General features: G+C 60.0%; 83 protein-coding genes (1 of these 83 only partly in view). 46 read left to right on the top strand and 37 right to left on the bottom strand.

Features of this window, described 5'->3' with window-relative positions:
* Nucleotides 1-126: 126 nt before the first annotated feature.
* Nucleotides 127-465 (top strand): hypothetical protein, encoded by a 339-nt coding sequence (locus tag RS75_RS08295; RefSeq protein WP_045019206.1) that lies wholly within the window; start codon nt 127-129, stop codon nt 463-465.
* On the opposite strand, the gene RS75_RS08290 is transcribed toward RS75_RS08295, so the two are convergent.
* From RS75_RS08290 to RS75_RS08270, 5 genes are all read right to left on the bottom strand, one after another.
* Nucleotides 441-1,367: a LysR substrate-binding domain-containing protein gene (locus tag RS75_RS08290; RefSeq protein ID WP_045019175.1), complete on the bottom strand. Its 927-nt coding sequence runs from the start codon at nt 1,365-1,367 to the stop codon at nt 441-443. The two genes, RS75_RS08295 and RS75_RS08290, sit on opposite strands and share 25 nt — an antisense overlap.
* Before the next feature lie 239 nt (nt 1,368-1,606).
* Entirely contained in the window at nt 1,607-2,458 is an 852-nt protein-coding gene (xdhC, locus tag RS75_RS08285) for a xanthine dehydrogenase accessory protein XdhC (RefSeq protein WP_045019173.1), read from the bottom strand.
* A gap of 192 nt (nt 2,459-2,650) precedes the next feature.
* Nucleotides 2,651-4,990 carry a xanthine dehydrogenase molybdopterin binding subunit gene (gene xdhB / locus RS75_RS08280; protein WP_045019171.1) on the bottom strand — a complete coding sequence of 780 codons (2,340 nt, stop codon included), beginning with the start codon at nt 4,988-4,990 and terminating at the stop codon, nt 2,651-2,653.
* A 194-nt stretch (nt 4,991-5,184) separates the two neighbouring features.
* Nucleotides 5,185-6,654, bottom strand: a complete 1,470-nt coding sequence (xdhA, locus tag RS75_RS08275) for a xanthine dehydrogenase small subunit (RefSeq protein WP_045019169.1) — start codon at nt 6,652-6,654, stop codon at nt 5,185-5,187.
* A 125-nt stretch (nt 6,655-6,779) separates the two neighbouring features.
* The gene (locus tag RS75_RS08270) at nt 6,780-7,556 is read right to left on the bottom strand and encodes a 3-hydroxybutyrate dehydrogenase (protein WP_045019204.1); all 777 of its coding nucleotides are present in this window, start codon (nt 7,554-7,556) and stop codon (nt 6,780-6,782) included.
* A 231-nt stretch (nt 7,557-7,787) separates the two neighbouring features.
* Between RS75_RS08270 and RS75_RS08265 the strand changes: the two genes are divergently transcribed.
* The 4 genes from RS75_RS08265 to sbmA all read left to right on the top strand — a co-directional run bounded on the left by RS75_RS08265 (nt 7,788) and on the right by sbmA (nt 12,383).
* Nucleotides 7,788-8,849: an LLM class flavin-dependent oxidoreductase gene (locus tag RS75_RS08265; protein ID WP_045019167.1), complete on the top strand. Its 1,062-nt coding sequence runs from the start codon at nt 7,788-7,790 to the stop codon at nt 8,847-8,849.
* A 54-nt stretch (nt 8,850-8,903) separates the two neighbouring features.
* Nucleotides 8,904-9,656 carry a type I methionyl aminopeptidase gene (gene map, locus RS75_RS08260; protein WP_045019165.1) on the top strand — a complete coding sequence of 251 codons (753 nt, stop codon included), beginning with the start codon at nt 8,904-8,906 and terminating at the stop codon, nt 9,654-9,656.
* A gap of 75 nt (nt 9,657-9,731) precedes the next feature.
* A complete protein-coding gene (locus RS75_RS08255; protein ID WP_045019163.1) occupies nt 9,732-10,922 on the top strand; it encodes an MFS transporter in 1,191 nt (396 codons plus the stop codon).
* 192 nt (nt 10,923-11,114) lie between these two features.
* Complete coding sequence (sbmA, locus tag RS75_RS08250) at nt 11,115-12,383, top strand: peptide antibiotic transporter SbmA (protein WP_045019161.1); 1,269 nt, start codon at nt 11,115-11,117, stop codon at nt 12,381-12,383.
* Nucleotides 12,384-12,480: 97 nt separating this feature from the next.
* Here the strand turns inward: sbmA and RS75_RS08245 are convergent, their stop codons facing one another.
* Nucleotides 12,481-13,464, bottom strand: coding sequence for a polysaccharide deacetylase family protein (locus RS75_RS08245; protein WP_045019159.1), 984 nt, complete (start codon nt 13,462-13,464; stop codon nt 12,481-12,483).
* A gap of 151 nt (nt 13,465-13,615) precedes the next feature.
* Here RS75_RS08245 and RS75_RS08240 point away from each other — a divergent pair, with 151 nt between their 5' ends.
* The 5 genes from RS75_RS08240 (at nt 13,616) to RS75_RS08220 (ending at nt 18,032) form a co-directional block, all read left to right on the top strand.
* Nucleotides 13,616-14,200 (top strand): NnrU family protein, encoded by a 585-nt coding sequence (locus RS75_RS08240; protein WP_045019158.1) that lies wholly within the window; start codon nt 13,616-13,618, stop codon nt 14,198-14,200.
* A gap of 155 nt (nt 14,201-14,355) precedes the next feature.
* Nucleotides 14,356-15,027: a tetratricopeptide repeat protein gene (locus tag RS75_RS08235; RefSeq protein WP_045019156.1), complete on the top strand. Its 672-nt coding sequence runs from the start codon at nt 14,356-14,358 to the stop codon at nt 15,025-15,027.
* Between the two features lie 33 nt (nt 15,028-15,060).
* Nucleotides 15,061-16,491, top strand: a complete 1,431-nt coding sequence (gene der / locus RS75_RS08230) for a ribosome biogenesis GTPase Der (RefSeq protein ID WP_045019154.1) — start codon at nt 15,061-15,063, stop codon at nt 16,489-16,491.
* Between the two features lie 199 nt (nt 16,492-16,690).
* A complete protein-coding gene (locus tag RS75_RS08225; RefSeq protein ID WP_045019152.1) occupies nt 16,691-17,299 on the top strand; it encodes a DUF2026 family protein in 609 nt (202 codons plus the stop codon).
* Between the two features lie 121 nt (nt 17,300-17,420).
* Complete coding sequence (locus tag RS75_RS08220; protein ID WP_045019150.1) at nt 17,421-18,032, top strand: hypothetical protein; 612 nt, start codon at nt 17,421-17,423, stop codon at nt 18,030-18,032.
* A 204-nt stretch (nt 18,033-18,236) separates the two neighbouring features.
* On the opposite strand, the gene RS75_RS08215 is transcribed toward RS75_RS08220, so the two are convergent.
* Nucleotides 18,237-19,286 (bottom strand): bifunctional monoglucosyl/glucuronosyl diacylglycerol synthase, encoded by a 1,050-nt coding sequence (locus tag RS75_RS08215; protein ID WP_045019147.1) that lies wholly within the window; start codon nt 19,284-19,286, stop codon nt 18,237-18,239.
* A 386-nt stretch (nt 19,287-19,672) separates the two neighbouring features.
* Nucleotides 19,673-20,593 carry a sugar kinase gene (locus tag RS75_RS08210; protein ID WP_045019146.1) on the bottom strand — a complete coding sequence of 307 codons (921 nt, stop codon included), beginning with the start codon at nt 20,591-20,593 and terminating at the stop codon, nt 19,673-19,675.
* 153 nt (nt 20,594-20,746) lie between these two features.
* On the opposite strand from RS75_RS08210, the gene bglA reads away from it, so the two are divergent.
* On the top strand, nt 20,747-22,411 hold the full coding sequence (gene bglA, locus RS75_RS08205; protein WP_045019145.1) for a beta-galactosidase BglA: 1,665 nt from the start codon (nt 20,747-20,749) through the stop codon (nt 22,409-22,411).
* On the top strand, nt 22,408-22,863 hold the full coding sequence (aac(6'), locus tag RS75_RS08200; RefSeq protein ID WP_045019144.1) for an aminoglycoside 6'-N-acetyltransferase: 456 nt from the start codon (nt 22,408-22,410) through the stop codon (nt 22,861-22,863). The genes bglA and aac(6') overlap by 4 nt, the downstream gene beginning before the upstream one ends.
* A 22-nt stretch (nt 22,864-22,885) precedes the next feature.
* On the opposite strand, the gene RS75_RS08195 is transcribed toward aac(6'), so the two are convergent.
* From RS75_RS08195 to ade, 3 genes are read right to left on the bottom strand one after another with little or no spacing between them, the layout of a single operon-like run.
* Nucleotides 22,886-23,131 (bottom strand): DUF2442 domain-containing protein, encoded by a 246-nt coding sequence (locus tag RS75_RS08195; protein ID WP_045019142.1) that lies wholly within the window; start codon nt 23,129-23,131, stop codon nt 22,886-22,888.
* A complete protein-coding gene (locus RS75_RS25520; protein ID WP_234704236.1) occupies nt 23,112-23,261 on the bottom strand; it encodes a DUF4160 domain-containing protein in 150 nt (49 codons plus the stop codon). Before RS75_RS25520 ends, RS75_RS08195 begins: the two co-directional genes overlap by 20 nt.
* A gap of 35 nt (nt 23,262-23,296) precedes the next feature.
* Nucleotides 23,297-24,991 (bottom strand): adenine deaminase, encoded by a 1,695-nt coding sequence (gene ade, locus RS75_RS08190; protein WP_045019140.1) that lies wholly within the window; start codon nt 24,989-24,991, stop codon nt 23,297-23,299.
* A gap of 294 nt (nt 24,992-25,285) precedes the next feature.
* Between ade and RS75_RS08185 the strand changes: the two genes are divergently transcribed.
* A complete protein-coding gene (locus tag RS75_RS08185; RefSeq protein WP_045019138.1) occupies nt 25,286-26,233 on the top strand; it encodes an HD-GYP domain-containing protein in 948 nt (315 codons plus the stop codon).
* 76 nt (nt 26,234-26,309) lie between these two features.
* Here the strand turns inward: RS75_RS08185 and RS75_RS08180 are convergent, their stop codons facing one another.
* Nucleotides 26,310-28,499: an anthranilate synthase gene (locus tag RS75_RS08180; protein WP_045019136.1), complete on the bottom strand. Its 2,190-nt coding sequence runs from the start codon at nt 28,497-28,499 to the stop codon at nt 26,310-26,312.
* Between the two features lie 282 nt (nt 28,500-28,781).
* Here RS75_RS08180 and RS75_RS08175 point away from each other — a divergent pair, with 282 nt between their 5' ends.
* The gene (locus tag RS75_RS08175) at nt 28,782-29,690 is read left to right on the top strand and encodes an extensin-like domain-containing protein (RefSeq protein ID WP_045019134.1); all 909 of its coding nucleotides are present in this window, start codon (nt 28,782-28,784) and stop codon (nt 29,688-29,690) included.
* Nucleotides 29,691-29,744: 54 nt separating this feature from the next.
* Here the strand turns inward: RS75_RS08175 and RS75_RS08170 are convergent, their stop codons facing one another.
* Complete coding sequence (locus RS75_RS08170) at nt 29,745-31,985, bottom strand: TonB-dependent hemoglobin/transferrin/lactoferrin family receptor (protein ID WP_045019132.1); 2,241 nt, start codon at nt 31,983-31,985, stop codon at nt 29,745-29,747.
* A gap of 357 nt (nt 31,986-32,342) precedes the next feature.
* Between RS75_RS08170 and RS75_RS08165 the strand changes: the two genes are divergently transcribed.
* Nucleotides 32,343-32,864, top strand: a complete 522-nt coding sequence (locus tag RS75_RS08165) for a TIGR00645 family protein (RefSeq protein WP_045019131.1) — start codon at nt 32,343-32,345, stop codon at nt 32,862-32,864.
* 100 nt (nt 32,865-32,964) lie between these two features.
* The gene (locus RS75_RS08160; RefSeq protein WP_045019129.1) at nt 32,965-33,681 is read left to right on the top strand and encodes a helix-turn-helix transcriptional regulator; all 717 of its coding nucleotides are present in this window, start codon (nt 32,965-32,967) and stop codon (nt 33,679-33,681) included.
* A 36-nt stretch (nt 33,682-33,717) separates the two neighbouring features.
* Here the strand turns inward: RS75_RS08160 and RS75_RS08155 are convergent, their stop codons facing one another.
* From RS75_RS08155 to RS75_RS08145, 3 genes are all read right to left on the bottom strand, one after another.
* Nucleotides 33,718-34,875, bottom strand: coding sequence for a DUF2333 family protein (locus RS75_RS08155; protein WP_045019127.1), 1,158 nt, complete (start codon nt 34,873-34,875; stop codon nt 33,718-33,720).
* 238 nt (nt 34,876-35,113) lie between these two features.
* Nucleotides 35,114-35,566 (bottom strand): pseudoazurin, encoded by a 453-nt coding sequence (locus tag RS75_RS08150; RefSeq protein ID WP_045019125.1) that lies wholly within the window; start codon nt 35,564-35,566, stop codon nt 35,114-35,116.
* A gap of 126 nt (nt 35,567-35,692) precedes the next feature.
* Nucleotides 35,693-36,274, bottom strand: coding sequence for a thymidine kinase (locus tag RS75_RS08145; protein WP_045019203.1), 582 nt, complete (start codon nt 36,272-36,274; stop codon nt 35,693-35,695).
* Between the two features lie 334 nt (nt 36,275-36,608).
* Here RS75_RS08145 and RS75_RS08140 point away from each other — a divergent pair, with 334 nt between their 5' ends.
* The 4 genes from RS75_RS08140 (at nt 36,609) to RS75_RS08125 (ending at nt 40,595) form a co-directional block, all read left to right on the top strand.
* A complete protein-coding gene (locus RS75_RS08140; RefSeq protein WP_045019123.1) occupies nt 36,609-37,559 on the top strand; it encodes a choline ABC transporter substrate-binding protein in 951 nt (316 codons plus the stop codon).
* A gap of 289 nt (nt 37,560-37,848) precedes the next feature.
* The gene (gene choW, locus RS75_RS08135; RefSeq protein WP_045019121.1) at nt 37,849-38,700 is read left to right on the top strand and encodes a choline ABC transporter permease subunit; all 852 of its coding nucleotides are present in this window, start codon (nt 37,849-37,851) and stop codon (nt 38,698-38,700) included.
* Entirely contained in the window at nt 38,697-39,743 is a 1,047-nt protein-coding gene (gene choV, locus RS75_RS08130; RefSeq protein ID WP_045019119.1) for a choline ABC transporter ATP-binding protein, read from the top strand. Before choW ends, choV begins: the two co-directional genes overlap by 4 nt.
* A 531-nt stretch (nt 39,744-40,274) precedes the next feature.
* A complete protein-coding gene (locus RS75_RS08125) occupies nt 40,275-40,595 on the top strand; it encodes an ArsR/SmtB family transcription factor (protein ID WP_045019117.1) in 321 nt (106 codons plus the stop codon).
* Between the two features lie 120 nt (nt 40,596-40,715).
* Here RS75_RS08125 and RS75_RS08120 read toward each other — a convergent pair whose 3' ends face one another.
* On the bottom strand, nt 40,716-41,891 hold the full coding sequence (locus tag RS75_RS08120) for a DUF3095 domain-containing protein (protein WP_045019115.1): 1,176 nt from the start codon (nt 41,889-41,891) through the stop codon (nt 40,716-40,718).
* Between the two features lie 288 nt (nt 41,892-42,179).
* Here RS75_RS08120 and RS75_RS08115 point away from each other — a divergent pair, with 288 nt between their 5' ends.
* The 4 genes from RS75_RS08115 to queF all read left to right on the top strand — a co-directional run bounded on the left by RS75_RS08115 (nt 42,180) and on the right by queF (nt 45,321).
* Nucleotides 42,180-43,286: a branched-chain amino acid ABC transporter substrate-binding protein gene (locus RS75_RS08115; protein WP_045019113.1), complete on the top strand. Its 1,107-nt coding sequence runs from the start codon at nt 42,180-42,182 to the stop codon at nt 43,284-43,286.
* Nucleotides 43,287-43,354: 68 nt separating this feature from the next.
* Complete coding sequence (locus RS75_RS08110) at nt 43,355-43,783, top strand: glyoxalase superfamily protein (protein ID WP_045019111.1); 429 nt, start codon at nt 43,355-43,357, stop codon at nt 43,781-43,783.
* Nucleotides 43,784-43,937: 154 nt separating this feature from the next.
* Complete coding sequence (locus RS75_RS08105; RefSeq protein WP_045019108.1) at nt 43,938-44,840, top strand: cation diffusion facilitator family transporter; 903 nt, start codon at nt 43,938-43,940, stop codon at nt 44,838-44,840.
* A 16-nt stretch (nt 44,841-44,856) separates the two neighbouring features.
* A complete protein-coding gene (gene queF / locus RS75_RS08100; protein ID WP_003494539.1) occupies nt 44,857-45,321 on the top strand; it encodes a preQ(1) synthase in 465 nt (154 codons plus the stop codon).
* Between the two features lie 25 nt (nt 45,322-45,346).
* Here queF and RS75_RS08095 read toward each other — a convergent pair whose 3' ends face one another.
* Nucleotides 45,347-46,108, bottom strand: a complete 762-nt coding sequence (locus tag RS75_RS08095) for a DUF2076 domain-containing protein (protein ID WP_045019105.1) — start codon at nt 46,106-46,108, stop codon at nt 45,347-45,349.
* Nucleotides 46,109-46,208: 100 nt separating this feature from the next.
* Nucleotides 46,209-46,799, bottom strand: coding sequence for a HupE/UreJ family protein (locus tag RS75_RS08090; protein WP_045019103.1), 591 nt, complete (start codon nt 46,797-46,799; stop codon nt 46,209-46,211).
* Nucleotides 46,800-47,033: 234 nt separating this feature from the next.
* Here RS75_RS08090 and RS75_RS08085 point away from each other — a divergent pair, with 234 nt between their 5' ends.
* The gene (locus RS75_RS08085) at nt 47,034-47,615 is read left to right on the top strand and encodes an ATP-dependent Clp protease proteolytic subunit (RefSeq protein WP_045019101.1); all 582 of its coding nucleotides are present in this window, start codon (nt 47,034-47,036) and stop codon (nt 47,613-47,615) included.
* A 71-nt stretch (nt 47,616-47,686) separates the two neighbouring features.
* Here RS75_RS08085 and RS75_RS27430 read toward each other — a convergent pair whose 3' ends face one another.
* A complete protein-coding gene (locus RS75_RS27430) occupies nt 47,687-47,884 on the bottom strand; it encodes a hypothetical protein (protein WP_234704235.1) in 198 nt (65 codons plus the stop codon).
* A 178-nt stretch (nt 47,885-48,062) separates the two neighbouring features.
* Between RS75_RS27430 and RS75_RS08075 the strand changes: the two genes are divergently transcribed.
* Together RS75_RS08075 and RS75_RS08070 are read left to right on the top strand one after the other, a co-directional pair.
* The gene (locus RS75_RS08075; protein ID WP_045019097.1) at nt 48,063-48,578 is read left to right on the top strand and encodes a sigma-70 family RNA polymerase sigma factor; all 516 of its coding nucleotides are present in this window, start codon (nt 48,063-48,065) and stop codon (nt 48,576-48,578) included.
* Entirely contained in the window at nt 48,575-49,219 is a 645-nt protein-coding gene (locus tag RS75_RS08070) for an NrsF family protein (protein ID WP_045019095.1), read from the top strand. Before RS75_RS08075 ends, RS75_RS08070 begins: the two co-directional genes overlap by 4 nt.
* A gap of 83 nt (nt 49,220-49,302) precedes the next feature.
* Here the strand turns inward: RS75_RS08070 and RS75_RS08065 are convergent, their stop codons facing one another.
* Nucleotides 49,303-50,385, bottom strand: a complete 1,083-nt coding sequence (locus tag RS75_RS08065) for an esterase-like activity of phytase family protein (RefSeq protein ID WP_045019093.1) — start codon at nt 50,383-50,385, stop codon at nt 49,303-49,305.
* Between the two features lie 287 nt (nt 50,386-50,672).
* Here RS75_RS08065 and RS75_RS08060 point away from each other — a divergent pair, with 287 nt between their 5' ends.
* The 4 genes from RS75_RS08060 (at nt 50,673) to leuA (ending at nt 54,404) form a co-directional block, all read left to right on the top strand.
* Nucleotides 50,673-51,851 (top strand): benzoate/H(+) symporter BenE family transporter, encoded by a 1,179-nt coding sequence (locus RS75_RS08060; protein WP_045019091.1) that lies wholly within the window; start codon nt 50,673-50,675, stop codon nt 51,849-51,851.
* Between the two features lie 34 nt (nt 51,852-51,885).
* Entirely contained in the window at nt 51,886-52,155 is a 270-nt protein-coding gene (locus RS75_RS08055) for a BrnT family toxin (protein ID WP_045019088.1), read from the top strand.
* The gene (gene brnA, locus RS75_RS08050; protein ID WP_045019086.1) at nt 52,136-52,378 is read left to right on the top strand and encodes a type II toxin-antitoxin system BrnA family antitoxin; all 243 of its coding nucleotides are present in this window, start codon (nt 52,136-52,138) and stop codon (nt 52,376-52,378) included. The genes RS75_RS08055 and brnA overlap by 20 nt, the downstream gene beginning before the upstream one ends.
* Nucleotides 52,379-52,694: 316 nt before the next feature.
* Entirely contained in the window at nt 52,695-54,404 is a 1,710-nt protein-coding gene (gene leuA / locus RS75_RS08045; protein ID WP_045019084.1) for a 2-isopropylmalate synthase, read from the top strand.
* Between the two features lie 207 nt (nt 54,405-54,611).
* Here leuA and RS75_RS08040 read toward each other — a convergent pair whose 3' ends face one another.
* On the bottom strand, nt 54,612-55,562 hold the full coding sequence (locus tag RS75_RS08040; protein WP_045019082.1) for a metallophosphoesterase family protein: 951 nt from the start codon (nt 55,560-55,562) through the stop codon (nt 54,612-54,614).
* A 66-nt stretch (nt 55,563-55,628) separates the two neighbouring features.
* Here RS75_RS08040 and RS75_RS08035 point away from each other — a divergent pair, with 66 nt between their 5' ends.
* A complete protein-coding gene (locus RS75_RS08035; RefSeq protein ID WP_045019079.1) occupies nt 55,629-56,120 on the top strand; it encodes an NUDIX domain-containing protein in 492 nt (163 codons plus the stop codon).
* Between the two features lie 17 nt (nt 56,121-56,137).
* Here RS75_RS08035 and RS75_RS08030 read toward each other — a convergent pair whose 3' ends face one another.
* Nucleotides 56,138-57,130, bottom strand: coding sequence for a glutathione S-transferase family protein (locus RS75_RS08030; protein ID WP_045019077.1), 993 nt, complete (start codon nt 57,128-57,130; stop codon nt 56,138-56,140).
* A 298-nt stretch (nt 57,131-57,428) separates the two neighbouring features.
* Between RS75_RS08030 and RS75_RS08025 the strand changes: the two genes are divergently transcribed.
* The gene (locus tag RS75_RS08025) at nt 57,429-57,998 is read left to right on the top strand and encodes a GNAT family N-acetyltransferase (protein WP_045019075.1); all 570 of its coding nucleotides are present in this window, start codon (nt 57,429-57,431) and stop codon (nt 57,996-57,998) included.
* A 224-nt stretch (nt 57,999-58,222) separates the two neighbouring features.
* On the top strand, nt 58,223-59,536 hold the full coding sequence (locus RS75_RS08020) for an MFS transporter (RefSeq protein WP_045019073.1): 1,314 nt from the start codon (nt 58,223-58,225) through the stop codon (nt 59,534-59,536).
* Between the two features lie 58 nt (nt 59,537-59,594).
* On the opposite strand, the gene RS75_RS08015 is transcribed toward RS75_RS08020, so the two are convergent.
* The gene (locus tag RS75_RS08015; protein ID WP_045019070.1) at nt 59,595-60,560 is read right to left on the bottom strand and encodes an MBL fold metallo-hydrolase; all 966 of its coding nucleotides are present in this window, start codon (nt 60,558-60,560) and stop codon (nt 59,595-59,597) included.
* An 87-nt stretch (nt 60,561-60,647) separates the two neighbouring features.
* On the opposite strand from RS75_RS08015, the gene RS75_RS08010 reads away from it, so the two are divergent.
* Nucleotides 60,648-61,607: a LysR substrate-binding domain-containing protein gene (locus tag RS75_RS08010; protein ID WP_045019068.1), complete on the top strand. Its 960-nt coding sequence runs from the start codon at nt 60,648-60,650 to the stop codon at nt 61,605-61,607.
* On the opposite strand, the gene RS75_RS08005 is transcribed toward RS75_RS08010, so the two are convergent.
* The 5 genes from RS75_RS08005 to RS75_RS07985 form a co-directional block, all read right to left on the bottom strand.
* Nucleotides 61,604-62,017 (bottom strand): GNAT family N-acetyltransferase, encoded by a 414-nt coding sequence (locus tag RS75_RS08005; RefSeq protein ID WP_045019200.1) that lies wholly within the window; start codon nt 62,015-62,017, stop codon nt 61,604-61,606. The two genes, RS75_RS08010 and RS75_RS08005, sit on opposite strands and share 4 nt — an antisense overlap.
* A gap of 90 nt (nt 62,018-62,107) precedes the next feature.
* Entirely contained in the window at nt 62,108-64,192 is a 2,085-nt protein-coding gene (locus RS75_RS08000) for a membrane protein (RefSeq protein ID WP_045019066.1), read from the bottom strand.
* 1 nt (nt 64,193) lies between these two features.
* Entirely contained in the window at nt 64,194-67,004 is a 2,811-nt protein-coding gene (locus RS75_RS07995) for a DUF4159 domain-containing protein (RefSeq protein ID WP_045019064.1), read from the bottom strand.
* Entirely contained in the window at nt 67,001-67,915 is a 915-nt protein-coding gene (locus RS75_RS07990; protein WP_045019062.1) for a DUF58 domain-containing protein, read from the bottom strand. Before RS75_RS07990 ends, RS75_RS07995 begins: the two co-directional genes overlap by 4 nt.
* A gap of 36 nt (nt 67,916-67,951) precedes the next feature.
* Nucleotides 67,952-68,962 carry an AAA family ATPase gene (locus tag RS75_RS07985; RefSeq protein WP_045019060.1) on the bottom strand — a complete coding sequence of 337 codons (1,011 nt, stop codon included), beginning with the start codon at nt 68,960-68,962 and terminating at the stop codon, nt 67,952-67,954.
* A gap of 175 nt (nt 68,963-69,137) precedes the next feature.
* On the opposite strand from RS75_RS07985, the gene RS75_RS07980 reads away from it, so the two are divergent.
* The 3 genes from RS75_RS07980 to RS75_RS07970 are packed head-to-tail and all read left to right on the top strand — an operon-like array spanning nt 69,138 to nt 71,655.
* Entirely contained in the window at nt 69,138-69,767 is a 630-nt protein-coding gene (locus RS75_RS07980) for a DUF1285 domain-containing protein (RefSeq protein ID WP_045019058.1), read from the top strand.
* Nucleotides 69,764-70,402: an NUDIX hydrolase gene (locus tag RS75_RS07975; RefSeq protein WP_045019056.1), complete on the top strand. Its 639-nt coding sequence runs from the start codon at nt 69,764-69,766 to the stop codon at nt 70,400-70,402. Before RS75_RS07980 ends, RS75_RS07975 begins: the two co-directional genes overlap by 4 nt.
* On the top strand, nt 70,399-71,655 hold the full coding sequence (locus RS75_RS07970) for a CCA tRNA nucleotidyltransferase (RefSeq protein WP_045019053.1): 1,257 nt from the start codon (nt 70,399-70,401) through the stop codon (nt 71,653-71,655). The genes RS75_RS07975 and RS75_RS07970 overlap by 4 nt, the downstream gene beginning before the upstream one ends.
* 26 nt (nt 71,656-71,681) lie before the next feature.
* On the opposite strand, the gene RS75_RS07965 is transcribed toward RS75_RS07970, so the two are convergent.
* From RS75_RS07965 to hemF, 3 genes are all read right to left on the bottom strand, one after another.
* Complete coding sequence (locus tag RS75_RS07965; protein WP_003513537.1) at nt 71,682-71,867, bottom strand: DUF1059 domain-containing protein; 186 nt, start codon at nt 71,865-71,867, stop codon at nt 71,682-71,684.
* Between the two features lie 120 nt (nt 71,868-71,987).
* Nucleotides 71,988-72,254: a hypothetical protein gene (locus RS75_RS07960; RefSeq protein WP_045019051.1), complete on the bottom strand. Its 267-nt coding sequence runs from the start codon at nt 72,252-72,254 to the stop codon at nt 71,988-71,990.
* 122 nt (nt 72,255-72,376) lie between these two features.
* Entirely contained in the window at nt 72,377-73,288 is a 912-nt protein-coding gene (gene hemF, locus RS75_RS07955) for an oxygen-dependent coproporphyrinogen oxidase (RefSeq protein WP_045019049.1), read from the bottom strand.
* Between the two features lie 129 nt (nt 73,289-73,417).
* Here hemF and RS75_RS07950 point away from each other — a divergent pair, with 129 nt between their 5' ends.
* Complete coding sequence (locus tag RS75_RS07950; RefSeq protein WP_045019198.1) at nt 73,418-73,693, top strand: hypothetical protein; 276 nt, start codon at nt 73,418-73,420, stop codon at nt 73,691-73,693.
* 3 nt (nt 73,694-73,696) lie between these two features.
* Here RS75_RS07950 and RS75_RS07945 read toward each other — a convergent pair whose 3' ends face one another.
* Together RS75_RS07945 and RS75_RS07940 are read right to left on the bottom strand one after the other, a co-directional pair.
* Nucleotides 73,697-75,349 (bottom strand): Na/Pi cotransporter family protein, encoded by a 1,653-nt coding sequence (locus RS75_RS07945; protein WP_045019047.1) that lies wholly within the window; start codon nt 75,347-75,349, stop codon nt 73,697-73,699.
* 172 nt (nt 75,350-75,521) lie between these two features.
* Nucleotides 75,522-75,995: a tRNA (cytidine(34)-2'-O)-methyltransferase gene (locus tag RS75_RS07940; RefSeq protein WP_045019045.1), complete on the bottom strand. Its 474-nt coding sequence runs from the start codon at nt 75,993-75,995 to the stop codon at nt 75,522-75,524.
* 227 nt (nt 75,996-76,222) lie between these two features.
* Here RS75_RS07940 and RS75_RS07935 point away from each other — a divergent pair, with 227 nt between their 5' ends.
* From RS75_RS07935 to RS75_RS07925, 3 genes are all read left to right on the top strand, one after another.
* Nucleotides 76,223-77,098, top strand: a complete 876-nt coding sequence (locus tag RS75_RS07935; RefSeq protein WP_045019043.1) for a phosphodiesterase — start codon at nt 76,223-76,225, stop codon at nt 77,096-77,098.
* Between the two features lie 381 nt (nt 77,099-77,479).
* The gene (locus RS75_RS07930; RefSeq protein ID WP_045019041.1) at nt 77,480-79,330 is read left to right on the top strand and encodes an ABC transporter ATP-binding protein; all 1,851 of its coding nucleotides are present in this window, start codon (nt 77,480-77,482) and stop codon (nt 79,328-79,330) included.
* 123 nt (nt 79,331-79,453) lie between these two features.
* Nucleotides 79,454-81,322 (top strand): ABC transporter ATP-binding protein, encoded by a 1,869-nt coding sequence (locus RS75_RS07925; RefSeq protein ID WP_045019039.1) that lies wholly within the window; start codon nt 79,454-79,456, stop codon nt 81,320-81,322.
* Between the two features lie 9 nt (nt 81,323-81,331).
* Here RS75_RS07925 and RS75_RS07920 read toward each other — a convergent pair whose 3' ends face one another.
* Nucleotides 81,332-82,264: an endonuclease/exonuclease/phosphatase family protein gene (locus RS75_RS07920; RefSeq protein WP_045019037.1), complete on the bottom strand. Its 933-nt coding sequence runs from the start codon at nt 82,262-82,264 to the stop codon at nt 81,332-81,334.
* A 310-nt stretch (nt 82,265-82,574) separates the two neighbouring features.
* Here RS75_RS07920 and petA point away from each other — a divergent pair, with 310 nt between their 5' ends.
* From petA to RS75_RS07895, 4 genes are all read left to right on the top strand, one after another.
* The gene (gene petA / locus RS75_RS07910; protein WP_045019034.1) at nt 82,575-83,153 is read left to right on the top strand and encodes a ubiquinol-cytochrome c reductase iron-sulfur subunit; all 579 of its coding nucleotides are present in this window, start codon (nt 82,575-82,577) and stop codon (nt 83,151-83,153) included.
* A gap of 14 nt (nt 83,154-83,167) precedes the next feature.
* A complete protein-coding gene (locus tag RS75_RS07905) occupies nt 83,168-84,451 on the top strand; it encodes a cytochrome b (protein ID WP_045019032.1) in 1,284 nt (427 codons plus the stop codon).
* A gap of 22 nt (nt 84,452-84,473) precedes the next feature.
* Nucleotides 84,474-85,358: a cytochrome c1 gene (locus RS75_RS07900; protein WP_045019029.1), complete on the top strand. Its 885-nt coding sequence runs from the start codon at nt 84,474-84,476 to the stop codon at nt 85,356-85,358.
* Nucleotides 85,359-85,574: 216 nt separating this feature from the next.
* Complete coding sequence (locus RS75_RS07895) at nt 85,575-86,117, top strand: adenine phosphoribosyltransferase (RefSeq protein WP_045019026.1); 543 nt, start codon at nt 85,575-85,577, stop codon at nt 86,115-86,117.
* Between the two features lie 51 nt (nt 86,118-86,168).
* Here RS75_RS07895 and RS75_RS07890 read toward each other — a convergent pair whose 3' ends face one another.
* Both RS75_RS07890 and RS75_RS07885 read right to left on the bottom strand, forming a co-directional pair.
* On the bottom strand, nt 86,169-86,636 hold the full coding sequence (locus RS75_RS07890; RefSeq protein WP_045019024.1) for a MaoC family dehydratase: 468 nt from the start codon (nt 86,634-86,636) through the stop codon (nt 86,169-86,171).
* Nucleotides 86,633-86,797, bottom strand: the end of a protein-coding gene (locus tag RS75_RS07885; RefSeq protein ID WP_045019022.1) for a MaoC family dehydratase. The gene runs 309 nt beyond the window's last position; 165 of the gene's 474 nt are visible here — the last part of the coding sequence; the start codon falls outside the window, past its right edge; it ends in the stop codon at nt 86,633-86,635. The genes RS75_RS07890 and RS75_RS07885 overlap by 4 nt, the downstream gene beginning before the upstream one ends.

Here is an 86,797-nt window from a genome sequence, read left to right as displayed (position 1 = left end):
GTTCAGGGGCGGGTGTTGCAGTTTCCGGTGCCGTTGCGTCCGGGTGTGCATTGATGCTTGGATTTTGAATGAAGTGACGCAATGACCTTCCGGCAGCCGCCGTTGTTTTCAACGGAGACCATGCCGATGCGCCTTGTTCTGACGGTCCTTTTTCTGCTGCTGGCGCTAAGCGCCACGGCGCTTGCCCATGAATCCCACAAGGGGTTCAAATATGAGAGCTATTGCTGCAATGGCGACGCCGAAACCGGCGATTGCCAGATGATTCCCACTCGAAGCGTTCGCGTCACGCAGGACGGTTACGAAGTCTCGCTTGCACCCGGCGATCATCGGCTGGTGACGCGGCGGCATGTCTTCAACTGGTCGCAGCGTGAGGCAAGACGGTCCGAGGATGGCGAATATCACCTCTGCCTGTTTCCGGATGAGGACACGCCACGCTGTTTTTATGCGCCTGATATGGGGTTCTGAGATGTTTGCGGCCGGCTCTCTTCGATCCGCTTGAGTATCCAGTCGCGAAACAGCTTTATCTTGCGAATGTTCCTGCGGTTTTCAGGGTAGACGAGCCAATAATGCTTTCCTTCACTGCTGAGGTGCTCGAAAGGCTGATAGAGGCGGCCGAGTGCAACCTCGTCCGCATAGAGTTCAGGGGTGAGCATGGCCACCCCCTGGCTGGCGATCGCCGCTGCGGCCTCGAAGGCCTGCACATTGAGACGGCTGCGGGGGAAGCGGCCTAGTTCCGGATTTTCGATGCCCACTTCCCGGAACCACTGGCTCCACCAGATGTCGCCGGGATCGATGATGCGCAGGCGCAGAAGATCCTCCGGCTTTTGCAACCCGCCAATGCTATCGGCAAGGCTCGGATGCAGCATCGGCGTATAAACGCCCGGCAACAGCCTATGATAGATCAGCCCTTTGCCATCGTCGCTGCTCCAGCGGATGGCGACATCGCAGTCGGATTGGGCGAAATCGATCAATGTGTTCGAAGTGTCGAGCCGCACGGCGATAGAGGGATGTTCAAGCTGGAAAGCACCGAGATGCCGCGAAAGCCAGCGGGATGCGAACGTGGCGGTGGAGTGAATCGTCAAGGTCGCGTCGGAGGTGTCGCGGACATTGTCGACGGCCTCCCGTAAACTGTTGAAGGCTTCCGCAACCTTCGGCGCCAGTTTCTGCCCGGCCTCGGTCAACGCAACCTGCCGCGCTTTTCTGATGAAAAGCGGCTCGCCGATGTTCTCTTCCAGCAGTTTCACCTGATAGCTGACCGCCGTCTGCGTCATGCCCAGTTCCTCGCCAGCCCTGGTGAAGCTCAGATGCCGGGCGGCTGCTTCAAACACGCGCAGGGCGTTCAGGGGGAACTGGCGTGACATTTTCATGGATAAGTTCTCTTTATGCCAACGGCCAAAGGTTTCATTGGTTTTTATTCAGAAAACAAAGCATTTTTAGCCCAGTTCATCAACTGAGCTTCTAACACTTTTTTGAATGGAGACGAACATGCGCACAGCACTCTTGCGCGCGTGGTCCCGCCTGCGCGCGGGTCTGCGGACAGCGGAACGGTTTGCCCTTGAAAGCCTTACGCCAGACAATCTGGCCGATGAAAGCCTGCCCGACGGGCTCAGGCGTGATCTTGGTCTTGAGGATGGCCGTGTTGATTTTCGTTGCGATGGGTTTCGGCGGAAAATGCTTGCAGCAACTCGGCCGCCACAAGGGCCGCTATGATTGCAGGGCGCTTGTCCCTGACGCCATAACCGCCGATGGGTAAAATGAGTTTTGCAAGGCGGGAAGGGGGCTCTCCCTCCCGCTCCAGCCAATGGGCGAAGGTGGCGCGTTTGGTCTTCGAACCAATCATGCCGACATAAGCGAGATCGTCGCGGGCAAGTGCTTCCCTGGCGATGAGGAAATCAAGCGCGTGATCGTGGGTGACGATGATCGCAGCCCCGTTTGCCGGGATTTTCGCAACGATTGCCTCCGGCACGGGCGTCAGCACGGATGCGACGCCCGTTGAAAGATCGCGCAATTCGTTTTCACGCGTTTCCACGACAGTGACGGTCAAAGGCAGGAGCGACAGGGCCTCAGCCAGCGCCTTGCCGACATGGCCTGCCCCGAAAATGAAGACGGCGGGCTGTTGTTCGGCTTCGCCCTTCAGCCTTGCCTTGAGTGCGGCCGCGAGTTCCACCGTTACCCGCCTGAACCGGAGCAGGGTGCGCCCGCCGCAGCATTGGCCGATTTCGGGCCCAAGCGGAATATCCATGCGGTCTTCGGCGGCACCTGTTCGCAACATGGCGCGGGCGTGGTCTATCGCCATATATTCGAACTGCCCGCCGCCGATGGTTTCCCACAGCGCCTCCTGGCTGACCAGCATGAAGGTTCCCGCCTCGCGCGGGGATGAGCCTTTCACGGCTTCGATTTCCACGAGGATTGCGGCGGGGGCAAGGGCGAGAAAATCGGATAGTGAGGTGTCAGGCATTGATGCTGGCCCCCTCATCCGGCGCTTCGCGCCACCTTCTCCCCGGCGGGGAGAAGAGATTTGTCGCACTCTTGCGAATTTTCCCAAAGGCCGTTGATGTGAGCGAAACGGTGGCTCCGGGTTTCTTCTCCCCGCCGGGGAGAAGGTGGCGCGAAGCGCCGGATGAGGAGGCTTGGCCGCATGGATACGTCCTCACACCTTCTTCAACCGTTCCACCGCCATCAGCACCCGCTCGGGCGTTGCCGGCGCATCGAGGCGCGGGCAGACCTTGTAGTCGGCGACCGAGGCGACGGCCATGGAGAGCGCTTCGAGAACCGAGATTGCCAGCATGAACGGCGGTTCACCGACGGCCTTGGAGCGGCCGATGGTTGGCTCGGCATTTTCCGACCATTCCGCCAGTTGCACGTTGAAGATTTTCGGCCGGTCGGAGGCGAGCGGGATCTTGTAGGTGGAGGGGGCGTGGGTGCGCAGCCGCCCCTTGCCGTCCCACCACAATTCCTCCGTGGTCAGCCAGCCCATGCCCTGCACGAAGGCGCCTTCCACCTGGCCGATATCGATGGCCGGGTTCAGCGACTTGCCGACATCGTGGAGGATATCGGTGCGTTCCATCATATATTCGCCGGTGAGCGTATCGATCGACACTTCGGAACAGGCCGCGCCATAGGCGAAATAATAAAACGGCGTGCCGCGACCGGCGGCGCGATCCCAGTGGATTTTCGGCGTCTTGTAAAAACCGGCGGCGGAAAGCTGCACGCGGGCAAAATAGGCCTTTTTGATGAAATCGTTGAAGGCGATTTCCTCCAGCCCGATCCGCACACGGTTCGGCAGGAAGACGACCTCTTCTTCGGGAACATCCCAGTTCTCGGCGGCGAATTTGACCAGCCGTTCGCGGATTTGGCGGGCGGCGTCATAGGCCGCCATGCCGTTGAGGTCCGTGCCGGAGGAGGCGGCGGTGGCGGATGTGTTGGGCACCTTGCCCGTGGTCGTGGCTGTTATCTTCACCCGGCCGATATCCACCTGGAAGGCATCGGCCACCACCTGCGCCACCTTGGTGTAGAGGCCCTGGCCCATTTCCGTGCCGCCATGGTTCAGATGGATCGAACCGTCACTATAGATGTGCACCAGCGCGCCCGCCTGATTGAAGGCGGTCATGGTGAAGGAGATGCCGAATTTCACTGGCGTCAGCGCAATGCCCTTGCGGATAACAGGGCTGGTTTTGTTGAACTCGACGATTGCCTGCCGGCGCGCACGGTATTCGCTGGAGGCTTCCAGTTCCTCGACGACGCGGGCGATGATATTGTCCTCGACCTCCTGATGATAGGGGGTCGTGGTGCGGTCCGAGCCGGTCTCGCCGTAGAAATTGAGCTTGCGGATATCGAGCGGGTCCTTGCCCACCGCATAAGCGATTTCCTCGATGAAACGCTCAGCCCCGAGCATGCCCTGCGGACCACCGAAACCGCGAAAGGCGGTGTTGGAGACGGTGTGGGTTTTCAGCGGCCGGGACGTCAGATGCACATGCGGATAGAAATAGCTGGAATCGGCGTGAAACAGCGCACGGTCCGTGACCGGGCCGGACAGATCGGAGGAGAAACCGCAGCGCGCCGCATAGGTGGCGTCGACGGCGTGGATGCGGCCTTCGTCATCGAAGCCCAGCTCGTAATCGACGCGGAAATCGTGGCGCTTGCCGGTGGCGGTCATGTCCTCGTCGCGGTCGGGACGGATTTTCACGGCCCGGTTCAGCTTCTTGGCGGCAATGGCGCAAAGGGCGGCGAACTGGTTGCCTTGCGTTTCCTTGCCGCCGAAGCCGCCGCCCATGCGGCGCACCTGCACCGTGACGGCATTGGACGGCACCTTGAGCATATGGCTGACGATATGCTGGATTTCGCTCGGATGCTGGGTGGAGCTCCACAGCGTCACCTCGTCATCCTCGCCCGGCACGGCCATGGCGATGTGGCTTTCGAGATAGAAGTGCTCCTGCCCGCCGATCCGCATCGTGCCGGTCAGGCGGCGGGGCGCTACGTCCATTTCCAGCCTGGCGTCGCCGCGCTTCAGCGTCATCGGGTCGATGACGAGCGCGCGGCCATTTTCAATCGCCGTGTCGATATCGGTGAAATGCGGCAGGTCCTTATAGACGATTTTCGCCTTGCGGGCGGCCTTTCTGGCGATATCGCGGGTTTCGGCGAAGACCGCGAAGATCGGCTGGCCGTGAAATTCGACCTTGGTTTCGGCCAGCAGCGGCTCGTCATGACGCCCGCCGGAGGAGATGTCGTTTTCGCCGGGCACGTCCTTGGCAACCATTACCCAGAGCACGCCGGGTGTGGCCTCCACGTCCGAAAGGTCCATCGATACGATTTCGGCATGCGCCCGATCGGAAAGGCCAAGCGCGCCGTGAACGAGGCCGGCGGGTTCGGGAATATCGTCGATATATTCGGCGCTGCCCGTCACATGCTTATGGGCGGAATCGTGCCTGAGCGAGGCGTGCATCGGGCCGTCGATCTCGGTTTTGGTCTTGTCGAAGCTTGTGGTGTCCATGATTCAAGCTCCTCCTTCGTGAATTGCGGCATATGGCAGCGATAATAGGCCCTCATTCCTGTGCTTGTCACAGGAATCCAGCCAGCCCAAGTCCTTGGGCTGAAGGGAGCCTTTCGCCACGCAGACGCGTGTCGACTGGATTCCTGTGACAAGCACAGGAATGAGGGAGGTGGGGAGGCTTGCTCTTTCCATGATCAAGCCTCCGCCAGCGAGAAACGGCTGAGTTCATGCTTTTCGCCCGAAGTCTCAAGGAAGAAGCGCGTCAGCAGGTTCTTGGCCGTCAGTTGCCGGTATTCGGCGGTGGCGCGCCAGTCCGTCAGCGGTGTGAAATCATCGTCCAGCGCATCACGCGCCGCGTCGATCGCTTCCTGCGACCAGGGCTTGCCGAGAAGTGCCGCCTCAAGATGTGTTGCCCGTTTCGGTGTGCCCGCCATGCCGCCAAAGGCGATGCGGATGTCTTCGACCGCGCCCTCGGCGTCGAGCGTCAGATTGAAGGCGGCGCAGAGAGCCGAAATATCCTCGTCGCGGCGCTTGGATATCTTGTAGACGGCATAGTGGCTTTCGGGTTTCTGAAACGGGATGAAGAGTTTTTCGACGAATTCGCCGCTCAGCCGGTCCTGTTTGCCATAGTCGATGAAGTAGCTTTCCAGCGGCACGGTGCGGTTGCCGGAGGAGGAGCGCAAGGTGAGCGTCGCGCCAAACGCGATCAGCGCCGGCGGTGTATCGCCGATGGGCGAACCGTTGGCGATATTGCCGCCGATGGTTCCCATGTTGCGCACCTGCTCGCCGCCGAGGCGGTCGAACAGCCGGGCAAGCGGCGGGAAATGCTGCGCGACGGTCTTGAAGGCCTGGCTGTAGGTGACACCGGCGCCCAGCGTTACGCCCTCTTCGCCCACGGTAATGCCCTGCAAGTCGCCGAGATTGTTGATGAATATGACCGGGTTCAGCGCCCGCATCTGTTTGGTCACCCACAGGCCGACATCGGTGCAGCCGGCGACGATGGTCGCCTTGGGTTCGGCGGCGTAGATTTCGGTCAGGGCAGAGAGCGTTGCCGGAATGATGGTGCGGTCCTCGCCGCGCGTCACCACGATCGTCTCGTTGGCGCTGATCGCCCAGAGCCTCGCCATGATATCGGTACGGTCGCGTTGCAGCGGGTCGAACAGCGCGCTCGGGCGGGCGGCTGCGATCTTTTCGGCAGCCCGCACGATCGGCTCATAACCCGTGCACCGACAGAGATTGCCTTGCAGCGCCTTTTCGATGTCGGCGCGGGCGGGGCTTTCGCTGGAAAGCCAGAGACAGTAAAGCGACATGACGAAGCCCGGGGTGCAGAAACCACATTGCGAGCCGTGGAAATCCACCATTGCCTGCTGCACGGGGTGAAGCGTGCCGTCGCGGGCGGCCAGATGCTCCACCGTCACGATATGGGTGCCGTGCAGCGAGCCTAAGAAGCGGATGCAGGCATTGACGCTTTCATAACGCAGCGAACCATCGATGAGCCGCCCCACCAGCACCGTGCATGCGCCGCAGTCGCCTTCAGCACAACCTTCCTTCGTCCCGGTCAGCCGTCTTTGAAGGCGGAGATAATCGAGAAGCGTGTCTGTCGGTCCGAAACCCTTCAGCAAAACCGTTTCGCTGTTGAGGATGAAGCTGATCGCGTCGTTCATGCACTGCCTTGCTTTTTTGTCCGGTTGAGCCGGTTCCTAATCTACTATCTATGCACGCCCGGGCGCGCATATCGATTTCCGTTTTGGCAATTCATTGTTTCCCTGACGGAAAGAAACGCCGTTGATTATTGTGCCGTCCAGCCGCCATCCACGGAAATATGCGTGCCGGTGATGTTGCTTGCGGCGTCGCTTGCCAGAAACAGTGCTGCGGCCGCCACATCATCGACGGTGACGAATTGCTTGGTCGCCTGCAATTCCAGCATCACGTCGTTCTTCACCGCCTCTTCGCTGATGCCGCGCACCTTCGCCATTTCAGGTATCTGTTTTTCGACGAGAGGCGTCAGCACATAACCGGGACAGATGGCGTTGACGGTGACGCCGGTCTGGGCAAGTTCGAGCGCTGCCGTCTTCGTCAGGCCCATGATGCCGTGCTTGGCCGCCACATAGGCCGATTTGAACGGCGAGGCGACGAGACCGTGGGCAGAGGCGATGTTGATGATACGGCCTTTGCCAGCCTTCTTCATCAGCGGTATCGCAGCGCGCATGGTATGGAACGAACTCGTCAGATTGATGGCGATGATCCAGTCCCATTTTTCGGGCGGAAAATCCTCGATCGGGGCGATATGCTGGATGCCAGCATTGTTGACGAGTACATCCACCGAACCAAGTTTTTCGTGGGCGGTGTGAATGAGATCGGCGATCTCGTCCGGTTTAGTCATATCCGCCGGGTGGTAAAGCACGCGGCCGCCACTTTCGGCTTCCAGCAAAAGGCGGAGTTTTTCGATCTCGTCTTCGTCGCCGAAGCCGTTCAGCACGATATTCGCGCCCTCTCTCGCAAATGTCTGGGCGATGGCAAGGCCGATACCGCTTGTGGAGCCTGTCACGATAACTGTCCGATGCATGCTTTCCCCTTTTTGCATTACTTCGCACATGTTTAACCAACGTATGCCCAAAGGGGGCAGGCTGGCAATCGCGATTTAGAGCGCCATTTCGGGGGAGGCCCGCCGGGGACACGATATGGCACGCCCATCCATTTTTCCGAAGCTAAGCATCCAGATTTTGCGCCAGATTTTGCATTTGCCTGAAGGGCCGCCCGTCCCTATCTCTCAGGCAATCAAACAGAGGTATCGCCTATGGAACTCGGTCTTTACACTTTCGCGGATGTCAATCCCAACTCCACCGATGGCCGTGGACCGGAAGGTGCGCGCCGGCTGCGGGAACTTCTCGAGGAGATCGAGCTTGCCGATCAGGTCGGGCTCGATGTCTTTGGCCTCGGCGAACATCATCGCCCGGATTATGTCGTGTCCTCACCCTCCACCGTGCTTGCGGCGGCGGCGGTGAAGACGAAGAACATTCGCCTGACAAGCGCCGTCTCGGTTCTGAGTTCGGACGATCCTGTTCGGGTCTTCCAGCAATTCTCAACCGTCGATCTCCTGTCGAACGGCCGTGCCGAAATCATGGCCGGGCGCGGCTCCTTCATCGAATCCTATCCGTTGTTCGGTTACGACCTCGAAGACTACGACGTGCTGTTTTCCGAAAAGCTCGATCTGCTTTTGGCGCTGCGTGAAAACGAGATCGTCACCTGGTCCGGCACCAAACATCCGGCCATCAATGGGCGCGGCGTCTATCCGCGCCCGTTGCAGGAGCGTCTGCCGGTGTGGATCGCGGTTGGCGGCACGCCGCAATCGGTGGCGCGGGCTGGCGCGATGGGACTGCCGGTGGCGCTTGCCATCATCGGCGGCGAATATCGCCGTTTCGCGCCGCTGTTCGATCTCTACCATGAGGCCGCACGCCGGGCGGGGCAGGAAAAGACCAAGCTGCGTACCAGCATCAACGTGCACGGCTTCATTGCCGACACCACCGACAAGGCGGCGGACCAATTCTACGGACCGCAGGCGGAGGTGATGAACCGCATCGGCCGCGAGCGCGGCTGGGGTCCGACGAACCGTGCGCATTTCGATGCGGCGCGTGGACCGGAGGGCAATCTTTTCCTCGGCGAACCGGAGCTGGTGGCGGAAAAGATCATCAAGGCGCATGGCGTTTTCAGGAACGACCGTTTCCTGTTGCAGATGGCGATCGGCCTGATGCCGCATGACCAGATCATGCGCGGCATCGAGCTTTATGGTACGAAAGTCGCCCCAATCGTCAGAAAAGAATTGACGGGGAGTGCCGATCCGGTGAAAGCCACGGCCTGATTATTACTAAGGCGGGTATCTCGATACCCGCCATTCAGAACGACGGACGGAAACATGGTCATCTCCACCGATGAAGAACTGGTTTTGCTGAAGGATATCGGCCGGATTTGCGCCGTGGCCATGCAGACCATGGCGGACGCGCTGGAGCCCGGCATCACCACTGCGGAGCTGGATGCGATCGGTCGCAAGGTGCTGGAGGATAGTGGCGCGCAATCGGCGCCGGAGTTTTGCTACAAGTTTCCGGGCGCGACCTGCATCAGCGTCAACGAGGAAGTGGCGCACGGCATTCCCGGCCCCCGCATCATCAAGGCGGGCGATCTCGTCAATATCGACGTCTCGGCGGTGAAGAACGGTTTCTTCGGCGATACGGGCTCGTCTTTCGCCGTGCCGCCGGTGAAGAAGGACATTGAGCGGCTTTGCCGCGATGGCAGGCGCGCCATGTGGACAGGCTTGCAGCAGGTGAAAACCGGGCGGCCTTTCGCCGATATCGGCAACGCCATCGGTGCTTTTGCGAAAAAGAACCGTTACACGCTGATCACCAATCTGGCGAGCCACGGCATCGGTCGCTCCCTGCATGAGGAGCCGAAGGAGCTGGCGACCTGGCCGGACAAGGGCGAGCGGCGCATCATGCAGGAGGGCGTGGTGTTCACCGTCGAGCCTTTCCTGTCGACGGGTGCCTATTGGGCCGAAGACGGCGATGACGATCCCTGGACGCTCTACAGCGATCCGAGTGCGCCGACCGTTCAGTACGAACATACCGTGGTTGCGACGAAGAACGGGCCGCTGGTGCTGACGCTCGCCGAGTGACAGATAAAGAAGGCTTATAACGCCAATCAAAATAACTGGCTTGTTCCTCATTCACGCGATTGCGATAAGCCGTGCATGAGCATCGACAAGCCACTTTCCGCCAGACATCTGACCGCGCTCGGTTTTGCCGGCGCCCTGATGATGGCCTCCGCCATGGGCTTCGGCCGTTTTTCCTTCACCCCCATTCTGCCCGGCATGATGGCGGATGTGCCTCTGTCGGCGGGGGACGCGGGCATCGTCGCGGCGGGAAATTTTGCCGGTTATCTGGCGGGAGCGGTGCTGGCCGCCTATTCCTGGGGTTCGGGACGGGAGCGGCTGGTCGCGCTTTGTGGTCTGTTTTCCACCGCCGCATTGCTGCTTGCCATGGCCGCCTTCAACTCCGTCGCGGCCTTTACCATCATCCGGTTTTTCGCCGGTGTCGCCAGTGCGATGACCATGATCTTCACCTCGCAGATCGTCATCGGCCACGCCATGAAGGCCGGCAAGGATCATATTCAGGCGCTGCATTATGGCGGTGTCGGCGCCGGCATCGCGCTTTCCTCGCTTGCGGTCTATCTCATCGGCGTGGTTTTTGACGGCGGCGGTTCCTCCTGGAGGGAGGAGTGGATCGCCGGTGCCGTGTTTTCCTTCGTGACATTCCTTCTCGTCTGGCGGGTGCTGCCCGCAGGGCCTCCCCGGAACGCTTCTTCGGCGGCGGAGCCGCCGCTCAAATGGACGAAGCCGCTTTTTCTGACGACACTTGCCTATGGGCTGTTCGGTTTCGGTTACGTCATCACCGCCACCTTCATCGTGGCAATCGCGCGCATGGCCGCCGCCGGCGCTTTCGTGGAATTTCTCGCCTGGTTCGTCACGGGATGCGCGGCTGCCGTCTCGCTTTTCCTCTGGAAGCCGGTCATGAGGTCGCAAGGGTTGAAGCGCGCCTTCGTGATCGTTCTTGCCGTGGAAGCTGTCGGCGTATTTGCTTCCGTCATGCTGCCGCCCGTGCCCGGTGTGCTGGCGGGCGGCCTGCTTCTCGGCCTGACCTTCATGGTCATCACCGCCTATGGTCTTCAGCTCGGTCGAGAGTTCGCCGGACCAAGCCCGCGCCGCGCCTTCGCGCTGATGACGGCTGCCTTCGGCACGGGGCAGATCATCGGGCCTCTGGCCGCCGGCTGGATCGCCGAGGTGACGGGAAGCTTTACGGCACCAAGCATTCTCGCCTCCGCCGTTCTCGTCGCCAGCATTCTGCTGATGCTTCCGGTCCTAGCCACGGAGCGGCGGGGCTAAGCCCGCCAGCCGCTTTTGCCGCTCTCAAGGGCGATATTCGAGGTCTTTTGCGGGGTTCGATCCGCCGTCTGCGCCTTACATCTTGTTAAGGTCGTCGCTTCTCCGTTGCTGTGCACAAATTTCTGCCCTAGGTTCGGGACAACTAGTGCTTCGCCAATAATGGCCGATTTCAAACGCGCGTGAGTTCTAAACGTGTTTCATTCCTTCTTTCCCAAGCCGAAATTGTTCTTCACTTCGGCCGTCGTCTGGGCTTTTTTCGCCATTCTTGGATGGTACTTTATCGTTGAAGGGCTAGGCAGGTCCTGGGGCTACGTGATGCCCGAGCAGGAGCCTTACGATCTCAGCTATTTTCTGGTTCCCGCAAATCTGTTCTTTTACGCCTATCTCGCATCCTGCATGGTGTTGTTCGGGGGCATCTGGACCGTTTTGGCCAAGGATCACCCTTGGAAGCTCTGGTCCATATGGGGGTCACTGCTGATCATCGCGGTGACCTATTTCGGCGTTCAGATTTCCGTGGTCATCAATAATTTCCGGCGGCCTTTCGGCGACCTTCTGCAAAATGCCCTTTCAAAACAGCCGGGTATCGAAGTCTGGGATTTCTACAGTCTTCAAATCGTCTTTGCCAAGATCGCCTTTCTCAGCATGGCGGTTTCGATCCTGACGGACTTCTTCACCAGCCACTACATCTTCCGCTGGCGAACCGCGATGAACGACTTCTACATGTCCAAATGGGAAAAGCTGCGCCACATCGAAGGTGCTTCGCAGCGCGTTCAGGAAGACACGATGCGTTTTTCCTCCACGCTTGAGGCTCTGGGCATTACCCTGATCAATTCGGTGATGACGCTAGTTGTGTTTCTGCCGATCCTGTTCGCGCTGTCATCCTATGTCTCCGAATTGCCGATCCTCGGCGAAGTGCCGCATGCGTTGTTCTGGCTGGCAATTGTCTGGTCCGTGTTCGGCACGGTTCTTCTGGCAACCGTCGGCATCAAGCTGCCCGGCCTGAATTTCCGCAACCAGCGTGTGGAAGCGGCCTACCGCAAGGAACTGGTCTATGGCGAGGATCACGCCGACCGCGCCCAGCCGCCGACAGTCAAGGAACTTTATTCGAATGTGCGGAAAAACTATTTCCGCATGTACTGGCACTATCTCTATTTCAACGTCGCTCGGTATTTCTATATCCAGGCCGATGCGGTGTTCCTGCTTCTGATGCTCGTTCCCACCATTGTGGCGGGCAAGATCACCTATGGTATCTACCAGCAGATCGCCACGGCCTTCGGTGCAGTCAGCAATTCGTTTCAATATCTGGTCAATTCGTGGACGACGATCATCGAGCTGCTTTCCATCCACAAACGTCTTGTGGCCTTCGAAGCCGCTATCGACGATCAGCCCCTGCCGGATATCGACCAGCGTTATCTGCAGCGGGAAGCGGAAGCCGGGGAGCTGGCCGCCAACAAGCCTTGACGGAAAACAAAAAAAGGGCGGCCGGTTGGTCGCCCTTTTTTCATGACAGGAGGGGAGGTTTCCAACCTTCGTCATAGACCAGAGAGTGTGAGGGACTTTACCCCTCGGTCTTCTGTTTCCTGCGCGCCTCGATCATCGGCATGGCCTCGGCATAACTGACGCAGGCGACGTCGTCCCTGCGGCAGACTTCGCGCAGCAGCCGCTCATAGGCGTTCCAATAGGCGCCGCCATTCATCTTCACGAAATGAAAGCCCATCTGCAAAGGGATACGCTCGCCGTTGTACTGCTTGTCGAAAGCGGTGCGGAAGGCGGCGTAAGCGCGGTCCTCGAATTCCTGCGCGCGGTCAGGTGTTTCGATGCCGATGGAGTGGCGGATGAAGAGATTATAATCCATGGCGATGATCGGGCGATTGCCGGGGCCTTCCGGTATAAGCGGCAGTCCGAAATGTTGGATACCCTCGCGCTCCACCGGCCATTCCGGCCCCTTGGTGACGCTGGTGGCGTCATAGACGAAACCGTGTTTCTTCTGCGCGGCGGTCAGCGCCGGTCCCTGCGAAAGATAGGGTGCGCGAAACCCGTCGATCTTTTTGACCATGTCGCGCCAGCCCTCGGGTTCCTCGCCCTTCTTGCCGATCATCTGCCAGGCGTTTTCCAGCGTGCTGGTGAAGGTGGTGAACTCGCCGTCCCATTGCTCGGGCGTCCATTGCCCGCCATCGAAATGACCGCAGGTGTGGTTGCCGATTTCATGGCCTTCGCGATGGGCCGCCCAGATGTTCCTGAGCCGGGCTTCCACTTCCTCCGGCGACTGGCCGAAGCCGACATTGGAGCGGCCGGCCTTCTGGCCGGGGCCCTGATAGGTCTTGGCGCTGGTCTTGCGGTCCATCACCAGGGTGCAGGCCAGAAAATAGGTGAAATGCGCGCCCACTTCCTTCGCCGTCGCGCGGCTTCTTTCCCACAGCGTATTGTCACCCGCGCCATCGAAGGAGACGATGACGAGCTGCTTCGGCTTCTCCGCATTTTCGGCAAAAGCGGGAAGGGCAAGGCAGAGCGACAGGGAAAAAGCAGTCAATGGGCGAAACATCAGGCATCCGTCATGTGAAATACCGCTGCCTTTTGCGGGTGGAATAAGGCGAAGCTTTGAATAAACTGGCTTTTTTACGTCTTTCAGCCTAATTCGTTTTCTGCGTCGCGGTGATAGGGCCGCATTCGTTCCACCGGGGGACCGTGTTCCAATGCTTTTTCTCATACTCTGTCTTGCCTTGTTTTTCCTGACGCATCTTTTGAAGGTGTTTGCGCCGCAATTTCGCGCGCGGATGATCGCGAAGATGGGAGAAGGACCGTTCAAGGGCGTCTATTCCCTCGCAAGCCTCGTAACGCTCGGCCTCGTCATCTTTGCGTTCGGCGAGGCGCGGCAGGAGACAGGCATGCTCTGGTATCCGCCGGTCTGGATGAGCCACATCGCTGTGACCCTAATGCTGCCCGCGATGATCTGTCTTGTCGCCAGCCTCATACCGGCTGGCCACATCGCCACGAAGACGAAGCATCCGCTCATTCTGTCCGTCAAGATCTGGGCGCTGGCCCACCTTCTGGCGAATGGCGAGACGTCTTCCATTCTTCTCTTCGCCTCCTTCCTCGCCTGGGGTGTGGTGATGCGGATTTCGCTGAAGCGCCGGGAAAGAGCGGGCGAAAAGGTGGTTCGTCCCTTCGTCTCCGGTCGCTACGATCTGGCGGCCATCGTCGGCGGCGTCGTTCTCTGGGGTGCTTTTATCCTGAAACTGCACGAATGGTTGATCGGCGTTCAGCCGATCGCCATGTAGGAAATCAACGTTTCCCCCTTACATATCAGGTAAAATAGGCTAGAAGGCCGACCATGACCCGGTTGGCCTGACTTTCGCTGACCCGGGTAAGCGGCTTGGTATGTCTGCGGACGGATGGATCGGCGACGATCTCCACGCGGGTAACGGAGAATTTGATGGCAAACGAAAATGATACCTTTATCCGCGAAGTGAACGAGCAGATCCGTTCCGAGCAGCTTTCCCGCTTTTGGGGCCGCTACGGTATCGTGGTCGTTGCTGCGGCCGTTCTCGTGGTTGTGGGCGCCGCCGGTGCCGGCATCTATGAATACTGGAACACCAGCCGTGCTTCCAATTCCGGCGACCAGTTCCTTGCGGCGCTGAAGCTTGCTTCCGAAAACAAGACGGACGATGCGCTGAAGGCCTTTGCCGATCTCGAAACCTCCGGCCACGGCAATTATCCAGTTCTGGCGAAGTTCCGTTCCGCCACGCTGCTTTCGCAGAAGGGTGATGCGGCCGGCGCCATCGCCGCCTTCACCGCCATCGGCAACGACACCTCCGCGCCGCAGGTCTTCCGCGATACGGCGAAGGTGCGCGCGGCCTGGCTGCTGGTCGATAACGGTACGTATGATCAGGTCGCAGCACTTGCGGAGCCGCTCAGCGCCGAAGGCCAGACCATGCGCGCTTCCGCGCGCGAAGCGCTCGGTCTTGCCGCTTACAAGGCCGGCGATTTCGTCAAGGCTAAACAATGGTTCGAGCAGATCGTCAGCGACGCGCAGGCACCGCGCAACGTGACGAACCGCGCGCAGATCATGCTCGACAATATCACTGCTTCGGGCAAAGCTGTCTAATACAGCTTTCCCACCTCCAAGGATTAACGATCAATGAGCTTCACCGTCGCCATAGTCGGGCGCCCCAATGTCGGCAAGTCCACGCTTTTCAACCGTCTGGTCGGAAAGAAGCTGGCGCTTGTGGACGATACGCCGGGTGTCACCCGTGACCGCCGCCCCGGCGACGCGAAGCTTATCGACCTTCGTTTCACCATCATCGATACCGCCGGTCTGGAGCAATCCGGGCCGGAAACGCTTCAGGGCCGCATGTGGGCGCAGACGGAAGCGGCGATCGACGATGCCGATGTGACGCTTTTCGTCGTTGACGCCAAGGCAGGCTTGACGCCCGCCGACGAGACGCTGGCCGAAATGCTGCGTCGTCGCGGCAAACCGGTGGTGCTGGTGGCCAACAAGTCCGAGGCGCGTGGTTCGGATGCGGGCTTCTACGATGCCTTCACGCTGGGTCTCGGTGAGCCTTGCGCCGTCTCTGCCGAACATGGCCAGGGTATGATCGATCTGCGCGACGCCATCGTCGAGGCGATCGGCGAGGATGTAGCCTTTCCGCCTGAAGTGGACGAGGCGGAAACCGATATCGTTCTTCCGCGTCACGAACCGGGCAGCGAGGAAGAGGAAGAAGAAGAGCCGGTTTATGACGAGACCAAGCCGCTGCGCGTCGCCATTATTGGCCGACCGAATGCGGGCAAGTCCACGCTCATCAACCGTTTCCTCGGTGAAGACCGTCTGCTGACCGGCCCGGAAGCTGGCATTACCCGCGACAGCATTTCCGTTGAATGGGACTGGCGCGGCCGCACCATCAAGATGTTCGACACGGCCGGCATGCGCCGCAAGGCCAGGGTGATAGAAAAGCTCGAAAAGCTTTCCGTTGCGGATTCGCTGCGTTCCATCCGTTTTGCCGAAACGGTGGTGATCGTGTTCGACAGCACCATTCCGTTCGAAAAGCAGGACCTGCAGCTGGTCGACCTCGTCATTCGCGAAGGCCGCGCCGCTGTGCTTGCCTTCAATAAATGGGATCTGGTCGAAGACCCGCAGGCATTTCTTGCCGATCTGCGTGAGAAGACCGAGCGGCTTCTGCCGCAGGCCCGTGGCATCCGCGCCGTGCCTATGTCCGGCCAGACGGGTTATGGCCTCGACCGGCTGATGCAGAGCATCATCGACACCGACAAGATCTGGAACCGTCGCATCTCGACGGCCAAGCTCAACCGATGGCTGGAGTCGCAGACGACGCAGCATCCGCCACCGGCCGTCTCCGGCCGTCGCCTGAAGCTGAAATACATGACGCAGGTCAAGGCCCGCCCGCCAGCCTTCATGATTTCCTGCACCCGACCGGAATCGATTCCCGAAAGCTATACGCGTTACCTCGTAAACGGCCTGCGCAAGGATTTCGACATGCCGGGCGTGCCGATCCGTGTGCATTATCGCGGTTCCGACAATCCGTTCGAGAGCAAGGCGAAAAAGAAGCGGTGATTGGCCGTCGCTTTTGAGGCATGGTGTTTCTTCTCCCCGTGGGGGAGAAGGTGGCCCGAAGGGTCGGATGAGGGGGCAACCTCTCCGTATACTGCCGACCTCGCCCCCTCAACCCGCTGCCGCGACCTTCTCCCCGGCGGGGAGAAGAAACGAGTGGTGGCCGCTCGTCCAACACCCTGTTTTTGAAGAGTAAAAACCCATGTTGATCAAGCAGACCGACTATCACCGGATTTACCGCGTCATCAACAGTCTGCTCGTCAACGACAATGCCGACCCTGCCACGGCGTGCATGTATTTCAGCACTTTCGGCGCCTTCATCCTCCAGCAGCACTACAAGATCAAGGCGGTGCCGAAGGGTGGGCTCGCCGCTTATAATCTGGGTGGAACGGTCATGCTTTTTGCCGACCATCGCGACGATGGTTACGTGACGGGCGCTGGCGACAATTTCCATTGCTGGGTCGAGGCGGACGGATGGGCGATCGATTTCATGGCGCCCGCGTTTTCGCAAAGCGCGCAGGGATTGGCGGTGCCGCCGAAGATGTTTCAGCGTCCGCTGCCGGCAATGGCCGCGTCCATCAACGATCTTAATCAATCCGGCGATTTCTTCTATCGCTCCGAGCCCGAAGCCACCGCAAGGCGTTTTGCCGACTGGCACAAACAGGCAATGATCGGTGATCTCGCAAGTGTGGCCGCGAACTGGTTTCGAAAGTCACCGAAACAGATGTCGACGTCGCTTTCGGTTACGGAGCGGGACGGCAAAATCCGCACGGTGCCGCTTTCCGGCCAATCGCTCGTTGGGGCTTGGTGAAGGCAGGTTACGCCGCACGACGTCGTTCCCGAAGGTTTCGGCGATAAAAGGCCTTTTGATTTATAAGGGCAATCGTTGTTACAAAGACTGATGTCAACAGCGACGGGATTGACGTGTTCACATGGCCGATGACACCATTTCAATAAGCTACACGCCTGACCCAAAACACGTCTCCGACTATGTGCTTGGCTATCAACATCAGGCCTATGAAAATTACCGCATGATTTTCGACACGTCCTGGGCTCGCTACTTTGCCTCGGCAAGAACCAATCTATCGTTGTTCTCAGCATTGGCTGCCGCCGTCATCTATTCCATAAGCCTGCCATGGTTCCCGGGCGTCTGGCAGGTTGTCGGCTATTGGGTTTTTGTACCCGCACCGTTTGTGGCTCTCGTCGTCTGGTACATTCTTTGGCACGGCTCGAGAAAAGCGGCGAAATCATATTACGAGGTTTGGGCGCGGTGGAACATCGCCCATGAGCGAATGTATTCGTCTCACTACCAGATCGAGATCGGGCCAGAGGGCTACAAGCAGATCTCACGACTGGACACCGTGCAGCTAAGCTGGGCACGTTATCACCTCGCAATCACGCCGGCGGACAATCTGGTGCTGGTTTTTCAGGGAACGGTTGCTGTCATACCCAACAGTGCCTTGCCATTCGCGCCAAAGGACGTTGTCGAGAAGATCAATCATTGGTGCACAGCCCAGCAAAAAGAGCTTCTTCCTCTATCCTGAAACGGCATCTCAAGGGGTTTGGTGCGGTGTCATCCGGAGAATTAGGACGGCCAGCGTGTACTCGCGGCAACCGCCTGACGTCAATCAGCAGCCCGACCCCGTTCTAAAGATAACGGCGGTCGCGTCCAGATCGTCTTGTGACACTCCCGCTGTGTTTCGTCCACCGTTCCCCGATAAAATATCGGGGATCAATGCGCCGCCCCGTCAGGCAAGCTGCGAACGGGACAGGAGCGGCAGGGATTTTCCGGCGGCATGAATGACATTGTCGAGGAATTGCCGCGACGCCTTCTCCCAGCTGTAGCTTTTGGAAAGCGCTAGCGCCTCCTGCGGCGAACAATGGAGGGCTGCAAGGCAGGCATCGCGAAGATTGTCGTTCAGTGCGCCTGCCGCAGGATTGCCGCCGAGAATGTCAATCGGCCCGGTGACGGGGAAGGCCGCCACCGGCACACCGCTTGCCAGCGCTTCGAGAATGGTGTTGCCGAATGTATCGGTCTTCGAGGGAAAAACGAAAACATCGGCCTGCGCATAGGCATCGGCCAGTTCCTCGCCGGTCTTGATGCCGGTAAACAGCACGTTTGGGTATTTTTCCTGCAACTCGTGGCGGGCAGGTCCGTCGCCGATCACCACTTTCGATCCGGGCAGATCGAGATCGAGGAATTCCGGCAGGTTCTTTTCCACCGCCACGCGCCCGACCGTCATGAAGATCGGCCTCGGCAGATCGAAAGGCAGCGTCGTTTTCGGGCGGGGATGGAACAGTTCGGCATCGATGCCGCGGCTCCAGCGCTTCAGGTTTTTAACGCCACGGGCTTCAAGCTCGGTCTCAAGGCTCGGGGTCGCCACCATGCAGGCATTGCCGCCATTGTGAAACCAGCGCACGAAAGCGTAGAGCCAGCTTTCCGGGATCGGGAAACGCGCCGCGACATATTCGGGAAAGCGGGTGTGATAGCTGGTGGAAAAACGCATATGGTTCTTCACGCACCAGCGCCGCGCCATGAAACCCAGCGGGCCTTCGGTGGCGATGTGCACGAAGGAGGGCTGGCTTTTTTCGATCTCCGCCGCGACACGGCGATAGCCGGCGACCGATAGGCGGATTTCCGGATAGGTCGGGCAGGGGATGCTGTAAAAACTCTGCGGCGTCACCATGTGCACATCCACACCCAGCCGCGCGAGTTCGGTGTTGGTGTTTTCTATCGAGCGAACCACGCCGTTGACCTGCGGGTGCCAGGCATCTGTGACAATCGTGATTCTCGTCATGAAACACCGATCCTGCTGATCTGCGCACGGGCGATTCCCCACCGCCGAGCTTCCGCCCGTATATGCGGCGCGCGTGTTACAGGAACATGTCAGGGTGGATGACGGCGGCAAGCGTGCTTTTCCCGCCAGCGGCAAGGCACACGGCGGGTGAAGTCATTCTTGGCATAAGTGCGGCATATTTGAAGCGTGCGGTTGTCCGCAACGTTCTCTTCTGTCCTCATCCCTGTGCCTGTCACAGGGATCCAGCCAGCTCAAGTCCTTGGGTTGAAAGGAGTCTTTCCGCCGCGCGGACGCGCAGCGGCTGGATTCCTGTGATAGGCACAGGAATGAGGGAGACCAGGATAACCCGCATGTGAAAATCCGCGTTCGCTCAGTTTGGCTGAACGTTATCCCACAAGCGGAAGAAGCTCGGGGCTGATCAGCGCGCCGTGATGGCCGATGACGGTTGCCGCCGCCCGTGCGGCGAAGATGGCCGCCTCTTGCGGTGAACTGCCCGTCACATAACGGGCGAGGAACGCGCCGTTGAAGCTGTCGCCAGCGCTTGTCGTGTCCACCACATCCACGGCCTCTACCGCCGGTGCGTGGCTGCGGTGACCGCCAAAATCGAGTGTCGCACCCTTCGCGCCGTCTTTGACGACGATATTGGCGACGCCGAGCGAACGGTAGCGATCGATGGTGGCCTCGACGGATGCGTCGCCGAAATGGCTGGCTTCGTCATCGAAGCTCGGCATGACCAGCGTTGCGGCGCGCGCGCCGTTGGTAATCGTCTCCAGCATCGTGTCCCTGTCGGACCAGAGGCGCGGGCGGATGTTCGGGTCGAAGACCACGGGTTTGCCCGCCGCTTTGGCGCGACGCAGTTCCGCCAGAAACGTATCGACATCATGTGGCGAGGCGAGAATGGCAAGCGTGATGCCGGAGAAATAGATGACGTCGGCGCTTTCCACCGTCTTGCGCAGGTGATCCGCATCGGCCGCGAGCTGTCTTGCGGCGGCGGCGTTGCGCCAATAGCTGAAGGTGCGCTCGCCATCCTTGAGGTTGATGAGGTAAAGGCCGGGCGTGCCGCCCTTGATGCGGCGGATTTTTTCCGTGCCGATGCCGGCATCCGTGATGAAGGTCAGCATGTCCTGCGAAAGAGGATCGTCACCGAGTGCTGTGAAATAATCGACGGACCAGTCGGCGGGCAGGCAGGCATGCGCATACCAGGCCGTATTGAAGGTATCGCCCGCAAAACCCTTGCGCAGCAGCCCGTTTCCGGCCTGCGACAGTTCCACCATGCACTCGCCAATCGACAGAAACCGTCCGCCCACGCCGTCATCCTCCCGTTGTTTTCAGCCATGCGGCTTACGACGAGTGCACGCCGCTGACAAGTGCGGTTTTGACCTGACACGTTTGCGAAGTTCCGGTTTACGCGGACGCTTCGGCTTTATACTCTCGGATTAGCTGCCATCAGGAGATTGCCCGTGCCGCCAACCCATGCCCCGGCCCACAAACCCCAAGCGCAATCGGACTGGTGGAAGGGAGCGGTGATTTATCAGGTCTATCCGCGATCCTTTCAGGACACCACCGGCGACGGATACGGCGACCTTGCCGGGGTGACGAAACGTCTGTCCTACATCGCCTCGCTCGGCGTCGACGGCATCTGGCTCTCGCCTTTCTTCACCTCGCCCATGGCCGACATGGGTTATGACGTTTCCGATTATTGCAATGTCGATCCGATGTTCGGCACGCTTGCCGATTTCGATGCGCTGATGGCCGAGGCGCATCGGCTGGGGCTGAAGGTCATCATCGATCAGGTTATATCGCACACATCCGACAAGCATCCCTGGTTCGTGGACAGCCGCGCGAGCCGTATCAACAGCAAGGCCGACTGGTATGTCTGGGCCAATCCCAAGCCGGACGGCACGGCGCCCACCAACTGGCTTTCCGTGTTCGGCGGGCCGGCATGGGAATGGGACGGCGTGCGCAAGCAATATTACATGCACAGCTTTCTCACCTCGCAGCCGGACCTCAATTTCCACAATCCCGAGGTTCAGGATGCGTTGCTGGAAACCGTGCGGTTCTGGCTCGATCGCGGAGTGGACGGTTTTCGCCTCGATACCGTCAATCACTATTTCCACGACAAGCTGTTGCGCGACAACCCGCCACTTTTCGATGATGAAAGCTTTGGTCTCGATGCATCCGACGTCAATCCTTACGGTATGCAGGACCATCTCTACGACAAGACGCGGCCGGAAAACGTGGCCTTCCTCCAGCGTTTCCGCGCGCTTCTTAACGAGTATGAGGGGCGTGCCACGGTGGGCGAAGTGGGAGACGGCGCGCGGTCGCTGAAGACGGTCGCGGCCTATACATCCGGCAATGACAAGCTCAACATGTGCTACACCTTCGATCTTCTGGGGCCGGAATTCACTGCGAAACATCTGCGCAACTCGGTTGAGACTTTCGGCAAGGTGGTTACGGATGGCTGGGTGTGCTGGGCCTTTTCCAATCATGACGTGGTGCGTCACCTCAGCCGTTTTTCCGAAGGCGTCGAAGAGCAGACACGGGTTGCGAAGCTCGCCATCTGCGTTCTGGCCAGCCTGCGCGGCTCGATATGTCTTTATCAGGGGGAGGAGCTGGGGCTGACCGAGGCCGAACTCGCCTTCGAGGATCTGCGCGATCCCTACGGCATTCGCTTCTGGCCGGCCTTCAAGGGCCGTGACGGGTGCCGAACGCCGATGGTGTGGGAGACAGGCAAGCCGAATGCGGGGTTCTCAAGCGCTGAAAAGCCCTGGCTGCCGGTGCCTTATGTCCACGGCCTGCTGGCGGCGGACGGGCAGGAGCGCAAGCCGGACTCGATGCTGAACCACTACCGCGCGGTTCTGTCCTTCCGCAAAAGCCACGGCGTGCTGCGCGACGGCGATATGGATTTCATCAAGACCAATCTCGATGTACTGGCCTTCACGCGCCACAAGGGCGACGAGAAACTGCTGTTCGTCTTTAACCTGACCCGCGATGCGACCGAATTTCCGGTGCCGAAAGGCATGCGGGTTACGGAAATCCTGCCGATGCCCGGCTTCGAGCCGCTGTTCGACGCAGGTATCGTGAAGCTTGAAGGGCTGGATGTGTTTTGCGGGGTTGTCGCGTGAGCGGGCAATTTGTCATCAAGATCGCAGGCGAGGCATCGCTGGACGATTGGTCCAGTTTGCGGTTTCGTCTATGGCCCGATGCCTCGTCTGCCGAACACAGGGCGGAATTGCTGGCATTCTCCGACACGGAGGTCGGATTTATTGCCCATGATCCGGCGGGAACGGCCATTGGTTTTGCCGAGGCCAGCCTGCGGCAGGATTATGTCAACGGATGCGATACCTCGCCCGTGGCGTTTCTCGAAGGAATTTATGTGGAGCAGGCGTTTCGCGGCCAGGGCGTCGCTGCAGCGCTGATCGCCGAGGTCACCCGCTGGGCGATCAGCAAGGGTGTAAGCGAGCTAGCATCCGATGCCGATATTTCCAATGTCGATTCACACCGCATGCATGCAGCGCTGGGGTTTGAGGAAACGGAACGGGTGGTTTATTTCAGGAAGATAGTCTCTTCGAAATGACAATCTGGAGAAACGGGACAGGTCAGGCTGCGGGTCGCTTCGTGGTTTGATCACCGCGCCCGGCGAGAAGGCCGCCGATGGAAATATCTTCATCCAGATTTTCCCAGTGTATGCCGCCGGGGCTAAGCTCGAATTTCAGGCGCTCGGCGGGGGCGGCGACAAGGAGCCGGGGGAACCACGCCAATGGCGCGCCAAGTGTACGGCCATCGTCCAGCGACACCCACATCGTATTATCGTCGAAATTCACATCAGTTGCCGAAATAGTCATTCCACGTACTCTTGATAAGATTGCGATTGTTGATGACGGCTCCGGCTTTCCTGACATGAATATGGACGGGCTCACGCGGATTGCCCTCGTTCGAGTAAAAGAAGAATGTAAGATCCCCGGACCTGAACACGACGGGCAAAATTATCCTCCATTATTGCTCTACGGTCAGATCAACATAAACCGATCCACATCCACCATGCCCATGTCGGAAATCTTCAGGTGCGGGATGACGGGCAGGGGCAGGAAAGCCACCTGCAGGAAGGGTTCCTCGAGCGTCGTGCCGAGCGCATAGGCGGCCTTGCGCAGGGTGTGCAGCGTATCGCGCACCGTTTCGTAAGGTTCGAGGCTCATCAGCCCGGCAACGGGGAGCGGGATTTCGCCGGTCACCTTGCCGTCTTCGACCACCACGAAACCGCCCTTGATTTCGCCGAGCCGGTTGGCGGCCAGCGCCATGTCGTCCTCGTTCACGCCGACGACGCAGATATTGTGGCTGTCATGGCCGACGGTGGAGGCGATGGCGCCTTTTTTCAACCCGAAGCCCTGTACGAAACCGTTGGCGTGGTTGCCGTTCTTGCCGTGGCGTTCGATGACGGCGACCTTGATGATGTCGTTTGCAAGATCGACAGTCGTCTGGTTGCCGTCCGTCGGCAGAATGTAGCGGTGATGTTCGGTGATGATCTTGCCGGGAAGCACGCCCATGACAGGGGTCTCACCTTCCGCGACTGGCACGCCGAAATGGGCGGCGAGCACCGGTCTTGCCTTCACGCTGTCAAGCCCGACGGGCGCGACCGGCTTGCGGGTGGCAAACAGCGCATCATCGACGATCCGACCACCGGAAAGCACAATGCCCGCCTTGCAGTTCTGCAAGCTGTCGATCACCACCAGATCGGCGCGCCAGCCCGGTGCGATGAGACCGCGATCGCGCAGGCCAAAGGCCTTGGCTGCGGAAATCGAGGCGGCGCGGTAGATGGCCAGAGGTTCCACGCCGCTGGCGATGGCCGTGCGGATCATGTAGTCGAGGTGACCCTGTTCGGCGATATCGAGCGGATTGCGATCATCGGTGCAGAGCGCCAGATAAGGCGAAAGGCGTTCGGTGATGATTGGCATCAGGGCGTGCAGGTCTTTCGAAACCGAGCCTTCACGCACCAGAATATGCATGCCCTTGCGGATTTTTTCCAGCGCCTCGGCGGCACTCGTGCATTCGTGCTCGGTGCGGATGCCGGCCGAGAGATAACCGTTCAGCGCCGTTCCCGAGAGAAGCGGCGCGTGTCCGTCGATGTGCTGTCCCTGAAAGGCTTCCAGCTTTGCCATGCATACCGGGTCCTTGTGGACGACACCCGGAAAATTCATGAATTCGGCAAGCCCGATGACCTTCGGGTGATCGCGGAACGGCAGCAGTTTTTCGATCGGCAGATCGGCGCCCGAGGTTTCCAGATGCGTCGCGGGCACGCAGGAGGAGAGCTGCACCCGGATATCCATGATGGTTTCCATGGAACTGTCGAGAAAGAACCGAAGCCCTTCCACGCCGAGAACATTGGCGATCTCATGCGGGTCGCAGATGGCGGTGGTTACGCCATAGGGCAGAACGCAGCGGTCGAATTCGTGCGGTGTGACCAGCGACGATTCAATGTGGAGATGGGTATCGATGAAACCCGGAACGACGATCTTTCCGGAAATATCGATTTCCCGGCGGCCCTCGTAGCTTTCGCCTGTTCCGACGATAGTATCGCCGCAGATGGCGATATCCGAGGCGACAAGTTCCCCGGTCACAAGGTCGAAGAATCGTCCGCCTTTGAGGACCATATCCGCCGGTTCGCGGCCCGTACCCTGATCGATGCGCGTTTCAAGTTTCGAATTCATGCGGCTTTTCTTCGGCTCCTGGTTTACGTCGTCTGCGAGAATTTTCAGTATTTACATTCTCAGGTTGTTTCTTGGTTTGTTTGAATTGATTCTTTGTGTTTTAAATATATCCAGAGTAAAAAATTTTCATATTCGTGTTATCTTATTTTTCAATTTCTACATTTGAACTCTACATTTGAACAATGTCTGGAATACGTAAGTTAATCTTTGCAGGAAGGCCGGTTTCAGCGTCGGCGTTTTTTGCGAATTGCGGGTCGAGATTATCATCCCCGGGAAGGAAAATAAAAGCGTCTAATGCTCAAACGAATTTCCACCCAGCAATTGACGATTGGCATGTTTATCGAAGCGGTCGAAGGCGCGTTTTCGAACAATGAATTTTTGCGGCGGCACCGCTTTCTTCTGCGGCATGAGGCGCTGATGCGTCAATTGAAATTGAGCGGCGCTGAAAGCATCATCATCAACACCGCCAAGGGAAATGATATCGACGGCAGGCCGCGTTCCGCCGGGACCGCCTCGCGGCAACCCGACAATTCTTCCGAGACCATGGCCGCCGTCACCCATGCCGTGCGCTCGGCTGCCGATGCTATCGCCGAGACCTTTGCCGTTGCCGAAGCCGGCGGCTGCGTATCGCTGAAAGGCATGGCGGAGGCGGCCGGAAAGATTTCAGATGCCGTCCAGTTGAACCCGGCGATTTTCATCGGCGTCACCCGGTTGAAATCGAAGGACGAGACGACCTTCGTGCATTCCGTGTCCGTCAGCGGGTTGATGATCCATTTTGGCAATCATCTCGGGCTGGACAGGGGAACGGTCGATCTGCTCGGCATAAGCGGGCTGCTGCACGATATCGGCAAGGTGGAAATTCCCTCGTCGATCCTCAACAAAACGGAAGGGCTGGACGCCAGCGAGCGGGAGATCATCAATCTTCATCCGGCATTCGGCCGGGATATATTATCGCGTAACGAGCAGATGCCCGCCATGGTTCTCGATGTCTGCTTCAATCATCACGAGCGGATGGATGGCGGCGGTTATCCGAGCGGGCGTGTCGGAAACGAGATCAGCCTTTACGCGCGGATTGCGGCGATCTGCGACGTCTATGATGCCGTAACTTCGGTGCGGCCCTACAAGAAGCCCTGGACGGCGAATGATGCGCTGACCTGGATGTTACGCCGGGAAGGCCATTTCGACATGCAGCTTTTGAAGAAATTCGCTCTGTGCATTTCCGCCTCGCTACCGCGCGGCTAGGTGGCAGCCGACCGCGAAGTCGCGCGGTTTGAGGCCTGCCCGGCGACGCCGAAGTGACGCCGCCGGTGCAGAATGCTTATGCCGCCTTGGTTTTTGCCTTGCGGGTCAGATGCACCACGACATTCTCGATCATCCGCATGCCGGCGTCCTGGCCGAGCGTCATGATCGATTCCGGGTGGAACTGAACGGCGGCCACCGGTTCCTTGGCGTGTTCGATGCCCATGATCGTGCCGTCCTCGCTTTCCGCGGTGATGATGAAATCACGCGGAAGCGTGGCGGGATCGGCGAAGATCGAGTGGTAACGGCCGACGGTTACTTCCTTGCCGAGGCCGGAGAAGACCAGGCCCGGCTCCAGTACGCGAATGCGCGAGGGCTTGCCGTGCATCGGCACCGCAAGCTGGCGAAGCTCGCCACCATAGGCTTCCGCCAGTGCCTGAAGACCGAGGCAGACGCCGAAGATCGGCAGATCGCGGGCGCGGGCGGCCTTGATCGTCGCCTTGCAGTCGAAATCCGTCGGGTTGCCTGGGCCGGGCGAAAGCACGACGAGATCCGGCTGGAAACGGTCGAATACATCAGCTGCGACCGGTGATCTGACGGTGGAAACCGTGGCGCCCGTCTGGCGGAAATAATTCGCCAACGTGTGTACGAAACTGTCCTCGTGATCGACGAGCAGAATTTTGACGCCGGTGCCCACCTTGGCCGCATCGCGCTTGGTGGCGGCGGAGTTGGTGCCTTTCGCGTCACGAATGGCGGCGATCATGGCGGATGCCTTCAGCTCGGTTTCGGCTTCCTCTTCCTGCGGGTTGGAATCGTTGAGCAGCGTCGCACCCGCGCGCACCTCGGCGATGCCGTCCTTGATGCGGATGGTGCGCAGCGTCAGGCCGGTATTCATGTCGCCATTGAAGCCCACCATGCCGATCGCGCCGCCATACCAGGCGCGCGGGCTCTTTTCGTGGCCTTCGATGAAGCGCATGGCCCACAGCTTTGGCGCACCTGTCACCGTTACCGCCCAGGCGTGGCTGAGGAAACCGTCGAAGGCGTCCATATCGTCGCGAAGGCGGCCCTCGATGTGGTCGACCGTGTGGATGAGACGCGAATACATCTCGATCTGGCGGCGACCGATGACCTTCACCGAGCCCGGCTCGCAGACGCGGCTCTTGTCGTTGCGGTCCACATCCGAACACATGGTGAGTTCGGACTCGTCCTTTTTCGAGTTGAGCAGTTTCAGGATCTGCTCGCTATCGGCAATCGGATCGTCACCGCGCTTGATGGTGCCTGATATCGGGCAGGTCTCGATGCGGCGGCCGGAGACGCGCACGAACATTTCCGGCGATGCGCCGACCAGATATTCCTGATGGCCGAGATTGATGAAGAAGGAGTAGGGCGACGGGTTGATCGCCTTCAGGCGGCGGGAAATCGCCGACGGATTGCTTTCACAGCGTTCCATGAACTTCTGGCCGGGAACGACCTCGAACAGATCGCCGCGCCGGAAGCTTTCCTTGGCTTTCACCACCAGTTCGGAATATTCGCCGGGACGGTGATCGCCCTTCGGCGGGATCGTATCGGTGGTCTTGAAGGGATCGGGCGTAATGTCGGAGGTCTTGCCATCCGTCGTCACGCCGTCCTTTTCGAAATCGTAGCGGTCGATCCAGGCCTTGGCGGAATAATGGTCGACGACGAGGATTTCGTCGGGAAGGTACAGCACCATGTCGCGCTGGTCTTGCGGCCGGGAAAGCGACAGCTTGATCGCGTCGAACTGGAAGGCGAGATCGTAACCGAAGGCTCCGAACAGGCCGATGGCCGAATCCGCATTCGAATAAAACAGGTCGACGATAGCGCGCAGCGCCGTGAAGACGGTCGGGATTTTCGAGCGTTCTTCTTCGGTGAAGACACGATCCGGCTCGTTGACGGTGAGATCGAGGCGGCGGACGGACGATGCGCCGAGCGTAAGATCGGGCGTCGCCTTCAGCTTTTCGGTGATGAAGTCGAGCAGCACTTCGCCGCGGCCATTATAGGCTTCGATCCACATCTGGCGGCCGAGGCAGGAAATGCCGAGCGGCGGGTCGATGATGGCCGTATCCCAGCGGGTGTAACGGCCCGGATATTCATAGTTGGACGAGAAAACCGCACCGCGATGGGCATCGAGCTTTTCGATGTAATTGTCGATGGCGCTGGCATAATCGGCGGCGCGACGCTTTCGGCTGACCTTGATGCCGCCTTTCGTCTCGTAGGTTTCCGCTCCGTCATCCTGAATGATCGTTACCATTTCTTTCGTACTTCCCGTTTTTCAGGCCCGATGACAGGCGGCAGAATAACAAAAAAGCCGCCTGAAAATTCGGGCGGCTTGGACTTTGTCTGAAGACATGACTGGTCAAGGCCGCGTGAAGCTGCCCCACCACCAGTTAGCAATGTTCTTAGACACGATGTTCATGGCAAAATTGTTAGCCTGCACAATTCGCCTTGGCAAGGGGATTCCGGCGACGGAATGAACCTTACCGGCGCGAGTTGCGTTCCTGTCCTGCCGAAACAGTCAGGAGTGCCCCGCAAAATGCTTCATCGCCTGTGTCTTCTGATGATGAGCCTCGCATTCATTTCCGCCTCCGAACCGCCGCGTCAGGTGCCGGTGCCACAGCCAAAACCGGACGAGCGGCAAACGCCCGCCGACACGGAAAAGCCCGATGGCAAAGGCGCGCAAACGCCGGACGAGACACCGAAGCTGATCCCCAAGCCGCAATCGCCGCAAGAAGACAAATCCGAAGGGAAGCCTGTTCCGGACGGGCAGGGTTCCGAGGACAAGAAGAAAGACGACAAGGAAAAAAAGGACGATGAGAGCGGGGCACCGGCTGGCGAGACGGCCAAGCCGGAGAAGAAACAGCCGGAGCCGGTGAAGCCGGAAGACCCGGCAGCACTTCAGGCGTGTCTTGGCGCATTGAAGGACATCGGTGCGGAATTCAAACAGCTCGAACCGATCCGCGACGAGGAGCAGGGGTGCGGCATCGAGGCTCCCATCGAGCTTTCCGTGGTTCTACCGGGTATCAAGCTTGAACCGTCTGGTACCATGCGCTGCGAGACGGCCCTTGCGCTATCGCGCTGGACAAAGGAGATGATGCTGCCGGCGGCGGCCCTCGCTTTACCGGAGAGAAAGGTGACGGCAATTGCCAATGCCTCGACCTATATCTGCCGCAACCGCAACAGCGCCGAAAACGGCAAGATCTCCGAACATGCCCGGGGCAATGCCGTGGATATTTCCACCATCGCCTTCGACAAGGGCGAGCCGCTGGTGATGAAGCCGCGCGGCGAGGACGGAACGGCGGAAGGCGCCTTCCAGCGAACGATTACGGCTGCCGCCTGCCTGTTCTTCCGCACCGTTCTCTCACCCGGCAGCGACGCCACCCATCAGGATCACCTGCATCTCGACGTGCTGGAGCGAAAGGGCGGTTATCTCTACTGCCGCTGATAAAAAAGGGCGACCCGAAGGCCGCCCCGACTGGAGATGATGTTCCGACCCGGCTTAGAATTTTTGAGTCAGAGAGATTTTGAAGGTGCGGCCTGCTTCCGTATAGAAGTCGACAGGCTGGTTGACGGTGCTGACGGCGTTGGGGTTAACGTCGCGAACGCCGACGGCATTCCAGTACTGCTTGTCGAACAGGTTATAGACGCCGGCCTGAATGCGCAGGCCCTTGGTCTGTTCCGGTTCCCACCAGCCGGTCAGGTTGAAGATGCCGTAGCCGGGTGCATCGTAGGTGGAAGCCACCTTGTCGTCACGCATATGCGAGGAGAAGATGCCGGTAAATTCCGTACCCCATGTCTCCTGGGCGTAACCGACGCCGAGGACGGACTTGAACGGCGCCACCGTGCGGATGAATTCGTTGCTGTCCGTGTCCTTGCCATAGGCATAAGCGAGTGACGCGTGGGCGAAGAAGCCGTTTGCGAGTTCCTTGCGAACCTTGGCTTCCACACCGGAGATTTCAACATTGGCGCGGTTGCGATAGGTGAAGAGCGATCCGTTGCCCCTGCCGCCGAAGCCGGGGAAGAGCGTCGTCGAGGTCGTATATTGCTCGATGAAGTTCTTGTACTTGTTGTGGAACAGCGTCAGGCTTCCCGTCAGATCGCCGGAGGCGTAGTTCGCGCCGATTTCGAAGCCGTTGCTGGTTTCGGGATTGAGGGCGGAGTTGCCGACCACGGCATAACCGGAGCTGATATTCGAGAAGTTCAGGTATAGTTCGTTGATCGTCGGCGCGCGGTAAGCCATCGACCATTGGGCGAAGAGCTGCAACTCCGGTGTCACGTCGTAGGTAGCGAGCAGTTTCGGCGAGAAGCGTGAGCCGCTGTTACCGCTTGGCAGGCCGAAAGTGTTGTAACCGCCGTTGCTGGATACCGAGCCGTCCGGATCGTAATCGTAGGAATCGAAGCGCAAGCCGGGCGTCAGACGGAAGCCGTTTCCAAACGCAATTTCGTCATCGAGATAGAGACCGAGGCTCTTGCCGCTGACATCCGGCATGTCGGATTGCGACGATGAGGTCGATCCGCCCGTGTTGGCGTAAAGCTCCTGGCTGAAATCGGTGGTCATGGCGTTGCCGCCGAAGCGGACCGTATGCTGCACGCCACCGAGGTCGAAACCGGATTCAAGTCCGCCAACGATGCCGAAAGCGCTATTGCGCATGCTGTCTTCGCGAATATAGAGCGAATTGTTGGTCAGCCGGTCGCCCGCACCGGATTCCTTGGTAAGGCGCGTCCAGTAGAGCGACAGATTGGCCGCATCGATCAGGCCGTCGGTTGAAGGCGCTTCATATTCGTAGTCAAGCGATACGCGTTCGCGTTCCGTATCCTCATAGCCCCTGTAATCGCCGATCCGGTAGGTCGATCCCGAAACGCTGACGCCTTGCAGGGTCCGCATGTCGCTGCGGTCTCTGAGCGAAAAACGCTCCGCCGTCAGGCCGATGCGATGGCCACCCTCCAGATCCTGACGGATCTTGAACATCAGGTTGCTTTCATAGGTGTCGGCCGGGTTGGGCTTGGTGCGGCGCGTTCCGTAGATATCGGCCGTTCCCTTGTTGTCCGCCTCGTTGCCGCGCTTGTAAGATCCCTGGAACAGGACCGAAGTGTTTTCGATCTTTTTGGCGACCGCGAGCGATCCACCAACGCTTCTGTCCTCGCTGTCATAGGTGGTTTTGGCAACCCCGCCCCAGTCCCTGCCTTCGCCGATCAGATCTTCCGGTTCGAGCGTCCGCAAAACAAGCGCGCCGCCGAGGGCGCCGGAGCCGATGCGGCTGGAATCTGCGCCGCGTACCACGTCAACCGTGGAAAGCGACGAAAAATCGAAGCTCGAATTCGTATTGCTCAGGGTGGTGGTGGCCTGGCCCTGACGGGCGAAATTGTTAAAGAAGGGGACAGGGATATTGTCGATCAGGGTTACGACGCGCGCCTCACCGAGGCCGCGAATGAACAGGCCGCCGGGTCTGCCGGGTTTGGCATCCACATAATCGACGCCCGGCTCGGTGGAGTTTCCGAGGTCCTTGATACTGCCGATATCCTTCTTGCGGACGTCTTCCGCCGTTGTCTGGCTCGCAAGCGGCGTGTCGGCGACGGCGTTCGCGCTTTTCACGCGCTTGCCCTTGACCACGATCTTCTCGAGCGTGGTGGTGCCGTTCGTCTGCGACGCCGCATCCTGCGAGTGGGCAGGCCCGGCAAAGGGCAGAAGAGACATGGCAGTGCACAAAAGCAGCGCGGAATGCGTGCGCGAGATGGACATTGAATACCCCCGGGTAAACGCGCGGAGAAACCACGGCGCGCAAAAACGCGCCGCGCCTGCTGTCGCGGCTGAAACTGTTTTGATGTGTTACGGACGAGCCGATCAGCGAGCACTAAAAAACATGAGGATAACTGTCAACATATTATATATGACTTTTACCATCATGTTTTAAAGCATAACGGGACGTGGCAAAAATGTGACGCTCTGTCAGGCCGGACCAAAGCAATGGATAGGGCCAAAAACGCCTCCGTCCGGCCAAAGTCCCGACATTGCCGCTTGCTAGGATATTCGCAGCCAGTTTACATGGCGAAAGAAAGCATATCCCGACAATAGACAGAAAATTAAACGGATACGGAAATGAAGTCACTTGAACTGCTCGTCGAGCGGATCATTCTCTCCAGCCGCTGGCTGCTCGTCGTCTTTTATCTCGGGCTCGTCGCGGCACTGGCGGTCTATGCGTTTTCCTTCGCGCTCAAGTTCCTGAAGGTCGCGAAAAACGTTTTCATCTACGATGAATCGGACATGATCCTCGCCATGCTCGGGCTGATCGATGCGGCGCTGGTCGCCAGCCTCATCGTCATGGTGATGATCTCCGGCTACGAGAATTTCGTCAGCCGCTTCGATGAGGCGGATGACGAGGTTTCATTCCTGGGCAAGCTCGACTCGGGCAGTCTGAAAATCAAGGTCGCATCGTCGATCGTGGCGATTTCATCGATCCACCTGCTGCAGATATTTCTCAACGCCAGTCAGTATACGGATAGCCAGCTGATGTGGTTCACCATCATTCACCTGGCTTTTGTCGTTTCGGCGGTCATGCTCGGTTTTCTGGAAAAATTGATGGCGAAGCCGAAGGACACGTCTGAAAAACAGGTGCTTTAACCAAGGTAGTTCACCCGATATGAAGCTCGTAACCGTGTTTGCCCATGCCGTTTGTATTTCGCTCCGGGCTCAAGCACGCCGGCCCGGCGGCGGCACCTGAATGTCGACGACGGAGCGCCAGGACAGGCTTTGCCGGAACCTTTCGGTTGCCACCGACAGGCAGCAATGGCTGGCGGCGCTGCAAGACGTGATGCAGGCGTTCGGTTATTCCCATGTGACATTGCTGAAGTTGCCGGGCGGCCGCTCCAGCTATGCCCTGCCGACGATTGTGGAAAGCAGCCTGCCGATCTGGGTCGTGAACGCGATGACCAGGGATGGTGCGCTCGGCGACTGTCCGGTTATCAAGCGCGGCGCCTCATCGATGATGCCGCAATATTGGTCGCTCGACGATGCGGAGCTTGCCTGTGAGACGCTGGCGGATGCAGGAGCCTCGCTGAGCAGCATAGGTATTACCTCCGGTCTCATGGTGCCGGTAAACGGCATGAACGGAAACCGGCATCTGATGAATTTCGCCGGCGATCGCGATGCCTTGCCGCAATCGTCGCTGAACGAACTGGGCATGATCGCGCTGCATGCCCTGGAGGCCTATGACCGCCTTTCTTACGCCGGCTCCAAAGGCCCGTCGCCTCTGACGAAACGGGAACTCGACGTGGTGCGCTGGACCGCGCAGGGAAAGACGTCGGTGGAGATCGCCGAGCTTCTGTCCATCTCGGAACATACCGTCAATGCCTACATGAACAACGCCATGCGCAAGCTCGATTGCGTCAACCGCGCGCAACTGGTGGCCAAGACCATTCGCCTGCGCCTGATAGACTGAGTCTGGCAGGTTGGGCCGGCCGCAGGGCCGGCGCCGTTACCGGTCGAGAACGGAACGGAGTTCGACGAGGTTCGAGCGAACCCGCAAAACGTAAAATCCCATGGTGGCGAGGTGCGAGGGCATGATCCATCCGCTTTCCTCACCGTTGGAGATGATCGCCGGCTGGATGCGCAGCGCCGCGCGGGTCTGCCCCAGGGTGTCGTTCCAGAGATTGGTCAAGTTGCGTTCGCGAATGACCTGCGCGAAATCCGATCCGGCCGCGGAAAGCACGCCGTAATAACCATAGAGCTGGCCATAGGCGAACCAGAAACGGTCGTCGGCGCGGGTGTCGAACCAGCCGCCATTATAGTTTTCCGAACGCTCGCGCAGAATGGCCGACGTCGAGCCGATATCGCCGGCAATGCGGTCGATGAACTGGATCAGGTTGTCGGCGCGAGTGTCGAAAACGGCCTTGCAGGCCGTCAGTTCGCCGTTGAAGGCCTGGAAACTGCGGATGGCGGCGCGGTAATAGCTGGGTGTCGGCGTCTTGGGGCCGAAGGGGTCGAGGCCGAAATACCAGGAATACTCGCTGAACTGCATGTTCCCGCGCGCTTCCTGAAGATTGTTGTTGATACCCGAGGTTCCACGAACGCGGCCGAGCGTATCCACCAGTTCCACCGAGGTACGGCGCACCGCCTGGTTCACGCCGCGCTGGAAGGACGCCTTGTTGTCCAGAAACGGCGTGCTGTCCCAGTCCATGCCGAAGAGGCCGAGACGGTAGAGCAACATGGAGGAAATCCATGCGTTCTGATTGACGTTGAAATCGGTGAGGTCGGCGGCGGCATCGACGATGGCCGAGCGCTGGCAAACCGGCGCGGATGTGTTTGCGGCGGCCCCGGTCGCGCCGGCGGCCGTAGTCGTGGTCGCGGTCGGCAATTCCTGTCCGGGCGGCACGGTGCGTTCGGCAAGCTTGTAACGGGAAATGTAATCCGCGTCGAAATTCGTCCAGACCTGCGTCTGCCAGACGAAATATCCGTAGAAGGCGACGAGAAAGATGAGCACCAGAGCGATCGGACCCTTGATGATCCAGTTGCGGCCGCGATACCAGCCGTGGGCGGCCATGAAGGGCCACAGGAGCCATGCGACGACAAGACTGGCGGCCTTGCCGATGGCGTTGAAGGCTGCCTGAATCAAAGCGGTTATCCGGTCGATCATGTCGTCATAGTCTCCTCTGCCCGTGGGGCTGGACGCCGGAACAAACCCGTGGTCTGGCCGGGTGCCTTACGGCGCTTCGTAAAAAACCGCGGTCATTCACTGTCTCCAGATATGTCCCGCTCAATCGGGATACAACATGATTGCGAAACTTTTCTCAACCTGCGGTCCGCACCGGCCGTTCCGGCGTCCCGGACTGCGCGCGAAACATGCGCCGCCGCAGCACCGCCGGGACAGACGATTACAGGCCGAGTTTGGCGATTTCGGCGTCCAGCCGCTCCCGCGCCTTTTTCGGCAGCTTGCCGTTCTTTACGGCATCCAGATTGGCCGGTGCCGCATCACCCACGACGACGAGCGCGACCATGCCCATGCCGAGATGCGGCGGGCATTTGACGACGTAGGCGCCTTCCTTCTCGACCGTCACCTTCAGCGTCTCGTTCATCTTGCCCTTGAAATCGGCGGCGCCCTCGGGGAGCATTTCCTTGACGGCTGCCGCATCATGACCCTTGTCGACGGGCACGAAGGAAATGACGTCGCCGACGGCCGCCCTGACGGTTGCCGGTTCGAAGACCATCATCTGGCCGTCACTGCCCTTGTTGAGCATCTTCACTTCGATTTCGGCGGACAGGGCGGGAAAGGCAAAGAGGCTGGCTGCGATGGCAAGGCCGGCGATTGTGGCAGTTTTGTCGTGCATATCTTTTGCTCCTGCGAGAAAGCACATCCACGCGAATGTGCCTGCATGGTCTTAGCGCAGGAGCAGGCAAGCTATCCTTGCGAAAAATCAAATGCGGCAACCGGACGCAGCCGGTCAATTGCCTCGTCAGTCGCCCTTGACCGTTTCGACCCAGTGGCGGCGGCAGAAGGAAACGTATTTTTCATTGCCGCCGACGTCGATCTGCGCGCCCTCCTTGACGACATTGCCTTCATTATCGAAACGGGCGACCATCGTCGCCTTGCGGCCGCAATGGCAGATGGTGCGGATTTCGCGAAGCTCGTCGGCGATGGCGAGCAGTTCTTTGGAGGCCGGGAAAAGCTTGCCCTGAAAATCCGTGCGCAGGCCGTAGGCCATGACCGGAATGTTCAGGCGGTCGGCAATGCCGGCAAGCTGCCAGACATGGTGCTCGGACAGGAAGTTGGCTTCATCGATGAAAACACAGGCGACGGGCGCTTCGGCATGCAAGGCCGATACTTGCGCGAAAATATCGGTGCTTTCATCGAAGGTCCGCGCGTCCGAAGACAGGCCGATGCGTGAGGCGACCCGGCCAAAGCCCGCCCGATTGTCGAAGGCGGCCGTGAAGATCAGCGTGCGCATGCCGCGCTCCTGATAATTATAGGATGCCTGCAGCAGCATGGTCGACTTGCCGGCGTTCATCGCCGCATAATTGAAATAGAGTTTTGCCATCATCCACTCCCGGAGCGCCTTCCCGTCCTTTGAACGCTTCGCAAGGATGCGCCCGCCTTATTTGATCGGCGCATCGGTCTTGCAAAACCGCTTCCGGTTCCTGCGCCGATGCTGCGGCCTTTGCGTCTTTTGACGGTGAAGGAGAGAGTTGAAAAGTGCTGCGACGGGAAAAACACAGATTTCCGCATCCTGTCACGGTCCATACCGCGCGGCAAAAGCCGGATATTTTCATCATTGTGTCGCAAACGGCGGGCCAAAGCACGCAAACGCACGCGAGTTGATTGTGTCCGGCAGATATTGATAATGGCAAGGGAACGAAAAAAGGGAGCAAGCGATGTTTGCAAATAGAAGTCGCTGTCTGGTTTTGGCCGCAGCAATCTCCGTCATGACGTTCAATGCGGCCAGCGCCGCCGAGCCGGCAAGTTGCGGCAAGGTGCGTTTCTCCGACGTGGGCTGGACCGACATCACCGCCACGACGGCCACCGCCACGGTGCTGCTGAAGAGTCTCGGTTACGAAACCGACGTCAAGCTTCTTTCGGTGCCAGTCACCTATACATCGCTGAAAAACAAGGACATCGATGTCTTCCTTGGCAACTGGATGCCGACAATGGAAGGCGACCTCGCGCCTTACCGCGACGACAAGTCGGTTGAAACCCTGCGTGCAAACCTGACCGGTGCGAAATATACACTGGCGACCAATGCCAAGGGCGCCGAACTCGGCATCAAGGACTTCAAGGATATCGCGGCCCATAGCGACGATCTCGGCGGCAAGATCTACGGCATCGAACCCGGCAATGACGGCAACCGCCTGATCCTCGACATGGTAGCGAAGGACACCTTCGGGCTGAAGAGTTTCGAAGTGGTCGAGTCTTCCGAGCAGGGCATGCTGTCGCAGGTCGCCCGCGCGGGGAAATCCGGCGAACCGATCGTCTTCCTTGGCTGGGAACCGCATCCCATGAATGCGAATTTCAAGCTGACCTATCTGACCGGCGGCGACGAGGTCTTCGGCCCCAATCTCGGCGGCGCGACGATCTACACCAATGTCCGCAAGGGTTACACCGAGGAATGCCCGAATGTCGGCGTTCTTCTCAAGAACCTGGAATTTACCCTGCCCATGGAAAACGAAATCATGGGCAAGATCCTGAATGACGGCATGGAAGGCGAGGCGGCCGCGACCGCCTGGCTGAAGGCCAACCCGGCTGCGATCGAGCCCTGGCTCGCCAACGTCAAGACCAAGGACGGCACTGACGCCTTGCCCGCCGCCAAGAAGGCGCTGGGCCTCTAAACCGCAAACAGTGCATGACTGCACCCGGCCTGTCGTTGGCAGACCGGGTGCAGCGGAAATTTACGATGCCCCGCATGCCCCGGTCAGCGAATTTTTCTCGCATCCGGGTCGCGCGCCATCCCGGTGTCCGGCAATTCCTTGCCGGCCGTCGTTTCTGCATCAGCGGCATTTGCGGTGAAACGGGATCACCGTGAATGCTTCATCTCCTTGTTTTTTTGCAATTCCGGACCCCAAACCGCTACGCATTTTTACTGGAATTGCTCTCGTTCACGAAAGGTCTTGTCTTACCGTGGAATGGCTCAGCGCTCCTGAAAACCGCCTGCCCGTCGGCCGATATGCCAAGGAGGCCATCGACTGGCTGACCGGCAATCTTGCTTTTTTCTTCGATTGGCTTTCCTTCATTTTCCAAAGCGTCATCAACGCCCTACTTTATGTTTTGCAGGCGCCGCATCCGCTGATCATCGTCGCGATCCTGACGGCTCTTTCGGCCTGGACGCGCCGCTCCGTCGGCATGCCCGTCTTCACGGCGCTCGGTCTCCTGTTCATCATCAATCTGGGGTACTGGAAGGCGACCACGGAAACGCTGGCGCTTGTTCTCGCCTCCAGCGCGGTGTGCATGATCATCGGCATACCGCTTGGAATATTGGCGGCACGGCGCAGGTGGATCTATGCCGGCATGCGCCCGGTGCTGGATCTGATGCAGACGATCCCGACTTTCGTTTATCTCATTCCGGCGCTGGTGCTTTTCGGCCTCGGCATGGTTCCGGGGCTGATCGCCACCGTCATTTTCGCCATTCCAGCGCCCGTGCGCCTGACGCGCCTCGGCATCGTCTCGACGCCGCCGGCGCTGGTGGAGGCGGCCATTGCCTTCGGTGCGACGCCGTCGCAGGTTTTGCGCAAGGTGGAGCTTCCCTTCGCCGCGCCGCAGATCATGGCGGGTCTCACCCAGACGATCATGCTTTCGCTGTCGATGGTGGTCATTTCCGCCCTCGTCGGCGCAAATGGCCTCGGTGTGCCGGTGGTGCGCGCATTGAATACCGTCAACATCGCCATGGGCTTCGAAGCGGGGTTGTGCATCGTCATCCTGGCGATCGTTCTCGACCGGCTTTTCCGCCTTCCCGGCACGGAGCATGATCTATGAGTGACGCAATCATCTTCGGAAATGTCGATATCGTCTTCGGCGACCGACCTGACGCTGCGCTGGCGCTGATCGACAAGGGCAGCACGCGCGACGAGATCAACGAGCAGACCGGACTGGTCCTTGGCGTTGCGAATGCCTCGCTGTCGGTCAATGAGGGCGAGATACTCGTGCTCATGGGGCTTTCCGGCTCCGGCAAGTCGACGCTGCTCAGGGCCGTCAATGGTCTGGCGCCCGTGGTGCGCGGCAATGTCAGCGTGAAGACGGCGACCGGATTTGTCGATCCCTATCGGGCGACGGCGAAATCGCTGCGCGACCTGCGCATGCACACGGTTTCGATGGTCTTCCAGCAATTCGGCCTTTTGCCCTGGCGCAACGTGGCCGACAATGTCGGTTTCGGACTGGAGCTTTCCGGCACCCCGGAAGTCGAGCGCAAGCGCATGGTGGCCGAGCAGCTGGAGCTGGTAAACCTGTCCGCCTGGGCCGACCGCAAGGTGGGAGAGCTTTCCGGCGGCATGCAGCAGCGCGTGGGGCTGGCACGGGCTTTCGCCACCGGCGCGCCGATTCTTTTGATGGACGAGCCGTTCTCCGCGCTCGACCCCCTCATCAGAAGCCGCCTTCAGGACGAACTTCTGGAGTTCCAGAGCCGGCTGAAGAAAACCATTCTCTTCGTCAGTCACGATCTGGACGAGGCGTTCCGCATCGGCAACCGCATCGCTATGATGGAAGGCGGGCGCATCATCCAGTGCGGCACGCCACAGCAGATCGTCAAACAGCCGGCCACGCAATATGTTGCGGATTTCGTGCAGAACATGAATCCGATCTCCATGCTGACGGCCGCCGACGTGATGAAGCAGGGCGTGGACGAACGAAACGGCCGGTTGACGGTTGCCGCCACCGCCCGTCCGTCATCGCCGCTGATCGACATCCTCGATGCGCTTGCGAAACATTCCGGCGCGATCGGCATCGTCGAGAATGGCGCGATTATAGGCACTATTTCCGCAGATGAAATCGTGACCGGACTGACACGCCACCGAAAAAGATAAGAAACGCCCGAATTAGAAAACGAAAGGCCTTCCTCTCCGGAAGGCCTTTTCACATGAGTTTTAGCTGGAAGTCATGGCTGGTATAATAAAAAAGAATATTCTGATTATTATAAGTTATGCATTAAAATAATTACGTATAAAAATTATATTGCAAACTTAGAAAAAATTGCGCAAGGTTAGACTAGATTCTGTACCTCCCTGCGAAATTTAAGGTGGCGGAAGATTACGGTCATCGAGCCGGACATTGAAAAGCGAAATTTTGGTGCTCAATTTTTGATTGTTTATTTGTGAGAATACTCCTGCGAATACATGAGTTTATTGCGGAAATGATAAAAAACAGGCAGAAAGCTGAAAAATTGATCAAGGTGTCTTAAGTTAATGATCAATGAAGAATAGTCTTTGAAAGGGCCACGATATAAGCAAGATTTAGGTATATACAACGTAGCAACAGAATTATAAAAACACCTTTTTAGAACACCTATAATAGCCACCATGACCGTCTTTCCGACTGTCATCAGGAGACTTGAGCGTATGGATAACCAATCTCTGTCGGAACATAGCATCGCCGCTGCAGACTTGCTGTCAGCGATGGCGAATCCCAAGCGCCTGATGATCTTGTGCACGCTGGTGGATACGGAAGTGCCGGTCGGTGTTCTCGCCTCCCAAGTTGGTCTCAGCCAGTCCGCGCTCTCGCAGCATCTTTCGAAATTGCGTGCCCAGCGGCTGGTGAAGACACGAAGGGATGCGCAGACCATCTATTATTCCAGCAATTCCGAATCCGTCAAAAAGATCCTCGCTTCTCTCGAGGAAATTTATTGCCAGGTGCAGAAGAGCAGCAAGACCGCCGCCTGATCCCACGGCCCCCCACAGGCCCGGCGGTACCATTCCATTAAAACCGGCGCACGACGCCGGTTTTTCTTTGTCCGGTGCCTTGCCGAATATCTGGTCCGGCAAAGGCGCATGGGCTCGGTTTCAGGGCGATGACGCGGCCTGCATCTGCTGTTTGAGCCGGCTTGCCGCAGCCGCATATCCGCCATCGGCGCCATCCACGAAATGCATATGGTCCTTCGAGAGCGGGGAGGGCACGATACAGGTCATCAATGCGGCGTCCTGCTCGTGCAGACCGAAATAACAGGTTTTGGAGGTACGGCCCGATTCCAGCCGCGCGCGGATCTTTTCGAGCCTCCCGGCATCGATATCCACCGTCATCTTCAGGCCGTCGTCGAATTTCCTGAAATCGGTGTTGCTGGCGACTGCGCGCCGGTAGCGCTCGGCATTGAAGCGTCCGAGCGACAATCCCGTTATGCCGAGAAGAGTGATGAGCAGGCTTTCGCCGAGGATGCGCAGGGAACGGCGCATTTTGCCCCAGCTGTCGCGATATGCTGCGCCGGCCCGGGCTTCGAGACCAAGCCCTTCCTGCACGAAGCCGAGTTGCGGTCCATCCTCCGGCACGGGGTGGCCGTGTCTTGTGTCCTGCGCAGCCAGATCGACGAGATCGATGACGAGCTGGCGGAATGCCGGCATATCCCGCGAAGGTCCCGGCACGGCGATGATCGACACCACCTTGCCGTGGGTTGTGGGAATGGGGTTCCAACGGCACGACAGGCCAGTCAGATCCGGCCGCCCGCCTGTCGCGACTGCGGGCAGGGCGTATTGCCCCTCCTTCATCCGCGCTTCCGCCCAGCTGTTGCCGCCGCCCGAAAACATGGCGTAGGAAACATCCTCGCTCGCCTGAAAGCGCGCGACGCGGATATCGAAGCCGTTCTCGCGGATGTCCTCTATCGGAACCAGCGCCACGCGCATCGACAGGTCGAGATCATCCTTCACCCAGCACTGCACGTTCGAAAGGGCGACGCCCGCAAGAGGCAGTCCGCCTGGCGGCACGGCGACGGCGGCGCCATCGCCACCGAACACGAAGGGCAAATCGTGACGCCCGAGACTGTTCGATATGCCTGATATGACCGCAGCGCCCGCCATGTTGACGGCCTTGTATCTGCCGGCCCCGATCGCCCCCGTCGAATCGACGATATCGGCGATGGCCAGTCCCCATCCCGGCGGCAGGGCGCGATAGAGCGCCGGGTCGGCCACATCCTCAAAATGCCGGAAGACGGGCAGGCCCGTCAGAAACTCGTCGTCTGCTGTGTTCATGCCCGCTATTATCCTCCAGCGGCACCCAAACGCCAAGCATTTACGCCGTGTCTTCGCCGGTTGAGGTGAATGCAATCATCGCCAGCCTGACGGTTGATTTACCGGGAATAGACCTTATCCAGCAAAGGTGACTTGCATAAGTCATCAAACCTTCCGTATGAGTTGAATTGGAGGCTCGGAATTCAAACATGGAACGAGTTTTCGCCGGGAGGCGTCCGATAAGTTTCATTCGGTCGACGCCCAAGGCGCTCACCGGGTCTGCGACCCTCTTTTAAAGGAGACACCAGGATGAAACTGAAGACATTGACCAGCGTGACGCTCGCAGCGTCCTTCGCATTCGCACCGCTTGCCCACGCCGAAATCATCATCGGCCTGATTGCGCCGCTTACCGGTCCGGTCGCCGCCTATGGCGATCAGGTCAAGAACGGCGCGCAGACGGCAGTGAATGAAATCAACAAAAAGGGCGGCATCCTCGGAGAGCAGGTCGTGCTCAAGCTTGCCGACGATGGCGGCGAACCGAAGCAGGGCGTTTCTGCAGCAAACCAGCTCGTTGCCGAAGGCATCCATTTCGTCGTCGGTCCGGTGACATCCGGCGTCGCCATTCCGGCATCGGATGTTTTTGCTGAAAACGGCGTTCTGATGATCACGCCAACGGCGACCGCGCCTGATCTGACCAACCGTGGCCTTTCCAACGTCTTCCGCACCTGCGGTCGTGACGACCAGCAGGCCGAGGTTGCGGCGAAATACGTTCTTGGCAACCTCAAGGACAAGAAGATCGCCATCATTCATGACAAGGGCGCTTACGGCAAGGGTCTGGCGGATTCCTTCAAGACGACGCTGAATGCCGGCGGCGTTACCGAAGTTCTCTACGATGCGCTGACACCAGGCGAAAAGGATCTCGGCGCGCTGACGGCCCGCCTGAAATCCGAAAATGTCGACATCGTCTATTTCGGCGGCTACCACCCCGAGGCCGGTCTTCTGGTGCGCCAGCTGAACGACGTCGGCGCCAAGGCTGCGGTTATCGGCGGTGACGGCCTTTCGAACAGCGAGTTCTGGAACATCGGTGCGAAGGCCGGCGAAGGCACGATCTTCACCAACGCTTCCGACGCCCTGAAGAACGACGATTCCAAGGCTGCTGCCGAAGCGCTGAAGGCCGCCAACATCCCGGCGGAAGCCTTCACCCTTAACGCTTATGCCGCCGTCGAAGTGCTGAAAGCCGGCATCGAGAAGGCTGGAAGCGCCAAGGATTCGGAAGCCGTCGTCAAGGCTCTGAAGAGCGGCGATGCTTTCGCCACCGCAATCGGCAAGGTCACCTATGGCGAGAACGGCGACCTGACGTCGCAGGCCTTCTCGCTCTACAAGTGGCAGGACGGCAAGATCGTCGCAGCCGAATAAGATCGAGCGTACCGGCCGCATTCGTTGCGGCCGGTACCATTTCCATCGCCTGAAAAGGGGCATGCAGAATGGGCAACGACCTCGATGCCCGGGATGCACGCGCGGATGGACAGGGAAACCTTCCTGAAATCGGCTTTGCGCGGATATTCCCGATCCTCAGAATTTTCGATGAGGCCAAGGCGCGAGAATTCTACGTCGATTTTCTCGGTTTCGAGATCGACTGGGAACATCGCTTCGGCGAAAATTTCCCGCTCTACATGCAGGTTTCGCGGGCCGGAATGGGGCTTCACCTCAGCGGTCATCACGGCGATGCTACGCCGGGTTCCAATATCTTCGCCACCATGCATGGTGTTCACGCCTATCAGAGAGAGCTGGCGGGCAAAGACTACCGGTTCCTGAAGCCGGGCGTTGAAGAATTGCCCTGGGGCGATGTCATGGAAGTCACCGATCCGTTCGGCAACCGTATCCGTTTCTGCGAGCAGAAAAGCGAGAGGTGACGTTTTACCGTGACCTTGCGGGGTCTTGACCTCGGCTGCGGTTTGAACGATAGAAAACGGAAATAGTGAACCGCGTGCAGGGAACTCCCTGCGCGCGGTTCATGCGTTTTGGCAGTCGGTTCTGCAATTGGTTCGCATCCGCACGGGGGCAAAAATGAACAGTGAAGGCAATGCACTGGTAAGGAAGCTTGCATTCTGGGGCATTCCGCTTTCTTTCGGCGTGCTGGGCCTCAAGCTCGTGGCCTGGTGGGTCACGGGGTCGGTAGCGCTTCTGTCTGATGGTCTGGAATCCACCGTCAATGTGGTTGCGGCCTTCATTGCCTATTTCGTCATCCGGTATGCGCAAAAGCCCGCCGATGACGATCACCAGTTCGGCCATCACAAGGCGGAGTATCTCTCCGCCGTCGTGGAAGGCGTGCTGATCGTCGTTGCCGCGCTCCTCATCGTGCAGGAGGCCTGGGGCGGTCTCTTCAATCCGAGGTTGCCGGAAGCGCCGGTTCTGGGTCTCGCCATCAACGCGGCGGCGGGCCTCGTCAACGCCGTCTGGGCGACGATCCTGATCCGTACCGGTAAGAAATACGCGTCGCCGGCGCTTGCGGCCGATGGCCACCACATCATGTCCGATGTGGTGACATCCGTGGGCGTTCTCGTTGGTCTCGTTCTTGCGTTTGTGACGGGTTACGCCATTCTCGATCCGCTGCTGGCCATTCTGGTCGCCATCAACATCCTGTTTCAGGGATCGAAGGTCATTTTGAATTCGCTCGGCGGGCTGATGGACCGGGCCGTGGAGCCGGAGGAAGAGGAGGCGATCAAGAAGGCGATCGCCGACCATTCGGGTGGCGTGATCGGGGTGCATGACCTGCGGACCCGCCGCGCCGGTTCGGCCGCCTTCATCGATTTCCACGTTGTCGTTCCCGCTCCGATGACGGTGCGGGAGGCGCATGATATTTGCGACCGCCTTGAAGATGCCATAAGGGACGTCATACCGGGCGCCAGCCTTGCCATTCACGTCGAGCCGGAAGGCGAAAAGGCGCATGGCGTCAAAGTGATTGTTTGAATAACAGGAGTTTTCCATGTCCGTGACGGATGTTTCCGGCCTGTCGCAGCTGGGCACGAAGGTCGATACGCCCGAGAGCCCGGAAAAGGCCATTCTCGAAAAGGTGCCGAACGGCAATGCCGGCACCGATTACGTGGTGCGGTTCACCGCGCCCGAATTCACCTCGCTTTGCCCGATGACCGGCCAGCCGGACTTCGCCCATATCGTCATCGATTATATTGCCGGTGATTTTCTGGTGGAATCGAAGTCGCTGAAGCTGTTCCTGCAATCCTTCCGCAACCACGGCGCATTCCACGAGGATTGCTCGGTCTATATCGCCAGGCGGCTGGTGGAGCTGCTGCAGCCGAAATGGCTGAGAATCGGCGCTTACTGGTATCCGCGCGGCGGCATTCCGATCGACGTCTTCTGGCAGACCGGACCGGTGCCCGAGGGTGTGTGGTTGCCGGATCAGGGTGTCCCGACCTATCGCGGTCGCGGCTGATCCGGCTTTTCAGAACGGTGGAGGCTCAGGCGAACGAACTGTCGTCGCCTGAATCCATATCCGCGTCATCGGCGCTGTTATCGTAGTCGGCCTGCTGGATATCGTCGTCGTCGTTGTTTTGCGGGTTAGCGCTGTCCCCGTAATAGTTGTTGATGACGGTTTCCTCGGCAGGTGCGTTACCGGCAGGATTGCTGCCGCCGAAGGGCGATCCCAACCCTGACGACGACGCGTGGTTGCCGAAAATACCGCTCAACGAATTGGCGAGCAGCATGCCGCCGGCAACACCGGCGGCTGCGCCGAGCGCGCCTTGCAGGAAACCGCCACCTGATGAACGTCCGGCCGCTCCGGGCTGCTGGCTCCATAGGCCGCCGGGCTGCTGATCGGGTGCGCGGCCTGGGGGTGATCCCCATGGACCGGCCGTCTGGCCTGCCGTGTCGTTGCGCCACGAGGCCTGAGGCGGCGGTGGTGCGGGTGTCGGCGCGGGCGGTTGTGGCTGGCCGGTGCCGAAGATCGAACTCAGAAAGCCGCCCTGTGCGGCGGCTTGCGGAGCGGCATTGCCGCTTTCCAGCGCGTGGATGCGGTCTTCGAGCTGCTTGATGTGCGCTGCCGCCGCTTCCAGGCCCTTTTCCTGAACGATCACCGCCTGGGCGAGATAATAGGGGGCTGCGGGCTGATCGCGCACGGCGTCCGCGATCAATGTTTCCGCCTCGCGGTCACGCGGGGCGGCGGATGCGGTTTTGGTCCTGTCGAACAGGGCCGTGAGAAGCTGGCTTTCTTCCGGTGACATATGATGCCTCCTTACCGTGAAGCGAAAATCCACGATAAGGAGGTAGGGCCGAATTCAGGCTTTTCAAAGCGGCCGAAACTTTAAATTTCGGTAATGATGGTCAGCCGCCGAATGCGAGCGAAAGACCCGCTATTGCCGTCAGCGCACCGGCGGTGCGGCTTGCAGCGGAGCCGAAGCGGGCGATGCGAAGGCCGAGCACGATACCGGCAAGATGCAGAACAGCGGTTGCGATCATGAAGCCGATACCGAATTGCCAGACGCCGGCGCTGCCGAGTTCACCGCCATGGGCGTGGCCGTGGAAAAGGGCGAAAGCGCCGACCACGGCGGCGGCGGCTGCCGTCGGGAGCCTTGCCGCGATAGTGACCAGCAGGCCGAGGCCGATGACGGAGGCGAGAATGGCCGGCTCGACGAAGGGAAGGCCGATGCCGTAAACCGCCATCAGGAAACCGACGGCCATGGTGCCGACGAATGCGGAAGGCACGATCCAAAGTGCCTTGCGGTCGTTCTGCGCCAAGGCGATCTGCGAGGCCCAGAGACCGACTGCCACCATCGCCAGAATGTGGTCGGCACCGAAGAAGGGGTGGGAGACGCCGGCCATGAACGAGCCGTGTTCTTCCGGGTTCAAATGGGCAAAGGCGGGCAGGGTGGTAGCGCCGAGTGCTGCGGCAGCAAGGCTTAGTCTTTTCAGCATGGTTCCCTCTTTAGATTGTCGCCGCCTGCGAGGGGATCTTGGGGTTCCCGCAGCGGGCGGCACTGCAATGAGAAACCGACGATATCGCGAAGGCCGCGAGGCTGTCCATGCGTCATCTGCCGGGGGGTGCTGTTTATTGTTCGGGCGCAAACCTTGCCTTTTTTGCTCATTGCCTTACGTAACAAGTCGCACTATGTCCGAAGGGCATGCATGAATTACGCTGGAGAGCCGTTGATGAACGAAGACGAAGACGACAAGAGCAAGGAACTGCCGATCGGCAAGGAAACGGAAGCGAATCTTTTCAAGTCGCGTTCGATCTTCATCTATGGTGGCATCACGCAGGAACTGGCGCAGAAGGTCTGCACGCAGCTCGTGGCGCTGGCCGCCGCCAGCGACGACGACATTCGCGTCTACGTCAATTCGCCGGGCGGTCATGTGGAATCGGGTGATTCCATCCATGACATGATCAAGTTCATCAAGCCGAAGGTCTACATCATCGGTACGGGCTGGGTCGCTTCCGCCGGCGCGCTGATCTATGTTTCGGTTCCGAAGGAACGCCGCCTTTGCCTGCCGAACACCCGCTTCCTGCTGCACCAACCCTCCGGCGGTACGCGCGGCATGGCGTCCGACATCGAAATCCAGGCCCGCGAAATCATCAAGATGAACCAGCGCCTGATCAAGATCTTCTCCAAGGCCACCGGCCAGAGCGAAGAAAAGATCGCCAAGGATATCGATCGCGATTACTGGCTCGGCGCGGAAGAGGCCAAGACCTACGGCCTCGTCGGCAAGATCGTCGAGAGCCAGTCGGAACTTTGAATTTCTGACTTTCTGTTGAAAAAGCCCGTGCCGGTGAAAACCGGCGCGGGCTTTTTCCATTCGGGCTGGCGTCACTTCATGGTGTTGCAGGACTTCATCATGCCGTCCTTTTTCATCGTTTCCGTCTTCATTGTGTCACTGTGCATCTTCATCGTATCGGTCTTCATGCTGTCGGCATGGGCGATTCCCGCGAGGAAGCGGTGGTGATGGCGGTAAAAATGCGGGTCATGAAAAGTCTCCTCTGGACGTCGTTGAATGTCCGCCAGCATCTTGCAAGGGCCCACGAATATCCATTCGGCCGGAAACGCCGTGCCGTTACACCCTCACGCGTTTGTGACGGGATATTCGGGCGAGATTTTTTTAAAGCCATTATGTAACAATATCCTGCGGAGCGCGAATAACCCGATAGTGACGATGACAGGCAGCCTTTCGGAAGAAACATTAAAAATGCTGATGCTGCGTTCCCTCGACGGGGACGAAAGTGCCTACAGGCATTTGCTCCATGCCTTGCGCAGGCTGCTGATCGCCTATTTCGACCGGCGCATGGCCGCTGCTTCACGGGGCGATGTGGAGGATCTCGTTCAGGATACGCTGTTGTCGCTTCATGCCAAACGCGAGACCTATGATCGCGCAAGACCCTTTACGGCCTGGTTCTTTTCGATAGCGCGCTACAAGCTCGTTGACCACTATCGGGGCAGGGGCGCGCGTGCGCTGGCGGAAGTCGAGCTTGACGAGACGCTGGAGGCCCGCACCTCCGTCGATGCGGTCACGGCACGCATGGATGTGGAACGGCTGCTCGACGATTTGCCGGAGCGGCAACGCGACCTCATCCGCAGGGTGAAGATCGAAGGTCAGTCAATCGCCGAAGCGGCGGAAAAATCCGGCCAGACCGAGCTTGCGGCGAGGGTCGGCATTCACAGGACGTTGAAAATCCTGGCGGCAAAGTTGCGGGGAGACACGTGAGAAAGACGGATGACATCATTGATCAATTGGCGGGTGATCTGAAACCTGTGCCCGCTTTTGCGCTGGAGCGCAGGCTGGCGCTTGCGGCCTTGCCGGCGATGGGCGTTTCGCTGTTGCTGATGCTCGTCATTCTCGGGCTGCGCGGCGATATGAACGATGCCCTGACCGAAGTCGGCTTCTGGATCAAATCCGCCTACAACGCCTTGCTGGCCCTGATTGCGTTTCTCGCGGTCAACCGCCTTGCCCGGCCCGACGGGGACAGCGGCCGCATTTTCGTCTGGCTTGCGGTGATTTTCGCTGCGATGGCGGCGATCGCACTCGTCCAGCTGGGGTTTGCCTTTCCGGAGGATTATAGGGCGCTTATTCTGGGATCATCGGCGCTGCATTGCCCGTTTCTGATCGTCGCTTTCGCGCTTCCGGTGTTCCTGGCGAATTTCGGGGTTCTCAGGCGCTCCGCCCCTGCTGATCCGGCACTAGCGGGTTTTGTCGCGGGCATCGCAGCGGGTGCTGCCGGAGCCTGGGTCTATTCATGGTTCTGCACCGAAAACGGCATGGCTTTCGTGCTGATCTGGTATTCGCTGGGTATTTTCCTGACCGGCCTGATCGGTGCTTTTGCCGGCTCACGCCTGCTTCGCTGGTGACCGGCGCAGGTTTTGCCGTATCACCTCGGTCGCCGATGCCGGCCCGGACTTCGTCCCGAGCCGGCATCGTTCATTGAGGGTTTTCACTGACCCAAATTGGCGGGAATCGCGAATGCCGCGAACTGCGTGAACTGCTTGCCGGGATTGAAATTATCGTCCGAGGCGACGATGAAAAGCTGTCTGCCATCCACCACCGGTCCGAATGCGAAACTTTCGATATTGTCGATATCGAGACCGTAATCGCCTTCGTTGATTTCGAACCACGGCGTCTTCGATACGCTGCGCACATTCGCCGCATCGATCTTGTCCTTGCCGAGGATGTTTTCCGCGCCCGAGAGATCGGCGACGAAAAAGCGGATATGGTTGCCAACGCCGGAGGCGAAATTACGCTCCACCGTGACGAAACGGCCGTCCGGCAGGGCTTCCATGGCTGAAAGTCCGTTATCGTTATATTTCGGCTCGGCGGCGGTGGGTGTCTTGGAAATCGCTTCGGTGACGTAGACATGTTCGGCGACGGGTTTCAGCGTCGCCGTGTCGATCACGAGGATGCGCGCGGGGCTGCCGGCCTGTGGCGTCGCCTTCTGACCGTCCTGGATCAGCGCATTTTCCGTGGCTGCGATGAGTTTGCCGGATGTGAGGGTCAGCCCCTCGAAGCCGAGATTGTTCTGCACGCCCTTCGTCTTCGCGTCATCGACGAGATAGGCGTCAGGCAGTTCCAGCCGCTTCACATTGCCGCCATCGAGGTCCGAGACGTAAAGCGCTGGCTGGTTTTTCAGGTCGCGTTCCGAGGACCAGTAAAGCTTGCCGCCCTTGCGGTCGAGCGCGATGCCTTCCGCGTCGATGCCTTTCAGCGCGAAGGCCGTTCCGGTCTCGTCCTTCAATTCGTGTGTGGCGGCGATGTTCAGCGTGGCGACGCCTTCCGTCACGGCCAGTTCCAGCTCGTAATAACGGGCCGGGCCTTTTTCGACCCTGTCATCGGAAATAGCAAGATAACGGCCGGTTTCGCTGTCAAAGGCGAGATCGGAAATGCCACCGAAGGCGACGCCATTGATGGAGAGGCCCGAGGGGACGACGATCTGGCCGAGCAAGGTCGGTGCTGGCGGGGTTTGCGCTGCAACCGGAAGGGCCGCAAGACAGAAAGCGGCGATGGTGGCGATGCGAAGCATGGAGACGTTCCCTCTTGTGGCGGATGCCCTGTTGTGGCGACTGCCGAGAGGATTAGCGCCCTGCCGCTAAACTTTGATGACGTTTGCCATGCCGCCGTACCTGAAGTCCGGTGGCTCATCTTGCCAAGCGGCTTCTTTTTTGATCCTGAATGGTATCAATGCTCCGTCCAGAGCGTGGGGCCATCCTCGGATTCGCGCTCCACGTTTCAAATTTTCGTTTTTTGCCTGTCACCAGTGCATAACGCTATGCGTCTGCCGCGACAGTCAGCAGACCGTAGAGTGCTTTTATGCTGAAAGATTTTTCCGTCCAGAGCCTGTTCATGGGATGCCTGACCGCCTTTGTCGGCTTCGCCAGCTCTTTCGCCGTCATCTTGCAGGGCCTGAAGGCCGTCGGGGCCACGGATTTTCAGGCGGCATCGGGACTGATGGCGCTTTCCGTGGCGATGGGTGTGTGCGCAGTCGTTCTTTCCGTCGCGACAAGGATGCCCATCAGCATGGCGTGGTCGACACCCGGAGGTGCTCTGCTGGCGACCACGGGAGTGATCGAAGGCGGTTTTCCGGCGGCTGTCGGCGGCTTTCTCATCTGCGCCGTATTGATCGTTTTTGCCGGCCTTTTCAGGCCGCTCGGAAGGGCCGTCGCCTCCATTCCCGCGCCGCTCGCCAACGCCATGTTGTCAGGGGTCATCATCGGTCTGTGTTACGCGCCGATCAAGGCGATCGGTTTTAACCCGGCGTTCGGCCTGCCGATCATTCTCGCCTGGATCGTGGTGGGGGCGTTCCGGCGGCTTTTCGCCGTGCCTGCGGCGCTTGCCGCCTTCGTGCTGGTGATGATCTTCGGTATCGATATTCCTGCGGGTGCTCTCGACAGCGTGGCGCAATCGCTGACACCGCCGATGGAATGGGTAACGCCCGTCTTCAGCCTGCACGCGGTCGTCTCCATCGCGCTGCCGCTCTTCATCGTCACCATGGCTTCGCAGAACATTCCCGGCATCGCGGTGCTGAAGGTCAACCATTACGATCCGCAGCCGGGGCCGCTTTTCGCCGCGAGCGGCTTTTTCTCGCTGCTTTCCGCGCCCTTTGGCGGCCATGCGGTCAATCTTGCCGCAATCACGGCGGCGATGTGCGCTGGCGAGGACGCCCACCCCGATCCGAAACGGCGCTACTGGGCGGCGATCATCGGCGGTGTCGGCTACATCATCTTCGGCCTTCTAGCGGGTGCAGTCACGGCCTTCGTGGCACTCGCGCCGCCGATCCTCATACAGGCGGTGGCGGGGCTTGCGCTGGTGGGCGCCTTTTCCGGCTCCGCCGTTGCCGCCTTCAAGGAGCCGGAAACGCGCGAGGCCGCAGCGATCACCTTCCTCATCACGGCCTCCGGCCTTTCCTTCGCCGGTATTTCCGGGGCCTTCTGGGGGCTGATCGGCGGCGGGCTGATGATGGCGTTGCAGCGGGTGGTGAAGCGTGGTTAGATAGGGTGCTTATTGTTTTAAAGAAATACTATATATGGATTTTGAATTCGATCTGGCCAAGAGCGAAAGCAACAAAGACAAACACGGCATAGATTTCATAGAGGCGCAGGCGCTGTGGCTCGATGAGAAAAGACTTGTCGTACCTCTCGAAACTACTTCGGAAGAGCGGTATATTGTAATCGCTCAATTGCGCGGAAAGTGCTGGAGCGCCGTCTATACCAACAGAAATGACCGGTTGCGGATCATTTCCGTCAGGCGTTCCAGAGACAAGGAGAAGCATCGTTATGAAGACGATAAGCGCTGAAGATTTCGACAAAAAATTCGATGACGGCGAAGACATAGACGATTATCTCGACTGGTCCACGGCCACCCGCCCCGGGCTGGAAATGGTGCATGTCGATGTTGATCTTCCCGAAGATGTTTTGCGAAGAGTGGACGCAGAGGCGGCCCGGCTTGGCACAACGCGTCAATCCCTGATGGCTAAATGGATAGCCGAAAGGCTGGAAACCGGCCGGCACGCAAAATAGAGACAAGGATCACAAGATCACTTGTCAGACCGCCAGCCGCTGTTTATACACGTCACCATGAGCAACAGCATCGCAACCATTTCCGGCATGAGCGCGCAGATTTCTGCGATGGCCTCGCCGTGCGGTGCACTCTCGCTTCTTAGCCTCGACCTTACACGCGGTTGCCGGGTCCAGTGAGGAGCGCCCGGCGGCCGAAAGCCCGCTGGCATTAACGCTCCTCATCTCGAAATCTCATTTTATACTGGATTTAGGCCCTTGAGGCCGCGCATCCGCCGATGGCTCGAACAGCCCGCGGACTGTGCAAGGAGGAAGCGAAATGGACGCCAAGATCACCAATATTTCCAAGGGCATGTCGGACGCGAACGTCAAGTATCGCCCTTACCCGACCATCAATATTCCTGACCGCACATGGCCGGGCAAGATCATCGACAAGGCGCCGATCTGGTGTTCGGTGGATTTGCGCGACGGCAACCAGTCGCTGGTCAACCCCATGGGTCACGACCGCAAGGCCCGCATGTTCAAGCTGCTGCTCGAAATGGGTTTCAAGGAAATCGAGATCGGTTTCCCTTCCGCCTCGCAGACGGATTTCGATTTCGCCCGCTGGTGTGTGGAGCAGGGCAATGTGCCTGACGACGTCTCCCTGCAGGTGCTGGTGCAGTGCCGTCCGGAACTGATCACCCGCACCTTCGAGGCGCTGGAAGGCGCCAACAAGCCGATCATCCACTTCTACAATTCCACCTCGGAATTGCAGCGTCGCGTGGTGTTCGGCAAGGATGTGCATGGCATCAAGCAGATTGCCGTCGATGCGGCCAAGATGATCACCGACATGGCGGCCAAGGCCGGCGGCGGTTTCCGCTTCGAATATTCGCCGGAAAGCTTTACCGGCACCGAGCTGGAAGTGGCGCTGGAAATCTGCAACGCCGTGGTCGAAGTGGTGAAGCCAACGGCGGATAACAAGCTGATCCTGAACCTGCCCTCGACGGTGGAAATGGCGACGCCGAACATCTATGCCGACCAGATCGAATGGATGTGCCGCAATATCGACAATCGCGAAAATGTCATCATCTCGCTGCATCCGCATAATGACCGCGGCACGGGCATTGCCGCGACCGAGCTGGCGCTGATGGCCGGTGCGGATCGTGTCGAAGGCACGCTGTTCGGCAATGGCGAGCGCACCGGCAACGTGGACGTGGTAACGCTGGCGCTGAACATGTATACGCAGGGCGTCGACCCCGAGCTGGATTGCCGCGATATCGAGCGCATCAAGGCGGTCTACGAATATTCCAACGAGATGACGATCCCGGAGCGCCATCCCTATGTCGGTGAACTGGTCTATACCGCGTTTTCCGGCTCGCATCAGGATGCGATCAACAAGGGCATGAAGGCGATCAAGGTCGCCAACCACCCGGTCTGGGAAGTACCTTATCTGCCGATCGATCCGAAGGATGTCGGCCGCTCCTACGAGGCGATCATCCGCATCAACTCGCAATCCGGCAAGGGCGGCATCGCCTATATTCTGCAGCAGGATTACGGCATTAACCTGCCGCGCAACCTGCAGGTGGAGTTCCGAGAGGAAATCCAGCGCATCACCGATGAAGAGGGCGTGGAACTTCCGGCCAGGCGCATCTACGAGCGTTTCATGGAGCGTTACGTGACGCAGCCGAATGCGCGCATCAAGTTCGTCGATCACCACACCTATCCGGCCGGCGATTTCAAGGGCGTGCGCATCGTCGCCGCCGAGATCACCGACAATGGCGAGGTGAAGCGCATCGAGGGCAAGGGGACCGGTCCGATCGACGGTTTCATCAATGCGCTCTCGGTCTATCTCGGCATCGACCTGTCGGTGAATGATTATTCCGAGCACTCGCTGCAACACGGGTCGAATGCTTCGGCCATCGCCTATGTCGAGATGGAACATCCGGGCGGGAAGTTGTTCGGGGCGGGGGTCAATACGAATATTGTTGGTGCTTCGCTGGAGGCGATTGTTTCTGCGGCCAACCGGGTGCTGGAAGAGCGGGCGAAGTAAGTTGGCTTTGAGGGGGCGGCAAGGCACCCCCCTCTGTCCTGCCGGACATCTCCCCCACAAGGAGGGAGATCAGCAGGCGGTAGCCTCTCGGCCATCACCAACGTTGCGAGTGAGCGGGCGTTGACTTCTGGCTGATCTCCCCCCTTGTGGGGGAGATGCCCGGCAGGGCAGAGGGGGGTAAGCTCTCCTCCGCTCCAACACTGCGGATTATTCCCGCAGCCGGGAAAACCCCAACGGCCTACCATTCTCATAAAACACCCGCACATCTTCAAGCGCGACGGCCGTTCCTGTCTCGTCGAGGCTATGGCGTTCGCAGGCGACGTTCCATGTGCCGGGGCCGCCGGAAATATGGAAGAGATTATAAGCCGCGCGCGGTTTTTCGCCGCCCGGTCCCTGACTGGCCGATGCAATGCCGACGACCGGAATATGGTCCTCCCCGTGGTGGGTGTTCAGCCAGTGGACCGTGTTCAGGTGGGTGTGGCCATGCAGCACGAGTTCCGCGCCGCCAACGCCGAGGGCGGCGGCGAAACGGCGGATGCCGATCATGCGCTTGTGGGTGGGGGAGGCGCCACGGATCGGCGGGTGATGGATCATCACGACGCGGAACAGTCCCTGTTCACCGGCTTTTTTTAGGAGTTCCGCCGTTGCGCGCGCCTGTCGGTTGCCGAAATAACCGGTGGCCGAGAAGGGCGGTGTCGCAATCGAGGTGGAACAGCCGATCAGCGCGACGGGGCCGCGCACGCGCATATAGGGGAAAATCTTGCGGTCGTCGTCCCATTCGTCCGGGTCGCCATCGCCGCGCACGTAAGGATACCAGGCCTGCATGGCCTTGTCGTGCGCGCCGGAAACATAAGCATCGTGATTGCCGGGAACGACCGAGGTTCTTTCGGGGTCGCCCACTTCCTCCAGCCAGTCGGCGGCGGCGCGAATTTCAATGCCTGTCGCAAGATTGACGAGATCGCCGGTAATAGCCAGATGATCCGGCGACTTGCTCTCCAGATCATCGAGCAGCTTTTCCAGCGTGTCGGTGAACAGGTGCTTGCGGCGGTTGCGGTGCCAGTTGACGAAACCGGTGATACGTTTGGATGCAAGTTCCCGGAAGGTGAGTTTTGGCAATGGCCCTAGATGGACGTCTGAAATATGCGCAAGTTTGAACATGGCGGCAGAGATAACCTATGATATGCGGCACGTCCAATAAAAGCCTGCCGGCGGGGAGAGACCAGGGTGAATGACGAGACAATCGAGCGGCGGGCCCGCCCGTTCCACACACGCGTTCTCATCCGTCTGCTTCATTTCGTTTTTCTGTTCACGCGGGGCGCGACGCTCGGCGTGCGTGCGGCCTGTTTCGATGACAGGGGCAGGATTTTTCTGGTGCGGCATACCTATCTGCCCGGCTGGTATCTGCCGGGCGGCGGGGTGGAACGTGGCGAGACCCTGCTGGTGGCGCTCCACAAGGAAATCCGCGAGGAAGGCAATCTCGAGGCGGTCTCGGCACCTCGGCTTTTCCATGTCTACCTCAATCTGGAAGGCAGCAACCGCGATCATGTGGCGCTCTACCGGCTGGACGTCACCCAGACCGAACTCAAAAAACCGGATCATGAAATTGCCGAAAGCGGCTTTTTCGATCTCTCCGATCTGCCGGAAAATGTGACGCCCGCCACCCATCGCCGCCTTGCCGAACTTGCTGGCAAAGCGGTGATTGCCGATTACTGGTAGCGGCGGCGTTCCTCCCGTCAGGCGAGCGCCTCGCGGCCGTGGGCCATGGTCAGGTCCAGTTCCGGGCCGACGGGCACGATGCCGGTCGGGTTGATGGTCAGGTGGCTGCGGTAATAATGTTCCTTGATATGGCGTATGTCGACAGTCTCCGGCACGCCTGATGTCTGGTAGAGATCGCGGATGTAACCCGTAAGATGCGGGTAATCGTGAATGCGGCGGATGTTGCATTTGAAGTGGCCGACATAAACAGGGTCGAACCGCACCAGCGTGGTGAACAGGCGCCAGTCGGCTTCCGTCTGCTGTGCGCCGAACAGGAAGCGCCGGTCTTTCAGCCGGTTTTCCAGCATGTCCAGCGTCTCGAACACCTTCACGGCATTCTGCTGATAGGCATCCTGCGTGGTGGCGAAACCGGCCTTGTAGACGCCGTTGTTGACGGTGTCGTAGATGATGCCGTTCAGCGCGTCGATGTCGGTGCGCAGCGCCTCGGGGTAATAATCCGCCGCCGATCCGGTGAGATCGTTGAAGGCCACGTTGAACATGCGGATGATCTCGGCCGATTCATTGGAGACTATGGTGCCGCGCTGCTTGTCCCACAGTACCGGCACGGTGACGCGGCCGGAATAGCGGGGATCCGCCTTCGCATAGACCTGCCAGAGCCTGGAGAAGCCGAAGAGGTGATCCTCGGTCGCTTCAGGCGTGCGCTCACCTTGCGCTCTGAATTCCCAGCCGTTTTCCAACATCAGCGGATCGACGACGGAGACGGAAATCAGGTCATCCAGCTTTTTCAGCTTGCGGAAAATCAGGGTACGATGCGCCCAGGGGCAGGCCAGCGAGACATAGAGGTGGTAACGGTCTTTCTCGGCCCTGAAACCGCCTTCGCCGGACGGGCCGGGCTCGCCATCCGCTGTCACCCAGTTGCGGAATTGCGAGGCGCTACGCTTGAAGTGCCCCTTGGTTTCCTTGGTGTCGTACCAGACGTCTTTCCATACGCCTTCCACCAGCATGCCCATGACGATCTCCTTGGTTGGTTCCTTGAGCGCGATCCTAACCGTTTAGGATCGTGTCGCGAACCCGCATGGCGGTGAACAATGCGTTTCTGATAAGCTGCATCAGCAGAATGAGATGTTGCCGAGATTTGTTCTGGACGGTTGGGAATTTTCCTGATAATTGCGATTTTCACAAATCTGAGGAAATTGCCGATTATGATCGAAACACGGATGCTCCGACGACGCTGACGCTCCTGAACGCCCTTACCGGCGCAGCCGTCATCTATTGTCGCATCCGCATTCTGGAAGTTTCGGTCTCTTCATGTCCAAGCACGATCTTGTCTACCTCACCGAGGACGCGTCGCACGACGCCATCATCGAAATCATCAACGAAGAAGCATTCGGCCCCGGCCGGCACACCCGTGCGGCCGCGCGCATTCGTGAGCAGGGTCCGCATGACCGGTCGCTGTCCTTCGTCTGCGCCGACGATGGCGAGACGATCGCTTCGGTGGTCATGACGCCGGTTCTGGCCGGTGGGGTGAATGGCCATATGCTCGGCCCGCTTGCCGTGCGGCCTTCGCACAAGAATATGGGCATCGGTCGCGAACTTGTGCGGATCGCCATTGCCGCTGCCCGGCGGAAGGGCTCCGAGGCCGTGATCCTGATCGGCGATCCGCCCTATTACATGCCGCTCGGTTTCGAAAAGGTCGCCTATGCGGCGCTCGATTTTCCCGGCCCGGTGGACCCCAACCGGGTGCTGGTCGTGCCGCTTGGCGACGATGTGCACCAGCGGCTGAAGGGCAAGATCGGCTGGCGCAAATGCGAGGCCGCCATGCCCGCCGCCAAGGCGGAAGATGACGGCTTCGAGGAGCCTCTTCGGGTTTACGGCTGACGGATTTTCAGAAACGCGGCTTTGCCATTTCCCGCCAGCGCATCCCTCCACCCTGATTCCTGTGACGAGCACAGGAATCAGGGGAGAGACACATGGGCCTCGAACCATTTGCCCCGCACAATGGATTCCATTCAAACCGGTGGCGACCTCGCGAAAATTCAATTCCGTTTCTTGCTCCCATGCGGTAGCACTCGAAAGTCGATTTCGACGAAGGGGGCGGGCATATGACGGCAATCACCATGAACGATGCGCTGGAGCGTGCGGGTGCGGGTGCCTATCAGCGGCGACTGATGGGTATTTTCGGCCTTGTCTGGGCCGCAGACGCCATGCAGGTTCTGGCGGTTGGTTTTACCGCCGCCTCGATTGCCGCGACTTTCGGGCTGACGGTGCCGCAGGCCTTGCAGACCGGAACGGCGTTCTTTTTCGGCATGCTTCTCGGTGCGGCCGGTTTCGGGCGTCTGGCGGACCGTTACGGCCGTCGCCGTGTGCTGATCATCACCGTGGCCTGCGACGCCGTGTTCGGTGTGCTTTCCATCTTCGCGCCCAACTTTGCCATTCTTCTCGTCCTGCGCTTTCTGACGGGTGCGGCCGTGGGCGGCACTTTGCCGGTGGATTACGCGATGATGGCGGAATTCCTGCCGGCAAAAAATCGCGGCCGCTGGCTGGTCTTTCTGGAAGGCTTCTGGGCCATCGGAACCCTGATCGTGGCGCTTGCCGCCTGGGGTGCCAGCCTTGCCGGCGTGGCCGACGCCTGGCGTTACATCTTCGCGGTTACGGCCTTTCCCGCCGTTCTCGGTCTCGGCTTGCGGTTCCTTGTGCCGGAATCGCCGCTTTTCCTGATGCGGGCGGGTCGGTCGGAAGAGGCCAAGACCGTCGTCAATCGCATGCTGGTGGTGAACGGCCGCGCGCCTCTCGATGCCGGGACGGGGCTTTTCCAGCCGGAGGTCACAAAAGGGCAGGGGATATTTTCGCCGGCGCTCAGACAGCGCAGCATCATGATCCTTGTCATCTGGTTTCTCGTCTCCGTCTCCTATTACGGCGTCTTCACCTGGATGCCGGCGAAACTGGCGGGAGACGGTTTTGGCTTCGTGCGCGGTTACGGTTTTCTGGTGCTGGTGGCGCTGGCGCAGATCCCCGGTTATGCGCTTGCCGCCTATGGCGTTGAAAAATGGGGCCGCAAGCCGACGCTGATCGGTTTCTGCCTGCTGTCGGCACTCGGTTGCCTGCTCTTCACGTTCGCCACCGGTGGTGCAATGATCGCCACTTCGCTTCTCATCATGAGCTTTGCGCTGCTTGGTACGTGGGGCGCGCTTTATGCCTTTACGCCGGAATTGTACCCGACGGAATCGCGTGCGACCGGCATGGGTGCTGCGGGCGCCATGGCAAGGCTGGGCGGGCTTCTTGCGCCGTCGCTGCTGGGTTATGCCATCGCGCAGGGCTTCGGTTTCGCCATCGGTATCTTTGCCGGACTGCTGGTGCTTGCCGCCATTGCGGCAACGATGATCAATGCGGAAACGCGGCAGGTGGCGCTGACATAGGCATGTGTTTTCTGCCGATGGCCTGACCTCCGCAGGTCAGGCCATCGGTTTCACTGTCTTATAGTGCGGTGTAGTTGACCGGCAGCCAATCGTAATTGGTGCTGTCTGTGCGCAAGTGGCCTATGCCGGGGAAGGCGATGTGGGCGCCGGCCACGAGGTATTTGCCTTCAACGGCCTGCCTGAATGCCAAAGCGCGCGCCGTGACGGCGGCCTTCTGATCGACGTCGAATTCGATTGCGACATCAGGCTCATCGAACTGGAGGACGTCGCCATGGGTGATGTCGCCCCAGAAGACGATCTTTTCCCCTTCGCTTTCGATCACGATGCCGCTGTGGCCCGGTGTGTGGCCGGCATAGAGGACAGAGCCGAGGCCGGGGACAGGCGCGGCGTTATCCGCGAATGTCTTGAGCTTTCCTGCATCGACATAGGGTTTGGTGCTTTCCCTTGCTTCGGCATAAGCCTTTTTCAGCGCTTCGGGTGCTGCCTTGGCCCTGGCTTCATCAAGCCAGAAGGCGGCCTCGCGCTCGTTGACGTGTAGCGTTGCGTTGGTAAATACGCGCTTGCCATCCGCGGCCAGCCCGCCGGAGTGATCGGTGTGGATATGGGTAAGAATAATGTCGTCTATGTCCGCAGCCTTGTAACCGGATGCCTCGATATTGGCGACGAGCTTGCCGAGCGATGGGCCGAGATAGTCGCCCGTGCCGGCATCGATGAGGACCAGCCTGTCTCCGGTGTTGACGAGATAGGCATTGACCGAAGTGGGTATTTGTTCTGGCAGGAAGGCATCTTTCAAAACCTCGGCCGCGTGTTCCGGGGTGGTGTTGGTGTAGATTTTGGCGAGCGGCAGTGCGATGACGCCGTCCGAAACGGCGGTAACCTCCACTTTGCCGACCATCAGACGATAAAATCCGGGCGCCTGGGTGGCGGCGAGCGGCGCCTTGGCGAATGCGAGCGAGGGTGCAACGAAGGGGGCGGCGATGATGGCGCTGGCAGCGCCTTTGAGAAGTGAGCGGCGTGATGGCATTTTGAGCTCCTGAGTTTTGCGGAAGCCTTGAAAGTTTCCTAACTCCAGCTAAGTGTAGGGAAGCCAGCAATCAAATCGATGTGACTTATGCAAACTATCGATCATTTCAATCTTCGTTCTTTCGACCTCAATCTTCTCATCGCTTTCGATGCGATGATGGAGGAGATGAGCGTCACGCGCGCGGCGCGTCGGCTGAAAATCCAGCAGCCGGCCATGAGCCACAATATCTCGACATTGCGGATCCTGTTTCAGGATGAGCTTTTCATCCGGGTGGGGCAGGAGATGAAGCCGACGGCGCGGGCGATCAATCTGTCGGGTCCGGTGAGGCAGGCCTTGCGGCAGGCGCAGGCGGCGGTGATGACGGCGGATGTGTTCGATCCGGCGACGGAGCGCCGCACGTTCCGGCTGGGAATGTCGAGTGAGGTGGAGCTGTTGCTATTGCCGGATCTGACCGCGCGGCTGCGCGAGATTGCGCCCGGCATCCGCCTTTTGGCGCGCAACGGGCAGGAGCAGGAAATCACGGCGATGTTGGATACGGGTGTGATCGACATGGCTGTGGGATGCACCTATTCGAAGGAACAGCGCCACCATTGCGAACCTCTCTATTCGTCCAGCGTTCTTTGCTGCTTCAACCCGGCTTTGCTCGATCTGCCCAATCCTGTGGGACTGGATGCCTATATGGAGGCCAAACACGCGGTCATATCGCAGACGGACAGCCTGCATGGCTGCATCAAGGATGCGCTGGAACTGAGCGGCATGGACATCGATGTCGTGGCCGCAGCGCCAGATTTCCTCTCGGTTCTGGCAACGGCGCGATCCTCGGCGGTGCTGGCAACCGTGTCCTCGCGCATCGCGCTGCGTTATGCGCCGATGCTGGGACTGGAAATAAGCCCTGTGCCCGTGACGCTGAATTTTCCGCCTGTCGCCATGGTCTGGACATTGCAGACCGATGCGGATGCCGGAGCCGTGTGGCTTCGCCAGCAAATCCGCGAGGCCATGGGGCGCACGGTGGAGGTGGACGGTGAGGTATCGGGAATTGCCGCCTAGAATCGTTTCTCGAGCCATGTGATCGACTGGCCGCTGGAGAGGGGCGCAAGCGAGCCGATCTTCGTGAAACCGTAGCGTTCATAGAGCCGCAATGCATCCGGGTTCATCGTGTCGATATAAGCGCCGATGCAGCCGCGCTTTTTGGCTTCTTCCTCCGCCATCGCAAGCAGCTTCGGGCCTGTGCCCTGACCGCGCATGGTTTCCGGCACGAAGAGAAGCTGCACATAAAGCCAGCCGCGGCCGGTATAGCCCACCAAGCCGCCGGTGACGGTATTCTCCTCATCGCGGATGGTGATGATGAGTTCGCGTTTGTCGCTTTCGCCGAAACGGGCGAGATTATAGGCCACCAGCGGATCGCGGATGGCCTTCTCGGCTTCTGCATCCGCGACATCGCTCAAAACGAAATTCATGTTCATGTTTCCCTGGACGCCCGGGCGGCGGCCGTTTCCCGTTTTCCAATCCGAGACGGGAAAGCGCCTTAAGCTTCCACCGGAAAGTTCCTACCGGCCCTCACGCCACCAGAGCGCGGAGAAGGCGAGGAGCAGGGCGGCAAGCCCGGCAAAACCGGCAAATAGCGGCAGGGTGTTGACACCTTTCAGCACCGTCTCGTCGGTCATGCGTATCAGCATGCGATCATCATCGGCAACCCTGATATCGCCTCTGACAGGCAGGATATCGGGGAGGGCGATGCGGCCGGAATTATCGGCGACACGGTGCACGCTGCCCCTGGTGGCGTCGGCCAGCGGTTTCAGCGTTTCGGTCGTCGAAATCATCGCCTTGAATTCCGGCGCATCCACCGCGCCGACATGGACGAGCGTGGTGAAATCGCCGTTCTTGATTTCGAACAGGCCGGTTTCGTCCATTCGGCGCTCGATCTTGTAGAGACCCGGCTCCGTGGCGGTGAAGGCCATGTTTTCGGTTTTTCCGGAAGGGAAACGCACACTCGCCTGACCGGGATCGTCGCCGATGGTCTGGCGGGTGATTTCCAATGTGCGGCCATTGGCCCGCGCCGTCAGCGCCTCTTCCTCAAGCTCCGGTTCCTTCATCAGCCAGTGCGCGATGCGGCGGTAAAGCGCCACATGTGGGCCGCCGCCTTCGAAACCGCGCGCCCACAGCCAGCCCTGATCGGAAAGCAGCATGGCGACGCGACCTTCGCCCTGACGGTTCAGCACCAGCAGCGGGTCCTGTCCGTCACCCAGCATCACGGTCTGGCCCTGCGGCGGGTCGACGCTGACGGTGCGGAACCAGCGGCCCCAATGCGGCGGCTCGTCGCCCGATCCATCCAGCCCACGGGTGACGGGGTGTTTCTTGCCCGCTTCCGAAAGGCGGGGATAAAACGCCGCCTGATGCATCTGGCCCGTCGGCTGGGCCGGCAGCACGGATGCGAGCGGCGTCATGGCGATCGAATCCTGACCGGCATGTTCCGGGCCGGCGGCGATCAGCAGCGCGCCGCCCTTTTCGACATATTGCGCGATGTAGTCGTAATAGAGGATCGGCAGCACACCACGATGCTGATAGCGGTCGAAGATGATGAGGTCGAAATCCTCGATCTTCTCAACGAACAGCTCTCGCGTCGGGAATGCGATCAGCGACAATTCGTTGATCGGCGTGCCATCCTGCTTTTCCGGCGGGCGCAGAATGGTGAAATGCACCAGATCGACCGAGGCGTCGGATTTCAACAGGTTACGCCAGGCGCGTTCGCCCGCATGCGGCTCGCCCGAGACCAGCAGCACACGCAGGTTCTGGCGGATGCCTTCGATCAGGTGAACCGCACGGTTGTTCGCGGCCGTCACTTCGCCCGGAAGCTCGGCGACGGAAAACTCCATGACATTGTTGCCGCCGCGCGGAACCTTGAAGTTGAAAGGTGTCGGCTGGCCGGGTGTGGCCTGCAGGGTGGCGATTTCCTGCCCGTTCATCTTGACGGTGACTTCCGCCGAGCCGCCCCCTGTGGGGCGCCCGTCGTCGAAGACCCGCAGCGTCAGCTGCTGTTCCTCGTTGACGATGCCGAAGCGGGGTGCGCGAACGATTTCGATGCGGCGGTCGAATTCATCGGCCTTGCCGGTGATCAGCCCGTGAACGGGCGCGCGGAAACCGAGCGCCTGCTCGGCATTGGGCAGCGCATTCGGAATATCGTGGATCTGGCCGTCGCTGAGGAATATCGCACCGCCGACGCGGGAAGGCGAGACATCCGAGACGGCGGAGGAAAGGGCCGAGAAAAGCTGGGTCGAGGGCGAATCGCTCTCGCCGTCGTCGCGCACCTCCACGATGCGCGGTTCGATGCGCGGGAAGCGGGACAGGCGGTCTTTCAGCGTCTCCAGCGCCGTATCGGTCATTTGCGGCCGGTCCTGCACATCCTGGCTCTGCGAGCGATCGACGATGACAGGCACGATGGTGGAGAGCGGTTCGCGTTCTTCCTGCGTGAGCAGCGGATTGGCGATGGCGGCAAGCAGGGCCGCAAGCGCCAGCCCGCGCAGCCAGGCGCCGCGCACGCCGCGCCAGAGGCCGATCAAGGAGAGCGCAAGGGCGGCAACGGCCAGGACGGCAATCACGATCCACGGCAGGAAGGGGGCGAATGCCAATGTCATGTCACTGCCCCAATCGTTCGAGAAGTGCGGGAACGTGGACCTGATCGGCCTTGTAGTTGCCGGTCAGCATATACATCATGATGTTGACTCCGGAACGGAAGGCATGTTCGCGCTGCAACTCATCCGGCGGCACGGTCGGCAGCACGGGCGCGCCCTGCGGGTCGACCGCCCATGCGCCGGCAAAATCATTGCCGGTGATCATGATCGGCGTCACACCGTCGCCGGAGGAGGAAAGGCCGGATGTGGTCTTGGCCGCGCCCTGTCGCGATTCCACCCAGAGCGGCGAGCCGTTGTAACGGCCGGGGAAATTGGTGAGCAGGTAGAAAGACCGCGTCAGGACATGGTCTTCCGGCACAGGTTCCAAGGGCGGAATATCGATATTGGCGAGGATCGCCTGTAAACGTTCTCCATTGGCGCTGGTCGCGCCTGCATCGAGCGATGTGAACTGGTCGCGCGTATCGAACAGGACGGTGCCGCCGGCGCGCATATAGGCATCGATGCGCGAAATGGCGGCGCTTGACGGCATGGGTGCCGAGGCCGAAACCGGCCAGTAGATGATCGGGTAAAAGGACAATTCGTCCTTCGATATATCGAGACCGACCGGCTGGCCCGGCTCCAGCGTCGTGCGCCAGGTCAGGAATTCGCTCAAACCCTGCAAACCCTGTTCGGAAATGCGGTCGACATCGTCCTCGCCGGTACGCACATAAGCGAGGTGCGTCGTATCCAGCCGCTCGAAAATCTGCTCGTCGCCGGGCTTGGGATCGTCGGCGCGGGCGTCGCTCGGAGACATCGTGGCAAAGGCGCCAAACGCCAGAAGCACGGCAGCGGCCGAGGCGCTGCGGGCTTTCGGCAGGTGCGCAAACGCGCCGTTCATGAACAATACGATAAGGCTGTCGGCGATCAGCATCAGGAAGGCGGCGATGAAGAGAGCGGGACGCAGCGATTTCGCCGTTTCGCCGATCAGGGCTTCGCTGGTGGTGCTGACACCTGCGACAGAGGTATCGAGCGGCCGCACTGTCGCGCCTGCTGGCAGAAGATTGAGAGCCACGAAACCGTCCTCTGTGCCGTAAAGGCCGGGGGGATTGTCAAAACCGGTGCGGGGCGGCTGGCCGGCGCGCATTTCCAGCGGGCGGGCGGTGCCGATTTCAGCAGACAGCGCGCCTTCGGCCGTCAGCAACCGGAAGGGCGGCAGGGCCGCAGCCGGGGCATTCGCGGAGGCGGAAGCGCCGCCAGCCTTCGATAGTTGCACGATACGGCGCAGCATATCGACGAAATGGCCCGATATCGGCAGGTCGGACCAGCTTGCTTCGGCGCTGACATGGAACAGCACGATGCGGCCCGCCTCGACATTGCGGGTGGTGACGAGCGGCGTTCCATCTGCGAGGCTTGCCCAGGTGCGTTCGGCAAGGTCCGGTGTCGGCTCGGCCAGAACCTGACGCTTGACGAGAATGCCGTCGGCCTTCGGCATGCCCGCGAAAGCGCCGAAAGCAGGAAAATCGGCAAGCGGCTGCGGTTCCGCCCAGGACAGCGCGCCGCCGAGTGCACGTTCGCCCTGCCGGAGCGTTACCGGCACCAGCGGATCGTCGGCGGGGGCCGCAGCAAGGCGCGGTCCGGCAAAACGGATCAGCGTGCCGCCGCCGGCGAGCCAGCGCTGCATCGGCTCGTAGGTTTCCTGCGGCAGGCGGCCGATATCGGCCATGACGATGACGGAGGGGTTGGATTGCAGGATTTCCGGGATCGCCTGCGAAAGATCGGCCTGTCGCTGCGGGATGAGATCCGCAAAAGGCTGCAAAGCGCGGCTGATGTAATAAAGCGGCTGCAAAAGCGGCTGGAAATCATTGCCGGTTTCACCGGCCAGCAACGCCACCCGGCGGCGGCGGAAACCGTCGTCCAGAAGATGCACCGCGCCTGCGGTAGACACCCCTTCGATGGAGAGGCGGGCGAAATCGTTGCGCAATTCGAAGGGCGCTTCCACCGTGGCCGTCGTTTCGGCTTCGCCGGGGGCGAAACTGGCGGCGCCATTGGCGAGAATACGGCCCTGACTGTCCTGCGCATTCACGGTCAGCCGGGCGGGTGAGGCCGTATCCAGCCGCGAGAGCGTGACGCTCATCGCATCGGCATTGTTGGTGGCGTCGGTAATGGCGGCGACGGACTTTCCGTCGCCCTTGACGATGCGGAATTCCGCGGGCGAGAGACTGGCGAGGGTTCGCATCGCGCTTTCATCCTGCGCGGTGGCAACCCCGTCGGCGATATAGGCGAGCGTGCCGGGGGGCGTGCCGTTCAGCGCCTCGGTGATGGCTTCCGCCGTGCGCACGCGGTCGGGCACAAGCGGCTTCGGCTTGGCGGCGGCGAGCTTGTCCAGCGCCACCGCCGTGGTTGCCGGCACGGCATCATGTTCGGCATCGGCGGTGAAGCTGATGGAAACGGGGCGGTCGGCTCTTTCCGCATCACCGATCAGGGCCTGAGCGGTTTCGACGCGTCTCTCCCAGTCGGTTGAGGAGGCCCAGCTGTTATCGACCACCAGCACCAGCGGGCCGGTGCCGGCAATGCTGTTGTTGCGCGGGTTTACCACAGGATCAGCAAGCGCAAAAATCACGGCGGCGGCCAGCGCCATGCGCAGCAATGTCAGCCACCACGGGCTTTTGGAGGGCGTTTCTTCGCGTTTCAGCACAGTCGCCAGAATTTTCAGCGGAGGAAACACTTCCGCCTTGGGGCGAGGCGGGGTGAGCCGCAGCAGCCACCAGATGGCGGGCAGCGCCAGAAGGCCGAAGAGAATGTAGGGGCTGGTGAACACGAAGGGCAATGCACTCATCGGCGGCCACCGCCTTGCGCTGGCGCGCCGGACAAATACATGTGAACGGCGACGAGCGCCTCGGAAGCGAGATGATCGGTGCGGTGAAACACGAAATTCCAGCCGAGCCGGCGCAGCGAGGAAGATAGTGCCTCGCGCCGGGCGAGATAGGCGCGGGTATAATCCTCGCGAATGGTTTCAGCACGGCCGGAGACGAGTTTTTCGCCGGTTTCCGGGTCGGAAAATTCCGTGCGGCCGGAATAGGGGAAGGTTTCCTCGGCCGGATCGGCGATTTCGACCACATGGCCACGCAGGCCGCGTCGCGCGAGCGGCGAAATCTGCTCCATCACATTTTTCGCATCATCGAGAAAATCGCCGATGAGGACGATGTCGCTTGCACCGCGGATCATTCCCGTTTCAGGCATGCCGGTCGTCACTGGCGCATGCATGATGGCGGCGGCAAGCCGTTCGGCGGCGTTTCTGGCCGAGACCGGCTCCATAATGCCGGGGCAACCGATGCGTTCGCCCGAACGCGCAAGGATTTCCGCCAGCGCCAGCATCAGCACCAGCGCCCGGCTTTCCTTGGAGACGGAGCCGAGCGTGGACTTGAACATCATCGATGGCGACATGTCCGCCCATAGCCAGATGGTGTGGGCGGCTTCCCATTCGCGGTCGCGCACATAGGTATGATCGTCGCGGGCCGAGCGCCGCCAGTCGATGCGCGACAGGCTCTCGCCTTCGGCATAGGGACGGAACTGCCAGAAATTCTCGCCGATGCCGCGCTTGCGGCGGCCGTGCCAGCCGGCGGTAACGGTGTTGGCGATGCGCTTTGCCTCGACCATGCAGTCCGGCACCAGTGCGGCACGCTGGCGCGCGCGCGCCAGAACTTCGCTTCCCGGCGTCTTGTCTACGATCTGGCCGATGGATGCCACAGGCACTCCTTTCGCGAAAGGTTAGGCACGCGTCTTTTAGTTCTTCGCCTGCTCCACGAGGGCGGCGATGACATCGCGCACCGACATGCCTTCGGCGCGGGCCGCAAAAGTCAGCGCCATGCGGTGTTCCAGCACCGGCTCGGCCAGCGCATAGACATCGTCCAGCGACGGGGCGAGCCTGCCCTCATAAAGCGCACGGGCGCGTGCCGTCAGCATCAGCGACTGGCCGGCGCGGGGACCCGGTCCCCAGACAACGTGTTTGTCGGTCAATTTGTTGCCGTGGCCGGGGCGGGCGGAGCGCACGAGCGACAGGATCGCGTCCACCACCTTGTCGCTGACCGGCATCTGGCGGATGAGGGTCTGGATTTCCATCATGCGTTCGGCGTCGATCACTTTGCGTGCCTCGCCCGATGCGGTGCCTGTCGTGTCGAGCAGGATCTGGCGTTCGGCGGCAAGCTCGGGATAACCGACATCCACCTGGAGCAGGAAGCGGTCGAGCTGGGCTTCGGGCAGCGGATAGGTGCCTTCCTGTTCCAGCGGGTTCTGGGTGGCGAGAACGTGGAAAGGCTTCGGCAGCTCATAATGCTGGCCGGCCATGGTGATGTGATATTCCTGCATGGCCTGAAGAAGAGCGGACTGCGTGCGCGGGCTGGCGCGGTTGATTTCGTCAGCCATCAGCAATTGCGCGAAAACCGGACCCTTGATGAAGCGGAACGAGCGGCGACCGTTTTCGTCCTGATCCATGACTTCGGAGCCGAGAATATCCGACGGCATCAGGTCCGGCGTGAACTGGATGCGGTTGGCGTCGAGGCCGAGAACCGTGCCGAGCGTGGTGACCAGCTTGGTCTTGGCAAGCCCGGGAACGCCGACGAGAAGCGCGTGGCCGCCCGACAGAATGGCGAGCAGGGTATTCTCGACAACCGTTTCCTGGCCGAAGATGACCTTGGACACCTCCGCGCGGATGGCTGCGATATCCGCAAGCGCCTTTTCGGCCGAGGCGACGATGGCTTTTTCGTCCAGGGTTTCGCCGATATTCATCACGCCCATGTCGCTCTCCTGATACCTTCGCCGCTGTCCCATCCCAACCCCGGTCTCCATGGCTGCCGGCCGGGTCGGATTTTGCGCTGCATATAGCTTATTGCTCTCTTGGCCGCTGACAAGCGCCATTCGAATGACTATGTCGTGACTTAGTATTTCCTTATCGGCAAAGCGAGACTCGAATATGGCAGCGGAGACGATAAATTCGGCAGGCGATGCGGCGGGGCTGGCGGCGATGATCTCCCGGGCCTCCGAGCAGACCGGTGACGCCAAACGTGGACCGGCCCCGGTGGAACGCTGGAATCCCCCCTTTTGCGGCGATCTCGACATGGAAATCCGCGCCGACGGCACATGGTTCTATCTCGGCACGCCCATCGGCAGGGCGCCGCTCGTGCGGTTGTTTTCCACGGTTCTGCGCAAGGACGAAGACGGCAGGACCTATCTCGTAACTCCTGTGGAAAAAGTCGGCATCCGGGTCGTGGATGCGCCTTTCGTCGCTGTGGAAATGAAGGTGACGGCGGGCGAAGAGGATGGCGAGCCGCTGCTGACCTTCCGCACCAATGTCGGCGATGTGGTGGAGGCGGGGCCGGAGCACCCGCTGCGCTTTGAGATTTTCGGTGAGAACCGCGAGTTGAAACCCTATCTGCTGGTGCGCGGCAGGCTGGAGGCATTGGTCTCGCGGGCGGTGATGTATGATCTCGCAGCACTCGGCGAAGTGATCGAAGTGGATGGTGTCGATATGTTCGCCGTGCGCTCGGGCGGGGTAATTTTTCCGGTGATGCCCGCCAATGAACTGGAACGGCTTTCGCAATGACTATGACGACAACGGGTCTCAAGGCTTTCACCGCCGCTGACTTCCGCCGCCGGGTGCTGGAGGAAGGCGAGGGCGTGGCGGAGCGCGAGAATGGCGACCATGTGCTCAATCCGGGCGTGGTGCTTTCGGGAAACGGGATCAGGCTGAAGGATGCCGCCGTGCTGGTGCCTGTCATCGACGACGGCAACGAAGCGCGGGTGATCTTTACCCAGCGCACCGCAACGCTGCGCAAGCATTCCGGCCAGATTTCCTTTCCAGGCGGCGGCATCGATGCCGAGGACCGCACGCCGGAAGAGGCGGCCCTTCGGGAGACGGAGGAGGAGATCGGGCTTTCGCGGTCTTTCGTGGAAACGGTGGGACGCCTGCCGGACTATATTTCCGGGACCGGTTTTCGCATCAAGCCGGTATTGTCGGTCGTTCGTCCCGGATTTGACCTGACGCTCAATCCCACTGAGGTCGATGAGGTTTTCGAAGTGCCGCTGTCCTTCCTGATGGACCCGGCCAACCACGGGCGCGGCAGCCGCATCTTTCAGGGGAAGGAGCGGTTTTTCTACGAAATGCCCTATGGCGAACGCTACATTTGGGGCATTACGGCGGGCATCGTGCGAACGATTTACGAGAGGTTTTATTTATGAGCAGCCTTGCCGGGCGGGACTGGTTCGAAAAATCGGCGCTGAAGCGCATCTTCGCGCTTCTGAACGCCGATGGCGGCGAGGTGCGGATCGTCGGCGGCGCCGTGCGTAATGCGTTGATGGACCTGCCGGTTGTCGATGTCGACATGGCGACGACGCTTACCCCCGATGTCGTGATGGAACGGGCAAAGGCGGTGGGCATCAAGGCAGTGCCAACAGGCATCGAGCACGGCACGGTAACGCTGGTGATCGATGGCGAAGGTTTCGAGGTGACGACGCTTCGCCGCGACGTCGAGACCAATGGCCGTCATGCGCAGGTGGCTTTCGGCACCGACTGGCAAACCGACGCCGAGCGGCGGGATCTCACCATCAACGCCCTTTATGCGGATGAGAAGGGCGAGATCATCGACCTCATCGATGGTCTTCCGGACATCGAAACCGGCACGGTGCGCTTCATCGGCGATGCCGCGATGCGGATTTCGGAAGACTACCTGCGGATTCTGCGGTTCTTCCGCTTTTTTGCCCATTATGGTTCCGGTCGTCCCGATGCCGATGGTTTGCGCGCCAGCGCGCGGGCCAAGGACAAGCTTGGGACGCTGTCTGCCGAGCGGGTCTGGAGCGAGCTGAAAAAGCTGCTTTCCGCACGCGATCCTTCCCGCGCTCTCCTGTGGATGCGGCAATCGGGCGTTCTGACGGAAATCCTGCCCGAGACGGAAAAATGGGGCATCGACGCCATTCACGGGCTGGTGGCGACTGAACAGTCTCTAGGCTGGGCCGTGGACCCGATGTTGCGGCTTGCCGCCATGGTGCCGCCGGACAAGGACAGGCTGGCGGCGCTTGCGACGCGGCTGAGGTTGTCGAAGGCCGAAGCGAGTTCTCTTGCCCACTGGGCTTCCGCTCCGGTCATCGATCCCGAAATGAAGGAGACGGCACTTGACCGGCTGCTTTACCGGCAGGGCGTCCAAGGTGTGAAGACGAGGCTGAAACTGGCGCTTGCCTCGGCCCGCGCCGACCTTTCGGCTGGCGAGACAGCCATGCAGAAAGTTGCGCGTCTTTCGACCCTGCTGACGAGAGCGGAAAAATTCCACAAGCCGGGCTTCCCGCTCAGCGGCGCCGACGTGATGGCAGCCGGTATCGAGGCCGGTCCGAGGGTGGGCGAAGTGCTGAAAAGCCTTGAGGAAAAGTGGATCGATGTCAATTTCTCGCTCGACCGGGCAGCGCTGACCGCCCGGCTGAAGGATATGCTGGAGAATTGAAGTCGCAGCGGCGGCGGCGTTGCGGCTCAGGCCGCATTTGCCTCGTCGCGGATGCGGGATTTGATGTTTTCGATCATGTTCTCGCGGATGATGGTTTCGCCGTGGGCTGATCGCATATGTTCCACAGTGCGGCGCACGACTTCCGCGTCGTCATCTGCGCGGGTGTGCCAGGCGCAGCCGGGCACAAGCGTTCCGCATTCAAACAGTCTCATGGTCTTGCCTCCCTGTTTTAGAATGAGGGACAGCCTGCAATTGCCTGCTGTCCCTCCGACAAGAAACGAACGTTCGCCGCTTATGTTCCAGAGCGGCGTCCGTCGAGCTTATTCAGGCCCCTATTCAGGCATTGCCCAGCACTGGAAAACAGAGGATGTGCCGGCTGCCGGGATTTTTGTACGGGGTATTTCGTCGTTGTCCGCACGCTTTACCGTTTTTCCGGCAAGGACGCGTTTTACCTGTTCGACATAAAAGGAATGCGGCAGTTCGCGATCACCGGCGGCACGCATTTCCGCTGCCAGGCGGTCGATCAAATCAGGGGTATCTATGGAATGCAGCGCTTCCTGCGCGGAAGCAGATATAGGCATGCTGTTCGAAGTAATCATGACGATAGCTCCTCCAGTACGTCTGCAGGAGGAGACTATCATTGCCCCGATTTTTCGATAAGTCCTAATTTGCGCTATTTGCGACCAAATGGTCGATGTGCGTCAAATTTGCGTGAGGTCTTTCAAGGCCAGCGGACCACGGGCGGCAGGGAGGACAGGATCGATTCGACATTGCCGCCGGTCTTGAGACCGAAGATCGTGCCGCGATCGTAAAGCAGGTTGAACTCCACGTAGCGGCCACGCCGGATGAGCTGCTCGTCGCGGTCCTCTTCCGTCCATAGCTGGTTGAAATTGGACCGCACGATTTTCGGATAGACCAGATTAAAGGCCCGGCCGACATCCTGCACGAAGGTGAAATTGGCGTCCCAGCCGCCTTTTTCTTCCTCGGGATGCAGCCAGTCGAAGAAGATGCCGCCGGTGCCGCGCGGCTCGTTGCGGTGCTTCAGGAAGAAATAGTCGTCGCACCACGTCTTGTATCGCGGATAATCGGCGACGGGGTGGCGGTTGCAGGTGATCTCGAAGGCGCGGTGGAAAAGCTGGGTATCCGGGTCCTGTTCCGTCCGCCGGCGACAGAGAACCGGTGTCAGATCCGCACCGCCGCCGAACCAGTGGCTGGTGGTGACGACCATGCGGGTGTTCATATGCACGGCCGGTACGTTTGGATTGACGGGGTGGGCGATCAGCGAAATGCCCGAGGCCCAGAAACGCGGGTCTTCTTCAGCACCCGGTATCTGCTGGCGGAATTCCGGCGAGAATTCGCCATAGACGGTGGAGGTGTGGACGCCGACCTTTTCGAAGACGCGGCCTTCCATCATCGACATCCTGCCACCGCCGCCCTCGCCATTGTCGCGCAGCCAGTCTTTTTGCACGAATCGCCCCGGCTCCTGATCGGCGAGCGGGCCGGTCAGTTCGTTTTCAAGGGTTTCGAAGGAGGCGACGATGGTGTCGCGCAGATGCTGGAACCATGCCTGGGCGGCGGCCTTCTTGTCTTCGATGTCCTCGGGCAAGCCCTTCGGCAAGGATGGCCGTTCCATGCATAGTCTCCTTAGGTGAAGTCGATTCACTGTCGCGTCTAGCAGGTGCAGGCCTTGCGCACAATTTCGACTCGCCAAGTTCACATGCGGATACTATCTTTATCGATGTAGGTGCCAGAGGTGAATATCATGACGAAATTTGCCGGACCGCCGCCCCTCGACGGGCTGAAGCGCAGGATAGCCAATCACCGCAGGGAGCGTGAAAGCGCTGGCGGCGACCAGAAACGCGACGGCATGTTCGTGCGGCAGACCTTCTGTCTCAGCCGTGACGAAGCCCGCGCCAAGGCGCGGGAATGGTTCGACAGCTTTCCAAAGGCCGCCTATTGGACGGAAGTGGAAAGCTGGCGACAGCTGGAAGGTGACCGCATCGAGTTCACCATGCGGCGGCTTCCTTCGGCAGACTAGGTTTTAAGCACGAGGTTCGGCGTAACGCAGGCGGCTTTCGATCAGCACGCCGCTTTCGTCCAGAATGGGATGCGCTACCGAAACGATATGGGCGTTGATGCGCTTCAAATCGCGCAGCATGTCGAGATGCAGCGAGCTGGTCTGCATGCTTTCCGTCAGCCCGTCGCGCAGCCGCTCCAGATGGCGGTTGGAGGACTGTTTTTCGAGGCGGCGTATATCCACCTTGCTTTCCATCAGCCGGCGGGCGAGATCGAAATCGCCGGTTACCAGAATGCTCTGGGCCGCCCGCAGATTTTCGATGGTCATGTCGAACAGCGTCTTTAATTCCTCATAACCGTCGTCGGAAAATTTGAAGCTGTTCAGCACCTTCTTGCGGATTTGCTCGCAAATGCCCTTTTCGATGATGTCGCCGATATGTTCGAGATTGATCGCGTAATCGATGATGGCGATCGAGCGGCGGGCATCCTCGTCGGTGAGGCCCTTGCGGCCGAGCTGGGAGAGGTAGACCTTCACCTCCTGCTGGCGGCGGTCGACTTTCTTTTCAAGCAGGGTGATTTCGGCAAGCGGCGCGAGATCATTGTGCTTGAAGGCGTTTTCGGCGCGGATCAGCATGCGTTCGATGGCGTCGCCGACACTCAATACCTCACGGGTGGCATTGGCCAGCGCCACAACAGGCGTGCCCAACGCCTGCTGATCGAGGAAGTTCAGGTCGTCGTCGGTCTTCGGATCGCCCGGCACCAGTTTTGCCATCAGGTCGGATATGAGGCCGGAGAACGGCCAGGCAAGCGCCGCCAGAATGACATTGAAGATGAGATGCGCATCAACAGGCAATTTCGCGGGCGAAAGCGGCAATTGCTGCAAAAGCGTTGCGCCATAAGAGGCGAGCGGCATGGCGATGAGGCAGCCGATGGTGCGCACGACAAGGTTGCCGATGGTGATGCGCCGCGCCGAAGCCGGACCGGACAGCGTGGCGATGACCGGCGGAATGGCGCCGCCGAGATTGGCGCCCAGAATGAGGACGATGATGAGGCCGGCGGACAGCGTGCCGGTGGCGGCAAGCGACAGGATCAGCACCACGACGGCGAGGCTGGAAGACGACACGAAGGCCAGCACGGCGGAGAAGATCAGCGCGACGGGCCATGCGCCGTCGAGCAGGCCGATGAAGACGCCGAGAGCGGGCGAGGCGCGCATCGGTTCGGTCGCGCCGCTCAACAGATGCAGCGACAGGAGCATCAGGCCGATGCCGATCAGTGCCGTTCCGCCGCCTTGTCTGGCATTGGAGCTGCCCTTTTTGAGCACGATGCCCGACAGGATCAAAAGCGGCGACAGCCATTCCACGCCGGCAGCAACGATCCATGCGGTGACGGCGGTGCCGACATTGGCGCCAAGCAGCACGACCTGCGCCATGCGCGGCTTGATGAGATCACGTTCGGCGAAGGAGGCGACGGTCAGCGCCGTCGCCGTCGAACTTTGCAGCGCGACGGTGGCAAAGAAGCCGGAAAGGAAGGAACGGGGTCCGTTCTGGGTGCCGGTCGCCAGAACGCTTCTGAGTTTCATGCCGAAGGCGCGGTTAACACCGTCCTTGACCTGCGACAGACCGAAGAGCAGCAGCGCGACCGCGCCGAGAAGGTTGACGATGACAATGGTGGATTGCATGCGACGTCTCCTCACACCCGCCAGCGGACGGTTCCGGCGAGCACGATTTTTATTGTCCGGCTAATCAGTATAAGAGCCTGAGCGCCTCGGGTACAGGCCGAGTTGCGTCAGTTTTGAAGCAAAAACGGTCAATTTATGTATTTGCCGGAAAAAATGGCGTTAAAAATGGCGGTTAAGACCATGCCGTCTGGCGCAAAGCCTCGCCGGTGATCATCGCCGCCGACATGGCGACGTTGATGGAGCGTTGTCCCTCGACCATCGGGATGATGATTCGCTCATCCGCCTTTTCGTGCACATGGTCTGGCACACCAGCACTTTCACGTCCGAACAGCAGGATATCGTCGTTGCGATAGGTGATTTTCGCATAGGGCAGGGCGGCCTTGGTGGAGGCGAGAACCAGACGGCGGCCGGTGGTTGCGCGCCATTCCTCGAACCGGTCCCAGCTGACATGGCGCGTCAACGCTGCCGCTGCAATATAATCCATGCCCGCCCGCTTCAGGTTGCGGTCGGAAATATCGAAACCGGCCGGCTCGATAATATCGACGCCAAGGCCGAGACAGGCCGCCAGCCGCAGGATCGTGCCGGTATTGCCGGGAATATCGGGCTGGTAAAGGGCAATCCTGATGCTGGGCCTGGTATCGGTCATGGTCTTCTCGTCGCGTTTGGGATGGCCGACCGATTATCACGGGCGGGCGGGGCGCGACAGATGCGGCAGAGAAAACTCCGCTTCGAAGCGCGCCGTATTCATTCGGGTGACACACAGGCAGGCTACCCATTAACCAAATGGGTTGTCAGGCCGTTCGAACATTCGGATGAGCCGCTATGGCGCGGTTTCACGACTGATATTCTGCGCAGCAAAAACAGGAAGATACCATGTCCGAACGGGTGAATTTCGTCCATCTGACCGATCTGCATGTGGGCAATCCGCAGATGCAGGACGATGATCTTTATTCCGATACTTCGGCGACCCTTGCCGATACGCTGGCGCAGATCAAGTCGCTCGTGCCGCAGCCCGAATTCATCGTCGTCAGCGGTGATCTGACCAACAGGGGCGATGCCGGCAGCTATGAGGAACTCAAGCGCCTGCTGGACGAGGCGCAGCTTGATATGCCTGTGCTCTTCGCGCTCGGCAATCATGACCGCCGCGACGGCTTTTATCCTGTCATGCTCGGTCGCACCGAGGATATGGATGTCCCTTACGACCACGCCCAGGTGATTGCCGATATCCATGTCATCGTGCTGGATACCAGCGTTCCGGGCAAGGTCGGCGGGGCTTTCGAGCCGGGGCAGATCGAATGGCTCGCGGAAGAAATCGAAAACCACCCCGAACTGCCGAAGCTTCTGGTGATGCACCATGCACCGGCGCTCGATTTCGACCGTCCCGACGCAGAATGGGAATCCCTGTCCTTTGCCGATACCGAGGCTCTGGACGAGATGCTGTTCGAGTATGATGTCATCGGCATTCTGGCGGGTCACATTCACTATGATTGTGTGTCGCACTGGCAGGGCATTCCCGTCGTGGTCGGCATCGGCCAGCATTTCGCTACCGATCCGCTGTGGCTGCACGAGGGCGTGCGCATGTTGTCCGGCGCGTCGTTTGCCATCGGCACGGTGCGGGATACGGGTCTGAGCGTTACTTTCGCACCCCAGCCCAGCGATCGCCGCGAGATCAAGCGCCATACGCAGGCCGGCATGGCCGAGTTGATCGCCGAATATGAGCGCGGGCAGGCGCAGGACGCCGCCGAGTAAGCTGCGAATCCACGCTCTTTGACCGGCGGAGACCTTCGCGGGTAATCTCCGCCCGTTCAGCCTTATTGGTCGCAATCGGGCGCTTTTCTGACGCGTTCGGTGTCTTTCCGGCTGGTCAACGATTAATTTTTGCGCTACAAGGCGACATCTTCAACACCAGCTAGGGAGGTTCTGATGCAAAATGACATTCGTATTCGCCTCCCGGCCCCAGTAGTGCCACTGCTGGCCTAGGTGTTACCTGCGGTTCGACCGCGTTTCCCATATTCCGATTCGTCATGTGGCTGTCACGGCCATATCCAGATACTTTTTCGTTCCGTTGTGAGCTATATTTGCGTTTGCTCACCTTTCACGATGGGATGATTGATTGCCGGAGCTTGGCCTATGTTTGGCTGGTTTGAAAAACGTCTTGATCCTTTTCCCTCTTCGACGCCATCCGTGCCGCCGAAGACGCTTTTGCGGTTCGTCTGGCATTATGTGCAGCCCGCATGGCCGTGGCTGCTGCTGCTCGGCCTGATGTCCATGGGCATCGCCATTGCGGAAGCCATGCTCTACAAATTCCTCGGCAATATCGTCGACTGGCTTTCCACGGCCGACCGCGCGACGTTTTTTGCCGAGGAGGGCTGGCATCTGATCGTCATGGCCGGGCTGGTGCTCTTCGTGCTGCCTTTGATGGGCGCGATCCACACCATGACGATGCACCAGACGCTTGCCGGCAATTTCGGCATGATCGCGCGCTGGAAGATGCATCGTTTCCTGCTGCGCCATTCCATGAACTTTTTCGCCAACGAGTTTGCCGGCCGGGTTTCGACCAAGGTGATGCAGACGGCGCTGGCGATCCGCGAAGTGGCGCTGAAGGTGATCGACGTGTTCGTCTACGCCATCAGCTTCGTCGTCTCCATGCTGTTCATGGTTGCGGCGGCGGATTGGCGGCTGGTCATTCCGTTGCTGGTGTGGCTCGGCATCTATATGGGCATCCTCACCTATTTCGTGCCGAAACTCGGCCGGCTGGCGCAGGAGCAGGCCGATGCGCGCTCGATGATGACGGGGCGGATCGTCGACAGCTATACCAATATCTCGACGATCAAGCTGTTTTCCCATGCGGGGCGCGAGGAAAGATATGCGCGGGAGGGGATGAACGTGTTTCTCGGAACCGTTCACCGCCAGATGCGCAAGATTTCCGGCTTCAACATCCTGATCGATCTTAACAACGCCGTCGTGCTGTTTTCCACGGCGACGCTCGGTCTGTATTTCTGGATGCAGGGTTCGGTCACGGCCGGCTCGGTCGCCATCGCCATCAGCCTTGCCATGCGCGTCAACGGCATGTCGCAATGGATCATGTGGGAAGTCACCTCGCTGTTTGAAAACATCGGCACTGTCTATGACGGTATGTCGATGATGACGAAGCCGCACGATATCGTTGACGCTCCGAAGGCGCCGCAGCTTGCGGCACCGCAGGGTGCGATCCGTTATGACAACGTCCGCTTCCACTATGGCAAGGCCAAGGGCGTGATCGACGGGCTGACGCTCGACATCAAGCCGGGCGAGAAGGTCGGGCTGGTCGGGCGTTCGGGTGCGGGCAAGACGACGCTGATGAACCTGCTGCTGCGCTTCTACGATCTGGAAGCGGGCAAGATCACCATCGACGGGCAGGACATCTCCAAGGTGTCGCAGGACAGCCTGCGCGAGCTGATCGGCGTGGTGACGCAGGATACTTCGCTGCTGCACCGGTCGATCCGCGACAACATCGCCTATGGCCATCCCGAGGCGACCGACGAACAGGTGATTGCGGCGGCAAAGCGGGCAAATGCCTGGGACTTCGTCGAAACGCTTGTCGATATGCATGGCCGCCAGGGCCTCGATGCCCAGGTGGGCGAACGCGGCGTGAAACTGTCCGGCGGCCAGCGCCAGCGTATCGCGATTGCCCGCGTGTTCCTCAAGAACGCGCCGATCCTGGTGCTGGACGAGGCGACCTCGGCGCTCGACAGTGAAGTCGAGGCGGCGATCCAGGAAAACCTGTTCTCGCTGATGGAAGGCAAGACGGTGATCGCGATCGCCCACCGCCTGTCGACGCTGACCGAAATGGACCGGCTCATCATCCTCGACAAGGGCCAGATCGTGGAATCGGGCAGCCATGCGGAACTGGCGGCGATGGGCGGCATTTATGCCGACCTGTGGCGACGCCAGTCCGGCGGCTTCATCGCCGACCACGAGGTGGAAGTGGCTGCGGAATAAGGAAAACGTGAGGGCGGGGAACATTCCCCGCCCTTTTTCATTTCCCGAATGTTACCGAAATATAATCTCTTCCCGAAAGCCTAGCGGCTGTTCCCGCTCCGGGAATCCGCCTATATCCGGATCATGGTCATTACCCGCATCTTCGAGTATTTCGAGAACTGGATAAAGCCCTTCGCCCGCAAGGACGATTTGCGGCCGCCTGAAAGTACGTTCGCCTTCATTTGGTTCTATATCGCGCAGGCCAGGGCGCCGTTCTTCGCCATGCTGGTGCTGGGCGGGCTGACGGCGGCCATCGAGGCGGCGCTGTTCTGGTTCGTCGGGCGGCTGGTGGATATTCTCTCGACCGTGAAGCCGGAAGAGGGCTGGGCGGGGTTGCTGGCGGCCCATGGCGGCGAACTGGTCGGCATGCTGGTGCTGATCGGCATCGTGCGTTTCATTGTCACGATGATCACGGCGCTGGTGGACCAGCAGATCATCACGCCCGGTTTCTACAATCTGGTGCGCTGGCAATCCTACATGCATGTGGCGCGGCAATCGCTGAACTTTTTCCAGAACGATTTTTCCGGGCGCATCGTCACCAAGGTCTGGTCGGGCGGGCAGGCGGCGGGCGATCTCGTCACCTCGCTGATGGAAAGCGTCTGGTTCGTCGGCATCTATTCCGTGTCGATGCTATTTCTGATCGGCGGGCTGGACTGGCGGCTGGCCGTCGTCGTGCTCGTCTGGGTGGCGATCTTTTCGCTGCTGGCGCGTTATTTCGTGCCGCGCATCCGTTCCCATTCGAAAGAGACGGCGGAGGCCGCCTCCATGCTCTCCGGCCGCATGGTGGATGCCTACAGCAATATCCAGACGCTGAGACTGTTCGGGCGCGATGATGCCAATGACCGCTACATGCGGCAGGGTTTCGATATTTTCCAGAACGCGACCATGACGTTCACGCGGTTCATCACCGGCGTGCGCGCCTCCATGGCGCTGCTTTCGGGCGTGATGATCACCTCCATGGCGGCGCTGTGCATCGATTTGTGGCTGTCCGGCAAGATCAGCGCCGGTGCGGTCGCCTTCACGCTGGCGCTGGTTTTGCGCCTCAACTTTCTGCTCGGACGGCTGATGACGCAGTTCAACGGCATCATGCGCAATTTCGGCACCGTGCAGAATGCCGCCGAACTGATTTCGCAGCCGATCGGTCTCGTCGATGCGCCGGATGCGACGGCACTGGAAGTGAAGAGGCCGAGCATCCGCTTCGAAAATGTCAGTTTCCATTACGGGCGGGCAAACGGCGTCATCGATCATCTCAATCTCGACATCAAGGCGGGAGAGAAGGTCGGCATCGTCGGACGCTCCGGTGCGGGCAAATCCACGCTCGTCAACCTGCTGCTGCGTTTTTACGATGTCGAGCAAGGCCGCATCCTGATCGACGGGCAGGATATCGCTAGGGTGACACAGGAATCGCTGCGCGCCCATATCGGCATGGTGACGCAGGATACCTCGCTGCTGCATCGTTCTATCAGAGACAACATCATGTTCGGCCGTACCGATGCCACCGAAGCGCAATTGCTGGAGGCAACGCGCCGGGCCAAGGCGGATGATTTCATCGCAAGGCTGGAAGACCAGCGCGGCCGCACGGGTCTGGATGCGCATGTCGGCGAACGCGGCGTGAAACTCTCAGGCGGCCAGCGCCAGCGTATCGCCATCGCCCGCGTGATGCTGAAGGACGCGCCGATTCTCGTACTCGACGAGGCGACCTCGGCGCTCGATTCGGAGGTGGAGGCGGCGATCCAGAGCAATCTGGACGAGTTGATGCAGGGCAAGACGGTGCTGGCCATCGCCCACCGGCTGTCGACCATCGCCGCCCTCGACCGGCTGATCGTGATGGATCAGGGCCGTATCGTCGAACAGGGCGACCATTCCGATCTCGTCTCGCAGGGCGGCCTTTATTCGGAGCTATGGGCGCGTCAGTCGGGTGGCTTCCTCGCCGCCGATGAGGCGGCTCAATAAGGCGGGCGACTATTTCCCGATCATGAAATCCGCCATCAGGCCGTAGTGATTGGAGCCGAGGCTGTCGGGCAGGCGGGTGGTTTTCATCAGGCTTGCCGGTTCGCGGGCGAAGATATGGTCGATGGCGATGCCGAAGCGGCCCGCCTTCGTCGGCCATGTGGCGGGCTCCCAAGGCGCTTTTTTAAGGTCGTTGGCGGCGAGGAAGTCGCGCATGTCGGGGGCGATGCTTGCCGAGTTGAAATCGCCCGCCAGAATGAGCGGCCCGGTGACGCGAAAGAGAATTTCGCTGACTTCGTCCAGTTCGTTCCGGTGATAGTCGTCGAAATAGGGTTTGGTGATGTGACCTGCGGCGAGCGTCAGTTCCGTGCCGTCGAAATCGATGCTGGCGATCGCGAAACGGTCGCGGCGCAGATCGCTGAGGCTGTGGAAACGGCCCTCCAGCAACGGCCGTTTCGAGAGGATCAACAGGTCGCAGGTCGGCGTTCCGGTAAAGCAGCCGAGCCTGTGAGGGTAAGTTTGCTCAAGGCGCGGCAGAGCCGATTGCAGCGCACCCGCCTCGAACAGATAGACCGCATCCGCGCCCGATTCGAGAATGGTATCGGCAATCGCATCCGCATTGGCGGCATTATCCATCAGCACGTTGAAGGACAATAGCCGGAAAGGTCTGGCGCCGGGTGTCGCGGTGGCGGATGTGGAGAATTCCATGAGCATGGCGACGGCATGGATGGCAAGCGCAAGCGACCAGACCACCAGAAAGACGGAAACCGCGTCGCGCGTCAGCCAAAACACCAAGCATGACAGCAGGATGCAGGTGAGGGCAATGTGAAGCTGGAAGCTGGTGACGAAGGCTAAAAGCCAGAAATCCGCCACATAACGCAGGCTGGCAATGAAAAGAACGGCAGCCACCACGGTGGAGACCATGCAAGAGAGCTTCGCCGTCATCCGAATCCCTGCTTTCCAAGCTCTCCCTTTGCGTCTCCTAACATGGCGCAAGGGTGCGCACAATGTTGCCTGCCTGCCAAGGCCGGCGAAAAAATCACAAACAAATCCGGCCCTTCCAGCAGAATTACGGCAGCTTTGTGTGCTTTGCTCTTGCCAAGTCAGTCAATATTTTGCGATCAAACAGAATGACGCGGTTTCTCAAACGCCGCGAGGATGACCGAGACGATGGGACGGAGCTTGTCTTGGATCAAATCACAGCGGGAGGACTCATGCGATTTATGGCAAAAACAGCGCAGAGGATGGTGTAGCGGTGAGCGAGCACGTAACCAATCACGACGCCTCGGGTGAACCGACCCGTCGCGATTTTCTATATCTAGTAACCGGAATGACGGGTGCCGTCGGTGCCGCCGCAGTCGCGTGGCCCTTTATCGACCAGATGCGCCCGGACGCATCGACGCTGGCGCTTGCCTCCATCGAGGTGGATGTGGCGGCGGTCGAGCCGGGCATGTCGCTGACGGTGAAGTGGCGCGGCAAGCCGATTTTCATCCGCAACCGCACGGAAAAGGAAATCGGGGAAGCCAATGCGGTCGCTCTCGGCGATCTCAAGGACCCGGTGGCACGCAACGCCAACATTGCCCCCGACGCGCAGGCGACGGACATCGACCGTTCCGCCGGTCAGGGCAAGGAGAACTGGATCGTCATGGTCGGTTCCTGCACCCATCTCGGTTGCGTTCCGCTCGGCCAGGCCGGCGATTTCGGCGGGTGGTTCTGTCCCTGCCATGGCTCGCACTACGATACGGCGGGCCGCATACGTAAGGGTCCGGCGCCGCAGAACCTCGCCATCCCGACATTCGCATTCACATCCGATACCGTGATCAAGATCGGATAAGGGGACAGATATTCATGAGTGGTCATTCCAGTTATCAGCCGTCCACCGGCATCGAGAGGTGGATCGATTCGCGGCTTCCCTTGCCGCGTATGATCTATGACAGCTTCGTCGCTTACCCTGTCCCGCGTAATCTGAACTACGCCTACACCTTCGGCGCGATGCTGGCGGTCATGCTGATCGTGCAGATTCTCACCGGCGTCGTGCTTGCCATGCACTATGCCGCTGAAACGACGGTCGCGTTCAATTCCGTCGAAAAGATCATGCGTGACGTCAACCACGGCTGGCTGCTGCGCTACATGCATGCCAACGGTGCGTCCTTCTTCTTCATCGCGGTTTACCTGCACATCGCCCGTGGTCTTTATTACGGCTCCTACAAGGCGCCGCGCGAAATCCTCTGGATTCTCGGCTGTGTGATCTATCTCCTGATGATGGCGACGGGCTTCATGGGTTACGTGCTTCCCTGGGGCCAGATGTCCTTCTGGGGTGCGACCGTTATCACCGGCTTCTTCTCGGCTTTCCCGGGCATAGGTGAGTGGATTCAGCAGTTCCTGCTCGGCGGTTTTGCGGTGGATAATCCGACGCTCAACCGCTTCTTTGCGCTCCACTACCTGCTGCCCTTCATGATTGCAGGTGTTGTTATCCTGCACATCTGGGCGCTGCATGTGACCGGCCAGACCAACCCGACCGGCGTGGAAGTGAAGAGCAAGACCGACACGGTTCCCTTCACGCCCTATGCGACGCTGAAGGATGCGCTCGGCGTTTCGGTGTTCCTCATCGCCTATGCGTGGTTCATCTTCTACATGCCGAACTTCCTCGGCCACCCTGACAACTACATCATGGCCGACCCGCTGAAGACGCCCGCGCATATCGTGCCGGAGTGGTATTACCTGCCGTTCTACGCGATGCTGCGCGCTATCACCTTCAATGTGGGGCCGATCGATTCCAAGCTCGGTGGCGTTCTCGTCATGTTCGGCGCGATCATCGTGCTGTTCTTCCTGCCCTGGCTCGATACGTCGAAGGTTCGCTCCGCCGTCTATCGCCCCTGGTACAAGATGTTCTTCTGGCTGTTCGTGGTCAACGCCATCCTGCTCGGCTGGCTGGGGTCGCGTCCTGCGGAAGGCCTCTATGTCGTCATGTCGCAGATCGGCACGCTTTATTACTTCGGTTTCTTCCTCGTCATCATGCCGGTACTCGGTCTGGTGGAAACGCCGCGGCGTATTCCGAATTCGATTACCGAGGCCGTTCTCGAAAAGAACGCCGCCAAGAAGACTGCCGCGCCAGCGGCCGCCGAAGTCTGAGCGCGAAGGAAGGATGACGACAATGAAGAAGCTTGTAACAAGCATCGCGCTTATCGCCGCCATTAGCTGTTCCGCCGCCGCTTTCGCGGCGGAGGAGAGCCATGATCTCGCCACCAAGGCGGAGCATGCGATCGCCGGCGGTCACTTCCCGGTCATTAAGCCGGAGGAGCAGAGCTGGTCCTTTGCCGGACCTTTCGGCAAATACGACAAGGGCCAGCTGCAGCGCGGCCTGAAGGTCTACAAGGAAGTCTGCTCCGCCTGCCATTCGATGAGCCTCGTTTCCTTCCGCACGCTCGGCGATCTCGGTTATTCCGACGAGCAGGTGAAGGCTTTCGCTGCGGAATACGAAGTGCAGGACGGACCGAATGCCGAAGGCGAAATGTATAATCGCAAGGCCGTGCCTTCCGATCATTTCCCCTCGCCGTTTCCGAACCATGAAGCGGCAGCCGCCGCCAATGGCGGGGCAGCTCCGCCCGACATGTCGCTGCTTGCCAAGGCGCGCGGCGTGGAGCGCGGCTTTCCGCAATTCATCATCGACATGATCCCGATCATCGGCGGTTATCAGGAAGGCGGCCCGGATTACATCCACGCGCTGCTGACCGGATATCAGGATGCGCCGGCCGGCGTTGAAGTGTCGGAAGGCACGCATTTCAACCCGTATTTCGTCAGCGCCGTCTCGCTGAAGATGGCGCCGCCGATCAGCGCCGATCAGGTGACCTATGACGACGGTGCGCCGCAGACGGTGGATCAATATTCCAAGGACGTGTCCGCTTTCCTGATGTGGGCCGCAGAGCCGCATCTGGAAGCACGCAAGCGCACCGGCTTCATGGTCATGGTGTTCCTGTTCATCTTCACGGCGCTGATCTATCTCACCAAGAAGTCGGTTTACGCCAAAAAGGAACATTAAGCCGGTTTTAAATAGCTGCAATCATTGGCCCCCATGGTCTTCTGTGGGGGCCTTTTCATGTGTCGATGGAGGATGCCGCTGGCCTTGGGCAGGTTCGACGACAGGAATGACGATGCGTTGGAATGAGCGCTGGTCCTTTTTAGTTGGTCCGCAGCCGTCAAGTTGATAGGATAGCCCGAACCTTCTGATCCATTTCCCAATCTAACTGGAAATACCATGACCGTTATCGCTTCGGAGCTTTCCGCTGCCATCCGCTCCATTCCCGACTATCCGAAGCCGGGCATCATCTTCCGGGACATCACGACGCTGCTCGGCAATCCGCGCGCTTTCCGCCGCGCGGTGGATGAGCTTGTGCAGCCTTATGCGGGAACGAAGATCGACAAGATCGCCGGCATGGAAGCGCGCGGCTTCATTCTGGGCGGGGCGGTGGCGCATCAGCTTTCCGCCGGTTTCGTGCCAATCCGCAAGAAGGGCAAGCTGCCGCACACCACAGTGCGCGTTGCCTACAGCCTGGAATACGGCGTGGACGAAATGGAAATGCATGTGGACGCCGTGCAGCCGGGCGAAAAAGTCATTCTGGTCGATGACCTGATCGCCACTGGCGGCACTGCCGAAGGTGCGGTCAAGCTGTTGCGGCAGATGGGCGCGGACATCGTCTCGGCCTGTTTCGTCATCGATCTGCCCGATCTCGGCGGCCGCAAGAAGCTGGAAGACCTTGGCGTCGAAGTGCGGACGCTGGTGGAATTCTCCGGTCACTAAAGCGATGTCCGGGGCAATCTGAGACAGTCATTTTGCCCCGGCCGGCGGATTTCATTCGAACTCCAGAACCCCGCTCCGGAAGGTCAGCACGGTTTCTCCGGACTGGTTCACGCCCTCGTTGAAGGTAGTGTTCAGCCAGACTCCGGCTCTTGATTCCAGCGGGCGGGTGTCGAGCAGGGTGACGAAATAGGTTACGTCGTCTCCGGCGAAGACCGGTTTCTTCCATATGAGTTCGCGAAAGCCGGGAGAGGGTCCCAATCTCGGCGGCTCGAGGCCCTGCTGTTTCAGCCTCTTCACTTCTTTCGCCCAATGGGAGAGGAAACATTTCATCCAGCCCGCGCCGGTGTGCCAGCCGGAAGCGCAGAGCGCGCCGAAGACGCTGTTCCTGGCGGCTTCGGCATCGAGGTGAAAGGGCTGCGGATCGAAATCGCGGGCGAAACGGACGATGTCTTCGGCGGAAAAATGCAGCGTGTCGAGGGTGACGCGTTCGCCGATGGGAGAAAGTTCTGCCAGTCTCATGCTGCAACGCCTCCATCCGCACGCATCAGGAACATCACGGTGTTTTCCCCGTGCGATACCAGAACGCCGCGCTGGTTATAAAGCTCGTGGCGGAATTTAACGAGGCCGATGCCGGGGCGCGAGCCGGAGGTGCGCTGTTCCAGCACGATGGATTTTCCCGA

Origin of the sequence: Rhizobium nepotum 39/7 (assembly GCF_000949865.1) — a bacterium.
Taxonomy (GTDB): Bacteria; Pseudomonadota; Alphaproteobacteria; order Rhizobiales; family Rhizobiaceae; genus Agrobacterium; species Agrobacterium nepotum.
Note: the sequence above shows the minus strand (reverse complement) of the source record. Positions and strands in the feature narration are given on the sequence as shown.

What these genes read in the sequence shown, in the direction of transcription:
- RS75_RS08295 (WP_045019206.1), top strand. Translation starts at nt 127, where the DNA reads ATGCGCCTTGTTCTGACGGTCCTTTTTCTGCTGCTGGCGCTAAGCGCC.
- RS75_RS08290 (WP_045019175.1), bottom strand. Translation starts at nt 1,367, where the DNA reads ATGAAAATGTCACGCCAGTTCCCCCTGAACGCCCTGCGCGTGTTTGAA.
- xdhC (WP_045019173.1), bottom strand. Translation starts at nt 2,458, where the DNA reads ATGCCTGACACCTCACTATCCGATTTTCTCGCCCTTGCCCCCGCCGCA.
- xdhB (WP_045019171.1), bottom strand. Translation starts at nt 4,990, where the DNA reads ATGGACACCACAAGCTTCGACAAGACCAAAACCGAGATCGACGGCCCG.
- xdhA (WP_045019169.1), bottom strand. Translation starts at nt 6,654, where the DNA reads ATGAACGACGCGATCAGCTTCATCCTCAACAGCGAAACGGTTTTGCTG.
- RS75_RS08270 (WP_045019204.1), bottom strand. Translation starts at nt 7,556, where the DNA reads ATGCATCGGACAGTTATCGTGACAGGCTCCACAAGCGGTATCGGCCTT.
- RS75_RS08265 (WP_045019167.1), top strand. Translation starts at nt 7,788, where the DNA reads ATGGAACTCGGTCTTTACACTTTCGCGGATGTCAATCCCAACTCCACC.
- map (WP_045019165.1), top strand. Translation starts at nt 8,904, where the DNA reads ATGGTCATCTCCACCGATGAAGAACTGGTTTTGCTGAAGGATATCGGC.
- RS75_RS08255 (WP_045019163.1), top strand. Translation starts at nt 9,732, where the DNA reads ATGAGCATCGACAAGCCACTTTCCGCCAGACATCTGACCGCGCTCGGT.
- RS75_RS08245 (WP_045019159.1), bottom strand. Translation starts at nt 13,464, where the DNA reads ATGTTTCGCCCATTGACTGCTTTTTCCCTGTCGCTCTGCCTTGCCCTT.
- RS75_RS08240 (WP_045019158.1), top strand. Translation starts at nt 13,616, where the DNA reads ATGCTTTTTCTCATACTCTGTCTTGCCTTGTTTTTCCTGACGCATCTT.
- RS75_RS08235 (WP_045019156.1), top strand. Translation starts at nt 14,356, where the DNA reads ATGGCAAACGAAAATGATACCTTTATCCGCGAAGTGAACGAGCAGATC.
- der (WP_045019154.1), top strand. Translation starts at nt 15,061, where the DNA reads ATGAGCTTCACCGTCGCCATAGTCGGGCGCCCCAATGTCGGCAAGTCC.
- RS75_RS08225 (WP_045019152.1), top strand. Translation starts at nt 16,691, where the DNA reads ATGTTGATCAAGCAGACCGACTATCACCGGATTTACCGCGTCATCAAC.
- RS75_RS08220 (WP_045019150.1), top strand. Translation starts at nt 17,421, where the DNA reads ATGGCCGATGACACCATTTCAATAAGCTACACGCCTGACCCAAAACAC.
- RS75_RS08215 (WP_045019147.1), bottom strand. Translation starts at nt 19,286, where the DNA reads ATGACGAGAATCACGATTGTCACAGATGCCTGGCACCCGCAGGTCAAC.
- RS75_RS08195 (WP_045019142.1), bottom strand. Translation starts at nt 23,131, where the DNA reads ATGACTATTTCGGCAACTGATGTGAATTTCGACGATAATACGATGTGG.
- ade (WP_045019140.1), bottom strand. Translation starts at nt 24,991, where the DNA reads ATGAATTCGAAACTTGAAACGCGCATCGATCAGGGTACGGGCCGCGAA.
- RS75_RS08185 (WP_045019138.1), top strand. Translation starts at nt 25,286, where the DNA reads ATGCTCAAACGAATTTCCACCCAGCAATTGACGATTGGCATGTTTATC.
- RS75_RS08180 (WP_045019136.1), bottom strand. Translation starts at nt 28,499, where the DNA reads ATGGTAACGATCATTCAGGATGACGGAGCGGAAACCTACGAGACGAAA.
- RS75_RS08175 (WP_045019134.1), top strand. Translation starts at nt 28,782, where the DNA reads ATGCTTCATCGCCTGTGTCTTCTGATGATGAGCCTCGCATTCATTTCC.
- RS75_RS08170 (WP_045019132.1), bottom strand. Translation starts at nt 31,985, where the DNA reads ATGTCCATCTCGCGCACGCATTCCGCGCTGCTTTTGTGCACTGCCATG.
- RS75_RS08165 (WP_045019131.1), top strand. Translation starts at nt 32,343, where the DNA reads ATGAAGTCACTTGAACTGCTCGTCGAGCGGATCATTCTCTCCAGCCGC.
- RS75_RS08160 (WP_045019129.1), top strand. Translation starts at nt 32,965, where the DNA reads ATGTCGACGACGGAGCGCCAGGACAGGCTTTGCCGGAACCTTTCGGTT.
- RS75_RS08155 (WP_045019127.1), bottom strand. Translation starts at nt 34,875, where the DNA reads ATGATCGACCGGATAACCGCTTTGATTCAGGCAGCCTTCAACGCCATC.
- RS75_RS08150 (WP_045019125.1), bottom strand. Translation starts at nt 35,566, where the DNA reads ATGCACGACAAAACTGCCACAATCGCCGGCCTTGCCATCGCAGCCAGC.
- RS75_RS08145 (WP_045019203.1), bottom strand. Translation starts at nt 36,274, where the DNA reads ATGGCAAAACTCTATTTCAATTATGCGGCGATGAACGCCGGCAAGTCG.
- RS75_RS08140 (WP_045019123.1), top strand. Translation starts at nt 36,609, where the DNA reads ATGTTTGCAAATAGAAGTCGCTGTCTGGTTTTGGCCGCAGCAATCTCC.
- choV (WP_045019119.1), top strand. Translation starts at nt 38,697, where the DNA reads ATGAGTGACGCAATCATCTTCGGAAATGTCGATATCGTCTTCGGCGAC.
- RS75_RS08125 (WP_045019117.1), top strand. Translation starts at nt 40,275, where the DNA reads ATGGATAACCAATCTCTGTCGGAACATAGCATCGCCGCTGCAGACTTG.
- RS75_RS08120 (WP_045019115.1), bottom strand. Translation starts at nt 41,891, where the DNA reads ATGAACACAGCAGACGACGAGTTTCTGACGGGCCTGCCCGTCTTCCGG.
- RS75_RS08115 (WP_045019113.1), top strand. Translation starts at nt 42,180, where the DNA reads ATGAAACTGAAGACATTGACCAGCGTGACGCTCGCAGCGTCCTTCGCA.
- RS75_RS08110 (WP_045019111.1), top strand. Translation starts at nt 43,355, where the DNA reads ATGGGCAACGACCTCGATGCCCGGGATGCACGCGCGGATGGACAGGGA.
- RS75_RS08105 (WP_045019108.1), top strand. Translation starts at nt 43,938, where the DNA reads ATGAACAGTGAAGGCAATGCACTGGTAAGGAAGCTTGCATTCTGGGGC.
- queF (WP_003494539.1), top strand. Translation starts at nt 44,857, where the DNA reads ATGTCCGTGACGGATGTTTCCGGCCTGTCGCAGCTGGGCACGAAGGTC.
- RS75_RS08095 (WP_045019105.1), bottom strand. Translation starts at nt 46,108, where the DNA reads ATGTCACCGGAAGAAAGCCAGCTTCTCACGGCCCTGTTCGACAGGACC.
- RS75_RS08090 (WP_045019103.1), bottom strand. Translation starts at nt 46,799, where the DNA reads ATGCTGAAAAGACTAAGCCTTGCTGCCGCAGCACTCGGCGCTACCACC.
- RS75_RS08085 (WP_045019101.1), top strand. Translation starts at nt 47,034, where the DNA reads ATGAACGAAGACGAAGACGACAAGAGCAAGGAACTGCCGATCGGCAAG.
- RS75_RS27430 (WP_234704235.1), bottom strand. Translation starts at nt 47,884, where the DNA reads ATGCTGGCGGACATTCAACGACGTCCAGAGGAGACTTTTCATGACCCG.
- RS75_RS08075 (WP_045019097.1), top strand. Translation starts at nt 48,063, where the DNA reads ATGCTGATGCTGCGTTCCCTCGACGGGGACGAAAGTGCCTACAGGCAT.
- RS75_RS08065 (WP_045019093.1), bottom strand. Translation starts at nt 50,385, where the DNA reads ATGCTTCGCATCGCCACCATCGCCGCTTTCTGTCTTGCGGCCCTTCCG.
- RS75_RS08060 (WP_045019091.1), top strand. Translation starts at nt 50,673, where the DNA reads ATGCTGAAAGATTTTTCCGTCCAGAGCCTGTTCATGGGATGCCTGACC.
- RS75_RS08055 (WP_045019088.1), top strand. Translation starts at nt 51,886, where the DNA reads ATGGATTTTGAATTCGATCTGGCCAAGAGCGAAAGCAACAAAGACAAA.
- brnA (WP_045019086.1), top strand. Translation starts at nt 52,136, where the DNA reads ATGAAGACGATAAGCGCTGAAGATTTCGACAAAAAATTCGATGACGGC.
- leuA (WP_045019084.1), top strand. Translation starts at nt 52,695, where the DNA reads ATGGACGCCAAGATCACCAATATTTCCAAGGGCATGTCGGACGCGAAC.
- RS75_RS08040 (WP_045019082.1), bottom strand. Translation starts at nt 55,562, where the DNA reads ATGTTCAAACTTGCGCATATTTCAGACGTCCATCTAGGGCCATTGCCA.
- RS75_RS08030 (WP_045019077.1), bottom strand. Translation starts at nt 57,130, where the DNA reads ATGGGCATGCTGGTGGAAGGCGTATGGAAAGACGTCTGGTACGACACC.
- RS75_RS08025 (WP_045019075.1), top strand. Translation starts at nt 57,429, where the DNA reads ATGTCCAAGCACGATCTTGTCTACCTCACCGAGGACGCGTCGCACGAC.
- RS75_RS08020 (WP_045019073.1), top strand. Translation starts at nt 58,223, where the DNA reads ATGACGGCAATCACCATGAACGATGCGCTGGAGCGTGCGGGTGCGGGT.
- RS75_RS08015 (WP_045019070.1), bottom strand. Translation starts at nt 60,560, where the DNA reads ATGCCATCACGCCGCTCACTTCTCAAAGGCGCTGCCAGCGCCATCATC.
- RS75_RS08010 (WP_045019068.1), top strand. Translation starts at nt 60,648, where the DNA reads ATGCAAACTATCGATCATTTCAATCTTCGTTCTTTCGACCTCAATCTT.
- RS75_RS08005 (WP_045019200.1), bottom strand. Translation starts at nt 62,017, where the DNA reads ATGAATTTCGTTTTGAGCGATGTCGCGGATGCAGAAGCCGAGAAGGCC.
- RS75_RS08000 (WP_045019066.1), bottom strand. Translation starts at nt 64,192, where the DNA reads ATGACATTGGCATTCGCCCCCTTCCTGCCGTGGATCGTGATTGCCGTC.
- RS75_RS07995 (WP_045019064.1), bottom strand. Translation starts at nt 67,004, where the DNA reads ATGAGTGCATTGCCCTTCGTGTTCACCAGCCCCTACATTCTCTTCGGC.
- RS75_RS07985 (WP_045019060.1), bottom strand. Translation starts at nt 68,962, where the DNA reads ATGGGCGTGATGAATATCGGCGAAACCCTGGACGAAAAAGCCATCGTC.
- RS75_RS07980 (WP_045019058.1), top strand. Translation starts at nt 69,138, where the DNA reads ATGGCAGCGGAGACGATAAATTCGGCAGGCGATGCGGCGGGGCTGGCG.
- RS75_RS07975 (WP_045019056.1), top strand. Translation starts at nt 69,764, where the DNA reads ATGACTATGACGACAACGGGTCTCAAGGCTTTCACCGCCGCTGACTTC.
- RS75_RS07970 (WP_045019053.1), top strand. Translation starts at nt 70,399, where the DNA reads ATGAGCAGCCTTGCCGGGCGGGACTGGTTCGAAAAATCGGCGCTGAAG.
- RS75_RS07965 (WP_003513537.1), bottom strand. Translation starts at nt 71,867, where the DNA reads ATGAGACTGTTTGAATGCGGAACGCTTGTGCCCGGCTGCGCCTGGCAC.
- RS75_RS07960 (WP_045019051.1), bottom strand. Translation starts at nt 72,254, where the DNA reads ATGATTACTTCGAACAGCATGCCTATATCTGCTTCCGCGCAGGAAGCG.
- hemF (WP_045019049.1), bottom strand. Translation starts at nt 73,288, where the DNA reads ATGGAACGGCCATCCTTGCCGAAGGGCTTGCCCGAGGACATCGAAGAC.
- RS75_RS07950 (WP_045019198.1), top strand. Translation starts at nt 73,418, where the DNA reads ATGACGAAATTTGCCGGACCGCCGCCCCTCGACGGGCTGAAGCGCAGG.
- RS75_RS07945 (WP_045019047.1), bottom strand. Translation starts at nt 75,349, where the DNA reads ATGCAATCCACCATTGTCATCGTCAACCTTCTCGGCGCGGTCGCGCTG.
- RS75_RS07940 (WP_045019045.1), bottom strand. Translation starts at nt 75,995, where the DNA reads ATGACCGATACCAGGCCCAGCATCAGGATTGCCCTTTACCAGCCCGAT.
- RS75_RS07935 (WP_045019043.1), top strand. Translation starts at nt 76,223, where the DNA reads ATGTCCGAACGGGTGAATTTCGTCCATCTGACCGATCTGCATGTGGGC.
- RS75_RS07930 (WP_045019041.1), top strand. Translation starts at nt 77,480, where the DNA reads ATGTTTGGCTGGTTTGAAAAACGTCTTGATCCTTTTCCCTCTTCGACG.
- RS75_RS07925 (WP_045019039.1), top strand. Translation starts at nt 79,454, where the DNA reads ATGGTCATTACCCGCATCTTCGAGTATTTCGAGAACTGGATAAAGCCC.
- RS75_RS07920 (WP_045019037.1), bottom strand. Translation starts at nt 82,264, where the DNA reads ATGACGGCGAAGCTCTCTTGCATGGTCTCCACCGTGGTGGCTGCCGTT.
- RS75_RS07905 (WP_045019032.1), top strand. Translation starts at nt 83,168, where the DNA reads ATGAGTGGTCATTCCAGTTATCAGCCGTCCACCGGCATCGAGAGGTGG.
- RS75_RS07900 (WP_045019029.1), top strand. Translation starts at nt 84,474, where the DNA reads ATGAAGAAGCTTGTAACAAGCATCGCGCTTATCGCCGCCATTAGCTGT.
- RS75_RS07895 (WP_045019026.1), top strand. Translation starts at nt 85,575, where the DNA reads ATGACCGTTATCGCTTCGGAGCTTTCCGCTGCCATCCGCTCCATTCCC.
- RS75_RS07890 (WP_045019024.1), bottom strand. Translation starts at nt 86,636, where the DNA reads ATGAGACTGGCAGAACTTTCTCCCATCGGCGAACGCGTCACCCTCGAC.